The sequence below is a fragment of the Bradyrhizobium sp. USDA 4354 genome (assembly GCF_054060315.1).
This window is the reverse complement of record NZ_JBSSDC010000001.1, coordinates 7,427,864-7,540,839: the sequence shown is the minus strand read 5'-3', so window position 1 is coordinate 7,540,839 and position 112,976 is coordinate 7,427,864. Positions and strand designations below refer to the sequence as shown.

Annotated in this window: 101 protein-coding genes and 2 pseudogenes (2 of these 103 running past the window's edge); 53 read left to right on the top strand and 50 right to left on the bottom strand. The window is 65.1% G+C overall.

Features of this window, described 5'->3' with window-relative positions; genetic code table 11:
• The 3 genes from ACVIIV_RS35080 to ACVIIV_RS35070 form a co-directional block, all read left to right on the top strand.
• Positions 1-77: the 3' end of a carbohydrate ABC transporter permease gene (locus tag ACVIIV_RS35080; protein ID WP_456748270.1), read on the top strand. 730 nt of this gene lie to the left of the window's left edge; only the last 77 of its 807 coding nucleotides appear in the window; the start codon falls outside the window, past its left edge; the stop codon is at positions 75-77.
• Between the two features lie 10 nt (positions 78-87).
• A complete protein-coding gene (locus ACVIIV_RS35075) occupies positions 88-417 on the top strand; it encodes a DUF2160 domain-containing protein (protein ID WP_456748269.1) in 330 nt (109 codons plus the stop codon).
• Positions 418-547: 130 nt separating this feature from the next.
• A complete protein-coding gene (locus tag ACVIIV_RS35070) occupies positions 548-2,290 on the top strand; it encodes an ABC transporter substrate-binding protein (RefSeq protein ID WP_456748909.1) in 1,743 nt (580 codons plus the stop codon).
• Between the two features lie 312 nt (positions 2,291-2,602).
• Here the strand turns inward: ACVIIV_RS35070 and ACVIIV_RS35065 are convergent, their stop codons facing one another.
• From ACVIIV_RS35065 to ACVIIV_RS35055, 3 genes are all read right to left on the bottom strand, one after another.
• Positions 2,603-3,703 (bottom strand): alkene reductase, encoded by a 1,101-nt coding sequence (locus ACVIIV_RS35065; RefSeq protein ID WP_456748268.1) that lies wholly within the window; start codon positions 3,701-3,703, stop codon positions 2,603-2,605.
• Positions 3,704-3,882: 179 nt separating this feature from the next.
• Positions 3,883-4,386: a DUF1993 domain-containing protein gene (locus tag ACVIIV_RS35060; protein ID WP_456748267.1), complete on the bottom strand. Its 504-nt coding sequence runs from the start codon at positions 4,384-4,386 to the stop codon at positions 3,883-3,885.
• A 271-nt stretch (positions 4,387-4,657) separates the two neighbouring features.
• Positions 4,658-5,953, bottom strand: a complete 1,296-nt coding sequence (locus tag ACVIIV_RS35055; protein WP_456748266.1) for a lytic murein transglycosylase — start codon at positions 5,951-5,953, stop codon at positions 4,658-4,660.
• Between the two features lie 267 nt (positions 5,954-6,220).
• On the opposite strand from ACVIIV_RS35055, the gene ACVIIV_RS35050 reads away from it, so the two are divergent.
• Positions 6,221-8,545, top strand: coding sequence for an AI-2E family transporter (locus ACVIIV_RS35050; RefSeq protein ID WP_456748265.1), 2,325 nt, complete (start codon positions 6,221-6,223; stop codon positions 8,543-8,545).
• Between the two features lie 40 nt (positions 8,546-8,585).
• On the opposite strand, the gene ACVIIV_RS35045 is transcribed toward ACVIIV_RS35050, so the two are convergent.
• Together ACVIIV_RS35045 and ACVIIV_RS35040 are read right to left on the bottom strand one after the other, a co-directional pair.
• The gene (locus tag ACVIIV_RS35045) at positions 8,586-10,526 is read right to left on the bottom strand and encodes a glycosyltransferase (RefSeq protein WP_456748264.1); all 1,941 of its coding nucleotides are present in this window, start codon (positions 10,524-10,526) and stop codon (positions 8,586-8,588) included.
• Positions 10,523-11,869: an HlyD family secretion protein gene (locus ACVIIV_RS35040; RefSeq protein WP_456748263.1), complete on the bottom strand. Its 1,347-nt coding sequence runs from the start codon at positions 11,867-11,869 to the stop codon at positions 10,523-10,525. Before ACVIIV_RS35040 ends, ACVIIV_RS35045 begins: the two co-directional genes overlap by 4 nt.
• A gap of 286 nt (positions 11,870-12,155) precedes the next feature.
• Here ACVIIV_RS35040 and htpX point away from each other — a divergent pair, with 286 nt between their 5' ends.
• Complete coding sequence (gene htpX / locus ACVIIV_RS35035) at positions 12,156-13,103, top strand: zinc metalloprotease HtpX (RefSeq protein WP_456748262.1); 948 nt, start codon at positions 12,156-12,158, stop codon at positions 13,101-13,103.
• Between the two features lie 134 nt (positions 13,104-13,237).
• A complete protein-coding gene (locus ACVIIV_RS35030; protein WP_456748908.1) occupies positions 13,238-13,879 on the top strand; it encodes a tetratricopeptide repeat protein in 642 nt (213 codons plus the stop codon).
• A 162-nt stretch (positions 13,880-14,041) separates the two neighbouring features.
• Here the strand turns inward: ACVIIV_RS35030 and ACVIIV_RS35025 are convergent, their stop codons facing one another.
• Positions 14,042-14,398: a hypothetical protein gene (locus ACVIIV_RS35025; protein WP_456748261.1), complete on the bottom strand. Its 357-nt coding sequence runs from the start codon at positions 14,396-14,398 to the stop codon at positions 14,042-14,044.
• 166 nt (positions 14,399-14,564) lie between these two features.
• Positions 14,565-15,365, bottom strand: coding sequence for a hypothetical protein (locus ACVIIV_RS35020; protein ID WP_456748260.1), 801 nt, complete (start codon positions 15,363-15,365; stop codon positions 14,565-14,567).
• Between the two features lie 227 nt (positions 15,366-15,592).
• Between ACVIIV_RS35020 and ACVIIV_RS35015 the strand changes: the two genes are divergently transcribed.
• On the top strand, positions 15,593-15,886 hold the full coding sequence (locus ACVIIV_RS35015) for an antibiotic biosynthesis monooxygenase (protein WP_456748259.1): 294 nt from the start codon (positions 15,593-15,595) through the stop codon (positions 15,884-15,886).
• A gap of 180 nt (positions 15,887-16,066) precedes the next feature.
• Here the strand turns inward: ACVIIV_RS35015 and ACVIIV_RS35010 are convergent, their stop codons facing one another.
• Positions 16,067-17,512 (bottom strand): helix-turn-helix domain-containing protein, encoded by a 1,446-nt coding sequence (locus ACVIIV_RS35010; protein ID WP_456748258.1) that lies wholly within the window; start codon positions 17,510-17,512, stop codon positions 16,067-16,069.
• A 227-nt stretch (positions 17,513-17,739) separates the two neighbouring features.
• On the opposite strand from ACVIIV_RS35010, the gene ACVIIV_RS35005 reads away from it, so the two are divergent.
• The 3 genes from ACVIIV_RS35005 to ACVIIV_RS34995 all read left to right on the top strand — a co-directional run bounded on the left by ACVIIV_RS35005 (position 17,740) and on the right by ACVIIV_RS34995 (position 20,407).
• The gene (locus tag ACVIIV_RS35005; protein ID WP_456748257.1) at positions 17,740-19,371 is read left to right on the top strand and encodes an isocitrate lyase; all 1,632 of its coding nucleotides are present in this window, start codon (positions 17,740-17,742) and stop codon (positions 19,369-19,371) included.
• Between the two features lie 71 nt (positions 19,372-19,442).
• The gene (locus tag ACVIIV_RS35000; protein ID WP_027575539.1) at positions 19,443-19,655 is read left to right on the top strand and encodes a DUF4170 domain-containing protein; all 213 of its coding nucleotides are present in this window, start codon (positions 19,443-19,445) and stop codon (positions 19,653-19,655) included.
• 197 nt (positions 19,656-19,852) lie between these two features.
• Positions 19,853-20,407 (top strand): hypothetical protein, encoded by a 555-nt coding sequence (locus tag ACVIIV_RS34995; RefSeq protein WP_456748256.1) that lies wholly within the window; start codon positions 19,853-19,855, stop codon positions 20,405-20,407.
• A 105-nt stretch (positions 20,408-20,512) separates the two neighbouring features.
• On the opposite strand, the gene ACVIIV_RS34990 is transcribed toward ACVIIV_RS34995, so the two are convergent.
• Positions 20,513-21,397 carry a metallophosphoesterase family protein gene (locus tag ACVIIV_RS34990; protein WP_456748907.1) on the bottom strand — a complete coding sequence of 295 codons (885 nt, stop codon included), beginning with the start codon at positions 21,395-21,397 and terminating at the stop codon, positions 20,513-20,515.
• Positions 21,398-21,504: 107 nt separating this feature from the next.
• Between ACVIIV_RS34990 and ACVIIV_RS34985 the strand changes: the two genes are divergently transcribed.
• The 3 genes from ACVIIV_RS34985 (at position 21,505) to ACVIIV_RS34975 (ending at position 23,637) form a co-directional block, all read left to right on the top strand.
• Complete coding sequence (locus ACVIIV_RS34985; protein WP_456748255.1) at positions 21,505-21,996, top strand: NUDIX domain-containing protein; 492 nt, start codon at positions 21,505-21,507, stop codon at positions 21,994-21,996.
• Between the two features lie 87 nt (positions 21,997-22,083).
• The gene (locus ACVIIV_RS34980; RefSeq protein WP_456748254.1) at positions 22,084-23,025 is read left to right on the top strand and encodes a glycosyltransferase family 2 protein; all 942 of its coding nucleotides are present in this window, start codon (positions 22,084-22,086) and stop codon (positions 23,023-23,025) included.
• A 96-nt stretch (positions 23,026-23,121) separates the two neighbouring features.
• Positions 23,122-23,637 (top strand): GNAT family N-acetyltransferase, encoded by a 516-nt coding sequence (locus ACVIIV_RS34975; protein ID WP_456748253.1) that lies wholly within the window; start codon positions 23,122-23,124, stop codon positions 23,635-23,637.
• A gap of 254 nt (positions 23,638-23,891) precedes the next feature.
• Here ACVIIV_RS34975 and ACVIIV_RS34970 read toward each other — a convergent pair whose 3' ends face one another.
• The 6 genes from ACVIIV_RS34970 to ACVIIV_RS34945 all read right to left on the bottom strand — a co-directional run bounded on the left by ACVIIV_RS34970 (position 23,892) and on the right by ACVIIV_RS34945 (position 34,164).
• Positions 23,892-26,270, bottom strand: a complete 2,379-nt coding sequence (locus tag ACVIIV_RS34970) for a TonB-dependent receptor (protein ID WP_456748252.1) — start codon at positions 26,268-26,270, stop codon at positions 23,892-23,894.
• 145 nt (positions 26,271-26,415) lie between these two features.
• Complete coding sequence (locus ACVIIV_RS34965) at positions 26,416-26,832, bottom strand: DUF2946 family protein (RefSeq protein ID WP_456748906.1); 417 nt, start codon at positions 26,830-26,832, stop codon at positions 26,416-26,418.
• 371 nt (positions 26,833-27,203) lie between these two features.
• Complete coding sequence (locus ACVIIV_RS34960; protein ID WP_456748251.1) at positions 27,204-29,267, bottom strand: hypothetical protein; 2,064 nt, start codon at positions 29,265-29,267, stop codon at positions 27,204-27,206.
• A 147-nt stretch (positions 29,268-29,414) separates the two neighbouring features.
• Positions 29,415-32,225 carry a DUF4159 domain-containing protein gene (locus tag ACVIIV_RS34955; protein ID WP_456748250.1) on the bottom strand — a complete coding sequence of 937 codons (2,811 nt, stop codon included), beginning with the start codon at positions 32,223-32,225 and terminating at the stop codon, positions 29,415-29,417.
• Entirely contained in the window at positions 32,222-33,166 is a 945-nt protein-coding gene (locus ACVIIV_RS34950; RefSeq protein WP_456748249.1) for a DUF58 domain-containing protein, read from the bottom strand. Before ACVIIV_RS34950 ends, ACVIIV_RS34955 begins: the two co-directional genes overlap by 4 nt.
• Complete coding sequence (locus ACVIIV_RS34945; RefSeq protein ID WP_456748248.1) at positions 33,166-34,164, bottom strand: AAA family ATPase; 999 nt, start codon at positions 34,162-34,164, stop codon at positions 33,166-33,168. The genes ACVIIV_RS34950 and ACVIIV_RS34945 overlap by 1 nt, the downstream gene beginning before the upstream one ends.
• Before the next feature lie 261 nt (positions 34,165-34,425).
• Here ACVIIV_RS34945 and ACVIIV_RS34940 point away from each other — a divergent pair, with 261 nt between their 5' ends.
• The 7 genes from ACVIIV_RS34940 (at position 34,426) to ACVIIV_RS34910 (ending at position 38,704) form a co-directional block, all read left to right on the top strand.
• Complete coding sequence (locus ACVIIV_RS34940) at positions 34,426-35,037, top strand: DUF1285 domain-containing protein (protein WP_456748247.1); 612 nt, start codon at positions 34,426-34,428, stop codon at positions 35,035-35,037.
• 2 nt (positions 35,038-35,039) lie between these two features.
• Positions 35,040-35,711, top strand: a complete 672-nt coding sequence (locus ACVIIV_RS34935; protein ID WP_456748246.1) for a CoA pyrophosphatase — start codon at positions 35,040-35,042, stop codon at positions 35,709-35,711.
• The gene (locus ACVIIV_RS34930; RefSeq protein WP_027575525.1) at positions 35,708-35,971 is read left to right on the top strand and encodes a DUF6111 family protein; all 264 of its coding nucleotides are present in this window, start codon (positions 35,708-35,710) and stop codon (positions 35,969-35,971) included. Before ACVIIV_RS34935 ends, ACVIIV_RS34930 begins: the two co-directional genes overlap by 4 nt.
• Positions 35,972-35,981: 10 nt before the next feature.
• Positions 35,982-37,238 carry a CCA tRNA nucleotidyltransferase gene (locus tag ACVIIV_RS34925; protein ID WP_456748245.1) on the top strand — a complete coding sequence of 419 codons (1,257 nt, stop codon included), beginning with the start codon at positions 35,982-35,984 and terminating at the stop codon, positions 37,236-37,238.
• The gene (locus tag ACVIIV_RS34920) at positions 37,235-38,002 is read left to right on the top strand and encodes a sulfite exporter TauE/SafE family protein (RefSeq protein WP_456748244.1); all 768 of its coding nucleotides are present in this window, start codon (positions 37,235-37,237) and stop codon (positions 38,000-38,002) included. Before ACVIIV_RS34925 ends, ACVIIV_RS34920 begins: the two co-directional genes overlap by 4 nt.
• 113 nt (positions 38,003-38,115) lie before the next feature.
• Positions 38,116-38,295 carry a hypothetical protein gene (locus ACVIIV_RS34915; RefSeq protein ID WP_456748243.1) on the top strand — a complete coding sequence of 60 codons (180 nt, stop codon included), beginning with the start codon at positions 38,116-38,118 and terminating at the stop codon, positions 38,293-38,295.
• Between the two features lie 181 nt (positions 38,296-38,476).
• Positions 38,477-38,704, top strand: coding sequence for a hypothetical protein (locus tag ACVIIV_RS34910; protein ID WP_456748242.1), 228 nt, complete (start codon positions 38,477-38,479; stop codon positions 38,702-38,704).
• A gap of 98 nt (positions 38,705-38,802) precedes the next feature.
• On the opposite strand, the gene ACVIIV_RS34905 is transcribed toward ACVIIV_RS34910, so the two are convergent.
• The 3 genes from ACVIIV_RS34905 to ACVIIV_RS34895 all read right to left on the bottom strand — a co-directional run bounded on the left by ACVIIV_RS34905 (position 38,803) and on the right by ACVIIV_RS34895 (position 40,034).
• A complete protein-coding gene (locus ACVIIV_RS34905; RefSeq protein ID WP_456748241.1) occupies positions 38,803-39,132 on the bottom strand; it encodes a GcrA family cell cycle regulator in 330 nt (109 codons plus the stop codon).
• A gap of 233 nt (positions 39,133-39,365) precedes the next feature.
• A complete protein-coding gene (locus ACVIIV_RS34900) occupies positions 39,366-39,677 on the bottom strand; it encodes a hypothetical protein (RefSeq protein ID WP_456748240.1) in 312 nt (103 codons plus the stop codon).
• Between the two features lie 141 nt (positions 39,678-39,818).
• Complete coding sequence (locus ACVIIV_RS34895; RefSeq protein ID WP_456748239.1) at positions 39,819-40,034, bottom strand: dodecin family protein; 216 nt, start codon at positions 40,032-40,034, stop codon at positions 39,819-39,821.
• 419 nt (positions 40,035-40,453) lie between these two features.
• Here ACVIIV_RS34895 and ACVIIV_RS34890 point away from each other — a divergent pair, with 419 nt between their 5' ends.
• Together ACVIIV_RS34890 and ACVIIV_RS34885 are read left to right on the top strand one after the other, a co-directional pair.
• A complete protein-coding gene (locus tag ACVIIV_RS34890) occupies positions 40,454-41,248 on the top strand; it encodes a dienelactone hydrolase family protein (protein WP_456748238.1) in 795 nt (264 codons plus the stop codon).
• Between the two features lie 221 nt (positions 41,249-41,469).
• The gene (locus ACVIIV_RS34885; RefSeq protein WP_456748237.1) at positions 41,470-42,474 is read left to right on the top strand and encodes an ABC transporter substrate-binding protein; all 1,005 of its coding nucleotides are present in this window, start codon (positions 41,470-41,472) and stop codon (positions 42,472-42,474) included.
• On the opposite strand, the gene ACVIIV_RS34880 is transcribed toward ACVIIV_RS34885, so the two are convergent.
• The gene (locus ACVIIV_RS34880) at positions 42,419-42,772 is read right to left on the bottom strand and encodes an MmyB family transcriptional regulator (RefSeq protein ID WP_456748236.1); all 354 of its coding nucleotides are present in this window, start codon (positions 42,770-42,772) and stop codon (positions 42,419-42,421) included. The two genes, ACVIIV_RS34885 and ACVIIV_RS34880, sit on opposite strands and share 56 nt — an antisense overlap.
• A gap of 327 nt (positions 42,773-43,099) precedes the next feature.
• Here ACVIIV_RS34880 and ACVIIV_RS34875 point away from each other — a divergent pair, with 327 nt between their 5' ends.
• Positions 43,100-43,930 carry an outer membrane protein gene (locus tag ACVIIV_RS34875; RefSeq protein WP_456748235.1) on the top strand — a complete coding sequence of 277 codons (831 nt, stop codon included), beginning with the start codon at positions 43,100-43,102 and terminating at the stop codon, positions 43,928-43,930.
• A gap of 319 nt (positions 43,931-44,249) precedes the next feature.
• Here ACVIIV_RS34875 and ACVIIV_RS34870 read toward each other — a convergent pair whose 3' ends face one another.
• From ACVIIV_RS34870 to ACVIIV_RS34850, 5 genes are all read right to left on the bottom strand, one after another.
• Positions 44,250-44,435, bottom strand: a complete 186-nt coding sequence (locus tag ACVIIV_RS34870; protein ID WP_456748234.1) for a YodC family protein — start codon at positions 44,433-44,435, stop codon at positions 44,250-44,252.
• A gap of 434 nt (positions 44,436-44,869) precedes the next feature.
• Positions 44,870-45,616, bottom strand: a complete 747-nt coding sequence (locus ACVIIV_RS34865) for an HAD family hydrolase (RefSeq protein ID WP_456748233.1) — start codon at positions 45,614-45,616, stop codon at positions 44,870-44,872.
• Entirely contained in the window at positions 45,607-46,494 is an 888-nt protein-coding gene (gene hemF, locus ACVIIV_RS34860) for an oxygen-dependent coproporphyrinogen oxidase (protein ID WP_456748232.1), read from the bottom strand. The genes ACVIIV_RS34865 and hemF overlap by 10 nt, the downstream gene beginning before the upstream one ends.
• A 20-nt stretch (positions 46,495-46,514) precedes the next feature.
• On the bottom strand, positions 46,515-47,147 hold the full coding sequence (gene queE / locus ACVIIV_RS34855; protein ID WP_456748231.1) for a 7-carboxy-7-deazaguanine synthase: 633 nt from the start codon (positions 47,145-47,147) through the stop codon (positions 46,515-46,517).
• Between the two features lie 10 nt (positions 47,148-47,157).
• The gene (locus tag ACVIIV_RS34850; protein WP_456748230.1) at positions 47,158-47,625 is read right to left on the bottom strand and encodes a tRNA (cytidine(34)-2'-O)-methyltransferase; all 468 of its coding nucleotides are present in this window, start codon (positions 47,623-47,625) and stop codon (positions 47,158-47,160) included.
• 279 nt (positions 47,626-47,904) lie between these two features.
• Between ACVIIV_RS34850 and petA the strand changes: the two genes are divergently transcribed.
• From petA to ACVIIV_RS34825, 5 genes are all read left to right on the top strand, one after another.
• Positions 47,905-48,435: a ubiquinol-cytochrome c reductase iron-sulfur subunit gene (petA, locus tag ACVIIV_RS34845; RefSeq protein ID WP_456748229.1), complete on the top strand. Its 531-nt coding sequence runs from the start codon at positions 47,905-47,907 to the stop codon at positions 48,433-48,435.
• Between the two features lie 62 nt (positions 48,436-48,497).
• The gene (gene fbcH, locus ACVIIV_RS34840; RefSeq protein ID WP_456748228.1) at positions 48,498-50,570 is read left to right on the top strand and encodes a cytochrome b/c1; all 2,073 of its coding nucleotides are present in this window, start codon (positions 48,498-48,500) and stop codon (positions 50,568-50,570) included.
• Positions 50,571-50,832: 262 nt separating this feature from the next.
• Complete coding sequence (locus ACVIIV_RS34835; protein WP_456748227.1) at positions 50,833-51,507, top strand: dienelactone hydrolase family protein; 675 nt, start codon at positions 50,833-50,835, stop codon at positions 51,505-51,507.
• Positions 51,508-51,891: 384 nt separating this feature from the next.
• On the top strand, positions 51,892-54,057 hold the full coding sequence (locus ACVIIV_RS34830) for an anthranilate synthase component I (protein ID WP_456748226.1): 2,166 nt from the start codon (positions 51,892-51,894) through the stop codon (positions 54,055-54,057).
• A 149-nt stretch (positions 54,058-54,206) separates the two neighbouring features.
• Positions 54,207-54,746: an adenine phosphoribosyltransferase gene (locus ACVIIV_RS34825; protein ID WP_018323310.1), complete on the top strand. Its 540-nt coding sequence runs from the start codon at positions 54,207-54,209 to the stop codon at positions 54,744-54,746.
• A gap of 37 nt (positions 54,747-54,783) precedes the next feature.
• On the opposite strand, the gene ACVIIV_RS34820 is transcribed toward ACVIIV_RS34825, so the two are convergent.
• From ACVIIV_RS34820 to ACVIIV_RS34785, 8 genes and pseudogenes are all read right to left on the bottom strand, one after another.
• The gene (locus ACVIIV_RS34820; RefSeq protein WP_456748225.1) at positions 54,784-55,452 is read right to left on the bottom strand and encodes a hypothetical protein; all 669 of its coding nucleotides are present in this window, start codon (positions 55,450-55,452) and stop codon (positions 54,784-54,786) included.
• A 62-nt stretch (positions 55,453-55,514) separates the two neighbouring features.
• Positions 55,515-56,267 (bottom strand): hypothetical protein, encoded by a 753-nt coding sequence (locus ACVIIV_RS34815; RefSeq protein ID WP_456748224.1) that lies wholly within the window; start codon positions 56,265-56,267, stop codon positions 55,515-55,517.
• A 208-nt stretch (positions 56,268-56,475) separates the two neighbouring features.
• Positions 56,476-57,702 (bottom strand): M48 family metallopeptidase, encoded by a 1,227-nt coding sequence (locus tag ACVIIV_RS34810; RefSeq protein WP_456748223.1) that lies wholly within the window; start codon positions 57,700-57,702, stop codon positions 56,476-56,478.
• Between the two features lie 34 nt (positions 57,703-57,736).
• Positions 57,737-58,297, bottom strand: a complete 561-nt coding sequence (locus tag ACVIIV_RS34805; RefSeq protein ID WP_456748222.1) for a LemA family protein — start codon at positions 58,295-58,297, stop codon at positions 57,737-57,739.
• 136 nt (positions 58,298-58,433) lie between these two features.
• Positions 58,434-59,415 (bottom strand): annotated as a pseudogene (locus ACVIIV_RS34800) (small ribosomal subunit Rsm22 family protein).
• A gap of 150 nt (positions 59,416-59,565) precedes the next feature.
• Positions 59,566-63,030: a chromosome segregation protein SMC gene (gene smc, locus ACVIIV_RS34795; protein WP_456748221.1), complete on the bottom strand. Its 3,465-nt coding sequence runs from the start codon at positions 63,028-63,030 to the stop codon at positions 59,566-59,568.
• Between the two features lie 217 nt (positions 63,031-63,247).
• Positions 63,248-63,919: a DsbA family protein gene (locus ACVIIV_RS34790; RefSeq protein WP_456748220.1), complete on the bottom strand. Its 672-nt coding sequence runs from the start codon at positions 63,917-63,919 to the stop codon at positions 63,248-63,250.
• Between the two features lie 140 nt (positions 63,920-64,059).
• Positions 64,060-64,557 carry a DUF721 domain-containing protein gene (locus tag ACVIIV_RS34785; protein ID WP_456748219.1) on the bottom strand — a complete coding sequence of 166 codons (498 nt, stop codon included), beginning with the start codon at positions 64,555-64,557 and terminating at the stop codon, positions 64,060-64,062.
• 108 nt (positions 64,558-64,665) lie between these two features.
• On the opposite strand from ACVIIV_RS34785, the gene mutY reads away from it, so the two are divergent.
• Both mutY and ACVIIV_RS34775 read left to right on the top strand, forming a co-directional pair.
• A complete protein-coding gene (gene mutY, locus ACVIIV_RS34780) occupies positions 64,666-65,766 on the top strand; it encodes an A/G-specific adenine glycosylase (RefSeq protein WP_456748218.1) in 1,101 nt (366 codons plus the stop codon).
• Between the two features lie 65 nt (positions 65,767-65,831).
• Complete coding sequence (locus ACVIIV_RS34775) at positions 65,832-66,251, top strand: PaaI family thioesterase (protein ID WP_456748217.1); 420 nt, start codon at positions 65,832-65,834, stop codon at positions 66,249-66,251.
• 82 nt (positions 66,252-66,333) lie between these two features.
• Here the strand turns inward: ACVIIV_RS34775 and ACVIIV_RS34770 are convergent, their stop codons facing one another.
• Entirely contained in the window at positions 66,334-67,614 is a 1,281-nt protein-coding gene (locus tag ACVIIV_RS34770; RefSeq protein ID WP_456748216.1) for a flavin-dependent oxidoreductase, read from the bottom strand.
• A 128-nt stretch (positions 67,615-67,742) separates the two neighbouring features.
• Between ACVIIV_RS34770 and ACVIIV_RS34765 the strand changes: the two genes are divergently transcribed.
• Positions 67,743-68,363 carry a glutathione S-transferase family protein gene (locus ACVIIV_RS34765; RefSeq protein WP_456748215.1) on the top strand — a complete coding sequence of 207 codons (621 nt, stop codon included), beginning with the start codon at positions 67,743-67,745 and terminating at the stop codon, positions 68,361-68,363.
• 96 nt (positions 68,364-68,459) lie between these two features.
• On the opposite strand, the gene ACVIIV_RS34760 is transcribed toward ACVIIV_RS34765, so the two are convergent.
• Positions 68,460-69,383, bottom strand: a complete 924-nt coding sequence (locus tag ACVIIV_RS34760) for a LysR family transcriptional regulator (RefSeq protein ID WP_456748214.1) — start codon at positions 69,381-69,383, stop codon at positions 68,460-68,462.
• Positions 69,384-69,474: 91 nt separating this feature from the next.
• Here ACVIIV_RS34760 and ACVIIV_RS34755 point away from each other — a divergent pair, with 91 nt between their 5' ends.
• The 3 genes from ACVIIV_RS34755 to ACVIIV_RS34745 all read left to right on the top strand — a co-directional run bounded on the left by ACVIIV_RS34755 (position 69,475) and on the right by ACVIIV_RS34745 (position 72,467).
• A complete protein-coding gene (locus ACVIIV_RS34755) occupies positions 69,475-69,918 on the top strand; it encodes a nuclear transport factor 2 family protein (RefSeq protein WP_456748213.1) in 444 nt (147 codons plus the stop codon).
• Between the two features lie 85 nt (positions 69,919-70,003).
• Positions 70,004-70,138, top strand: a complete 135-nt coding sequence (locus ACVIIV_RS34750) for a DUF1127 domain-containing protein (RefSeq protein WP_456748905.1) — start codon at positions 70,004-70,006, stop codon at positions 70,136-70,138.
• Positions 70,139-70,457: 319 nt separating this feature from the next.
• Complete coding sequence (locus tag ACVIIV_RS34745) at positions 70,458-72,467, top strand: methyl-accepting chemotaxis protein (RefSeq protein ID WP_456748212.1); 2,010 nt, start codon at positions 70,458-70,460, stop codon at positions 72,465-72,467.
• 59 nt (positions 72,468-72,526) lie between these two features.
• Here ACVIIV_RS34745 and ACVIIV_RS34740 read toward each other — a convergent pair whose 3' ends face one another.
• The 3 genes from ACVIIV_RS34740 to ACVIIV_RS34730 all read right to left on the bottom strand — a co-directional run bounded on the left by ACVIIV_RS34740 (position 72,527) and on the right by ACVIIV_RS34730 (position 74,971).
• Positions 72,527-73,213, bottom strand: coding sequence for a glutathione S-transferase family protein (locus ACVIIV_RS34740; RefSeq protein ID WP_456748211.1), 687 nt, complete (start codon positions 73,211-73,213; stop codon positions 72,527-72,529).
• A gap of 124 nt (positions 73,214-73,337) precedes the next feature.
• Entirely contained in the window at positions 73,338-73,664 is a 327-nt protein-coding gene (locus ACVIIV_RS34735; protein ID WP_456748210.1) for a hypothetical protein, read from the bottom strand.
• 176 nt (positions 73,665-73,840) lie between these two features.
• Complete coding sequence (locus tag ACVIIV_RS34730; protein ID WP_456748209.1) at positions 73,841-74,971, bottom strand: DNA methyltransferase; 1,131 nt, start codon at positions 74,969-74,971, stop codon at positions 73,841-73,843.
• Positions 74,972-75,388: 417 nt separating this feature from the next.
• Here ACVIIV_RS34730 and ypfJ point away from each other — a divergent pair, with 417 nt between their 5' ends.
• Together ypfJ and moaB are read left to right on the top strand one after the other, a co-directional pair.
• The gene (gene ypfJ, locus ACVIIV_RS34725; protein WP_456748208.1) at positions 75,389-76,330 is read left to right on the top strand and encodes a KPN_02809 family neutral zinc metallopeptidase; all 942 of its coding nucleotides are present in this window, start codon (positions 75,389-75,391) and stop codon (positions 76,328-76,330) included.
• 158 nt (positions 76,331-76,488) lie between these two features.
• Positions 76,489-77,052: a molybdenum cofactor biosynthesis protein B gene (moaB, locus tag ACVIIV_RS34720; RefSeq protein WP_456748207.1), complete on the top strand. Its 564-nt coding sequence runs from the start codon at positions 76,489-76,491 to the stop codon at positions 77,050-77,052.
• Between the two features lie 203 nt (positions 77,053-77,255).
• Here the strand turns inward: moaB and ACVIIV_RS34715 are convergent, their stop codons facing one another.
• Entirely contained in the window at positions 77,256-78,212 is a 957-nt protein-coding gene (locus tag ACVIIV_RS34715) for a bifunctional helix-turn-helix transcriptional regulator/GNAT family N-acetyltransferase (protein WP_456748206.1), read from the bottom strand.
• Positions 78,213-78,275: 63 nt separating this feature from the next.
• On the bottom strand, positions 78,276-78,851 hold the full coding sequence (locus ACVIIV_RS34710) for a glycosyl transferase (RefSeq protein ID WP_456748205.1): 576 nt from the start codon (positions 78,849-78,851) through the stop codon (positions 78,276-78,278).
• 326 nt (positions 78,852-79,177) lie between these two features.
• Between ACVIIV_RS34710 and ACVIIV_RS34705 the strand changes: the two genes are divergently transcribed.
• On the top strand, positions 79,178-80,017 hold the full coding sequence (locus tag ACVIIV_RS34705) for an RMD1 family protein (RefSeq protein WP_456748204.1): 840 nt from the start codon (positions 79,178-79,180) through the stop codon (positions 80,015-80,017).
• 210 nt (positions 80,018-80,227) lie between these two features.
• Here the strand turns inward: ACVIIV_RS34705 and ACVIIV_RS34700 are convergent, their stop codons facing one another.
• A complete protein-coding gene (locus tag ACVIIV_RS34700) occupies positions 80,228-81,424 on the bottom strand; it encodes an acetate/propionate family kinase (protein WP_456748203.1) in 1,197 nt (398 codons plus the stop codon).
• Between the two features lie 2 nt (positions 81,425-81,426).
• Positions 81,427-83,841, bottom strand: a complete 2,415-nt coding sequence (locus ACVIIV_RS34695; protein ID WP_456748202.1) for a phosphoketolase family protein — start codon at positions 83,839-83,841, stop codon at positions 81,427-81,429.
• A gap of 210 nt (positions 83,842-84,051) precedes the next feature.
• On the opposite strand from ACVIIV_RS34695, the gene ACVIIV_RS34690 reads away from it, so the two are divergent.
• From ACVIIV_RS34690 to ACVIIV_RS34675, 4 genes are all read left to right on the top strand, one after another.
• On the top strand, positions 84,052-85,215 hold the full coding sequence (locus ACVIIV_RS34690) for a PA0069 family radical SAM protein (protein WP_456748201.1): 1,164 nt from the start codon (positions 84,052-84,054) through the stop codon (positions 85,213-85,215).
• A 23-nt stretch (positions 85,216-85,238) separates the two neighbouring features.
• The gene (locus ACVIIV_RS34685; protein WP_456748200.1) at positions 85,239-85,694 is read left to right on the top strand and encodes a VOC family protein; all 456 of its coding nucleotides are present in this window, start codon (positions 85,239-85,241) and stop codon (positions 85,692-85,694) included.
• A gap of 78 nt (positions 85,695-85,772) precedes the next feature.
• Positions 85,773-86,660: a ribonuclease HII gene (locus ACVIIV_RS34680; RefSeq protein WP_456748199.1), complete on the top strand. Its 888-nt coding sequence runs from the start codon at positions 85,773-85,775 to the stop codon at positions 86,658-86,660.
• A 261-nt stretch (positions 86,661-86,921) separates the two neighbouring features.
• On the top strand, positions 86,922-88,430 hold the full coding sequence (locus ACVIIV_RS34675) for a glycosyltransferase family 39 protein (protein ID WP_456748198.1): 1,509 nt from the start codon (positions 86,922-86,924) through the stop codon (positions 88,428-88,430).
• 153 nt (positions 88,431-88,583) lie between these two features.
• Here the strand turns inward: ACVIIV_RS34675 and ACVIIV_RS34670 are convergent, their stop codons facing one another.
• Entirely contained in the window at positions 88,584-89,390 is an 807-nt protein-coding gene (locus ACVIIV_RS34670) for a uracil-DNA glycosylase (RefSeq protein ID WP_456748197.1), read from the bottom strand.
• A 237-nt stretch (positions 89,391-89,627) separates the two neighbouring features.
• On the opposite strand from ACVIIV_RS34670, the gene ACVIIV_RS34665 reads away from it, so the two are divergent.
• From ACVIIV_RS34665 to ACVIIV_RS34655, 3 genes are all read left to right on the top strand, one after another.
• Complete coding sequence (locus ACVIIV_RS34665) at positions 89,628-91,289, top strand: electron transfer flavoprotein-ubiquinone oxidoreductase (protein WP_456748196.1); 1,662 nt, start codon at positions 89,628-89,630, stop codon at positions 91,287-91,289.
• A 288-nt stretch (positions 91,290-91,577) separates the two neighbouring features.
• Positions 91,578-93,374, top strand: a complete 1,797-nt coding sequence (locus ACVIIV_RS34660; RefSeq protein WP_456748195.1) for a tetratricopeptide repeat protein — start codon at positions 91,578-91,580, stop codon at positions 93,372-93,374.
• Positions 93,375-93,399: 25 nt separating this feature from the next.
• A complete protein-coding gene (locus tag ACVIIV_RS34655; RefSeq protein WP_456748194.1) occupies positions 93,400-94,284 on the top strand; it encodes a 4-(cytidine 5'-diphospho)-2-C-methyl-D-erythritol kinase in 885 nt (294 codons plus the stop codon).
• A 101-nt stretch (positions 94,285-94,385) separates the two neighbouring features.
• Here the strand turns inward: ACVIIV_RS34655 and ACVIIV_RS34650 are convergent, their stop codons facing one another.
• From ACVIIV_RS34650 to ACVIIV_RS34630, 5 genes are all read right to left on the bottom strand, one after another.
• Positions 94,386-95,264: an alpha/beta fold hydrolase gene (locus tag ACVIIV_RS34650; protein WP_456748193.1), complete on the bottom strand. Its 879-nt coding sequence runs from the start codon at positions 95,262-95,264 to the stop codon at positions 94,386-94,388.
• The gene (locus ACVIIV_RS34645; RefSeq protein WP_456748192.1) at positions 95,257-95,889 is read right to left on the bottom strand and encodes a LysE family translocator; all 633 of its coding nucleotides are present in this window, start codon (positions 95,887-95,889) and stop codon (positions 95,257-95,259) included. The genes ACVIIV_RS34650 and ACVIIV_RS34645 overlap by 8 nt, the downstream gene beginning before the upstream one ends.
• Before the next feature lie 44 nt (positions 95,890-95,933).
• Positions 95,934-97,196 (bottom strand): beta-ketoacyl-ACP synthase II, encoded by a 1,263-nt coding sequence (gene fabF / locus ACVIIV_RS34640; protein WP_456748191.1) that lies wholly within the window; start codon positions 97,194-97,196, stop codon positions 95,934-95,936.
• Between the two features lies 1 nt (position 97,197).
• Positions 97,198-97,713, bottom strand: coding sequence for a winged helix-turn-helix transcriptional regulator (locus tag ACVIIV_RS34635; protein ID WP_456748190.1), 516 nt, complete (start codon positions 97,711-97,713; stop codon positions 97,198-97,200).
• Positions 97,714-98,152: 439 nt separating this feature from the next.
• Positions 98,153-99,160: a polyprenyl synthetase family protein gene (locus ACVIIV_RS34630; RefSeq protein WP_456748189.1), complete on the bottom strand. Its 1,008-nt coding sequence runs from the start codon at positions 99,158-99,160 to the stop codon at positions 98,153-98,155.
• A gap of 134 nt (positions 99,161-99,294) precedes the next feature.
• On the opposite strand from ACVIIV_RS34630, the gene ACVIIV_RS34625 reads away from it, so the two are divergent.
• From ACVIIV_RS34625 to glyS, 6 genes and pseudogenes are all read left to right on the top strand, one after another.
• Positions 99,295-99,522 (top strand): putative signal transducing protein, encoded by a 228-nt coding sequence (locus ACVIIV_RS34625; protein WP_456748188.1) that lies wholly within the window; start codon positions 99,295-99,297, stop codon positions 99,520-99,522.
• Entirely contained in the window at positions 99,515-100,279 is a 765-nt protein-coding gene (locus tag ACVIIV_RS34620; protein ID WP_456748187.1) for a tRNA1(Val) (adenine(37)-N6)-methyltransferase, read from the top strand. Before ACVIIV_RS34625 ends, ACVIIV_RS34620 begins: the two co-directional genes overlap by 8 nt.
• A gap of 215 nt (positions 100,280-100,494) precedes the next feature.
• The gene (locus ACVIIV_RS34615) at positions 100,495-101,403 is read left to right on the top strand and encodes a S49 family peptidase (protein WP_456748186.1); all 909 of its coding nucleotides are present in this window, start codon (positions 100,495-100,497) and stop codon (positions 101,401-101,403) included.
• 104 nt (positions 101,404-101,507) lie between these two features.
• Positions 101,508-101,699 carry a hypothetical protein gene (locus ACVIIV_RS34610; protein ID WP_456748185.1) on the top strand — a complete coding sequence of 64 codons (192 nt, stop codon included), beginning with the start codon at positions 101,508-101,510 and terminating at the stop codon, positions 101,697-101,699.
• 200 nt (positions 101,700-101,899) lie between these two features.
• A complete protein-coding gene (locus ACVIIV_RS34605) occupies positions 101,900-102,838 on the top strand; it encodes a glycine--tRNA ligase subunit alpha (protein WP_456748184.1) in 939 nt (312 codons plus the stop codon).
• Positions 102,838-104,939, top strand: a pseudogene (glyS, locus tag ACVIIV_RS34600) (glycine--tRNA ligase subunit beta). Before ACVIIV_RS34605 ends, glyS begins: the two are co-directional and overlap by 1 nt.
• A 304-nt stretch (positions 104,940-105,243) precedes the next feature.
• Here the strand turns inward: glyS and ACVIIV_RS34595 are convergent.
• Positions 105,244-105,597 carry a DUF1236 domain-containing protein gene (locus ACVIIV_RS34595; protein WP_456748183.1) on the bottom strand — a complete coding sequence of 118 codons (354 nt, stop codon included), beginning with the start codon at positions 105,595-105,597 and terminating at the stop codon, positions 105,244-105,246.
• Between the two features lie 226 nt (positions 105,598-105,823).
• On the opposite strand from ACVIIV_RS34595, the gene ACVIIV_RS34590 reads away from it, so the two are divergent.
• Together ACVIIV_RS34590 and ppdK are read left to right on the top strand one after the other, a co-directional pair.
• On the top strand, positions 105,824-105,979 hold the full coding sequence (locus ACVIIV_RS34590) for a DUF3096 domain-containing protein (protein WP_008562090.1): 156 nt from the start codon (positions 105,824-105,826) through the stop codon (positions 105,977-105,979).
• A gap of 96 nt (positions 105,980-106,075) precedes the next feature.
• Positions 106,076-109,003, top strand: coding sequence for a pyruvate, phosphate dikinase (gene ppdK / locus ACVIIV_RS34585; protein WP_456748182.1), 2,928 nt, complete (start codon positions 106,076-106,078; stop codon positions 109,001-109,003).
• A gap of 282 nt (positions 109,004-109,285) precedes the next feature.
• On the opposite strand, the gene ACVIIV_RS34580 is transcribed toward ppdK, so the two are convergent.
• A complete protein-coding gene (locus tag ACVIIV_RS34580; protein WP_456746947.1) occupies positions 109,286-110,545 on the bottom strand; it encodes an IS4 family transposase in 1,260 nt (419 codons plus the stop codon).
• 459 nt (positions 110,546-111,004) lie between these two features.
• On the opposite strand from ACVIIV_RS34580, the gene ACVIIV_RS34575 reads away from it, so the two are divergent.
• The gene (locus tag ACVIIV_RS34575) at positions 111,005-112,459 is read left to right on the top strand and encodes a cell wall hydrolase (RefSeq protein WP_456748181.1); all 1,455 of its coding nucleotides are present in this window, start codon (positions 111,005-111,007) and stop codon (positions 112,457-112,459) included.
• Between the two features lie 180 nt (positions 112,460-112,639).
• Here ACVIIV_RS34575 and nadC read toward each other — a convergent pair whose 3' ends face one another.
• A protein-coding gene (gene nadC, locus ACVIIV_RS34570) for a carboxylating nicotinate-nucleotide diphosphorylase (protein ID WP_456748180.1) crosses the window boundary here: on the bottom strand, positions 112,640-112,976 show its final stretch. The gene runs 542 nt beyond the window's last position; the window shows 337 of its 879 coding nt (coding positions 543-879); its start codon lies off the right edge, out of view — the gene reads right to left on this strand; it ends in the stop codon at positions 112,640-112,642.

The window sequence follows — 112,976 nt, the reverse complement described above, 5'->3', positions numbered from 1 at the left end:
CCATCATTCCGGGCGCGCTCGTGATCTGGTTCGTCCGCAACTATATCGCGCGCGGTTTCGCGCTCGGCCGGGTCTAGGGAGGCTCACATGGAATCCATCGCATGGATGGCCTGGACGTTGCCGACCGCGATCTTCTTCGCCGCACTGGCCTGCACGCTCGCCGTGATGACTTGGCTCGCCGCGGTCTATCCCGAGGCCGAGCGCGTCGGCGTGCTGCGCATCCCGACCACGCGCGGCGACCGCCTGTTCGTCTCGCTGATCGTGGCCGCCGTCATCCACCTCGTGTGGATCGGCCTTGTCGGCACCGATGCGATCGCCACGCTGCCGATCGGCGAGGATGGTTTTGAGATTTCGAGCCTGTGGCTCGCATCAGGAATTTCGCTGGTCACGGCCGCGCTCATTTTCCGCACGGTCTGAAGCTTGCGAAGGGACGGCCAGATCCGGGGCCAACCCGGGCCTGTATAAAAGTTTGTCGCTGCAACGGAGGAACAACATGCGACAGTTTAGGAGAAGGAAAGGTCCATTGACCAAGAATAGTTTTCTGACCATGTCCAGCGCCGCTGCGATCATCGCAGTGTCGTTCGCCGTCTCGGCGCCGGTTCGCGCCGCCGACGAGGCCGTGATCCAGAAGTGGATCGCGGAATTCACGCCTTCGACGCTGTCGAAGGAAGACCAGAAGAAGGAGCTGGAGTGGTTCGCCAAGGCCGCCGAGCCGTTCAAGGGCATGGAGATCAACGTCGTCTCCGAGACGATCACGACTCATGAATACGAGGCGCAGACGCTCGCCAAGGCATTCTCCGAGCTCACCGGCATCAAGCTCAAGCACGATCTCATCCAGGAAGGTGACGTCGTCGAGAAGCTCCAGACCCAGATGCAATCCGGCAAGAACGTCTATGACGGCTGGATCAACGACTCCGACTTGATCGGCACGCATTTCCGCTACGGCCAGACCATTGCGCTGTCGGACTACATGACCGGCGAGGGCAAGGACGTCACCAACCCCATGCTCGACGTCAACGACTTCATCGGCAAGTCGTTCGGCACCGGGCCGGACGGGAAGCTCTACCAGCTGCCCGACCAGCAGTTCGCGAACCTCTACTGGTTCCGCTACGACTGGTTCACCAATCCCGACTACAAGGCCAAGTTCAAGGCCAAGTATGGCTACGAGCTCGGCGTGCCCGTGAACTGGTCGGCCTATGAGGACATCGCCGAGTTCTTCACCAACGACATCAAGGAGATCAACGGCGTCAAGGTCTACGGCCATATGGATTATGGCAAGAAGGACCCCTCGCTCGGATGGCGCTTCACCGACGCCTGGCTGTCGATGGCCGGCAACGGTGACAAGGGCATTCCGAACGGTCTGCCGGTCGACGAATGGGGCATCCGCATGGAGGGCTGCCGCCCGGTCGGCTCTTCGGTGGAGCGTGGCGGCGACACCAATGGTCCGGCCGCAGTCTACTCGATCACCAAGTACCTCGACTGGATGAAGAAGTATGCCCCGCCGCAGGCGCAGGGCATGACCTTCTCCGAGTCCGGCCCCGTGCCGTCGCAGGGCAACATCGCCCAGCAGATGTTCTGGTACACCGCCTTCACTGCCGACATGGTGAAGCCGGGTCTGCCGGTGGTGAATGCGGACGGTACGCCGAAGTGGCGTATGGCTCCGTCGCCGCACGGCTCCTACTGGAAGGAAGGCATGAAGCTCGGCTACCAGGACGCCGGCTCCGCCACGCTGCTGAAGTCGACGCCGCCGGATCGCCGCAAGGCAGCCTGGCTCTATCTCCAGTTCATCGTCTCCAAGTCGGTGAGCCTGAAGAAGAGCCATGTCGGTCTCACCTTCATCCGTGAATCCGACATCTGGGACAAGTCGTTCACCGAGCGTGCGCCGAAGCTCGGTGGCCTGATCGAGTTCTACCGCTCGCCCGCGCGCGTGCAGTGGACCCCGACCGGCAACAACGTGCCCGACTATCCGAAGCTCGCGCAGCTGTGGTGGCAGAACATCGGCGATGCGTCGTCCGGTGCGAAGACGCCGCAAGCCGCGATGGACGCTCTCGCGGCGGCCCAGGACTCCGTGTTGGAGCGCCTGGAGAAGTCCGGCGTGCAGGGCGCCTGCGGCCCGAAGCTGCACAAGAAGGAGTCGGCCGAGTACTGGTTCGCCAAGGCCCAGAAGGACGGCACCATCGCGCCCCAGCGCAAGCTCGCCAACGAGAAGCCGAAGGGCGAGACGGTCGACTACGACACGCTGATCAAGTCGTGGCCCGCCACGCCGCCGAAGCGCGCGGAAGCGAAGTAACCGGCGCGTAACGCCATCAAACACGAAAGGCCGGGAGCGATCCCGGCCTTTTTCTTTTACGCTTGTGGCGCGATCTCTCACCACTGTCATTGCGAGCGCAGCGAAGCAATCCAGACTGCTACCCGCGGAACGATTCTGGATTGCTTCGCTGCGCTCGCAATGACGAGATTGTGGGACGGCCTTACCGCACTCACGACTGTCATTGCCCGCAAAGGCGGGCGATCCAGCACGCCGCGGCCTCTCGGATGAATCTCGCTGCTGGTGGAATACTGGATGCCCCGCCTTCGCGGGGCATGACAGTGCGCTACTGCGCTATTCCGCCGGCTCGGCCGCCAGCGTCGCGTAATCCGTATACCCCTTCGCGCCGCCGCCGTAGAAGGTGGCCTTGTCCCAGTCGTTCAGGCCTGCGCCCTGCTTCAGCCGCTCGACCAGGTCGGGGTTGGAGATGAACGGCTTGCCGAAGGCGATGAGATCGGCCGCGTTCGCGTCCAGCACCTTTGTCGCGAGATTGAAATCATAACCGTTGTTGGCGACGTAGGCGCCGGAGAAGCGCTTGCGCAAGGAGGCATAGTCGAACGGCGCGATGTCGCGCGGCCCGCCGGTGGCGCCTTCGACGACGTGGAGATAAACGAGCTTCAGCGCGCTGAGGCCGTCGACGATGTGATCGAAAAGCGGTTGCGGGTTGCTGTCGGAGAGATCGTTCGCCGGCGTCACCGGCGAGATGCGGATGCCGGTGCGATCGCTGCCGGCCTCAGTGGCGACGGCCTTGGCGACTTCCAGCATCAGCCGCGCGCGGTTCTCGATCGAGCCGCCATAGGCGTCGGTGCGCTTGTTGGCGCCATCCCTGGCGAACTGGTCGAGCAGATAGCCGTTGGCGCCGTGGATCTCGATGCCGTCGAAGCCGGCTTCCAGCGCATTCTTGGTCGCGCGCTTGAAATCGTCGATAATCCCTGGAATTTCGGAAAGCTCGAGTGCGCGCGGCTCGGAGACGTCGGCGAAGCCGCCGTTGACGAAAGTCTTGCCCTTGGCGCGGATTGCGCTTGGCGCCACCGGAGCTGCTCCATTCGCCTGGAGATCGACATGCGAGATGCGGCCGACATGCCAGAGCTGGATGAAGATCTTGCCGCCGCGCTCGTGGACGCGGTCGGTGACCTTGCGCCAGCCGGCGACCTGATCCTTCGAGTAGATGCCGGGCGTGTCCTGGTAACCCTGACCCTGCTGCGAAATCTGGCTCGCTTCGGTGATCAGGAGGCCTGCGGAGGCGCGCTGGCCGTAATAGTCGGCGGCGAGCGCGCCGGGCACGAACGTGCCGGGAACGGCGCGGTTGCGCGTCAGCGGCGCCATGACCAGGCGATTGGCCAGCGTGATCGGGCCGAGCTTGTAGGTCTCAAACAATTTGGTCGAACGGCTCATGGGAAATGTTTCCAGGCGGTGAGAGGTCTGAAACACTTGTGCATCGCGACGATCAGCGCAAGAGCGGAGCCATACGCAAAGTGCAGGCGGGCTACGCGGCAAGGGCCGCGTAGCATAATTCGTGCGCAATTTCGGCCACGACAGTGGATTGCGACTGTCGCGGTCGTGCGATTTGGCAATCAGTTTGCGCCCATGAAATCGCGTTTGCCGATCTCGACGCCGTTGTGACGCAAAATACCGTGGGCGATTGCGGCGTGGAAATAGAAGTTCGGCAGCGAGAACGAGCTCAGGAATTGCTGGCCTTTCATGGTGATGGATTTGTCGGGGCCGGCCGGGAAGGTGACGTCCCTGACATCGGCGCCTTCGAACTGCTCGGGCTTGAACGATTTCACATAGTCGATCGTCCTCGCCAGCCGCTGCTTCAATTCCGCGAAGCTGGTCTCCGTGTCGGGCGTCGACGGCACCTCGCTATGGGTCAGCCGGGCACAGCCCTTGGCGGCGAAATCGCTGACGAGCTGGATCTGCCTCGACAGCGGCAGCATGTCCGGGAAGAGGCGCGAGCCGAGCAGGACGCTGGGATCGATCTTCTTGGCCGTGCAATGCGCCTCGGCTTTGGTGAGCAGCCCGGTCACGCTGTTCAGCATTTGCAAATAGGCGGGGACGACGGCGTCGTAGAAGGACATGTGATGCTCGCTTCAATGGTGGGAAATCTCAGGAGAAAACCTGAGCCACTCACATGGGAGCCTCATGGAAAAATACAATCGCGGAAGCGGCTTGTGCGATGCGAAAATTCTCTCGCGCTGCTCGCGGTAGCATCGCGCCACACCCTCACTGTCATCGCCCGGCTCGACCGGGCGATCCAGTACGCCGAGGCGGTTGTGGCTGAATCAAGAGGCCGCGGCGTACTGGATGCCCCGGTCAAGCCGGTCAAGCCGGGGCATGACAGAGGAGGGTTTAGCGGATCGTCGTCTGTGGCTGCGCCTGCGCCGTGCTGCCGCGCATCCGCGCGAGCAGCTCCGCCGTCGGCCAGGAATCCGCCGGCAGGCCGTACTTGATTTGCATCGCCTTCACAGCAGCGCGGCTTTGCTGGCCGAGCACACCGTCGACCTTGCCGACATTGAAGCCGGCGCGCACCAGCAGCTGCTGCAATTCCTTGAGCTCGTTGAACGGCAATTGCGCGACCGGCGCCGCCGGCTTGCGCATCGGCGCGGCACCGGCGATGCGCGAGGCGAGATAGCCCGCGGTGGTCGAATAAATCAGCGAGTTATTCCACTCGGTGTAGGCCGCGAAATTGGGGTAGGCCATGAAGGCGGGACCAAAGCGTCCCATCGGCAGCAGCACGGAGGCCGCAAGATTGTCGTTCGGCAGCGGCCGTCCGTCGGGATAGGTGACCCCCAGCTGCGCCCATGTCGAGCGCGGCTCGCGCACCGTGAGATCGGTCTTGTCCCACGGCAGGTTCGGCGGCACCTTGATCTCTTCCAGCCATGGCTCGCCGCGCCGCCACTTCAGTCCATTGGCGATGTAGTTGGCGGTCGAGCCGATCACGTCGGCGCCGGAGCGCAACAGGTCGCGCCGTCCATCGCCGTCATAATCGACCGCGTAGTTGACGTAATGCACGGGCAGGAATTGCGTCTGACCGAGCTCGCCGGCCCAGGAGCCGATCATCTCGTCGGGATGCAGATCGCCGCGGTCGATGATCTTCAGCGCGGCGATGGTCTCGTTCACGAACATCTCGGAGCGGCGGCAATCATAGGCGAGCGACACCAGCGATTTCAGCGTCGGCAGGTTGCCCATGTTGGCGCCGAAGTCGCTCTCGAGGCCCCAGAATGCGGCGATCACGGCGGGCGGCACGCCATAGTCTTTTTCGGCGCGTGCAAACGCCGCGGCGTATCGCTTGATGTGCTGCTGCCCGTTCTGCATGCGATAGGGCGCGGCCATGCGGCCGGCAAATTCGGTGAAGAGCTGCCCGAACACGCGCTGGCCGCGGTCACGGTTGACGATGCCCTGGTCGTAGACGAGATACGGCGAAGCCTCAGCGATCGTCCGCTGCGAGACGCCGGCGGCCACCGCTTGCTGCTTCACGTCGGCGAGGAAGCGATCGAAGCTCGCTCCATTGTGGCATGAGGCGGCGCGCGGCGAGGAGGCCTTCGGCACTGCGGGCTTGGCAGGAGGCGGAAGCATTTGGGCGGAGACGGTGGCGGTGCATGCGAGAAGCGTGACGGCCGCGATCAGAAATCGGGTCTGGACCATGGGGGTTCCGGCGGGGAGGGGGCAGGCGTGGATTCGGCCGAAGTTTAGGTGAAGCGGCCGCCCCAGACTATCCCCACCCTGCACCTGATCCGGAGGACGATAGGCCGCCCGCCTTGGTGCGCAGGGCATGCGCTTAGGCCCGGTTGGATCAAACCCGCCGAATCGGGGTTGACCTGTCGAAATCCTTACTGAGAGGCTCGTCCTATGGCCGAGTTGCCTCCGGCCTCGCCGCAACGAACACCGGCCGTGCGAGCCGCGGCCTCGCCCATGCTCACGGCCGGCGGCATCGTCCTGGCCATCGGAGCCCTCTATCTCGGCCGGGAAATCTTCGTTCCTTTTGCCCTTGCGATCCTGCTGAGCTTCGTTCTCACGCCCTTGGTCAATTGGCTGAGACGTTGGAAAGTGCCTCGCATTGCAGCGGTATTAATTGCCGTTTCCATTGCCTTCATCGTCGTCTCAGGGATCGCCTTGGTCGTTGGGCGCCAACTGGTCCAGCTCGCCGGCAACCTTCCCAATTATCAGACCACCATCACCGAGAAGATCCGCTCGTTGCAGAGCTCCGCGCCGGGCGGTGGGGTCGTCGACGCCGTCACCACGACGATGCAGGATCTCGGCAGAGAGATCTCGGGAGACGAGAAGAAGTCGGCGGCTGCGTCCTCCCGGCTTGACACCGGTGGTGAGAGTCGGGAGCCTGTCACCGTGCGGGTGGAGCCGCCACAGCCGAGACCGCTGGAGCTCATTCGCTCGGTCATAGGTCCATTGCTGGCGCCGCTTGCGACTTCCGGGCTGGTCGTCATTTTCGTGATCTTCGTGCTGCTCGAGCGCGAAGACTTGCGCGATCGATTCATCAAGCTGGCGGGAGCCGGTGACCTTCAGAAGAGCACCCAAGCCATCAACGATGCTGCCTCGCGGGTCAGCCGTTATCTGCTGATGCAGCTCGTTGTTAATCTAACTTATGGCGTGCCGATCGGCGTTGCACTCTACTTTGTTGGCGTACCGAACGCGATTCTTTGGGGCCTGCTCGCAGCGGTACTCCGATTCATTCCCTATCTCGGTCCTTTTCTGGCTGCGATATTTCCCGTTGCCCTGGCCATTGCCGTCGATCCGGGCTGGACGATGCTGTTCTGGGTCGTCGGTTTGTTCGTTACGGCTGAACTCGTCAGCAACAATATTATCGAGCCTTGGCTTTACGGCTCCAGCACCGGGCTGTCATCCCTTGCAATCATCATCGCCGCGATCTTCTGGACGATGCTGTGGGGACCCGTCGGGCTATTTCTGGCGACACCTTTGACCGTCTGCCTCGTCGTCATTGGGCGCTACGTCCCGCAGTTGGAGTTCCTTGGCATTCTTCTCGGCAGCGACCCTGTGCTCGCGCCGGAGGAGCAACTCTACCAGCGCCTATTGGCTGGCAACCTGGAGGAGGCGGTTGAGTTCGCCGAGAACTATGTAGACGAGTGTTCCTCGCGCGAGCTGTACGATAACGTGGGAATTCCAGCGCTGCGCTTGGCGGAGAATGATCGTCAGCGCAGCAGCATCGACACCAACTACCGGCGTCTCGTTGCGGATACGGCTATCTCGGTTGTGCGGGAGGTTGACGACCATATCCGCGAGAAAGCACCTGCAGTGGAAGAGGGAAATCACACCGCGCAGCGACCATGCGTCCTCTGTCTCGCAGGACGCACGGAGCTCGATCACGCAGCGGCGGAGATGCTCGCCCAGGTGCTTGAGGAGCGCAACATCGGCGCCAAGGTCTTGCCGCCGATCGTGGTCAGTCGGGGAGCATTGGAGCAACTTGATCTCCAGGGGGTCGACGTGGTGTGCCTGTCCTACTTTCACCCGCAGCCACAGGTCTACGCCCGCTATGTCTTTCGTCGCCTGCGCCGTCGGGCTCCCCAGGTGAAGCTTGCCGCCTGCTGCTGGAATTTGATCGCTGGAACGGAACAGACGGGAGAGCTCAAGACCCAGATGGCGGCCGACGCGGCATTCGCCTCTCTCCAAGCATGTGTCGAGCAGGTTGAAGCATGGGTCGGTCGCGCGTCAGCTCTCGGCGATACGCCTCAGCTCACGGCCGACGCCGAACGTGCGCAGCTCGCCGCGCTGCGCGGCCTTGGCTTGGACGCCTCGAAACGTCAGGACCTGGATGAGGCGTCCAGAAAGGTCGCGCAGGCGTTCAACGTTCCGATCGCGCTGGTGACATTGGTCGATAATATTCAGCCAACCGCCGCTGAAAGCCGCGCCCAAGAAGTTCAAGCAGGTCTGCCGAGCAATCACGAGGGCTCCCTCGACGCGCATGTGATCGCTGCAGACGATATGCTGGTTTCGGAGGATGTGACCGAAGACCCGCGCTTCGCCGACGATCCGCATGTGCTGGAGAGAGGCATTCGCTTCTACGCGGGAGTCCCGCTACGGACTTCATCCGGTCATGTTGTAGGCTGCCTTTGTGTAATCGATACTCAGCCGCGGGAGTTCACCGACCGAGATCGTTATCGTCTGCAGGAGATGGCGAAGCAATTGATGATCGATATTCAGAGCACCCAAGGGACTACAGGCGTCGTTTCGGATAGCTTGAGAGAGGTGCATTCCGCCCCCTAGCGGAGAGGGAAGCCGACATTGGCGCTACGAGTGCGTGGCGCTAGCCGAACAGCCGCATCAGCAGTGCTTTTCCGACCGGGAGCGCCCTGACGCCCCTATAGCCGCGGACATATTCGCCGGCATAAAACGCTCTGATCGCATGCACGCGCGTATCCATGCCCTCGTCGAACCGGACCGCGAATCCGTCCGTGGTCCGCCGCACCACGATCGCTGCGACCGAGCGGCCATAGATCCGGCATTCGATCGTGCTTCCGGGCGCCGGCGGATCGGGATCGATCAGGCGGGCGCCGGTGATGGAGATGTCGGCGAGCCGCGCGAGATGCGACCTGCCGTCTTGGCGCAGCAGCACCGGCTCATTGCGCGTGAAGCGCTCCGCCTTGCGCTTGCGCGGCTGCTCGATGCAGACGAAGCAGACCACGGTGAGGATGAGCGCGTTGTAGAGGCTCCAGGCCAGCGCCAATCCGCCATAGGCGATGTTCTCGCCGCGCAGATGCAGGATGAAGGCATAGGCGATGGCCGCGAGCGTGATGATAAGGGCGGTGCCATAGAGCCGCAGCAGCGGCCATTCGACGAACCTCTGGTCGCGGTCGCCGCCCTTCGCGGTAACCTTGAACTTGTGTCCCTTCGGCTTCAGCAGGCCGGCCGCAACCGCCTTGAGCACGGCGGGCGCGGCGATGAGCTGCGAGACGTCCGTCATCATCGCGAGCGAGCGGCCGTGCGACAGCCAGGCCATGGCGAGACCGTTCCAGACATAGAACGGCAGAAAGACGCGCATCAGCTCGGTCAGATCGGCCCGAACCGCCTTGATGCCGAACAGCAGGAACAACCATGGCACCACGAGGCCGGCGACCTTCGAGGTGTAGACCGCGGCCCAACTCATGAAGGCGTCGAGCAGCGAGAGCCGGTCGATGAAGGCAAGCTTCGACCGCCGTGAGAGCGGTCCGCTGCGGCCGCGCACGATCTGCATCAAGCCAAGGCACCAGCGCGCGCGTTGCGTGATGTATTCCTTCAGCCCTTCGGGCGCGAGCCCGATCGTCAGGCGCTCGTTGAGATAGATCGTATTGAGGCGGCATTCCCTAAGGCGCAGGCTGACGAGATAGTCTTCGGTCACCGAATCGGTCGGAAACCCGCCGATCTGCACCAGCCCGGCATAGCGAATGAGGGATGAGGTGCCGCAGCAGAACGCGACACCCCAGGCGTCCTTCGCCGGCATTAGGATGTCGAAGAAAAAGCGTTGCTCGTCGGGCCAGACGTCGGTCGCGGCGAGGTTGGTCTGGATCGGGTCGGGATTGATGAAGTGCTGCGGCGTCTGCACCACGCCGACCGACGCATCGTCCATGAGCGGGATGGTTCGCGCCAGGAAGTCGGGCCGCGGCACGAAGTCGGCATCCAGAATGGCGACGAATTCCGGCGGCTGCGGCAGCCCGCCGACATGCTTGAGCGCGTGATTGATGTTGCCGGCCTTGGCGTGGCGGTTGTCGGGCCGGGTCAGATAATGGCAGCCGAGCTCGGCCGACAGGCGCCGGAGCCAGGGCCGCCTTCCGTCGTCGAGCACCCAGACGCGGTAATTGCCGTAGTCCATGCCGGTCGCGCCGATGATCGTGCGCTCGAGGATCGATCGCTCCTCGTTGTAGGTGCAGATGAAGACATCGATCAACGGCGCGAGCAGATCTGTGGCGCGGCCGTCGATCCGCGCTGCGCCGGTGCGGTCGCGCGTCCGGCTCAGGAACAGCAGCGACAACGCGACCGCGACCAGCGAGGCCGCCTCCAGCAGCATGAAGGGGTAGCCGATCGCGGCATCGACGGTCAGATGCGGCGGCGGGAGCGTCGCCGTGACCCGCCAATGGAGATAGCGCAGCAGCAAGGCCACCGACACGATGGCCAGCAACGAGCGGGCCATCGTGTTGTCGCGCCGGAGCAGCGCCACGATCACCATGAAGGCGCCGAGCGTAATCAGGCCGGGCGTCAGCGCCGTCGTCACGGCGTGGTCTCATGCCTGGCAAACACGACGCGGCCAGTGCGTCCCACGGTGCAATCGCGGGCCGCGCCATCGCGTGATGCCACGGTCACGCGATAGGGCTCCTTGCTCAGCGCGTCCGGATTGATGGCGAGATTGGCGGGCGCACCGGCGGCGCCGGTCAGATTGACCACGCTGCCGGAGATCGGCTCGCCGCCGTCATTCGGCTCGAAGGTGGCGCGGTCGCCGAGCTGCAGGCGGTTGTAGACGTTCTCGGTGACATTGGCCGTGATGACGGCGCCGCTGCAGTCGAGCACCTTGAGCAGGGGCTGGCCGGCCTGCACGTCCTCGCCCGGCGAGGTCATCATCTCCCAGACCCGCCCCGCGACGGGTGTCGTGATGTTGGCTTCCGACAGATCGGCGAAGCGAACCTCCTCCACGATGATCTCGCTGGCGAGCCAGGCGATCTCGGTGTCGGTGCGTGCGAGGTCGGCCTCGAGGTCGCTCGCGCGCTGGCGCATCTCTTCCTCACGCTGTACCGAACTTGGCCGGTCGTTGTAGCTGTCGCCGAGGAACGAGCCGTTCTGCGCGGCGGCGAGCTCGACCTTCGCCGCATCCAGCCGCTTGCGCGCGCCGAGCTCGGTCTGCTGCGACACCGAGAGCTCGCGCGTCAGCCGTGCCAGTTCGACGGTCGAGACGTTGCCGGATTTCGCCAGCGAGGAGGCGCGTTCGACGGCGGCGTTGGCCTCGTCCCTCCGCGCTGCCGCCGCCTCGATCGAGGTCTGGATCTCGCCGATGCGGGCCTCGAGCTGGAGCACGCGCCCATTGCGGAATTGGGCGGCCTGACGCGCCAGGTCCTTTTGCGCCGCTTGCGCCGAGGCGAGCTTCGCCGCAAGGCTCGGTCGTTCGTTCTCCATGCGCGATTTCTGCCGCCGGAGATCGTCGAGCCGGGTACGATCGCCGCGCGGGTTCACCACGCGCAGGACCACGGTTCCGGCATCTAGCTTGGCAAGGTCGGTGACGCGCTGGGCGGCTGCGACGCGGCCACCGATCGGCGTGCGCAACGTGACGAGGCGGGAATTCAGCACGGCCTCAACGCTCGAATATTCCCAGATCGCGCGCAGCGGTAGCCAACCGAACACGGCGATGATGGCAAGTCCGATGGCGATCTTGGCGCCGCGCCGCAGATACGACTGGCGGCGCTCTGGTTCCGGCGCGGTTTGCCCATCGGATTGGTGGCTGCCCTCGTCATGGGCGAACAGCTGATCGTGCAGCGCCTCCTGCAAGCCCTTCGCGTCAGTTTTGCTCTTGTCACGTGAGGGAGCGGATGTGGGGTCGACGGAAGCGGCGCGTGAGCGGTCCATCATGACGTCACCTTGCTGACGAGATGCCAACGGAACCGGTCAATGCACAAGAACCGTGCGACGTGCCCGGTTACCGCGGATTAAGCCAGCGCTGCGCTTTCCAGGTTGCTAAGTGTCCACGTGTGTTTTTGCGTAAATCCCCGTCAAGGTTTAGCGGCGGCGGAAAGGCTAGCCGCACCGCCATAGATCTGCGGCCCGGCGACGCACGAACCTTGCGGTCGTGGGCGGCATTCATACTTCGGGGGAAGCCGGCCAGAGGCGCGCCCGCGGCTGGCTCGAGGAGACGGCCATGAACTATTTTCGTACCGCGATGCTGCTTGCAGGCCTGACTGCCCTTTTCATGGGCGTCGGCTATCTGATCGGTGGCGCCTCCGGCGCGATGATCGCGCTCGTCATTGCCGCCGCGACCAATATCTTCACCTACTGGAACTCCGACCGCATGGTGCTCTCGATGTACGGGGCCCATGAGGTCGACCGTTCGACCGCGCCGGAACTGGTCGGGCTCGTCGCCGAGCTTGCGGGCCGCGCTGGCTTGCCGATGCCGCGCGTGTTCCTGATGGATGAGATGCAGCCCAATGCATTCGCGACCGGTCGCAATCCTGAAAACGCCGCGGTCGCCGTCACCACCGGTCTTGTACGCCAGCTCAGCCGCGAGGAGCTCGCCGGCGTGATCGCGCACGAGCTCGCGCATATCAAGCATCATGATACGCTGCTGATGACCATCACTGCGACCATCGCGGGCGCGATCTCGATGCTGGCGCAGTTCGGCATGTTCTTCGGGGGCCACCGCGACAACAACAGCGGTCCGGGCATCGTCGGCTCGATCTTGTTGATGATCCTCGCCCCGCTCGGCGCCATGCTGGTGCAAATGGCAATCAGCCGCACCCGCGAATATGCCGCGGACAATCTCGGTGCGCGCATCGTGGGACAGCCGATGTGGCTGGCCTCCGCGCTGGTGAAGATCGAGGGCGCCGCGCACCAGGTGCCGAACTACGAGGCGGAGCGGAATCCCGCGACCGCGCACATGTTCATCATCAATCCGCTGTCGGGCCACGGCGTGGACAATCTGTTCGCCACCCATCCCTCGACGCAGAACCGCATCGCCGCCCTCCAGCAACTCGCGGCCGAGCTCGGCACGCGGGCGGCGCCGTCGGTCGGCGCCAACGAAAACGACCCGCCGCGCGGCCCCTGGGGCCGATCGTCCTCGCGTGGCCCCTCACGTGGACCTTGGGGCTAACGGAACCGGTGAGGATTTGCGTCCGGCTTGTGACCTGGCGCACACAGGGTCGTCCCCGCCGGTGTTAACACCTCGACGTGACCATTCCTTCGAAAGGGGATTCGTGGCCGGCCCGCTGCCGGCCACCGTCGATGATGACCAGAGCTGCCGTACCATTGCTGATTGTCCTTTGCGTGCTCGTCGGCTTGTCCACGCACATGGTCGTCAATTGCGGCGACGAGGACGATCCCGACATCTGCTCGGCCGTGATCGGCTTCTCGCCGCTGCGGGGCTCGCTGATCGCCTTCGCCTATGAGGGGCGCGGGCGGATCGCACTGCGCCACGGCGACTTCAAGCGGGCGATCGCCGATTTCGACGAGGCCATCCATCTCAATCCCAACCGCGCCTCGCTCTATCGGGACCGGGCGCTGGCGCGCCGGCAGAACGGCGACCTCGAGCTTGCCATTGCGGATTACGACGAGGCGATCGCGCATGATCCCAGGCGCGCCGCGCCCTATCACCAGCGCGGTCTCGCGCTTGCCGCCATGGGCGATTTCGACCGCGCCATCCTGAGCTACAACACGGCGGTCCGCCTCGACCCTTCCGACGCGCAGGCTCATCTCGATCGCGGTCTCGCGTTTCTCACCCGCGGCCAGATCGACGATGCCCGCGCCGATTTCGAGGCCACGCTGGCGCTGCCCGTCGGCAAGGACGGCCGCGCGCGAGAGGCCGCACGCGCCAAGCTGGCCGAACTCGCTAGCGCCGAGCCGACCCGGATGTCGTCGCCGAGAAGGTGAGGGAGTTGTCTCCCTCTCCCCGTTCTTACGGGGAGAGGGTTGGGGTGAGGGGCTCTATCCACACGCGCGGTCGTCGCGGTAGCTGTACCCCCTCACCCGGATTGCATCTGCGATGCAATCCGACCTCTCCCCGCAAGCGGGGAGAGGTGAAGGCACCTCGCCTTACTTCGCCTTCTTGGCTTTTGCCTTCTTCGCCTTGGCGGCCTTCTTCGCCGGCTTCTCGTCCTTCACGTTCTTTTCCACCTTCACCGCAACCGGCGTGCTGGCGGCGAGCCGCATCGACCGCGCGTAGCTGTCGGCGACGTTGTCGGCGGACATCTGCAGGCGCTTGGCGGCGGCGGTGGCCTGCTCCATGGTGGCCTTGGCCATCATCTTGAAGCGCTCGCCGGTCTCCTTGCCCTTGGCCTTGGCCGCGAGGCCGTTGAAGCGATCCCGCCGCTCCTTGGCGCGGGTCATCAGACCCGTATGCAGCTGTCTGGCCAGTTGCCGGATCACGACATCCAGGTCGGCGTCCGCCATGTTCTCTTATCCCCTTCGAAAGACGGTATTGATGCGGCGGGACTATGCAGATCGGGCCCCGCCTTGGCAATTCCCGCCAGCGCGTCATCCGCAGCTTCCGGCTGACAAAACAAAAAAGCCGCGCATTTCGCGCGGCTTTTGGCTGGCTTGGCTTGAGAAGACTGCCTCACTTCAGCGAGGCCACCGGGCCGTTCGACGCCGCCGGCTCGGGATCGAAGCCGAACACGCCGACCAGGTATTTGTAATAGTCCGGCATCTTCTCCTTGAGCGCCTCGCGCGACTTCGGATCGTGGAATTCGCTCTTTCCGGAGAGGAAGATGCTGGCGGTCACGGCGAAGAACTCCATCGGGTTCTTCATCGCGTAGGATTCCTTCGGGAGGAGCTCCTTGGACTTGGCCAGCGCATAGTAGCCGATCACGCCCTTGTTGGCGTAGCCGTCCGGCAGAAGCCGCGCATGATAGGCGTGCAGCAGCTCGTGCAGCAGCACGGCCTCCTTTTCGTAGCGCATCATGTCCGGCCGCAGCATGATCACGCCGAGTCCCGAATCGACCGCGAGATCGACGGCGTTCGGATTGGTCCAGCGCTGCTTGGCGGGATCCCAGACCGTGAGGGTCCGGGGCGCGGTGCGCTGCATATCCGGCGTGACCCGGCCGTAGCAGGCGGTGGCGGCGCCTTCGTCGAGGCAGGCGAGCTCGCTCGCGACGATCGGAACGGTGTGGAAGAAGCGCAGCACGCGCGGGGAGAGGCCGACGCCTTCGACGACGTCGATCTGGCTCTTCAGGTTCTCGGTGAGCTTGTCGACATCCTTGCGATCGCGGTTCTCGGAGATGTCGAACATGTAGCCACGGTAGCTCTGGAAGCCCGGCGGCAGCGGCTGGGCCGCGTCGGAATCGAGCGATCCGGCATGGGATGGATTGGCGAAGAGCGCGCCGACGATGGTTGCGGTCAGCAGCAACGCAATGCGCATGATGAACCCCCTGATGTCACTTCGCCCGGCAGGATAGGCCGCCCTTGTTTGCGAAAAGTGAGTGCGGCGAGACTAAGGCACCGATGTTGAGGCGTGCTTAATCCCCGGTTGCGGATCGCGGAGGCGGATTAGGATCAGGTTAACCAAGCGTGGATTGGCGGTGCGCTTCGGCGTAACATCCCGCCCGGGCTCCAGGCCCTCACATCAGGAGCCGGAAGGAGGATGCCATGTATGCCGCCATCCGTCAGGCCAAGGCGAAAAGCGGGAGCGCGGAAGAGCTGGCGCGCCGCATCAAGGACGGTGCCGTTCCGATCATCAGCGACGTCGACGGTTTTCGCGCCTATTACGTCGTCTATGCTGGCGACGATACGGTCACCGCGATCTCGATCTTCGACAAGTTCGAGCAGGCCGAGGAGGCGAACAGGCGCGCGATCGCTTGGATCGAGAAGGATCTCGGCTCGCTGCTGGCAGGCGACGCACGCGCCGTGGCTGGGCCGGTGATCGTGCATACGCTGGCGTGAAGTGCGGCAGTCTCGTGCCCCGGACGCAGCGCAGCGCCCCCGGCGATGCGAAGCATCGTCCGGTGCGGTGCGCTGCAGAGCCGGGGCCCATGGTGCGGCGTGCGTGGCTCGCTGGGTCCCCGCTCTGCGCAGCAGCGCAAGAGCGCTGCTGCGCGTCCGGGACACGAGAGCTGAATACCCTCACAACTCCCGTGCATTCGAGAACGCGAAGCTCGACACCCGCCGCGTCGTCTCGTCCAGAATCAACGTGCGCGTGATCGGCGGCTCGGCGCGCTGGGCGCAGTTTTCGCGCTCGCAGAGCCGGCAGTTGACGCCGATCGGCGTGCCGTCTGTCTTCTCGAGGTCCATGCCCGCGGCGTAGGTCAGGCGCGCGGCGTGGCGGATCTCGCAGCCGAGGCCGATGGCAAAGCGCGGCTGCGGAAGCGGATGCGGCGCGACGGGACGACGCACCATCTGCGCAATCGAGAAATAGCGTGTGCCGTCGGGCAATTCGATCACCTGCTTGAGCAGGCGGTCCGGCGTATCGAAGGTCGAGTGCACGTTCCACAGGGGGCAGGTGCCGCCGAATTTCGAGAACGGGAAGGTGCCGGACGAGAAGCGCTTCGAGACGTTGCCGGCATTGTCGACGCGCAAGAGGAAGAACGGAATGCCGCGCGCATTCGGCCGCTGCAGGGTGGTGAGGCGGTGGCAGACCTGCTCGAAGCCCGAATTGAAGCGCTGCGCCAGCACGTGGATGTCGTAGTTCAGCGCCTCGGCGGCGGCGAGGAATGCGGGGTAGGGCATCATCACCGCCGCCGCAAAGTAATTGCCGAGCGTGATGCGGAACAGCCGGCGCGGCGCATCATCCAGCGGACCGGCGCGGCCGATGATGGTCTCCAGGTGCTGCGCGCATTCACCTAAGCCGAGCTGGAAGGCGAGCTGGAATGCGCGGCCGGGCGGGTCGACCAGCTCCGAGATCAGGAGCTGGCGGCGGTGGCGGTCGAAGCGCCGAAGCGTCTCGCGCATCACATCGACCGGCATGATGCGGGTTTGGATCGAGTGCTTCTCGCGCAGGCGCGCAACCAGCGCCGCGTACAGCCCCTCGGCCGGCACGTTCAGCTCATCGCGCAGATTCTCCGCAGCCTGCTCCAGCTCCGGGAAATAGTTGCGGTTGGCCTCGATCAGCTCGCGCACGCGCTCGACCGGATTGGCCTCATAGCGCGTGCCGACGTCGCGGTCGGCCATTTGCGCGGCGGCCAGCGTCTCGCCCTGGCGCGCCTCGGTATAGGCGGCGTAGAGCCGCTGCAGCGCATGGGTGACGCCGGGGCAGAGCTCGGCGAGGTCGCGCAGTTCCTGCTTGGGAACGTCGATCTGGCGGAACAAGGGATCGGAGAAGATCTCGTTGAGCTCGGCGAAGAAGCGGTCCTCGTCGGCGGTGGCGAGGTCGCGCAGGTCGAGGTCGTAGGTCTCGGCCAGCCGCAGCAGGATCTGGGCCGTCACCGGGCGCTGGTTGCGCTCGATCAGGTTGACGTAGCTCGGTGAGATCCCCAGCCCCTCGGCGATCTGGGTCTGCGACAACCCCAATTGTTGACGGATCCGCCGGAAGCGCGGGCCGACGAACAGTTTCTTCCCGGACTCGGCGGGCATTGTCAGGTCTCCAGCGGCATCAAGGTCAACATATCTGACCTATGATTTACAAAATTTACAAAATAACATCTATTACATGTTCTGATGTTACATGACATCACCAATAAAAAACAAGGCCTCTATACGAAGTTTCTGTTTCGCGTTTAGCTCCTGACACGCATATCGCAATGCACTGTCAAGAATGTCGATGGCAAGCCATCGCCGTCGTCAGCGAAAGGATCAGGCACATGAATTACCAGCCCCGTGGCATCAACGCGCTCCAGCGCCCGTCCTCGTATCGGGACGAGGTCAAGGCGGCCCAGGCGCTCCTTGAGACCCAGCCGACCTGGAACGGCGTCTCGGCCGAGGCCGTCGCCCGCATGCGTCTGCAGAACCGCTTCAAGACCGGCCTCGACGTCGCCCGCTACACCGCGGCTTTGATGCGGGCCGACATGGCCGCCTATGACAACGACCCCACCAAGTACACGCAGTCGCTGGGCTGCTGGCACGGCTTCATCGCCCAGCAGAAGCTGATCTCGGTCAAGAAGCACTTCGGCAAGACCGATCGCACCTATCTGTACCTCTCGGGCTGGATGATCGCGGCGCTGCGCTCCGAGTTCGGCCCGCTGCCTGACCAGTCGATGCACGAGAAGACCTCGGTGCCGGCGCTGATCGAGGAGCTCTACACCTTCCTGCGTCAGGCGGACTCGCGCGAGCTCAACGACATCTTCCGCAGCCTCGACAAGGCGCGCAAGGAAGGCGACAAGATCCGCGAGAAGGAGCTGATCGAGAAGATCGACAACTTCCAGACCCATGTCGTCCCCGTCATCGCCGACATCGATGCCGGCTTCGGCAACGCCGAGGCGACCTATCTGCTCGCCAAGAAGATGATCGAGGCGGGCGCCTGCGCGCTGCAGATCGAGAACCAGGTCTCGGACGAGAAGCAGTGCGGCCATCAGGACGGCAAGGTCACCGTGCCGCATGAGGTCTTCCTGGCGAAGATCCGCGCCTGCCGCCACGCCTTCCTCGAGCTCGGCGTCGAAGACGGCATCGTCGTGACCCGCACCGACTCGCTCGGCGCCGGCCTGACGCAGCAGATCGCCGTCAGCCACAAGCCCGGCGACATCGGCGACCAGTACAACAGCTTCCTCGATTGCGAGGAAGTCACGCCGGAGAACGCCCGCAACGGCGACGTCATCATCAACCGCAACGGCAAGATGATGCGTCCGAAGCGGCTGCCCTCCAACCTCTACCAGTTCCGCCCCGGCACCGGTGCGGACCGCTGCGTGCTCGACTGCATCACCTCGCTCCAGAACGGCGCCGACCTGCTCTGGATCGAGACCGAGAAGCCGCATATCGAGCAGATCGCCAGCATGGTCGACCGCATCCGCAAGGTGGTGCCGAACGCCAAGCTCGCCTACAACAACTCGCCCTCGTTCAACTGGACGCTCAACTTCCGTTGGCAGGTCTATGACGCCTGGAAGGAAGCCGGCCAGGATGTCAGCAAGTACAACCGCGCCGATCTGATGAAGGCGGAATATGACGACACGCCGCTGGCGAAGGAGGCCGACGAGCGTATCCGCACCTTCCAGGCGGATTCGGCCAAGCGCGCCGGCATCTTCCACCACCTGATTACGTTGCCGACCTATCACACGGCGGCGCTGTCGACCGACAACCTCGCCCGCGAGTATTTCGGCGAGCAGGGCATGCTCGGCTACGTCAAGAACGTCCAGCGCGCCGAGATCCGTCAGGGCATCGCCTGCGTGAAGCACCAGAACATGGCCGGCTCCGATATCGGCGACGACCACAAGGAGTACTTCGCCGGCGACGCTGCGCTGAAGGCGGGCGGCGCCCACAACACGATGAACCAGTTCGGCTAACGGCGGATCGGACCGGTCTGGACGCCAGGTTGGAGTCCAGGCCGGTCACGCACCTCAACAGGAGACTGACAATGACCAAAGGCAGCAATTTCTGGGTGATCGGCGGCGAGTTCGGTTCGATGAACTTCCACAAGCTCGTGGAAGGCTCGGCCCAGGTCAAAGGTCCGTTCAAGTCCCGCAAGGAAGCCGAGGACTGCTGGCGCGAGGTGTCGGAAGAGAGCCGCCACAAGGCCGGCGTCCGCTTCTCGATCGTGGAAGAGCCGCAGCGCGCCCCGGCAGCCTGATCAGGCGGCTGCCGAGCTGAATTAAGAAGACGTCCAAGGACGGATGGTCCCATCCAGGCCTTAAGCCTGGGTGGGATCGTCTGTTTTTGGTACAGGTGAAACGGCTGTGGGCGCCGTAAGTATCTGGAATTGTGGGCCTTTGCGGAGGGGGTGGTTGCTGATAGGTTAATGACGGAAAGTCGAGGACGAGGCCGACAATGTCAGAGCCCGAGACCAGCGGGACCCATCCCGGCCAGCCGCGCCCGGTGCGGCTGCGCGATGCGCTGCTGCGCGCGCGGATCGAGGCCGCCGACCGGACCGGCGTTGTCGTCGATCTCAGGGACGCCGAGGTGGCGCGGCTCGAGATCCTCAACGATGCGCTCGATCCTCTGTTCGCGCAGGTGCCGGATACGATCGACCTGTTCGATCGCGGCATCAGCCAGGGCGATACGCCGAGACTCTGGATCGACGTCGTCGCCCACATCGTGATGGGGCGCGACAAGCGGATGTACCGCTTCGTCCAGGACACTCGCTTTGGCCGCATCGTGCTCGCCGAATCGCACGACACCGCTGTGATCGTCGAGGCCGTCACCGACTATGTCGCCCGCCGCATGATCGAGCGTGAGCGTGCGATGGTGGTCCCGCCCGAACCGCGAGCAGCGGCGACCGAGCCGCCGCGCCGCTCGCGCCTCTGGCCGTTCGTGTTCGGCTTCGTGCTCGGCGCTGCCGCGTTGTTCGGGGTCGCCCTGGTTGCGGCCCTGCGGAGCTGGTGAGGTTCTCTCCACCGTCATTGCGAGGAGCCCTTGCGACGAAGCAATCCAGAATCCCTCCGCGGAAAGACTCTGGATTGCTTCGCTTCGCTCGCAATGACAGCGGCTCTAAATCAGCCGCACATGCTTGATCTGCCCGATCTGGAATCCAGCCCCCAGGCTCCGCACCGTCTGCTCGCAGCGCCAGCCGGCGTTGTCCTTCTCGATTCTGAACAGATTGTACGCCGCCGCGGGATAGCGGCCGTGCGCGAGCGCGGAGGCCGAGGGCACGCCGAGCGCGGGAATGTTGCCGTTGGGGCCTTCGACCCATATCGTCGAATGAACGTGGTCGTGCCCGTGCAGGACCAGCTCGACGCCGTGGCGCTTCAAGAGCGCCAGCAATTCCGGCGCGTCCGTCATCCGCTTCTGGCGCGCGCTGGACTTCAGCGGATGATGCACCAGCAGCACGCGGAAAACGTCCTCCGCCGCGAGCCGTTCGAGGACCTCTGCGAGCGAGGCGAGCTGATCGCGCCCGAGCGTGCCCGTCGCCATCAGCGGCAGGGTCGGCACCGCCGTGGACAGGCTGATGAGCGCGAGCGGCCCGCGCCGGCGCACCGCCGGGAAGGCCGCGGCGCCAGGAGTATCCGCGGCGATGTAGTGCAGGAACGTCTCGCCGAAGCGATGACGCGTCGCGCTGACATAGGCGTCGTGATTGCCGGGAATCGCGGTCACGCGGTCGGGCGGACCGACGCTCTCGAGCCAGTCCAGGGCCGGCGCGAATTCCGCCTCCAGCGCGAGGTTGACGAGATCGCCCGTCACCGCGATGTGGTCGGGCGCCTGCGCCTTCATGTCGGCGACCACCGCGTCGAGAACCTCGCGGCGCTGGTACTTGTGGCGATTGCGCGTCCAGTTGACATAGCCGAGCGCGCGCTTGCCGGCGAGCTCGATCAGCCGCGGTTTCGGCAAAGGCGGCAGATGCGGGTCGGACAGATGGGCGAGCGTGAAGGGGGCCAGCGTGAGGGGAGTCATGGCGCGCGATTGCCTCGCTATTGCTCCGCTGTAATGGCAAGGTCGCGAGGAACGCGCAAGCCGGGCCTGAACCGCGGCGGCAGGGAAATCTGATGGGAGAACGTTTGAACCGGGTCCGACGGAGATTCGAGCCGTTGCTGCGGCGGATCTTCCACGTCTATTTCCTGCTCGTCCGCGGCATGACGCTCGGCGTCCGTGCCGTGGTGCTGGATCCCGACAATCGCGTGTTCCTGGTCAGGCACAGCTACGTCAGCGGCTGGTATCTGCCCGGCGGCGGCGTCGATTTCGGCGAGGCCATGGAAGAGGCGCTGCGGCGTGAGCTCAAGGAGGAGGGCGATATCGATCTCACCGGCGAGGCGGTCCTGCACGGCATCTTCCTCAACAGCCACGTCTCCCGCCGCGACCACGTCGCGGTCTATGTGGTCAGGCAGTTCAGGCAGGACCGCCTGCCCGGGCCCAACCGCGAGATCGTCGAATGCGGGTTCTTCGCCATCACCGCGTTGCCCGAGGCCACCACGCCCGGCACGCGGCTGCGGATCGCGGAAGTGCTCGATGGCAGGCCCCCGATTGCGACGTGGCGCTGAGGGCGGCCTGTGCTAGTAACCCGCTCGACGCGCACGGCAGGCCACGCCGCTCGGGCGCGAGCCGACAAGCCTCGGAGTGCCGTCGCGATGACCTCAACGCAACTTCGCATCGCCGTGCTGGTGCCCTGCTACAACGAGGAGGCGGCGGTCGCAACCGTCGTTGCCGGTTTCCGCAAGGCGCTGCCCTCGGCGGAGATCTACGTCTACGACAACAATTCGCGCGACCGGACCGCCGCGGTCGCGCGCGAAGCCGGCGCGATCGTGCGCAGCGAGCGGCGGCAAGGCAAGGGCCACGTCGTGCGCCGCATGTTCGCGGACATCGAGGCCGACGTCTATGTGCTGGTCGACGGCGATGCCACCTACGATGCGCCGAGCGCGCCCGGCATGATCGACAGGCTGCTCGACGATCGTCTCGACATGGTGGTCGGCCTTCGCGTCGATCAGGCCCAGGCCGCCTACCGGCTCGGCCACCGCACCGGCAACCGCATGCTCACCGACTTCCTGTCGTCGACCTTCGGTCACGCTTTCAAGGACATCCTGTCCGGCTACCGGGTGTTCTCGCGCCGCTTCGTCAAATCCTTCCCCGTCCTCTCCGACGGTTTCGAGATCGAGACCGAGCTCGCGGTCTATGCGCTGGAATTATCGCTGCCGGTCGCCGAGATCGAGACGCCCTATTACGCGCGCCCCGAAGGCTCGTTCTCGAAGCTCAACACCTGGCGCGACGGCTTTCGCATCCTCGGCACCATGCTGAAGCTCTACCGTTCGGAGCGCCCGTTGCGCTTCTTCACGGTGATCGGAATCCTGCTGGCGCTGGCCTCGGTGATCCTGGCGATCCCGATCGTGATCACCTTCATCGAAACCGGCCTCGTGCCGCGCCTGCCCACCGCCGTGCTGTCGATGGGCCTGATGATCATGGCGCTGCTGTCGGTGTCGTCGGGGCTCGTGCTCGACACGGTCACGCGAGGGCGGCGGGAGATGAAGATGCTGGCCTACCTGTCCCAGCCGGCGTTGAAACCGGACGCAGGTTGAGCCAAGCCTGCAGTTCGCCCGCTGGGGAGAGGTGAAGCCCGGCACCGACACCGCCCATGGACCTTCGCATGCGCAAGTGCTACTCCGCGAATTGACATGAACGATCTCTCACTGACCATCCGTCCCGAAGCCGCCGGCGACGCCCACGCGATCGAGCGGCTGCACGAACGTACCTTCGGTCCCGGCCGCTTCGTGCTGAGCGCCTACCGGATTCGCGAGCACGTCGACCATCTGCTCGAACTGTCCTTCACCGCCCGCATCGGCACGCTCTTGGTCGGCTCGGTCAGGCAATTGCCGATCCTGATTGGCGACACGCCCGCGCTGCTGCTTGGGCCGCTCACCGTCGAGCCGCCGTTCCGCGGCCGCGGCATCGGCCGTCAGTTGATGGAGCGCGCGCTCAAGGACGCCAGGGAAAAAGGTCACCGCCTCGTGCTGCTGGTCGGCGACGAGCCCTATTACGGCGGCGTCGGCTTCATGCCGGTCTCCAAGGGCCGCGTCACCATGCCGGGCCCCGTCGACGCCGCCCGCATCCTGGTGTTCGAGCTCGTCGACGGCGCTTTCGAGGGCGTGTCGGGCCCGGTCGGCCCTGACTGGAGCAAGGCGCGGGGGTAGGGGCTCGTGATGTCGCTGTAGCCCGGATGGAGCGCAGCGCAATCCGGGAAGGTGCTTCCCCGGCGAGAGAACCCCGGATTACGCTGCGCTCCATCCGGGCTACGATGCTAGGCATCAGAGCACGACGGCGGCTCCTCATACTCCGTCATTGCGAGCGGAGCGAAGCAATCCAGAATCTTTCTGCGCAGGCAGTCTGGATTGCTTCGTCGCAAGGGCTCCTCGCAATGACAGCGTGTGTCGCAGGCCGTCGCAAGCTAGAACTTGAAGTTCGCGAACGCCCGCACGCCGATGCCCGGCAACAGCACCTGGTCCTTGTTGAAGGAGACGGCATTGCGGATGTTCTCGTTCAGCAGGTTGTTGCCAACGAGCCCAACATGCATCTCGCGCGCGCCGAACCAGCTTTGATCGAGCTTCGTCTTGTAGCTGACCTCGGCCCTTAGCAGGTTGTAGCCGGGCGTCGGCGTCTCCGCGATCGGTGCGATGTCGTTTTGCGCGAACGCGTGCAGCAGGTTGATCCGCGCAAACCAGTCGGCGTCGCGATAGTACACACCACCGCCCAGCCGCTGGGGCGGAATGCGTGGCACGTTGGTGCCGTCGTCGAAGGTCGCGCGCACGATGTCGTATTGACCCTCGATGCCCCAGATTCCGTTCCAGACCGGCATCACGTCGTACTGGAACTGGAATTCGCCGCCACGAAATGTCGCGTCGCGCTGCGAATAGACCGCCTGATTCAGTTCGAGGCCCGGGCCAAGCTGGCAAACGCCGTCCTCACACGTGTTGCCGGTCAGGCGCCGGTAGATAAAACCGTTGAACTTTGTGTAGTAGCCGGTGACTTCGAAGCGAAGCGGTCCTATCGCCCGTCGCAGTCCCGCCTCGACCGACTTGGCGGTCTCGATGCCGAGATTGGGATTGCCTATGTCGAAAGTGGTGGTGGCATCGTGGCCGCCGCGCGAAAACAATTCCGCCGGTTTCGGCGCACGCTCGACATATTGGCCGGTGATGCTCGCGACCAGATCCCAAGGGAGGTTGTGGATCAGGCCGATGCTCCCGCTCACCGGCGTGAAGTTGCGGTTGATCGCCGTTGCGGGGCCGATCGCGGCCGGATCGACGGCGAGGTCGAACACATCGGGGACGAAGGCCGGCGCCGTGCCGCTCAACCTCGCGCTCTCGACGCGCCCGGCGATCTGAGCCTTGGTGGCTTCGCTGAACTTGAACTCGTTGAAGATGTACCCGGCGACCTTTGTGTTCTTGTTCGGATCGAACAGTCCGTTGACCGGGCTGCCTGGATCGTCCGGACTCGGCGCGGTCAGCTTCTGGTGCGACGCCTGAACGCCCACAGCGGTGGTCAGCGCGGCAAAGCGGACGTCGAACGGCGCAAGCTGCACCTCGACGCGGCCTTCCTGTTCCTTGTTGGTGAAGGTTTGTCTCACGCCGAGGGAGCCGAGGTCGGCAGAGTCGGCGAGCCCGACCTCATCGTGCTTATAGTCGGTGGCGCTAGCCCAGAACCGGATCGCATCGATCGCCGCCGCGTCCGGCCGGTATTCGCCTTTTGTCGTGAATTTTGTTTGTCGTCCGTCGATCCGCGTCAGGAACTCGCTGCCCTCGATACCGGGAATGTGGTAGAGCGCGTTGTGCTGCGTGATCGCCGCGCCCACGTAGCCGCCGTCGAAGATGTAGGAGCCGCCGACAGACCCGCCGTAGGCCTGCGATGCCGAATTCGGCTGGCGTCCGTTGAACGGCAGCGTCGGGTCGGTCAAGAACGGGTAGCTCGGGATGTTGTAATCGCCGGCCTTGCGGCCAAAGGCATCGGCGTGGACGGCAAAGTTACCGCCGCCGGCGTCGAGCAGCACGGCACCTTCGGTCCCGCGATCGACCGACGTCACCGCCGTCCGTGTTTCCGCGGTGATGCAGCCCGGCGATCCGACGTTTGCCAGCGGCGCCTTGGTCGGGAGTCCGTAAGTCGGAAAGGGCGCCGTGCAGGACGGCAAGGCATCCGGAATTCGATTGTTGGTTGCGCTGACCACGCCACCGATCGCGGTGGAGCCGTAGCGCAGCGTCGCCGGTCCGCGGATGACCTCGACCTGGTTGGTTGCCAGCGGATCGATCGGCACGAAGTGATCCTCGCCGAGATCGGACGCGCCGTTGCTGCCCGTTCCGTTCTCGATAATGCCGACACGGTTGGTGTCGAGGCCGCGAATGATCGGGCGGCTCGATGCGCCGGGTGCGTATTCAGAGCCGGTGATGCCCGGCTTCGAGAACAGGAGGTCGCCGAGCGTGCCGCCGCCGTTGCGCCGAATCTCCTCGTTGGGCACCACGGTGACGGTCGCGAACTGATCGGTCACAACAGGCAGCACGCCCTGCTGAGGCGCGGCGGGCGCGGTGGCCGCCGGCGCAGCTTCAGCCGTCTGCTCGCGGCTGCGCACGCGCGCGGTCCGCGTGGGGCGGCCCGCGCTGCGCGACGGCACCACCGCTCTGCGCACGATGGGGCTGGGTGCCGTCACGGTGACGGCGGGAATTTCGGTCGACGACTTGTCTTGCGCCGAGTCTTGGGCGAGCGCAGATGTGGCGGCGGCGCCGAGCAGGAGCAGGCTTGCTCCGCCAAGGCGCTGCGCGCGTCGCATTTGAAATGACATGGTCCTGATTCCACTCAGGCGCCGTCCGGATGATGGTCTGCTGATCGGAGGCGGCCTGCCGTCGCGGCGCGACGGAATTCGACTTCAACTTCTCCCAGGCATTCGCCGGCGTCCGGCGAGGCTGGGCGTGATCAAGCGTTGGACGTCAGGACGCGGGAGGCGCGCGGGGCTGGAACGCCGTGCCGGCCGATTTCAGATGGAGAAATTCCGCATCGGTGGTGCGGTGGAGCAGCTCGATCGCCTGTGGCAGCAGCAGCACGGGCGGTGTCGCGAACACGACTGTGCCCGCCATCGCGACGACGGCGCAAATCGCGCAATTGTCCTCGCCCGGCTGCTCGCGGTCGGGGCTGGCGGGCGATTGCTTCTGGACCGCGGCGCGGTCGATCGCAGCCACGCCTTTTGCGCTGTCCTTGGCGCCATCGATCTGCTGGGCTGAGGATTGTGCGAGCGGCGTGGCCTGCGCGAACCAGTGGCTGTGGCCGAACGTCAGCGCGAACTGCACCAGCATCGCGAACAACGCGAGCCGGGCACCGTGCCTGATATTCGACCGGAACCACTTCATCTGGAAACGCCACCCCCACATCGCGACGCGCCAATCCCAGGACGCCGCGATGTTATAGTGTAACATCGCCCTATCGGTTAGCGGATGTCAACGGCGGGGGGATCAGCGCATGCAGACCGCCGAGGCGATGTGTCGTTCGGGCAACTAGAGTGGGATGAATATTGGCTGAACCGATGTGAGCGGAGGGTTCACCTCTCCCGTAGGGAGAGGTCGGATCGCATCGAAGATGCGAGCCGGGTGAGGGCTAACGGTCTCACGGTGCGCTGCGGCCCCTCACCCGGATTGCTCAGGCGCGCAATTGCGCGCCTGAGCAATCCGACCTCTCCCCGTCGGGGAGAGGTGAACCAAGGGACTGCCAACCGAATTTCAGCTCACCGCCCCTCGCGGACCCAGGTCGCAGCGAAGGCGCCGAGCAGTAGCAACAGGCCGATCAGGCCGGAGAAGATCGGCAGCACGCCGACGCCCTTCACCACGCTGGCATCGCGCATCCGCACCCCCATCCAGCCGTCGCCGTGGAAGACGCTGGTGGAGCGCACCGGCAGGATCCGCGGCAGCTCGACACTTGAGCTACTGGCGACGCGCACGGCGTCGCCGCCCGTGGCCTGGGTCAGCGGCTTCAAGGTATCGACCGTGGAGGTGACTTCCGAAAACTCTTTCGGATTGGTCGGGCCGACATTGATCAGCGCCTTCAGCGTGCCGTCGGTGGCCTGCCACAGGCCGAGCTCGTTCGCCGGCAGGCTGGCGCGCCACTCGCCGGGATCGCCGGGGCTCAGCGTCAGATCGTGCGACACGCCCGATGGCGAGGTCACGCTCACCGGCTGGACGCTGTCCGCCATGGTCTGACGCACCACGACGAGGTCCTTGCCCTGCACCTGGAGGCGCAGCGCCTCCTCGTCCAGATCCGGCTGCTTCATCAACCAGTGCGACATCCGCCTCAGCAGGTCGAGATGCGGGCCGCCGCCTTCATAGCCGCGCGCCCACAGCCAGATGTGATCGGACAGCAAGAGCGCGACGCGGCCCTCGCCGAAGCGGGACAGGAACAGCAGCGGCTTGCCGTCGACGCCGGTCATGACAGGCGGGTTGACCGCATTGCGGGTATCGACGGTGCGGAAGAAGCGGCTCCAGCGCGGCGGCTCGCTGGCGGAGCCCTCGAGGCCGCGCGTGACCGGATGGCGTTTGCCGAGGTCGGACAGATGCGCATAGAACGGCTTCTCCGTCACGCCGACCGGCTCGGCCGGCAGCACCGAATCCAGCGGCGTGCGCCAGATGCTGGTGTTGGAGGCGTAATCGGGACCTGCCGAGACCAGCACCGCGCCGCCAGCGCGGACATAGCGCGCGATGTTGTCGAAATAGGCGATCGGCAGCACGCCCTGGCGGGCGTAGCGGTCGAAGATGATCAGCTGGAATTCGTTGATCTTCTGCTGGAACAATTCGCGGGTCGGAAACGCGATCAGCGACAATTCGTTGATCGGCGTGCCGTCCTGCTTCTCCGGCGGGCGGAGAATGGTGAAATGCACGAGATCGACGCTGGCGTCGGACTTGAGCAGATTGCGCCAGGTGCGCTCGCCGGAATGCGGCTCGCCCGAGACCAGTAGCACGCGCAGCTTGTCGCGCACACCGTCGATGGCGACGACCGCGCGGTTGTTCACCGGCGTCAATTCGCGTTCCAGCGGCGAAGCCTCGATCTCGACGATGTTGGGGCCGGCATGCTTGATGTCGACGTCGACGCTGGCGGCCTGGCCGCTCGAGAGCGTGCGCTCGTTGATGACCTCGCCGTCGCGGCGGATCGTGACCCTGGCGCGCTCGCCGGAGACGCCCTGGTCGTCGAGGCGGTAGGAGATGGTCTGGGTCTGGCCGACGATGCCGAAGCGCGGCGCCGCCGTGATCGCGATGCGGCGGTCGCGCTCGTCCTTCTGCCCCGTAATCAGCGCGTGCACCGGCGCCTGGAAACCAAGCGCGGCGGCGTTCGCGGGAATGTCGTGGACGCGGCCGTCGGTGATCAGGAACGCGCCGGCGACCCGGTCGACCGGGACGTCCGCCAGGGCCGAGGCGAGGGCCCCGAACAGCTTGGTGCCGTCGGTCTCGCCGTCGGCCTGTCCGGCCTCGACGACGCGGACTTCGAGTCCCTTGATCTTCTTCAGGCTGTCGACCAGCGCTTCCTGCGCAGCTGCGGCCTCGCGATTGCGGTTGCCGAAATTCTGGCTCGGGCTCTTGTCGACGACGATTGCGGCGACCGAGGTAAGTGGATCGCGGTCCTCGCGGGTGAAAGAGGGATTGGCGAGCGCCAGCAGGAACAGCGCCAGCGCGGCCACGCGCACCGCGGCGCCGCGCGCACGTGCAACCAGCAGCACGAGCGCAACGACGACGATCGCGGCGAGCGCGAGCCACAGGACGATCGCGGGAACCAGCGGCGTGAATGCGATGCCGTAATTCATCAAACCAATCCATCAACGTCATTCCGGAGCGGTCCGCAGGACCGAATCCGGAATCTCGAGATTCCCCGGTGCGCAAAGCGCGCCTGTGGTCTGGTCTTTCGGACCATCCCGGAATGACGATGCGTATGGCTCAAGCTCACACGCATCTCATTGCCCCAGCCGTTCGATCAGCGCCGGTGCGTGCACCTGGTCGGCCTTGTAGTTGCCGGTCAGCGTGTACATCACGATGTTGGCGCCGGCGCGGTAGGCGAATTCGCGCTGGCGGGTGTCGCCGCCGGTCACCGGCAGCATGGCCTGTCCGTCGGGCCGCACGGCCCAGGCGCCGGCAAGATCGTTCGAGGTGATGATGATCGGCGAGACGCCGTCGCCGCCGCGCGCCGGCCGCTGCGCGCTGTCCTCGTCGTCTTCGCGCGGCAAGGTCTCGACCCAGGTCTGGCCGGCAGTGAAGCGGCCGGGGAAGTCGCGCAGCAGATAGAAGGTCTTGGTCAGCACGTGCTCGCGCGGGACCGGCTCGAGCTCGGGCACGTCGAGCGACGACAGGATCTCGCGCAGCGTCTGCATGCCCGGGGTCTGCGATGCCCCGTTCGCGCCGGGCGGTGCCTCGATCGCGTCGCGGGTGTCGAACAGCACGGTGCCGCCCTGCTTCATGTAGGCATCGATCTTGTTGATGGCGTCCTGCGGCGGCTTCGGCGCGCCCGGCACGATCGGCCAGTAGATCAGCGGGAAGAAGGCGAGCTCGTCGCGCGCGGGATCGACGCCGACGGGATCACCGGCCTCGAGCGCGGTGCGCTGGGCCAGGAACAGCGTCAGCCCGTTCATCCCGGCCTTGACGATGGAATCGACATCGGCATTGCCTGTCACGACATAGGCGAGGCGGGTCTGCGACACCGCCTTCATCGCGAACTCGTCGGATACGCCATCGGCGCGCGACGGCGCGGGCGCGAGCGACGCGAATCCCGCGAGCAAGGCGAGCACGATCATGGCGGGCGCAGCACGGCGGCGCAGCAGCGCGGCAATCCCGCCGCCGAGCACCGCGACGATGATGGCGTCGACCAGGAACAGCGTGAGCGCCGTCGACAGCAGCCAGCCGCGCAGGTCGCGCGGCTCGGCATTGGTGTAGGTGGCGTGCCGGGCGCGCAGGCTCGCGGTGTTCAGTGCGGCGATGCGGTCGGCGCTAGCAAGCGTGTTCACGGCGAGCGGTCCTTCGGCCGGACCATAAAAGCCGGGCGGATGATCGGGTGTAGCGCGGTCGCGATAATCCGCAGGCAGCGGCTTTGCGGTCGCCGGCGGCGGGCCGAAGGCGCCAAATCCGTCGAGAATGTGCAGCGGCGCCACCGTCTCGGCAGTCGCTTCGCTGGCAACACCCGCGCCGGGCTTGGACGTGTAGCCGGACATGTCGACCACCCGCCGCAGCATTTCGACGAAGGTGCCCGACATCGGCAGATCCGACCAGCGCATGTCGGCGCTGACGTGGAACAGGCTGACGAGGCCCTTGCCGCGATGCTCGCCGGTCACCAGCGGCGTGCCGTCTTCCAGCGAGGCCCAGCTCTTGGTGGCGAGCACGGCGTCGGGCTCGGCCAGCACCTGACGGCTTACGGTGACGTCCTTGGGCACCGCGACTCCGGCAAACGGGCCGTCGCCTGCGAAGGCGGCGAGATGCTGCGGCTTCTCCCAGGTCAGGCTGCCGCCGAGGGTGCGGCCGCCCTTGCGCAGCTTGACCGGGACGAGATCGTCCTCGGCCTGCGCCAGCCTTGGCCCTGCGAACCGCACCAGCACGCCGCCCTGGTCGATCCACGCATTGAGCCGCTCGCGCAGCTCAGGCGCGATGGTACCGACATCGGCGAGGATGATCATCGGCAGCTTCTGGTCCAAAAATTGCGTGATGCCCTGCTGCGGCGAGCCCTTGTCGGCGAGCCGCACGTCGGCGAACGGCGCCAGCGCGCGGGTGAGATAGAAGGTCGGCGCCAGCAGCGGCTGCGCGGTCTCGCTGGTCGAGCCCGAGACGATGCCGATGGCGCGGCGGCGCCAGCGCTTGTCGAGCAGCTGCACCGCGCCGGCGGAGCGCTCGCCGGATATTTCAAGCCGCGTGATGTCGTTGCGCAGCTCGACCGGCAGATCGAACGCGGCTTCGGTTTCCTTGTCCTGCGGACCGAACGAATAGCGCGCTTCGCCGATCGGCGACGCCTTCTGGTCCAGTGCGCGCACGGTGCCGACCGCAATGCCGCTGTCGGTGCGCAGCACCTTCACCGTCATCTTCGCCGCGGCGTTCTCGGCTGCGACCAGAGCCAAGGGCGAGGAGGTGCCGCCTTCGAACACGGTCAGGCTGCGATCGCCGATGGTCTTTCCGAGGCCAGCCACGAAGTCCTCGCCACGGCCGGTGTCGACGCCGTCAGACAGCCATGCGATCTCGCAGTCGCCGGTGACTTTGAGGAAGCGGTCGACCGCAGCCAGCGTCTCGACGCGATCGATCGAATAGGGCTTTGGCGCGAGCTGCCGCAGCGCGACGCGCGCCGCGCCCGCCGGCATCAGGGTGATGTCGCGGTTCGGCTCGGACAGCGGCACCAGCGCGATGGCGCGGCCGTCGTTGTCGGCATTGGCGATCAGCTCGTCCGCGGCCCTGATCCTGACGTCCCAGTGCGATGCGGCGCTCCAGCCGTCGTCGAACATGATCATCAGCGGCGCCTTGCTGCCGGCGAGGCCCGTTTGCGGATTCCAGATCGGGCCGGCGGCGGCGAAGATCACCAGCGCGGCGGCGAGCAGGCGGAGCGCGGTCAGCCACCACGGCGTCCGCGACGGCGTCTCTTCGCGCGGCGTGATGTCGAACAACAGCCGCGTCGGCGGAAACTCGATGCGGCGCGGCCGCGGCGGCATCACGCGCAAGAGCCACCACAGCACGGGCAGGCTGACGAGGCCGATCAGGAGCAGCGGTTGAGTGAAGGCGAGCGGCAATCCCATCATGCGGCCGGCCCCGCCTTGATCGTCGTGGTGCGGGCGCCCGACTTGCTCACCTGCATGCCCGCGTGCAGGAACAGCAGCAGCTCGGCAGCCGAGCGGTCGGTCGCGTGCGTCGTGAACAGCCAATCCAGCTTGTTGGTCTCGGCGCGGATCTGGTCGCGATGCAGCGCGAGCCGCGCGGCGTAGTCCTGGACCCAGCTCTCGGCACGGCCGGCGGTGATCACGCCAAAGCCTTCGGGCTCGACGAACTCGACGCGGCCGGAATAGGGGAACGATTCCTCGGCGGGATCGACGACCTGCACCATCGTGCCATGCGCGCCGGAGCCGGAGAGCCCTGCGAGCGTCGTCCTGATCTCGGAGATCGGCGACCAAAAATCCGACAGCACGATGATCTCGGCCAGCGCCGCGGGCACAAATGACGGCGGCAGGCTGAGGCGGTCGGCACCGTCATGCAGCATCGCCTGCGCCATCTTGTCGATGACGCTGCGGCTTGCGGTCGGCGCCATCAGTCCGGGAATGCCGACGCGCTCGCCGCCGGCGACGAGCAGCTCGGCCAGCGCGAAGGCGACGATCAGCGTCCGCTCGAGCTTGGACTCGCGCGCGGTCTTCGAGGCGAACGCCATCGAGGGCGAGCGGTCCGGCCAGATCCAGACCGTGTGTGAGGCTTCCCATTCGAGCTCGCGGACATAGAGATGGTCGTCGCGCGCCGAGCGGCGCCAGTCGACGTTCTGCGCCGGCTCGCCGGAGACGAAGCGGCGGTATTGCCAGAAATTTTCGCCCGAGCCGGCGCGGCGCCGTCCATGCAGGCCGTGGATGACGTTGGCGGCGATGCGGCGGGCCTCGAGCACCAGGCGCGGCAGCGAAGCGGCGAGCGTGCGGCTTTCGCCATCGGCACGTCGGATCGCCAGTGTCTCCTTCGCTGCGTGCCCGTTCTCCCCTGCCATCAACCGATCCGTGTCTTCAATTGCCGGATCACGTCCGGAATCGTGCGGCCTTCGGCGCGTGCCTGGAACGTCAGCGCCATGCGATGCTTCAGCACGGGTTCGGCGAGATCGAGCACGTCGTCGACCGAGGGCGCAAGGCGCCCGTCGATCAGCGCACGCGCGCGCACCGCCAGCATCAAGGATTGGCTGGCGCGCGGGCCGGGTCCCCAGGCGATGAACTTGCCGGCTTCGCCGGCGTCCGGACCCGGGCGGGCCGAGCGCACCAGCGACAGGATCGCCTCCACGACGGAATCGCCGACCGGCAGGCGCCGGATCAGCCGCTGCGCGGTGATCAGCGCATCGGGCGTCATCGCGCCCTTGGCCAGCGTCTCCTCGGCGCCGGTGGTCTCGAACAGGATGCGGCGCTCGGCATCGCGATCGGGATAGTCGACGTCGATCTCCATCAGGAAGCGGTCGAGCTGCGCTTCCGGCAGCGGATAGGTGCCTTCCTGCTCCAGCGGGTTCTGGGTCGCGAGCACGTGGAACGGCTTCGGCAGATCGTGACGTGCACCGGCAACGGTGATGTGCTGCTCCTGCATCGCCTGCAACAGCGCCGACTGCGTGCGCGGGCTGGCGCGGTTGATCTCGTCGGCCATCAGGAGCTGCGCGAACACGGGACCGGCAATGAAGCGGAAGGCGCGCCTTCCTGCGGTGCTCTCGTCCAGCACCTCGGCGCCGAGGATGTCCGAGGGCATCAGGTCGGGCGTGAACTGGATGCGCTTGGCATCGAGACCGAGCGTGACGCCGAGCGTCTCGACTAGCTTGGTCTTGGCGAGACCGGGCACGCCGATCAAGAGCGCATGGCCGCCGGAGAGGATGGTGACCAGCGTGTTCTCGATCACACGATCCTGGCCGAAGATGACGGAGGCGATCGCGTCCTTGGCCGCGCGAATCTGGCTCGACACCTGCTCGGCCGAACGGACGATCCCGTCCTCGAGTTTCTCGACACTCTCCGCCATTCGCTCGCTCCTTCAGCCTGCCACGCGGCTTGCTTGCGTCGTCACGTTCCTGCGTCGTCGCGCCAGCACATGGGCCCTATGCTAGACTTGCAGGAAGGCCATGTATTCGTTGAATTAACCTATCCCCACCTTATCGGCTTAAGGGTATGTAGGGCATCACGAAGTGGCGACCTCCACACCGGACTATTCCGGATGGAACCGCAGACCCGAGTACAACGTAGACCTGCACCAATCGTGCCAATGACAAAGTCAGGGCAAACCATGGCGAACCAAGGGCAGAGCGCCGATCGCGGTCTTGAGGGGCTGACTGCCGCGGCCAAAAGCGCTGCCGATGCCGAAGGCGCCAAAAAGGGCCTGCCTCCGGTGCATCTGTGGAATCCGCCGTTTTGCGGCGATCTCGACATCCGAATCGCGTCCGATGGTACTTGGTTCTACATGGGGACGCCAATCGGGCGTCACGCCCTCGTCCGCCTGTTCTCGACCATCCTGAAGCGCGAGGGCGACAAGCATTTCCTCGTGACGCCGGTGGAGAAGGTCGGCATCTGCGTCGACGATGCGCCGTTCATGGCAGTCGAGATGTTGAAGAGCGGCGAGGACAACCATCGCGTGCTGACTTTCCGCACCAATGTCGACGACTGGGTGATTTGCGATGCCGCGCACCGGCTGCGCTTCGAGCAGGCGGCGGACGGCGGACTGACGCCCTACTTGCATGTCCGCGCCAATCTCTGGGCCAAGGTCACACGGGCGCTCTATTACGATCTGGTTGACATGGGCGAGGAGCGGATGGTCGATGGCCAGCCGATGTTCGGTATCGAGTCGGCCGGCGAATTCTTCGCCATGGCCGATGCGGAGCAGGTGAGGGCCGCGCTTTGAATTTGAACAAGCCTATCCTGGCGAACGAGCCCGTCGTGATGGGAGCTGCGGATTTCTTCGGCCGCTCCAGGGCGAGGCTCGGCTTCGACGTGCCGCCCGGCCTCTATGACCCCAACATCATCCCCGCCTCGGGCGATCCCGGCACCGACAAGATGCTCGAGATCATCGCGCGCGAGCAGCCGGTGCGCCCCGCGGCGGTCCTGATCGCGGTGGTCGACCATCCCGAGCCCACCATCCTGCTGACGCAGCGCTCTGCGCATCTCAACGACCATGCCGGCCAGATCGCGTTTCCCGGCGGCAAGATCGACGCGACCGATGCCTCGCCGCTCGATGCGGCGCTGCGCGAGGCCGAGGAGGAGGTCGGGCTGTCCAGAGACTTCGTCGAACCGCTCGGCTATCTCGATCTCTACGGCACCGCCTTCGGCTTCCGCATCCTGCCGACGGTCGCGAGGGTCAGGCCAGGCTTTTCGCTCACCATCAATCATTCCGAGGTTGATGATGCGTTCGAGGTGCCGCTATCCTTCCTGATGAACCCTGTGAACCACCAGGTGCACAGCAAGGAATTCCGCGGCACGCCGCGGTCCTACTACGCGATGCCGTTCGCAGAACGCTATATCTGGGGTGCGACGGCCGGAATGCTGCGTGTGCTGTATGAGCGGATCTACTCATCATGATCCGGACGGTTCTGACCGAGATCGGAATCTTCCTCATCCCCTTTGCCGTCTATGCGCTGTTCCTGGCCGCCACGCGCTCCGGCCTGTTCGCGCGATCCTCCTGGCCGGTCGCGATCGTCGCGCGCCTTGTCCTGGTCGCGCTCGCGCTGGTCATCGCGGGCCTGATCGGCCTTGCGCATTTCTCCGGCGCGCCGCCGGATTCGACCTACGTTCCCGCCCATATCGAGAACGGCAAGCTCGTGCCGGGCGTGGAAAAATAGGGGCCGATCCATGAGCGCGGAGCCTTTACTTGCCCATGCGCCCTGGCTGACCGCAGGCGGGACCGCGCGTGTCCTAAAACTGCTCGGTGCTGATGGCGAGGAGGCGCGGGTGGTCGGCGGCGCCGTGCGCAATGCACTGCTCGGGCTGAAGCCCGGTGACATCGACATCGCGACCACGGCGCTGCCGGAGGAGGTGATGCGGCGCGCCAGGGCTGCCGGCATCAAGGGCGTGCCGACCGGTATCGATCACGGCACCGTCACGCTGGTGATCGACGGGCACCCTTATGAGGTCACGACGCTGCGCGAGGACACCGAGACCTTCGGCCGCAAGGCCAAGGTCGCGTTCGGCCGCGACTGGGTGAAGGATGCCGCGCGGCGCGACTTCACCATGAACGGCCTGTCGGTCGATGCTGATGGTGTCGTCTACGACTATGTCGGCGGCATCGCCGATGCCAAAGCCCGCCGCGTGCGCTTCATCGGCGATCCCGACCAGCGCATCGCCGAGGATTATTTGCGCATCCTGCGTTTCTTCCGCATCCATGCCGCCTTCGGTGCCGGCGAGCCCGACCGCGACGGCTATCTCGCCTGCATCCGGGGACGCGCAGGGCTAGCCAGCCTCTCGGCCGAGCGGGTGCGCATGGAGATGCTGAAGCTGCTGGTGGCCGGCGGTGCAGCCGCGGCCGTGCTGGCCATGGCCGAGGGCGGATTGCTGCAGGTGCTGATCGGCGGCGTCGTCTATACCGGCCCCTTGTCGACGATGATCGCGATCGAGCGCGAGCTCGGCCTCACCCCGAGCAGCACGCGACGCCTGGCCGCGCTGTCGGTCGCCGTCACCGAAGACGCCAAGCGCGTCGCCGTGCGCTTGCGGCTCTCCAATGCCGAGGCCAAGGCCCTGGATTCGATGGGGCACCGCTGGTGGCGCTTCGCCACCAAGGACGAAGCCAATGCACGGCGGCTGCTCTACCGGCTCGGGCCTGAGCGCTATCATGATCGCGTGTTGCTGGGCTGGGCGAGGAACGGCGGCGATGTCACCTCAATGCGCTGGCGCGCGCTCGCCGAGCTGCCACAGCGCTGGACCGCGCCGAAATTTCCACTGAAGGCCGCCGACTTCATTGCGCGCGGTCTCGCCGAAGGACCCGCGCTCGGACATGTGTTGACGCTCGCCGAGGACGCTTGGCTCGCGGCGGATTTCCCACTCGAGGAAGCCGCGCTCGCTGCCATCGCCGATCAAGCTGTAGCCCGCATCAGCCGCGACCGGAAAAATTGACCATCGTCTCAGGCTTCGCCGACATCTCGCTTCTGCAGCTCCTGCTGGTAGCAACTATGGCGTTGTTTGCTTCGATCATCGGTGGTCTCGCCGGCTACGGCACCGGCGCCCTGATGCCGCTGGTGCTGGTGCCGCTGGTCGGCGCCGAACCCGTGGTGCCGATCATCGCGATCTCCGCGATGCTGACCAATGCGAGCCGGGCTCTTGCCTATGTCCGCTATGCCGACCGCCGCCGCGCGCTGATCGTGCTCGCCTGCGCAGGCTTGACCACCGCGCTCGGCGCCTATGGCTACACGCGCCTTACCAATGCCGGCGCGGCGCTCGTGATCGGCACCGTGCTGATCCTGAGCGTGCCGCTGCGCCGCGTGCTCCGCCGCCGACAGGTCAAGATCGGCGACGGCGGCCTCGCCGCCGGCTCGGTCGGCTACGGCGTCCTGGTCGGCGGCACCTCGGGCTCCGGCGTGATCCTGCTCTCGCTCTTGATGGCCTCAGGCCTCGAAGGCGCCGCCGTGATCGCGACCGACGCGATGATCTCGCTCGGCACCGGCCTCATCAAGATCTCGGTGTTCGGTCTCGCCGGCGCCGTGACGGCGCAGGTGCTCGCCTTCGCGCTGCTGATCGGGGGAATGGCCGTGCCCGGCGCGTTCCTCGCAAAAGCGTTCGTCGAGCGGATGCCGGTGCACATCCACACGGCGATCCTCGATGTTGCGGTCATCGCAGGCGGGCTGGTGATGATCTCCGCGGCTGCGAGGCAGCTGATCTGATACACGGTCGAGGCACCGGTTCGCCCGGTGCGTCCGCCCTGGTCACCAATTTCGTGTCTGCTCCGCCGAAAAACGGATAGAGTGCTCCAGGGTCACATCCGAGGAGCAACAACATGACCCTACCCCCCGAGCTGGTTCCCGCTAAGATCGACCGGCATGTTTTCGCGATCATGACCAACACGATGCCGCCCCGAGATCCTGATGACGACGAAGAGGATGAGGAGGAAGAGCAAGACGATGAAGGGAACCAAACCGACGAACCGCCGGTCGTGCGCGAGCCGGACGAGGACTAAGCAGAACGCTCAGACGTGGCCTGAGCTTCGGTGAGTGCGATCTCCCCAGCCTAGGTGGGTGCGTTGGTGCGTCCGGCAGCTTTCAAGGTCGGTCTGATTCCGAGAGCAGCGGGCAGGCGCTGAATGGACCACGGTTCTCGGCGCAGCAACCTATCGGCGTTCGCGGGTAGAGGAGGTGAGCATGACTCTCATATGGCTTGGTGTGCTCCTTGTTTTCGTCGGCGTACTCCAAATGGCGTTTCAGCCCATCTGGCGAGGCCGATTCAGCGGTGGAAGATGGCTTCGCTCCGGGCGTGACACGCTCGAGCCTGAAAGGCCAGGTAGCGGCTTCGACATCAAATCGAACTGGCCTGGACTTGTGATGGTCGTGCTGGGCGGCGTCTTCTTGCTGGCCGGAACCGCCATTTGAGTTGAAAGCAGACAAGGCTTGGCAAGATACGCGACAGCCGAACCCCGTCGAGCTGGGCCAGGCACTGACGGGAGCGCAGCGACGTTGGTGGTGAACTCTTAGCCGGTGTTTCTGACTGCCTCAGCCAGGATGGCGTAAAGCTGCTGCTTGCTGAATTCCTTGGGCTGCTGCCTCTCCGCTGTGTTCCGCGACACCTTCTGTGCGACTGGACGGGCGCAGGCTGCCGACGACGTCGGTCTCGGCTTCGGAGCCGGTCTTATCTTGGGTCTTGCAGTGGGCGGCTTGTGGCCGCGCTTCAGGCCCTGACGGGTCAGCATGCCGCAGACCGCGTTACGACTGCACCCGAGACGGCGCGCGATCTGCGCCGCGCTCTGTCCTTCGGACCAGAGCCTATTGAGGAGCGCTATGTCTTTCGCATCCCAGCCCATGGGAGATAATATATCGCGGACTGCCGATCACGCTAGTCTAGACTTCATCCGGCTCGCGCACGACCGCCGGTTCGTCAGCGTCATCTTCCTCCTTGTCGTCTTCCTCCTCCCCGTCTTCATCGGACGGACGGCACGCGCATCTCCGGGCGTGATCGCTGCAAACGTGGCAGTGACATCAGGTCGACTACATCAACAAGGGGCGGCACCCGCCACGCAACTGGTGACGTTTCCGGCTACTCTCTGCCCGAGCACCCGTTAGGCTCTATGTTCACCAAGACTTCGCCGGCAGTGATTTCGGGATCTCCAAGATCGAGGTCATGCAGACTCGCCTGAACAAACGCCAGTATCTTGGCGTTCGCTGCATTGGCGCTTTCGCGGTCGTCAAATATCATCACGGCGATACCAACACCGTCGCCCGCATCCAGCACATGGTAAGATCTGAATCCGGGCGATTGCCTTAGTATCTCGCCGACGCCGCTCTTGGCGCGGCGAGCGGCGTCCGCTACCGAACGAACCTTGGTGTACTTGCGAATGACCATGTACATCGGGGCACCACGCGCCATACGCCCCCATGCATCAAAGCATATCGGTTCACATCGGACCAGAGCCTACTTCCCAGCTGGGTCACAGCGTCCGGTTGGCCATTGAGTCATCCTCGCCCCACAAGCGGGGCGAGGTGCTGAGGCTCAGGAGCCCTCGAACTTGAACGATACGTTGAGCTTGGCGCGATAGGCCTCGACCCTTCCGTTGTCATCCAGCTGCATATCGAGCTTGACGACCTCTGCGACGCGGAGATCCCGGAGAGATTTTGCAGCTTGCTCGACCGCGTTGGCCGCCGCCTTTTCCCATGAGTCGCCGCTGGTACCGACCAGTTCAATGACCTTGTAGACGCTGTCAGGCATGTCGTCCTCCTGTCCGGTAGGAGCAGGGAAATCTAGCACCTGGATATTGACGGCGATACGGTCTCGGGGATGTCACCCGGAGCCGGGGAAAGCACAAACTGCATTTGGCGGAGGGCGGCCTTGGCCCGAGCTAACTTGCTGGACAGGCGCCATCGTGTCCGCTCATAGCGGGTAGATGGGAAAGGGTCCGATTGGCTGTCACTTTCCTGTTTGGTCCAAATATTGATCTCGGGGCGAGATCAATATCATCGCTCCCACGACAACGACCGACCGCAATGTCTGCACGCTCCGCCTTAAGCTGGAGATCCGGAAACTTGAAGTAGGCGCAGCCACCGAGGGCACCTGCATCGCTTTCAAAGCCTAGCGCAGTAGTCGCTGGTATGCCAATTTGCGTTGTGCCAAACCCGCGGGAGGTCACCATGCGAACGAATATAGTGGCAGCACTTTGCGCCATCGCAATGGTCGCGAGCGCACACGCCGCGATCAGGGAAGAGCCGGTCACCTACACGGATGGCGAGACCACGATGAAGGGCTTCGTAGTCTACGACGACGCGACCCAGGCCAAGCGGCCCGGCATCGTCATGGTGCCCGAATGGTGGGGCATCACCAAGCATATCCATAACGAGGCACGGAAATTCGCGGAGCAGGGCTACACGGCGTTCATTGCGGATATGTACGGCGACGGCAAGACCGCCGACAACCCGAAGGACGCCGGCGCGCTCTCGGGGGCAGTGATGAAGGACCCGAAGGCGATGGAGGCGCGCTTCAACGCAGCGCGGGAGCAACTCGCCAAGCAGGCTTCGGTCAATCCCCAGCGGATCGGCGCAGTTGGTTACTGCTTCGGCGGCGCGGTGGTGCTGAACATGGGACGCGCCGGCGCTGATCTCGCCGCCGTTGCGGGCTTTCACGCATCACTTGGTCTCAACACTCCTGCACCGGCACCGGGAACCGTCAAAGCTAAAATCCTCATTCTGAACGGCGCGGACGATCCGTTCGTGAAGCGCGAGCAGTACGATGCGCTTAAGAAGGATTTCGACGCAGCAAAGGCCGATTATCGGATCATCGAATATCCCGGCGCCGTGCACGCGTTCACGAACCCTGAAGCGACCGAACTCGGCAAGAAGTTCAATTTGCCGCTCAGATATGACGCTAAAGCTGATCAGGAAGCGAAGGCCGAAGCAGCCAAGTTCTTTGCCGCAAACCTTCAAAAATAATCAAAAGGGCCACCGCGGGGTGGCCCTTTCTTCTTTGGCCTCGGAATAGATCGGGCTGCAGTTTCGCACTTTGCGGCGGGCCAAACCGGAGCAGGGCAGGCATCAGGCACCAGGATGGTGCGGTCAAGCTTGCTGCAGCCTGGACCAAGAACGTCCGAGAATGGACGCGCGCTTGGACCTGCACCAAAAAATTGCCTATGCTTCGGGTTGGGAGCGCGTCGATGCAGCGACGGGAGTTCATCAAGCTTCTGAGCGGTGCGACAGCGGCATGGCCGCTCGCTGGTTGGGCGCAGCGGGCCCCGCGGCAGCACCGGATTGCGTTTGTTCATTCGGGCATTCCTGCTGGTCAGCTGACCGAGACTGCTGGCCCCTTCTGGGTGCGGCGGTTTCATGAAACGCTGCGCGGGTTGGGCTATGCGGAAGGAGCCAATATCGTCGTCGAGCGTTATTCCGCAGAGGGGCGCTCCGAACATTTTGCTTCTCTTGCTGCCGCCGTCGTTGGCCGCGACCCGCAGGTGATCGTTGTAAATCTTAACGATCTCATCGAAGCGTTCGCGGCGGCCACCACAACGATACCGATTGTTGCGATCATGGGAGATCCGGTCGCGACAGGATTGGTTGCAAACCTCGCGCATCCCGGAGGCAACCTTACGGGCGTCAGCATCGATGCAGGCTACGAAATCGTCGCCAAGCGCTTGCAAATCCTGAAGGAGGCGGTGCCCTTGGCCGCCAAGGTCGCTTACCTGACGTCGTCCCGTGTCTTGATTGACACCTCACTAGGATTGTCGCTTCAGAAAGCAGGGCAGGGCCTCGGCATCGTGCTGACCTGGAATTTCCTCCCGGAGGTAAATGATACGCAACTCCGTCGCGCCTTCGAGATGACGTCACAGCAATTCGACGCTGCCATGGTTGACGCGAGCGGCACCCTTTTGGCACGACGCGCCTTCATTGCCGAACTCGCCGGGAAACTTCATCTTCCGATCATTTATCCCTTTCGCGACTATGTGGATTCCGGTGGGCTGATGAGCTATGCGCCGGATCTGGGCGAGCTTGCCCAACGCCTCGCCATCGACGTGCATCAGATCCTAAACGGGACCAAGCCGGGCGACATCCCGATCTATCGGCCCAACAAATTCCAGTTGGTCATCAATCTGAAGGCTGCCAAAGCGCTCAGCCTCGATATGACGCCGACACTCCTCGCTGGCGCCGACGAGGTGATTGAATGATGTCCCTTGTGGCCCTGGCTGTGTGAAAAGCCACGAGTCGGCTACGACTCCTCCGTTTCCTCAGCGGGCGAATGTCCGAATCGTCGGAGCAGCCTGTCGCCGCGGCGCGGAGCTTTGCGACGACGCGATGCGCACGAGACATCCAGTCAGGGATCAGCGTTCGTGCCTCAGGCCTGATGAAGATGTAGCGCGGCAGGTTCTTTTCGCCGTCGCCGTCTAGCCATCCCGCGAACAGTCTGGACGCCTGGGCGTTCCGGCGGCGCGCGCTCCAGGTGCGATCGAGGATGTAGCGGCCCATTGATGGCATCGACGCAGGCCGGCACCTGCTCGGGAGGATCATCGATTCTGTCCGTATTCGCCTCCAAAGCCCTTATTGAAGCGTCCGCTGCTTGTCTGGCCTTCTTCGGAACGCCTGACGTCGCAATAATATTGGCTGTGTCGCGTCATACATATTTTGCGGGCAGAGACCGTCTTTGACAGCCCCCGGGTGTGTCGGCGAGGCTACAGCAAAAAAGCGAGATCACCGCTACAAGTTGGCTTTGGCGGACTGCCGGTAATTGGTGGTTTTAAGAGTGCTCACGCGGCGAGGCGCCGCCGTTCACGGGCACAACGTTAAAGGGAAGTCATGAAATCCATTGTCTCTGGTGCTCTCCTGCTCTCGGCTCTCTGTCTCTCCCACGGAGTCTCCGCGGCCGATCTCGGCAGGCCCTACACCAAGGCGCCGCCCGCGCCAGTTGCATTCAGCTGGACCGGCTTTTATGCCGGCGTGCACGGTGGCTATGGCTGGAGCGATCCGACCGCGACCTTCGATCCGGGCGCGCTCGCGACCGGGACGGTCCCCGGCTATGTCGTGACGGGTGGCACCGGGCCATTCTCGCTGGATGTGAATCCCAAGGGTGGGTTCGGCGGCGGCCAGATCGGTTACAACTGGCAGTCCGGCACATTCGTCTATGGTCTGGAAGCTGATGTCAGCGGCGCAGCCATCAGGGAGACGGCAAGCCGTCCCTTCAGCGTCACCGGAACGATCGGTGGCGACAACGGCGCGTTCACCGGCGTTTTCAACCTCAAGCAGGAGATCGACGTCTTCGGCACGATCCGCGGACGTCTCGGCTATGCTGCGAATAACCTGCTGATCTACGGCACCGGTGGCTTCGCCTGGGGGCACGTCAAGAACAGCATCTTCACCTCCGACCTCGCCACCCCGAACATTGCCAATTTCAACGGCTTCTTCCCGGCCCTGACGCGAAGCGCGTCATCGTCGGAGGTCCAGGTAGGTTTCTCCGCAGGTGGCGGCCTTGAATGGGCTTTCGACCCGCGCTGGACGTTCAAGGCCGAGTACATCTACATCAATCTCGGAAAGTCGAACGGCAATGCTCTTGCATTCCCCGGAGCGTCCTTCACGGACACCGAGGTTCAGCTTCATACAGCCAAGGGCGGCATTAACTATCGGTTCTGATCCGACTGACATTTGCAAGCGGGGGGTGTTTACCCCCGCTCTGCTTGCACGAGATCGCTCTCGACGATTTGGGGCCTGTGTGAGCATGATCGTTGCGGGCGAGGGCAGCTTGGCGAGGATTACGCGTTCCTCGCAAAACCCTTTGTCGTCATGGTTGGGTTTGTCCCGGCCCTCCACTATTCTTCTTGTCGTTGTCGGCGGCGGCCTAGAACGTGGATGCCCGGGCCTTCGCCTCGCCGAAGCGGCTTTGGCCGCGCAGGCGGGACAAGCCCGGGCATGACGACCTCTCATCTCGCCCTGGATCCGCTCGCTCCCCGTCCTACTCCTCGTCCTCTTCCTCGTCTTCCTCGACCTGCATCAGCACGGCGAGCGGCAGCGTCTCGCGGAACAGCTCGCCTTCAATGCCCATCCACAGGCAGAGCGCCTCGTTCTCCTTCACCTCCGCGACGGTCAGCGGCTGGCCGCCGGATTTCAGCATCACGACATCGCCGGCTTTCAGATCCATGGATTGTCCTTTCGGGTTGATCGACGCGGCTGTGAGGCTAACAGGCCGTCATGACACGCGGAAAACGGATGGGGGCATCGCATAAGACAGCTGGAGGGCTGCCGAACGTGCTCGGCCTCGCATGGTTCTCTAGGCGATGCGAAGCATCGTTCGGAGACTTTGGCGGGCCCCTCGCAATGAGGGTCAGACGATCTCGCTGCAAAACGCGACCTCATCCTGAGGGCCCGCCGCAGGCGGGCGCCTCGAAGGATGGGCTGCGAGCGAGCTGATTGCCAGGTTCTGCGCCTCCATCGCACGCATCCCGACGATGGCATTATGCCACTGTTTTGCCCGACGGGTCAAACGCGATTCGTAAAATCCGTAAGCCTTTGATTCTGCAGCGGCCGGCTACTGTGCATGGGGTTGTTTTCGCAGTTTTTGTTCGCGCGCCCCAATTACGCCTGGACAGGCAACAGCTCGCCGAGCGAGCGGATGATGCGGTCGGGCTTGACCGTCGAGCCCTCGGGCAGGCCGTCGCCATGCACGTCCATCCAGATCGAATAGATGCCGAGGCGCTGCGGCGTCACGACCTCCCATTCCAGATTGTCACCGATCATCCAGGTATCCTCAGCGGTGACGCCGAGCGCCTCCATCGCGTGCAGATAGGCGCGCTCCTCGGGCTTGCCGAAGCCGTGCTCGCCTTCGATCTGGATGTGGTCGAAGCGATGCGCCAGCTCGAAGCGCTCGACCTTGGCGCGCTGCATGTCGGCCGCGCCGTTGGTCACCAGCGCGAGCTTGATGCCGAGCGCCTTGAACTGGTCGATCGCTTCATGCGCGCCGGGGAAGACGAACATCTCCTCCTCGCGATAGGCGGTGAAGCGGTCGGCGAGGCGAATGGCGAGATCGTCGGGCAGGGTGCGGTGGCCGGCGGCCGCGAGCGCGGCGAAACCGCCCTTGACCGTGAGGTGGCGCGCTTCGGCGAGCTTCATCCGCCACGCGGCTTCCGCATTGGCCCAGAAGTTTCGCGCGAACGCCAGCACCGCGGTTGCGACCATCGGCGGCGGCAGCGGCGCCAGTTCCTCGGCAAACTCGGCCGTGATCGTGTTCCAGGCGATCTCGGGCCGGCCATAGGCCGACAGGATGGTGTCGTCCATGTCGATCAGCATGGCGCGGGGGAGGGGCTTCATGGCGGTCACGGCCATTTCACCTCCGGCGGCAGCGACGACAGGATCGAGTCCACATTGCCCCCGGTCTTGAGCCCGAAGATGGTGCCGCGGTCGTAGAGCAGGTTGAACTCGACATAGCGGCCGCGGCGGATCAGTTGCTCCTCGCGGTCCGCAGCGGTCCAGGCGCTCGCGAAATTGCGCCGCACGATCTCAGGATAGATCTTCAGGAAGGCGCGGCCGACATCCTGGGTGAAGGCGAGGTCGGCATCCCAGTCGCCGCTGTCGTGCCAATCGTAAAAGATGCCGCCGATGCCGCGCGCCTCTTTCCGGTGCGGCAAGTAGAAATACTCGTCGCACCATTTTTTGTATTTGTCGTAGTCGGCAACGCCGCTGTGCTGGCTGCAGGCCCGTTTCATCGCGGCATGGAAGGCGACGCTGTCGGCATCGTCCTGCGTCCGCCGTCGCTCCAGCACCGGCGTGAGGTCGGCGCCGCCGCCGAACCAGGCCTTTGTGGTGACAACGAAGCGCGTGTTCATGTGCACGGCGGGCACGTTCGGATTGCGCATATGGGCGATCAGCGAGATGCCGGAAGCCCAGAACTTCGGGTCTTCCGCCGCGCCCGGAATCTGTGCGCGAAATTCAGGCGCGAACTCGCCGTGCACGGTCGAGCAGTGCACGCCGACCTTCTCGAACAGGCGGCCATGCATCATCGACATCACGCCGCCGCCGCCGGGCGCGCCAGAGTGGTCGGCGCGCTGCCAGGGCGTGCGCTTGAAGCGGCCGGCGTCGCCCGGATAGAGGCTTTGCGGTGCGTCATCCTCGAGCCGCTCGAAGCTCGCGCAGATGTCGTCGCGCAAGCGCTCGAACCAGGCGCGGGCGCGGGCCTTGCGGCCGTCGATCGTCGTAACGTCCATCTGCATTCCCGGTCGTGTCCCTATCTGATGCCGAGCGACTTGTGCGTCTGCACGCTCAGCCGCCATTGCGGATGACGCAGGCAGTAGTCGATCGCGCGGGCGGTGTTCTCAATGACCTCGGGCCCGTCCATCGGCTGCAGCGAGAAGCGTTCGAAGGCGAGATCCTCAAATGCTTCGGGCATCGCCAACGCCTGGGGATAGACCAGCTTCAGCTCGTGGCCCTGGCGGAGGACCAGCTCGCTGCCGCCCTTGGGGCTGACGCAGATCCAGTCGAGCCCCTCGGGAGCTGCGATCGTGCCATTGGTCTCGACGCCGATCTCGAAGCCTCTCGCGTGCAGCGCGTCGATCAGCGCGGCGTCGACCTGGAGCAGCGGCTCGCCGCCGGTCAGAACCACGTAGCGGTTGGCGGCGCTCGCGGTCCATTGCGCGGCGATGGTGTCGGCGAGTTCCGCAGCCGAGCCGTAGCGGCCGCCGAGGGTGCCATCGGTGCCGACGAAATCCGTGTCGCAGAACTTGCAGGTCGCATCCATGCGGTCGGCCTCGCGGCCGCTCCAGAGGTTGCAGCCGGCAAAACGGCAGAACACGGACGCACGCCCGGCATGGGCGCCTTCGCCTTGCAGGGTCAGGAAGATCTCCTTGACCGCGTAACTCAAGTCTCTCTCCTCAATCCGTTGGGCCTTCCAGGTTCCGGATCTGCCGCAGCGCCTCGCCTGCGGCCATGGCCGCGCTCATCGCCACATTGAGTGACCGCAGCCCCGCCTTGATCGGGATCACCAGGTGCGCATCGGCGGTCTCGACCACCGCGTCGGTGACGCCGGCGCTCTCGCGCCCGAATAGCAGGATGTCCGAGCTCTGGTAATGAAAATCGCGGTAGTCGGTGGCGGCCTTGGTGGTGAACAGCAATAGCCGGTAGCCCTGTGCCGCGCGCCAGTCCTCGAATTTCGTCCAGGAGTCATGGCGGGTGAGCCTGACATGGTCGAGGTAATCCATTCCCGCCCGGCGGAACAAGCGGTCGGAGACGGGGAAGCCCGCAGGTTCGATGATATGGGCGGCCATGTCCAGGCAGGCGCAAAGCCTGAGAATCGTGCCGGTGTTCTGAGCGATGTCAGGTTGGAAAAGTGCTATCTGCATGGGCGGTGTCGGAGGGCAAGGCGGGCCGGAAATGTCTCAATAAAACATCGCCCGCCCGGGAATTCGTGCATTGCACGCTCCCACGCCGTTAGCGGGCTTGCGCTCGCCCGGCAAGGGTGCCAATAGAACGATTCTGGACTGCTGTTTTCCCCGTTTGGGCGTGAGCAAGCAAAGTTCTGCCGCCGCGGGGGGCCGCGGGCGCCGGCAGCCTTTCCGGGGACCTCATGGGCGCCCCCCGGAGCGGTTCCACCGGTCGCATAAGAAGAAAGGGTTGGAATCGTGACGACAGCGTCTTCGGCGGACCATCCGACACGCCGTGATTTCTTATTCGTTGCAACGGGGGCAGCTGCAGCAGTAGGGGGCGCGGCTGCGCTCTGGCCCTTCATCTCCCAAATGAATCCGGATGCCTCGACCATCGCCGCCGGCGCGCCGATCGAGGTCGATCTCAGCCCGGTCGCCGAGGGCCAGGACATCAAGGTGTTCTGGCGCGGCAAGCCGATCTACATCAGCCACCGCACCAAGAAGCAGATCGACGAGGCGCGCGCCGTCAACGTGGCGAGCCTGCCCGATCCACAGTCCGACGAGGCCCGGGTCAAGTCCGGCCACGAGCAGTGGCTGGTCGTGATCGGCATCTGCACCCATCTCGGCTGCATCCCGATCGCTCATGAAGGCAGCTACGACGGGTTCTTCTGCCCCTGCCATGGTTCGGTTTACGATACGTCCGGCCGCATCCGCCAGGGCCCTGCGCCCTCGAACCTGCCCGTGCCGCCGTACCAGTTCGTTTCCGACACCAAAATCCAGATCGGCTGAGCCTCGGACCTTCGTCCGAAGCTTCGCGCCGTCTCGTCGTACTATTTCCTCAGGATCGCATCATGAGCGGACCATCCGACTACCAGCCGAGCAATCCGGCCCTGCAATGGATCGAGCGGCGTCTGCCGATCTTTGGTCTCATCCATTCCTCCTTCGTCGCCTATCCCACCCCGCGCAACCTGAACTATTGGTGGACCTTCGGCGCCATCCTCTCCTTCATGCTGGGGATGCAGATCCTGACCGGCGTGGTCCTGGCGATGCACTACACGCCAAATGCCGATCTCGCCTTCAAGTCGATCGAGCTGATCGTCCGTGACGTGAACTACGGCTGGCTGCTGCGCAACATGCACGCGGTCGGCGCCTCGATGTTCTTCGTCGCCGTCTACGTCCATATGTTCCGCGGCCTTTACTACGGGTCGTACAAGGAGCCGCGCGAGGTGTTGTGGATCCTCGGCGTCATCATCTATCTGCTGATGATGGCGACCGGCTTCATGGGCTACGTGCTTCCCTGGGGCCAGATGAGCTTCTGGGGCGCTACCGTCATCACCAACCTGTTCTCCGCCATTCCCTATGTCGGCGAGAGCATCGTGACGCTGCTGTGGGGCGGCTATTCGGTCGGCAACCCGACGCTGAACCGCTTCTTCTCGCTGCACTACCTCTTGCCGTTCGTGATCGCGGGCGTCGTCGTGCTCCACGTCTGGGCGCTGCACGTCGCCGGCCAGAACAATCCCGATGGCGTCGAGCCGAAGACGGAAAAGGACACGGTACCGTTCACGCCGCACGCGACGATCAAGGACATGTTCGGCGTCGCCTGCTTCATGCTGCTGTACGCGTGGTTCATCTTCTACATGCCGAACTATCTCGGCGACGCCGACAACTACATTCCGGCGAACCCGGGCGTGACGCCGCCGCACATCGTGCCGGAATGGTATTACCTGCCGTTCTACGCGATCCTGCGCTCGATTCCGAACAAGCTCGCGGGCGTCATCGCGATGTTCGGAGCGATCATCATCCTGTGCTTCCTGCCCTGGCTCGACAGCGCGAGGACCAAATCGTCGAAGTACCGTCCGCTCGCCAAGCAGTTCTTCTGGATCTTCGTCGTGGTCTGCATCCTGCTCGGCTATCTCGGCGCGCAGCCGCCGGAAGGCATCTACGTCATTGCCGGCCGGGTCCTGACGTTCTGCTACTTCGCCTACTTCCTGATCGTGCTGCCGCTGCTCGCGCGCATCGAGAAGCCGCGGCCGGTGCCGAACTCGATCTCGGATGCCGTCCTGGCCAAGACCGGCAGCAGATCGACGCCGATGGTCTCGACCGCGATCGTGCTGGCGCTCGCCGGATCATTGTTCGCGGGCTCGATCGACAGCGCGAAAGCATCTGAAGGCAGCGACACGCCTCCGGGCAACAAATGGTCGTTCTCGGGCCCTTTCGGTAAGTTCGATCGCGGCGCGTTGCAGCGCGGTCTGAAGGTCTACAAGGAGGTCTGCGCCAATTGCCACGGCCTATCCTTTGTCGCGTTCCGCAACCTCGCGGAGGCCGGCGGGCCTGGTTATTCCGTGGCGCAGGCGGCCGCCTTCGCATCGGAGTACAAGGTCAAGGACGGTCCGAACGATGCCGGCGACATGTTCGAGCGTCCGGGCCGGCCGGCGGATTATTTTCCCTCGCCATTCCCGAACGAGCAGGCCGCGCGTGCCGCGAACGGTGGTGCGGCGCCGCCCGACCTGTCCCTGATCACCAAGGCGCGCTCCTACAAGCGCGGCTTCCCCTGGTTCATCTTCGACTTCTTCACCCAGTACCAGGAGCAGGGGCCTGACTATGTCACCGCGCTGCTCCAGGGGTATGAGGAGAAGGTGCCGGACGGCGTCACCATCCCGGAAGGCTCGTACTACAACAAGTACTTCCCGGGCCACGCCATCAAGATGCCGAAGCCGCTCAGCGACGGCCAGGTGACCTATGACGACGGCGCGCCGACCACGGTCGCGCAGTATTCCAAGGACGTCACCACGTTCCTGATGTGGACCGCCGAGCCGCACATGGAAGCGCGCAAGCGCCTCGGTTTCCAGGTGTTCGTGTTTCTGATCATCTTCGCGGGCCTGATGTACTTCACCAAGAAGAAGGTCTGGGCCGCCTCGCACTGAGCGGCGCAAGGCGAGACGAGAAATGAAAGAGCCCCCGCGAGGGGGCTTTTTTGTTGGTGGCGTGTCCCGGACGCGCGAAGCGCGAGCCGGGATCTAGACTAGTTCTGGCTGGGCCCCGGATCAGCAGCGCATCACGCCGCCAAGAGCGGCGCGCTGCGCAGCATCCGGGGCACGAGAGTTTGTTTGCGCGGTGATTGCGCCGCCCGCTCCCACCCGCCAAGATACCGCCAACCGCTCCCCCAGAAACTCACCGGAGGACACCATGGGAACTGCCATCACCTTCAAGCGACCGGACGGCAAGGACGCCTCGGGCTATCTCGCCAATGCCGCGCGCGGCAATGCGCCGGGCGTGGTCGTGATCCAGGAATGGTGGGGGTTGTCGGACCAGATCAAGGGCCTGTGCGACCGCTTTGCGCTCGCCGGCTTCGATGCGCTGGCGCCCGATCTCTACAAGGGCAAGGTGGTGCCCTATCACGACACGGAGAGCGCCAACAAGGAGATGAACTCGCTCGACTTCATGGACGCGACCACGCAGACCGTGCGCGGCGCCGCGCAATATCTGTCGCGCAATGGTGCCAAGGTCGGGCTGACAGGCTTCTGCCTCGGCGGCGCCGTGACCATCATAGGCGCGACCAAGATCCCGGAGCTTGCGGCCGGCGTCGTGTTCTACGGCATCCCGCCCGAGCAGGCGGCCAAGCCCGCTGAAGTCAAGATCCCGCTCCAGGCCCATTTCGCCAACAAGGACGATTGGTGCACGCCGGAGCTGGTCAACGGCTTCGAAAAGGCCATGAAGGCCGCCGGCAAGTCGCTCGAGCTGTTCCGCTATGACGCCGAGCACGCCTTCATTAACGAGCAGCGCCAGGCCGTGCACGACCGCGAAGCCGCCGAGCTCGCCTGGGGCCGGGCGACGGAGTTTTTCAGGAAGCATCTGGGGTAGGGGGTGCCAGACCGATCCGAGGACAAAAGGCGTCGGGAACGCGAGGTCTTCGCGATCCCGGAGGAGCACAGGGCGGCCGTTCGCGACGGTCTCGATCAAGCCGACCGCGGCGAGTTTGCCAGCGATGCCGAGATGGCAGCCCTCTGGAAGAAGTGTGGCCTCTGACCCGCAGCCCAGCCGCCCTTGACGCCGCCCCCGCGCCATGGTGAGTATCCGGCCCATGAGCACCGCCGTCCGCCCAGCCCGTCTTTGGTGGCGCACCTCCTGAAGAGGTGGCCGGTGCGATTTCCCTTTCCCAAATCGTCTGAGGTCGCCCATGCAGTGCGGCGGCCTGATCGTTTGTCCTGTGTGGCGTTCCCTCGGCAAGTCTCGTAAGAGGACCCCATGAACAGGACCGTCTTTGCCCTCCCGCCCAGAAGCGATTACATGACACGCGCGGGTCTTGCGATCACGCGCGTAGCGGAGCAGTTCACCGGCGGCGCCAACAGGCTCGACGATCTCGTCAGCCTGCTCGACCGCCGCCGCGGCGTGGTGCTGTCCTCAGGCACGACGGTGCCTGGCCGTTACGAGAGCTTTGACCTCGGCTTTTCCGACCCGCCGCTCAAGCTCGAGACATCAGGCGTCAACTTCAAGCTGGAGGCGCTGAACGCGCGCGGAGAGGTGCTGATCGCCTTCCTCACTGAGGTCCTGCGCGAGCCCTGCGTGGTGATCTCCGAGAAGACGACGACGCGCCTTGCCGGCCACATCATCCGCGGCGATGCGCCGGTCGAGGAAGACCAACGCACGCGGCGCGCCAGCGTGATGTCGCTGGTGCGCGACCTCGTCGCCGCCTTCTCGGCCAACGATGATGGCCTGCTCGGCCTGTTCGGCGCCTTCGCCTACGACCTCGTCTTCCAGATCGAGGATCTCGTGCAGAAGCGCCCGCGCGAGGCCGACCAGCGCGACATCGTGCTCTATGTGCCCGATCGCCTGCTCGCCTATGATCGCGCCACCGGCCGCGGTGTGGTGCTCTCCTACGACTTCGCCTGGAAGGGCAAATCGACGGAAGGCCTGCCGCGCGAGACCGCCGACAGCCCGTACCTCAAGACACCGCGCCAGGGCTTTGCCGATCACGCGCCCGGCGAATATCAGGCCACCGTCGAGACGGCGCGCGCCGCCTTTGCCCGTGGCGATCTGTTCGAGGCCGTGCCGGGCCAGCTCTTCGCCGAGCCCTGCGACCGTTCGCCGGCCGAAGTGTTCCAGCGCCTCTGCGTCATCAACCCGTCGCCCTATGGCGCGCTGATGAATCTCGGCGAGGGCGAGTTTCTCGTCTCGGCGTCGCCGGAAATGTTCGTGCGCTCGGACGGCCGCCGCGTCGAGACCTGCCCGATCTCGGGCACGATTGCGCGCGGCCTTGATGCGATCGGCGACGCCGAGCAGATCCGCCAATTGCTGAACTCGGAGAAGGACGAGTTCGAGCTCAACATGTGCACCGACGTCGACCGCAACGACAAGGCCCGCGTCTGCGTGCCCGGCACGATCAAGGTGCTGGCGCGCCGCCAGATCGAGACCTACTCAAAACTGTTCCACACCGTCGACCATGTCGAGGGCATGCTGCGTCCCGGCTTCGACGCGCTCGACGCCTTCCTCACCCATGCCTGGGCCGTCACCGTCACCGGCGCGCCCAAGCTGTGGGCGATGCAGTTCGTCGAGGACCACGAGCGTTCGCCGCGGCGTTGGTATGCCGGTGCGATCGGTGCGGTGAATTTCGACGGCAGCATCAACACCGGCCTCACCATCCGCACCATCCGCATGAAGGACGGCCTCGCCGAAGTTCGCGTCGGCGCCACCTGCCTGTTCGACTCCGATCCCGCCGCTGAAGACCGCGAGTGTCAGGTCAAGGCGGCCGCGCTGTTCCAGGCCTTGCGTGGCGATCCGCCGAAGCCGCTCTCGACCTTCGCGCCCGATGCCACCGGTTCGGGCAAGCAGGTGCTGCTGATCGACCACGACGACAGCTTCGTGCACATGCTCGCCGACTATTTCCGCCAGGTCGGTGCCAGCGTCACCGTGGTCCGCTATGTGCACGCGCTCGACATGCTCACGCGGAAGAGGTGGGATTTGCTGGTGCTGTCGCCCGGCCCGGGCCGGCCCGAGGATTTCGGGATTAGGAAGACCATCGATGCGGCGCTGGCGCAGAAGCTGCCGGTGTTCGGGGTCTGCCTCGGCGTGCAGGCGATCGGCGAATATTTCGGCGGCGAGCTCGGCCAACTCACCCATCCCGCCCACGGCCGGCCCTCGCGGGTGCAGGTGCGCGGCGGCCGCCTGATGCGCAACCTGCCGAACGAGATCGTCATCGGCCGCTATCACTCGCTCTATGTCGAGCGCGACAGCATGCCGGAGGTGTTGTCCGTCACCGCCAGCACCGAGGACGGCGTCGCCATGGCGCTCGAGCACAAGACCCTGCCGGTCGCCGGGGTGCAATTCCATCCGGAATCGCTGATGTCGCTCGGTGGCGAGGTGGGCTTGCGTATTGTTGAGAATGCGTTCCGGCTGGATGCTGGGGCGAAATGAGTATGGACCGTCATTGCGAGGAGCCCGCGACAAAATTGCGAAGCAATTTTGCGCTGGCGACGAAGCAATCCAGACTGTTGCCGCGGAGAAGATCTGGATTGCTTCGCTTCGCTCGCAATGACGGTGGAAAAGCCAGAGCGAGATAACCAATGACTTTTGACCACGACATCAAGGCGAGCGTCCGCACCATTCCCGACTATCCCAAACCCGGGATCATGTTCCGCGACATCACCACCTTGCTTGCGGACGCGCGCGCCTTCCGCCGCGCTGTGGACGAGCTCGTCAATCCCTGGGCCGGCAACAAGATCGACAAGGTCGCCGGCATGGAGGCGCGGGGCTTCATCATCGGCGGCGCAGTGGCGCACCAGCTCTCGGCCGGCTTCGTGCCGATCCGCAAGAAGGGCAAGCTGCCGCACACCACGGTGCGCATCGCCTACTCGCTCGAATACGGCATCGACGAGATGGAGATGCATGTCGACGCAATCCAGCCCGGCGAGCGCGTCATCCTGGTCGACGACCTCATCGCCACCGGCGGCACCGCCGAGGGCGCGGTGAAGCTGCTGCGCCAGATCGGCGCCAACGTCGTCGCCGCCTGCTTCATCATCGATCTGCCCGAGCTCGGCGGCGCCGCCAAGCTGCGCGCCATGGACGTGCCGGTGCGCACGCTGATGACGTTCGAGGGGCATTGAGCGGCGGGACGGAGACTATCGCCCCGGTGGATTGCTTTCACGACCGCTGCAGGATCAGGCTGAGCTCGAGCTCCCGGAACGCGATGTAATTCCGCCGGGTCCACTGGTGCAGCTCGGTGGAGTGGTCCTTCTCCTGGCGCAGATAGCCGGTGAAGGAGAAGGTCAGCCGGTCGATATAGGTCTTGAGGAAGCCCGGCAGCGCGGGCAGGCGGAACAGCCGGCCGCTGGCCATGGCGGGTGGCAGCTCACCGCGCACGACATATTCGTTGTCGACCGTGATCAGGTTCATCCGCGGGATCTGCCCGCGCAGCATCTCGTGGGCGCGGGCCGAGACGCGGTCGGTATCGGCGACGAACAGGATCTGTGGCGCGACATGGCGGCGCGCCGCTTCCTTGAGCAGGCCGATCTCCTCGGTCATCTTGAAGAACTCGTCGAAGGCGTGGAAGCCGAGGTCGATCACCTTGGCAAGGCCATCGTCGACGATGACGCGGTCCATCAGCTGCATCTTGCCGTAGGTGTCGATCACGTCCGCGGTCTCGGTGATCTTCGGCAAATAGTCCAGCAGCGACGGTTCCTTCAGGTTGACGTCGAAGGCCGCGACGTTACCGTTCTTGAGCAGCAGGAATTCGCTGAGGAGCCGCGCCAGCAAGGTCTTGCCGACCTGCGGGCGGGGCGAGCAGATGATGTAGACGGGGGTCGCGGACATTGCGGACTACTATTTGAGCGAACTCGTCGCCCAATCCAGCCGTATCCGCCCGGGGTCCGCAACTATTTTTCGCTGTTGCGCGTCACCGGCTTCGAACCGACGATGTCGGTCAGGCGGATGCGGTCGAACTCGCTCCAGACGTTCGCCAGCCAGTGCCGGACATAGCCGCGCAGTACGAACGAATAGTTGGCGGCATCGTCGTTGATGCCCTTGTTGGCGACGAATTTCAGGAACGGGACGGAAGACACCTCGACCTGCTCGTAGGCCATTTCGTTGAGCTTGGGGATGGTCAGCTCGGTCGCGTCCTTGATGCGGTGGAAGTAGGAGTTGTAGGTCGCCTGGTCCCACTGGAAGAACTGGGTGTCGTTGATGAAGTTCTTCACCAGGAAATATTTTGCGCCGCTCATGAAGCCCGCGGTCTCGGCGATCTCCTCCAGCGAGGCGATCGAGGGTCCCAGGATATGGAACACCGCAAAGGTGATCTGGCCGGCCTTGGCGGCATCGAGGAAGCCGATGTCGCGGAGCGAGGCGAGGGCCGGCGAGAGCAGGCCGGCCCGAACATCGATCACGGTCACCGACGGGCTCACGGTATTGAGCGTGTCGAAGATCTTCATCTGGTCGGACGTCGTCGTCATGTCGACGATCTCGGTGATATCAGGGTGGAAGCGCTTCAGGGTTCCGCGCGGAGACTCCGTGTCGAACGCGCGCGTCGGCACGTTGTTGGCTGAGAAATAATCGAGCAAGGTACGCGACACCGTGGTCTTGCCGACCCCGCCCTTGTCCGCGCCCACCACAACCACTGCCGGCTTTGCCATTGCTGTCCCCTAACGCGCGCCCCCGATCGCGAGGTCGCAATCGGCCGGGCCCCAAATCGATGTCCCAAAAGACGTCCCGAGTCTGCTGTTGGGCGCGAACATGGCAGAAACAAGGGAGAATTCAATTCCGTAGGCCCCAGTTGCGGCAATTCCCGAGGTTTTTCCCGATCACCGGGAAACCCGCCCTGTGTAGCGGCTAATCACGTCCTCAGCGACGGCCCCACGGTCCCATCGGATTGCCTGCCGGGGCTCCTGAGGGGCTTGGCGCCGGTACGGGCGGGGGACCAGCCGGGCTGCCTGCATCGTTCCACGGCCCGTGCGGCAGTGGTTGCTGGGAATCCTGCGGGTTGGCCTGCGTCGCGGGCTGTTCCGTATCGGGCTGATCCGTCTCTTCAGCGGGGTCCGGCAGCGGACCGGGGTCACGGCCGCCGGCGAACTTGACCAGCGCGTCGACCCGGGACTGAACGGAAGGGTGGGTGGCGAACAAATCGGCAAAGCCTTCGCGCGGATTGTCGACGCAAAGCTCCATCACGGCCGAGGTCGCGCCCGGAAGCTCGCCGCGGCCCTCGATCTTGCGCAGCGCCGAGATCATGGCATCAGGGTCTTTCGTCAGCTCGACCGAGCCGGCATCGGCGAGATATTCGCGCGACCGCGACAGCGCGAGCTTCACCACCTGCGACAGCAGCCAAGCCAGCACGATCAGCACGACCGCGATGATGATGACGATGATGGCGCCGCCGCCGGAGCTCTTGCTGTCGCTCGACGACGAGGACGACCGCGACGACGAGGAGGAGCCCGAGGACCACGATCCGCCGGAGCTTGGGCTCCAGTCAAAGCTCGTGAACAGGCGGAAGAACATTTCGCCGAAGAAGCCGACCACACCGGCGATGATGACGGCGACCACCATGAGCTGCACGTCGCCGTTCTTGATGTGGGTCAGCTCGTGGCCCAGCACCGCCTCGATCTCCTTGTCGTTCAGCGCGTCGAGGAGACCGGTGGTGACCGTGATGGAATATTGCCGCGGATTGAGGCCGGTCGCGAACGCGTTCAGCGCCGGGCTCTCCATGATCTTCAACTTCGGCATGGTGATGCCGCGCGAGATGCAGAGGTTTTCGAGCAGATTGTAGAGGCGCGGCTCCTCCTGCCTGGTCACGTCGTGGCCGCCGGTCACGGCATCGATCATCGACTGGTGGAAGAAATAGGCGATCGCGATCCAGGCCATCGCCGCAATGGTTGCAAACGGCGCGGCCTTGAGCAGGTCGGCGAAGGCGCGGCTCAGATAGTAGGCCACCGTGCCATTGCCGTCGATGACGACCTCGGCCACCAGCGCGCCGGCATAAACCAGCACGTAGACCAGCATGAACAGGCCGGCGAGCAGCAGCATCGAACGAAACTTGTTCGAGGCGATGTGCGTGTAGAGACCATACGCGGCCATGACGCGGGTGCCCTGCCGGCCTATCGGCTCAACATTAGAACTTCACCTGCGGCGCGGCCTCGACCTCGGTGCGGCTCGTGCCGAGATCGAAGAAGTCCTTCCTGGTGAAGCCGAACATGCCGGCGAACAGCGCAACGGGCATCTGCTGGATGCCGGTGTTGTATTCCTGGACCGCGTTGTTGAAGAAACGGCGGCTCGCTGCGATCTTGTTCTCGAGGTCGGAGAGCTCGGATGCGAGCTGCTGGAAATTGGCGTTGGCCTTGAGGTCGGGATAGGCCTCCGACAGCGCGATCAGCCGGCCCAGCGCGCCGGAGAGCTGGGTCTCGGCCGCGGACACCTGCGCCGGCCCCTGCGCCGAAATCGCCGAATTGCGCGCCTTGATGACATCGTCGAGCGTGCCGCGCTCGTGCGAGGCATAGCCCTTCACCGTCTCGACCAGGTTGGGGATCAGGTCGTGGCGCTGCTTGAGCTGCACGTCGATGTCGGCAAAGGCCTGGCCGACGCGCTGGCTCAGCGCCACCAGGCGGTTGTAGGCGCTGAAGGCGAGCAGCACGAGGACGACGATGACGCCGAGAACGATCCAGCCGGTCGACATGAATAACTCCTGAAGGGGAAGAAGGCAGCGCTAGGGTAGACCAAATTGGCGCGGGGCGAGAGCCCGGCGCGGAGGGGAGGCAGGATTTGGTCGGATGAGGAACCGTCCGAGTTCAAGGGAAGCACGGCCAGCGAAATTAACTTTCGGACATGATCGCATCGCCCCAGCGCCAGCGCCGGGCATCGGCGTAGGCCGACTTGTCACGCCGCGGGACTCTCGTCAGCGCGACCCCAGCCTCCGTGCAGAGCTTCGCCGCGATCTCGGCCTTGCCGACATCCGGCGGCGCCAGCACGCGCGCGGCGCGGCTGCCCGGAGGCGTGCGGATCAGGGCGACGTAGATGAAGCGCTCGTCCTCGAACGGCACCTCGGCGCCCTTGATCTGGCGATGCGCCTGCGAGCGCGGCAGGCGTTGGGAGAAATGGCACCAGTCGGGCGGGGTGAGCGGGCAGGGCCTGTCGTGCGGGCAGGGGGCGGCGACATGGGCGCCGGCCGAGATCAGTTGCTGGCGCAGCGCGAGGATGCGGGCGTAGCCCGCGGGCGTGCCGGGCTCGATCACAACCAGCGCGTGGCGCGCCTTGGCCCACATCGCCTCGGTAAGTTTGCGCTGATCGGCCTCGCCGAGCTCGCCGATGATGTAGCTGGCAACGACGAGATCGGCTGGCGAGACCTCGGCGAGGTTGCTGCCGGCATCGCCCGGCAGATAGCGGCACTCCGCCAATCGCGTACTGTCACGCGCCAGTTCGAGTGCGAGCCGGCTGAGAGTGGCGTTGGCGTCGAGCAGTGTGAAATCCCGCAGCGAGGGAAAGGCTTCCGCAGCGGCCCAGCTCGCGGTGCCCGGGCCTGCACCGACGTCGAGCAGTGTTTCCGGAGTGAGGTCCGGTGCGATCTCGGTCAGCGCGTTCAGGCTTGCCGCCACCGCCGCGTAGGTCGCCGGCATGCGCGCCAGCGCATAGGCGAGGGCATCAGCCTCGGACTTGATCGTGCCGGAGGTGCCGCCGGCGCGGTAGGTGGTCGAGATTTTCTGCGAGCGCTGCGCCGCGTCGGTGCGTGAGAAGCCCTGAAGCTTGCCGGTCGAGCGCGGCCTTCAGTTCGGCGGGGAGGGTGGGGGCTATCATCATCCGCAGTCATGCCCTGCGAAGGCGGGGCATCCAGTACTCCAAGACAGTGCCGTCAGCCGAGAAGCAGCCGCATACTGGATCATCCGCTCCAGTGCGCAATTTGCGCACAAGGCGGATGATGACGTCAATGGGTATGGAACGACCGCAGCGTCAAGCCACGTTCTGGTCGAGAATGTCCACGGCCTCGGCCAAGCTCACCGACACCAGCTGCGAGACGCCGCGCTCGGCCATGGTGACGCCGAACAGCCGGTTCATCCGCGCCATGGTGATCGGGTTGTGGGTGATGATGATGAAGCGCGTGTCGGTCGAGCCGGTCATCTCGTGCAAGAGGTTGCAGTACCGTTCGACGTTGTGGTCGTCGAGCGGTGCGTCGACTTCGTCCAGCACGCAGATCGGCGAGGGGTTGGTCAAGAACACCGCGAAGATCAGCGCCATCGCGGTCAGCGCCTGCTCGCCGCCCGACAGCAGCGACAGCGTCTGCGGCTTCTTGCCCGGCGGCTTGGCGATGATCTCGAGGCCGGCCTCCAGCGGGTCGTCGCTCTCGATCAAATGCAGCGCGGCCTCGCCGCCGCCGAACAGCTCGACGAACAGGCGCTTGAAGTGGTTGTTGACGACCTCGAACGAGGTCAGCAGCCGCTCGCGCGCCTCCTTGTTGAGGCTCTGGATGCCCTGGCGCAGCCGCTTGATGGCTTCGACCAGGTCATCGCGCTCGGTGACGAGGCCGGTGTGCTGGGTCTCGACCTCGCGCAGCTCTTCCTCGGCGCGCAGGTTGACGGCGCCGAGGCGCTCGCGGTCGCGGCGCATCTTTTCGAGGTCTTCCTCGATCTCGTGCAGCGGCGGCAGCTCGGCGCCGGGCTCGATCTCGGCGAGCCCGGCGACGGCCTGCGGCTCGACCTCGAGCATGTCGCGGATCTCGCGCTCGATGTCCTCGAGCCGGCGCCGCGCGCCTTCCATGCGCTCCTCGGCGCGGGCGGTGGCCTCGCGAGCGCTCGACAGTGCCTCGAGCGTCAGCTTGGCGACGCGATCGGTTTCCGCCATCGCGCTTTCCGCGGAGGCGAGCGCGTCGGCGGCCATGCGCCGGTCGTTTTCCGCGTATTCGATCTCGGTGATCAGCGCGCTGCGCTTCTCGGCGAACACGGCGGGGGCGTTCTCGAGCTCGCTACGCTCGATCGTGAGCTCGGCGATACGGGTCTGGATGGTGTCGATGTGGGAGGCCGCGCTCTCCTTGCGGTTCTGCCACTCGGTGCGCTCGGCGAGGATCGCCTGCACGCGGCGGTCGGCAAGCTCGGCCTCGCGTGCCAGCGCCTGCGCCTCGGCGCGGACCTGGGCGGCCATGCGGCGGTGGCCCTCGATATCGCTGCGGACGGCGGCGAGCTGGGTCTCGGTGTCCTCGCTCGATGGCAGCTCGGAGATGCCTGCCTCGGCGTATTCGTAGGCAGCTTCGGCCTCGGCGCGGTCGGCGGCGAGGCGGCTGTGCGCTTCCGACAGCGTCGCCTTGCGCGCGGCATGGCGGCTGATCTCGCGTTCGGCGTTGGCATGGCGCTCACGCGCGACGTTGAGTTCGCGCTGCGCGGCGCGCCAGGCTTCGCGGCTGGCACCTTCGGTGCTGGCCGCCATCTGCAATTCGGACTCGGCGTTCTCCAGCGCCTGGCGCTTGATCTGCGCGTCGATGCGGGCCTGCTCCAGCTCGTTCTCGATGTCGACGAGGCGGGCGCGCTCGGCGAGGCGGCGTGCGGCGCCGGTCGGCGCGTGAGCCGCGGCGACAAAGCCGTCCCAGCGCCAGACGTCGCCTTCGGGCGAGACAAGCCGCTGGCCGGTCTTGAGCTGCGAGACCAGCTCGGCGCCGCGCTCGCGCGGCACCACGCCGATCTGGGCGAGGCGGCGGGCCAGCTCGGCCGGTGCCTGCACGTGGTTGGCGAGCGGCACGGCGCCTTCGGGCAGCGCCGGATCGCCCTCGGTGTGTCCGACATTGGTCCAGCGCATCGGCGCCGACGGGTCGATCGGCGCGTCGAGATCGTCGCCGAGCGCGGCACCGATCGCCTTCTCAAAACCCTTGTCGACGGTGATGCCGTCGATGATCGGCGGCCACAGATTCTTGGTCTCGCCGTTGACGATCTTGGAGATCGTGCGCGCCTCGGTATCGAGCCGCTGCACGCGCTTGTCGGCTTCGACCAGCGGCGAGCGGGAGGATTCCAGCGTCTGACGCGCCGCGACATGGGCCGCTTCGCTCGCCTGCGCCGCAGCTTCCGATGCCGCAAGTGTCTGCTCCGCGGTCTCGACCAGCGCGGTCAGCTCGTCGAGATCGCCGAAGCCGCCGGTCTCCTGCGCGAGCTTCTGCTCTTCCGCGGCGACGTTCGCGATCTCCTGGTCGAGCCGGGCGAGCTTGTCGCGGTGGGTGCGGACATTGGCCTCGAGCTGGTTGCGCTTGGCGGTGAGATCGGCGAGCGCGGTGGTGAGCTCTGCGAAGCGCTGCTCGGTCTCGGTCAGCACCGCCTCGGCTTCCGCGACGCGCTCGTCGACGCCGGAGCGCTTCTCGACGCGGGACTTGATCTCTTCCTTCAGCTCAGCGTCCTCGGTGTCGAGCCGCTGCAGCGCGACGTCGGCGTCCATGGTTTGTTGCTGAGCACGGGAAATGTCGCCCTCGAACTGGGCGAGGCGGCGCTCGAGCTCGGCGACGCGCTCCTTGGCGCGCTCTTCCTCGCGGTCGAGCTGCTCGCGGGCATTGGTCAGGCGCTGGAGGCCGGCGGCGGCGCGCGCTTCGGCATCGCGCAGCGCCGGCATTTCGGCGGCGCGGATAGCCTGGATGCGGGCGGCCTCGGCCTGGTGCTGGGTGCGCTCGGCCATCTCGCGGACGGCGAGATCATGGGTCTGGCCGGATTCGTTGACGTCGGCATGGGCACCGATCCAGCGCAGGTGGAACAGGGTGGCTTCAGCCTTGCGGACCTTGGCGGCGACCTCGCGGTAGCGCACGGCCTGGCGGGCCTGTTTCTTCAGGCCTTCCATCTGGCCGGAGAGCTGGCCGATCACGTCCTCGACGCGGGTGAGGTTGGTCTCGGCGGCCTTGAGCCGCAGCTCGGCCTCGTGACGGCGGGCATGCAGGCCGGCGACGCCGGCGGCGTCTTCCAGCACGCGGCGGCGCTGCTCAGGCTTGGCCTGGATGATCTCGCCGATCTTGCCCTGGTGGACGAGCGCCGGCGAACGCGCGCCGGTTGCGGCGTCCGCGAACAGGATCTGCACGTCGCGCGCGCGCACGTCGCGGCCGTTGATGCGATAGACCGAGCCGGCCTCGCGCTCGATGCGGCGCGAGATTTCGAGAATCTGGCTGTCGTTCATCGCCGCCGGCGCGGTGCGATCGGCATTGTCGATCGTCATCGTCACTTCGGCGTGGTTCCGCGCCGGACGGTTGCCCGAGCCGGCGAAGATCACCGCGTCCATGTCGGCGGCGCGCAGCGACTTGTACGAGGTCTCGCCCATCGCCCAGCGCAGCGCCTCGACGAGATTCGACTTGCCGCAGCCGTTGGGTCCGACCACGCCGGTCAGGCCGGGCTCGATGACGAAGTCCGTGGGCTCAACGAAGGACTTGAAGCCGTGAAGTCGCAGGCGGGTGATTTTCATAAGCACGCATCTCTGTTGGCAGGCGCGAATCCCCCTGCCGGGACAATACCATTGAAGGCAATGTCGCTATCCGGGCGAGTCGCGCGAGGCGCCTCATGCGGCTGGACAATGGCCGCGGTGCGCCGCGAGGGCAACCGGCGAAAGCCGCTTTTCCCAAGGGATTTATGCCGGGAAAGATACGGCTTTCGAGATGCGAATCAGGATCTTGACGAGCGAATCAGCTCTTCAGCAGCGGGTTGATCTTCTTGGCGAACTCCTCGAACGAGGCTTCGCCCTTGATCTTCTCGCCGTTGATGAAGAAGGTCGGCGTCGAATCCACCTTGAGCACGTCGCTGGCGTATTTCTGGTCGGCGGCGATCTTGTCGAGCAGCGCCTGGTCCTTCAGGCAGGCTTCGACCTGCTGCTGGGTGAGGCCGGCCTGCTTGCCGATCCGCGTCAGGGTCTCGGTGGTGTTCTTCACCACCCAGTCGTTCTGCTGACGGAACAGCATGTCTGTGACGGCAAAGTATTTCTGCGCGTCGTCCTTGGCGATGCAGCGCGACAGCATCGAGCCCGCGGCGGCTTTGATGTCGAGCGGGAACTCGCGGAAGATGTAACGCACCTTGCCGGTGTCGATGTATTCCTTCTTGATCTTCGGGAACACCTGCTCGTTGAAGGCGGCGCAGTGCGGGCAGGTCATCGAGGCGTATTCTGTGATGGTGACGGCGGCATCGTTCGGGCCAAGCGCCATGTCCGGCAGCGACACCGGCTTGGCGACATCGGCGGCCGACTGCGCCATTGCTTCAGGGATCATGGCGTCAGAGATGAACCGGAGCGGCGAGAGCCCGGCGAACGCGGCAAGCCCGGTCAGCGACAGCATCGTGGTGAAGGCGCGGCGGGTGATGATCAAGGTCGGCTCCCGGGATTGGCAAGGTTCGCCCAAAGGATCGGGTCAAGGTTCCCGCTCGGACGGCCTGTCGCTAGCTTGAAACGTCGTTCGAGGCAATGGCGGGCCGCAAGGACGGGTCCAGTTTGGCCGCGGAATGAGGCTCAATTTCGCTTGATGGCGGCCCCGAGCCGCGCCAGCGCCGACTTGAGCTCGTCATCTTCGATTTCGCCCAGGCTCTCCGCCACCTTGGCGACGCTCTGGGGGTCCGGCGGGCCGGGCCGCACCCGGCGCCGGGCGCGCGAAAGTGGAGCTTGGCGGAAGGCCAGCTTGCCGACCGCGCTCCAGCCGAAGAAGCGGTTGACCCGCTCCAGGATCACGTCGGCCGAGTGCTGGATCTCCAGCGCCATCGGCCCCTCGACCCGCAGCACCAGCGTCGCCGGCTCCTGTGGCTGGCCCTCCACCGGCCGCGGCCATTGCATCTTGAGAGGCTCGGCATGGGCCGCGATCTCCGGCCCGGCGATCTGCGCCCACCGCGTCACCAGCTCGCGCGCGGCAAAACCCTGCTTGGCATAGGCCTCGGCGAAGACGTCGTCGAGCAGGATCCCGAGCGGTTTTGCGCTGATGGGACCGGGCTTGAAGATGGGACCGGATTTGGACATGGGGCTCTATAGCACTACGGGCGGAGGAGCGCGAAGAAAGACGTGGATGCTCGCGACCGGCGCAGGCATGACGTGGAGAGATTGGCCTGACGTCGCTACACTGAGATCATGAGCCGTAGATCCGCCCTCAGGGCAAAGTCGGAACCAGTTCAGTCGGAAGCCCCTTCGCGCCCGAAACTCCTGCTCGACTGGTACGACCGCCACCGGCGCCGGCTGCCCTGGCGCGCCGCGCCCGGCGAGACATCGGACCCATACCGCGTCTGGCTGTCGGAGATCATGCTCCAGCAGACCACGGTAAAGGCGGTCGGTCCTTACTTCGAAAAATTCGTTGCGCGCTGGTCGGATGTCACGGCACTGGGGCGGGCTTCGCTGGATGACGTGCTGCGGATGTGGGCGGGGCTCGGCTACTATTCGCGCGCCCGCAATCTCCATGCCTGCGCGGTGGCGGTGACGCGCGAGCATGGCGGCGTGTTTCCCGACACGGAGGAGGGGCTGCGCGCGCTGCCGGGGATCGGGCCGTACACGGCGGCGGCGATCGCCGCGATCGCGTTCGATCGCCGCACCATGCCGGTCGACGGCAACATCGAGCGCGTGGTGTCGCGACTCTTTGCTGTTGAAGAAGAACTCCCGCAGGCAAAGCCCTTGATCCAGCAACTGGCTGCGATGCTGCTGGCGGACTCCCGCGCCGGTGATAGCGCACAGGCGCTGATGGATTTGGGCGCCTCGATCTGCACGCCGAAGAAGCCGGCCTGCTCGCTGTGTCCGCTGAACGAGGACTGCACGGCGCGCGCGCAAGGCACCCAGGAGGCGTTCCCGCGCAAGGCGCCCAAGAAGAGCGGAAGGCTCAGGCGCGGCGCCGCTTTCGTGGTCACGCGTGGCGACGAGCTGCTCGTCCGCTCAAGGCCCGAGAAAGGCCTGCTCGGCGGCATGACGGAGGTGCCGGGCTCGGATTGGCTCGCCGATCAGGACGATGCGAGGGCGAAGCAGCAGGCTCCCGCACTGAAGGGGCTGTCGCGCTGGCAGCGCAAGGTGGGCGTCGTCACCCATGTCTTCACGCATTTCCCGCTGGAGCTGGTGGTCTACACCGCGAAGGCCGACGCCCGCACCCGCGCGCCTGAAGGCATGCGCTGGGTGCCGATCGCAACCCTGGCCGGCGAGGCGCTGCCCAACGTCATGCGCAAGGTCATCGCCCATGGATTGGGTCTCTAGGATCCATCCTGCTGACAGCAGGGTGTCAGCAACCTTGCGCTAACAGGGGGCAAAGGAGATCTCGCATGGTCAAGACCGCGCTCGACAACTTCCGACGGCCACCCTGTGCCGAGCTATTGGGCTGGCGCCTGCTCGATGCCAGTCCGCAGGAGGGCTGGATCAAGCTCGGTTTCGAAGGCAAGCCGGAATTCTGCAACCCTGCGGGCTTCATCCAGGGCGGCATGCTGTCGGCCATGCTCGACGACACCATGGGTCCGGCGGTGCTCGTGATGAGCGAGGGCCGGCTCTACACCACCACCATCAGCATGACCGTAAATTTTTTGGCACCAGCAAAGCCCGGACCGATCATCGGCGAAGCCAGGGTGACGCAGCTCGGCAAGACCATCGCCTTCGTCGAGGGCAGGCTGATGGCGGAGGACGGCACCGTGCTGGCAACCGCAAGCGCGAGCGAGCGGCTGCTGGAGGCGGCGAGGGTGGTGAAGTGAGGCGGGCACCGGCCTCTCGCTCCCTCGCCCCGTTCTTACGGGGAGAGGTGAAGAGAAGCCCGCGGCTCGACGATTGGCTAACTCACATTCCCGCGTGTTTCGCATCCTTGCTGACGATCGGCGGCTTGGCATTCAGCGCTTCCACCTGAAATCCCGCGACGCGCTTGTAGTTGGCGGCAATGTCTTCCAGCTCCTGCTGTGACAGCACGTCGGTGACGACCTCAAAGCCGTCAGGCGCGCGTTCCTCGACCAGCTGCATCACCTGCTCGGGGCCGTTCTTGCGGTTGAGCAGGACGAGGTCGGTGGTCGCAGGCCGCCGCTCGGCCTCATAGGCGAGCAGGGCGGCGCTCGTCGGACCATGCGCCAGGATTTCGCGGGTGATGACGCGGGCATCGAGGATCGCCTGCGAGGCGCCGTTCGAGCCGATCGGGTACATCGGATGCGCGGCATCGCCCATCAGCGTGACCTTGCCGAAGGTCCATTGCGATACCGGATCGCGGTCGACCAGCGGATATTCATACGCGTGCGGGCAGTTCCTGATCAAGCCGGGCACGTCGAGCCAGTCGAACTGCCAGCTCTCGAACCAGGGCAGGAATTCTTCGAGCCGCGCCGTGCGGTTATAGTCCTCGCGGCGCCACTGATAGGTTGGCGGCATGTGGCGCTCGGCAACCCAGTTGATGAGGTGGTTACCGTTTGCGTCCGGCTCTTTCGAGATCGGATAGCAGACGAATTTCAGAATCTCATGGCCGGCCATGATCATGGTGCGGCCGGTCAGGAAGGCCTTCGCGGGCGTGACGCCGCGCCAGAGGATGCGGCCGTTCCAGATCGGCGGGCCTTCATTGGGATAGAGCTTTTCTCGCGCGGCGGAATGGATGCCGTCGGCGGCGATCAGGATCGCACCGTCGTAAGTGCCTGCGGCCTTGCCGGTTGCCCTGTCGATGAAGTCGGCGCGCACGCCACCCGCCGTCTCGGTCCAGCCGGTCAGATGATGGCTGGTGAGGATATTTGCGCGTCCGAGCCGCTCGACCGCCGTGTCCAGCAGCAGTTGCTGCAGCGTGCCGCGATGGATCGAGAATTGCGGCCATTTGTAGCCGGCGTCCAGCCCGCGCGGCTCGCTCCAGATCGGCTTGCCGTGCTTGGAGAAATAGGCGAGCTCGCGCGTGCGCACGCCGCTGGCGTCGAGCTTGTCCATCAGCCCGAGCTCAATCAGCTCGCGCACCGCATGCGGCAGCACGTTGATGCCGACGCCGAGCGGCTTCAGTTCCGCGACGCTCTCGAACACTTTCACGGGAACGCCGATTTGATGCAGGCTGAGCGCAAGGGTCAGCCCGCCGATGCCGCCACCGGCGATGAGTACAGTCATGAGAAAACCCCTCCAATTGCAGGCGTCTTGGCACAGCCGGGCGGAGGTGGGCAACTGCGAACAGGGTATCGTGCTATGGACGTCGGGGTCGACAGCCGTTAATTTTCAGCTTTCCCATGAGGTCCGACATGCTCAAGCTCTACTACGCCACCGGCACCTGCGCGCTCGCCACCTATATCACCCTGGAAGAAGCCGGCGCCGCCTACTCGGCCGAACGGCTGAGCTTCAAGGACAACCAGCAGAACAGCCCGGACTATCTCGCGATCAATCCGAAGGGCCGCGTGCCTGCGCTGGTGACCGATCGCGGCGTCCTGACCGAGACGCCGGCGATGCTGGCCTATATCGCGCAAGTGTTTCCCAAGGCGAAGCTCGCGCCGCTCGACGATCCCTTCGACTTCGCCCAGGTGCAATCGTTCAACTCTTATCTCTGCTCGACCGTGCACATCAACCACGCCCACAAGATGCGCGGAGCGCGCTGGGCGACGGAGGAGAGCTCGTTCGCCGATATGAAGGCGATGGTGCCGAAGACCATGGCGGCCTGCTTCAAGCTCATCGAGCAGAAGATGTTCAGGGGGCCGTGGGTGATGGGCGATCAATTCACGATCTGCGATCCCTATCTCTACACGCTCTCGACCTGGCTCGAAGGCGACAGCGTCGACATCAATGCGACGCCGAAGATCGCCGACCATTTCAAACGCATGTCCGAGCGCCCCGCCGTGGCAAAGGTGATGGCCGCGCAGAAGGCGTAAGCCGCAGCTATTGTAGGGTGGGTTAGCGCAACGTAACCCACCTCTTCTGTCGCTGCGGAAACCAAAGTGGTGGGTTACGCCTTCGGCTAACCCACCCTACGAGAGCTTGCGCTTGGCTTGCTCCAACTCCCGTCCGGTCTCCAGCATCAGTCGCCGCAGCCAGATCGAGCCGGGGTCCATCTGCGCGCGTGTCGGGTGGAACATGAACTGCTCGTCGATCCCTGGGTCGAGCGGCGGTGTCACTGCGAGGAGGCCGAGCTGTGTCGACAGCGCCGCGATCAGCCGGCGCGGCACGAAGGCGACGAGGTCGGTGCGGGCTGCGACATGCAGCGCCTCGAGATAGCCTGACACCACCAGCGAGATGTGCCGCTCGATGCCCTTGGTGCGCAGCCAGGTGTCGATCAAATCCTCATTGCTGCCACGGATGATCACGCCGACATGGCGCGCGGCCAGGAACGTTTCGCGCCGCTTCAGCTTCGTTCCCAACGGATGGCCGCGCCGCACCGCCAGCGCATCGCTGTCGGTATAGAGCAGCTGACGGTGAAAGCCCTTGAAGGCGTTGCCGATCGAGATCACGAGGTCGATGGTGCGGGCGAATTCGGCGTGGAAGATGGCCGACCCCCGCCACGGCACGACGTCGATGCGGACGTTCGGTGCGGCCCGCGTCACCTTCGCCATCAAGGGCGGCATCAGCAGCTCGACCGCGAGATCTGGCATCATCAGGCGGAATTGCCGCTCGCTGCGCGCGGCATCGAATTCATCCGGCACGAACAGCCCGCGCACTTGGTCGAGCGCCTGCGCCAGCGGCGCGCGCAGCGCCACGGCGCGTGGGGTCAGCTCCATCCGCGCGCCGGTGCGCACCAGGAGCGGATCGCCAAGGATGTCGCGCAAGCGCTGGAGCGCGTGGCTCGCGGCCGGCTGCGACAGACTGAGCCGTAACGCGGCGCGGCTGACATTGGCCTCGCGCAGCAGCGCGTCGAGCGCGGTCAACAGATTGAGGTCAAGCGAATTCAAATTCATAAGGCGAATATATATCATATCTACTATCGATTTGAAGAATGCTGATCGGCCGGCGATGATCCTCGCGATGTCACACCACGGAGATGCCGCCATGAGCGCGACCGCCAATAAGAAACTGATGCAGGATATCTTCGCCGCCGCCGCCAATCCCGATCCGGCCGCACGCGATCGCGCGCTGTTCAGCGCCAGTCTTGCCGATGACGCCAAGTGGATCGTGACCGGGCAATATTCCTGGTCCCGGACCTTTTCGGGCAAGGAGGCGATCCTCAACGATCTGCACGGCTATGTGCGCACGCGCTTGCGCGATCGCACGCGAACAATCGCCCACCGCTTCATCGCCGACGGCGACATCGTCGTCGTGGAGGCCAAGGGTGACAACGTCACGCCCGAGGGCGTGCGCTACGACAACGACTATTGCCTGGTGTTTCGCCTCGCCGACGGCAAGATCAAGGAAATCCGCGAGTACTGCGACTCGATCCTGACGGAGAAGGCGCTCGGTCCGTTTCCACAAGCGGCCGCGAGGGCCGCGGGTTAGCGGCTTGAGCACGATCTGGTCTGCCGGCTGGAGGCGTCCGCTCCGGTTTGCATGGGTCGTGCCGATCTGCCGATCGCTGGCGGAGATGGTCCGGGTCCGACGGCAGCGCTCTCGCCAGCGCTGCGAACTCGCGGCCATGAGCGAGCGGGAACTTCAGGACTGCGGGATGTCTCGTTCGGAGATTGAGTATGAGCTGAAGAGGCCCATCCGGCGAGAATGAAGATGGAGAGGGGGAATTCAGGGCTGCGGCAGGCCACTGCCTAACGAGCACGCATTCGGGCACTCCATGCGGTTCTCTGCATGGGGGTGCACGTCTTACGCCGAAGGCGTAACGCAACTGGCTATAAAATCAGCAGATTGTGTGCGCGCCACTTTGGCGCGCGCGAAAAATGGGAAGGTTCAATTAACGAGTGTCCTTCATTGTGTCGCGGTGCAGCGTGGGTCGCAAGGACGCGACGCGCGGCTGCCAGGGTGGCCGGTGACGATCGCCGGAATTGTTCGGCCGCTCGAATTGAAATGCATCTTGGCGGACAGTGGGAATGCCGAAGTTTCGTTTGCGGATCAGGGGACGCCTGTACGCAGGCTTCATGGCCCTGGTGGCGGTTGGTCTCGTGATGGCGGTGGTTGCCGTCTGGAATTTGTGGGCGGTCCAGGATCAGGTCGCAAGACAATCCGCCCTCTCGGACAGCACGGCGCGGGTGCTGGAAATCTCGACCCACCTTCAGGCAATCCAGCGCGCCAATCTGCGCTATGTCTACGATGCCAACGAACCTGCAATGAAGGAGGCGCAAGAGCGGGAAACCGCGGCGATCGAGCTGCTGCGGGTTGGCGCGAAGGGGACACTCTCCGAGGAGCGGCGAGCGCTCTACAACGGCCTGATCGACGACATCGCCAAAATGCGACGCCTGCGTGACAATCTCGGGGACGCCGTCAACGAGGCGAGAACGGGCAAGGCGACGCTGCTACCCAGTGGGGAGGATCTGGCCGTCAAGATGGGCAAGCTGGTCGATGCAGCGCGGGCTGCCGTCGACGAAGACACCGCGGCCCTGGTCGCAGACCTCGAATCCAGGATCCTGCTTGTTCGGGTCGCAAACTGGCGTTTCCTGGCGGTGCGTGACATCCAGGGGCCTGCGAATTTCAGGGCGAGTGTCGACAGGGCAGCGCAACGGCTCGCGGCGATCGAAAAGAGCCCTCAGGCGGCGGAGTTGCGAGCCACGCTCGCGCCGGTGAAGACCTCGCTCGGAATCTACAAGTCGGCGTTCGAGACGACGTCCGCAGCGATGCTTCAGGCGGACGAGATCTACCATAAGAGCCTCGCGCCTCTCATCGTCGACAGCATTGGCAAGCTCAAGGCCGCGGAAACGACGCTGAAGAAGGACTATCAGGCGTCGCGCACCACCGCAGAAGCCGTGATCGCGGGAACGACGACCGTTCAGGAGATCGCCGGCGGCCTCGCTATCTTGTTCGGCGGCATCGTCGCCTTCCTGATCGCCCGCAGCATCGTCGGTCCCCTGACCTCGATGACGCACGCGATGGGGCGGCTTGCCGGCGGCAATCTCGAGGTCGAAATTCCCGGTCGCGGCAGGGTCGACGAGATCGGCGACATGGCCAAGGCGATCCAGGTGTTCAAGGACAACATGATCGAGACCGAGCGCATGCGCGCCGAGCAGGCCGAGCTCGAGGCGCGGCAGGCCGAGAATCGCAAGAAGGACATGGTCAGCCTTGCCGATCAGTTCGAGCAGGCGGTCGGTGAGATCGTCAACACGGTGTCATCGGCGTCAAACGAGCTCGAAGCCTCCGCAGGCGCCTTGACCACGACCGCCGCGCGGGCCCAGGACCTCTCGACGGAGGTCGCCAGCGCGTCGCAGGAGGCCTCGGCCAATGTGCAGGCGGTCGCCTCGGCAACCGAGGAGCTCTCCTCCTCGGTCTCCGAGATCGCCCGCCAGGTGCAGGAATCAGCCCGCATCGCTACCGAGGCCGTCGGTCAGGCGAGCAGGACCAACGAGCGCGTCGGCGCGCTCTCCAAGGCCGCTGCGCGGATCGGTGATGTGGTCGAGCTGATCAGCACCATCGCCGGCCAGACCAATCTGCTGGCGCTGAACGCCACCATCGAGGCAGCGCGTGCGGGCGAAGCCGGCCGCGGCTTTGCGGTGGTCGCCTCCGAGGTCAAGGCGCTCGCCGAGCAGACTGCGAAGGCCACCGGCGAAATCGCCCAGCAGGTCTCCAGCATCCAGGCCGCGACGGAGGAGTCGGTCGGCTCGATCAAGGAGATCAGCGGCACCATCGAGCGGCTGTCGGAGATTTCGTCGACGGTCGCCGCCGCCGTGGAGCAGCAGGGCGCGGCGACGCAGGAGATCTCCCGCAACGTCCAACAGGCGGCCCAGGGCACGCAGCTCGTGTCGTCCAACATCGGCGACGTGCAGCGCGGCGCCTCCGAGACTGGCTCGGCCTCCTCGCAGGTGCTGTCGGCGGCGCGCTCGCTCTCGGCCGACAGCAGCCGCCTCAAGCTCGAAGTGGCCAAGTTCCTGAGTTCGGTCCACGCCGCCTAGAGTCTCAAACGCAAAAGGCCACGCGCATGCGCGTGGCCTCGAAGAGCGGCGCGGCGCGATCAGGCCACCTTGGTCGTCATGTGCTTGAACATGTTGCTGCGCGCCTCGTCGTCCATCTCGGCCTTGAAGTTGAACTTATCCTTCAGCGCGACGGCGCGCGCCGCCGCGGGGCGCGCCGAGATCTCGTCGACCAGCCGCTTCACATTCGGGTATCGCGCAAAGGCGTCGTCGCCGAGCTTGAACGGCACCATCCGCGCCCAGCCCCACAGCGCCATGTCGACGATCGAATAGCTGTCGCCGACCATGTAGCGGCGGCCGTCGAGGTGACCGTCTAGAATCCTGTAATGGCGATCGGTCTCGTACTGGTAGCGGTTATGGGCGTAGTCGTGGTTCTGGTCCTTCGGCGCAAAATGCTTGAAGTGCACGGCCTGGCCCGAATATGGCCCGACCCCGGTCGCGATGAACATCAGCCAGGACAGCATCTCGCCGCGCACGCTGGCGGCGGGGAGGAATTTTCCGGTCTTCTCGGCGAGATAGAGCAGGATGGCGTTCGAGTCGAACACGATGGTGCCGTTGTCGTCGATGGCCGGCACCTTGCCGTTCGGATTGATCTTGAGGAACTCCGGCGCGAACTGCTCGCCCTTGCGGGTGTCGATCTTCACCGGCTCGAAAGGCAGACCCGCCTCTTCGAGATAGAGGGCGACCTTGGTCGGGTTCGGCGATCCGTTGAAATAGAATTTGAGCATCGATCTCCCCAATGTTTGCTGCCGAGAGCGGGCGCGGTGTCATTGCCGCGGCCCCCTCTTGCCTGAACCCGGTCGGGAAGAGCAACCGCCGAGTTTGCCGGGCGATGTCTGCGCGGTGCGCAGATCAGCCAGCGTAACAGAGGCCGACCGCAGCCGTAATGATCATGGCCGCGCCCACGGCTTCCAGCCGCAGTCCGAGCCTAGCGGCGAGGTGCATATCGGACGCCCGCGCCTTGCGCTCCGATCGGCGCGCGTAGCCGTGCACGATGACGTCGTGGTTGAAATTGTCGTGCGCCTCGTTGCTGCTGGCGAGCCCGACACAGACCACGAGCACGCCGAACAAGGCGAGGCCGAAGAATCCCAGCAGCGCGATCAGGAACATCGGAAACATGCCGACGAGGAAGATCGGCAGCAGCGGCACCAGCAACAATGTCTCGGACTGTCGTCGCATGGGAGCCCAACCGGTCAGGACGGGGCTGATCGGTCGAATCTAGTCCTGGCTGCCGCCTCATTCAAGACGCCGTAGGGTGGGCAAAGCGAAGCGTGCCCACCAAATCTATATCCCCGGGAGAGATCGTGGGCACGGCGCAAGAGCGCCTTTGCCCACCCTACGAGAGCGGAGGAAAACTACTCAGCCGCCATGCCGGCGCGGATCTCGGCACGCAGCTCGTCGATGAGCTTGAGACCCTTCTTGGTCTCGACGTGCCAGAAGGTCCAGCCGTTGCAGGCCTGGGCGCCTTGCGCCACCGCGCCGATGCGGTGGATCGAGCCGACCTTGTCGCCCAGCACGATGGCGCCGTCGGCGCGGACCAGCGCGCCCAGCTTCTTCTTGGCGTCGAACAGTTTCGTGCCGGGCATGATCATGCCGCGCTCGATCAGCTCGGAGAACGCAACGCGCGGCGCCTCGCGCGCAGTTATGAACGGGGCAAGGCTCTCCTCCGGCAGCGGCTCGATCTTGGCGATGCGCGCTTCGGCGGCCTTCGCATAAGTCTTGTCGCGCTCGAAACCGATATAGGAGCGGCCGAGGCGTTTGGCGACGGCGCCAGTGGTGCCGGTGCCGTTGAAGGGGTCGATCACGAGATCGCCGGGCTTGGATGACGACAGCAGCACGCGTGCGAGCAGACCTTCCGGCTTCTGCGTCGGATGCACTTTCTTGCCGTCGGCACCCTTGAGGCGCTCCTCGCCGGTGCAGAGCGGGATCAGCCAGTCGGATCGCGCCTGCACGTCCTCGTTGGCGGCCTTCAGCGCCTCGTAGTTGAACGTATAGCCCTTGGCCTTCTCGTCGCGCGCGGCCCAGATCATGGTCTCGTGCGCGTTGGTGAAGCGGCGGCCGCGGAAATTCGGCATCGGATTGGTCTTGCGCCAGACGATGTCGTTCAGGAGCCAGAAGCCGAGGTCCTGCATGATCGCGCCGACGCGGAAAATGTTGTGATAGGAGCCGATCACCCAGATCGTCGCCGACGGCTTCATGGCGCGGCGGGCGGCGAGCAGCCAGGCGCGGGTGAAATCGTCGTAGGCGGAGAAGGAATCGAACTTGTCCCAATCGTCGTTGACGGCGTCGACATGGGATTCGTCGGGGCGCTTGAGATCGCCCTTGAGCTGGAGATTGTAGGGCGGGTCGGCGAACACCAGGTCGACGCTACCTGCCTGAAGCTTCGACATCTCGGCGACGCAATCGCCGAGAATGATGCGATGCGACGGGGACTCAAAATTTGTGCGGGGCGCCCTTGCAGACGCCCCGCGACGCGACTCTACCATGACTCAAGAACTCTGACTCAGGCGACGCTGTCGGCGACGCGGGACCAAACAACCGACTGGCCGTTACATTGAAGGGGCAAAGTAAAAATCGACTTAACCCGCCGCTTTCGTGAGCAGGCCGTGCATCGCCGCTTGTGCGCGCGTTGTCGTGTGCATTCGCCGTGTTTTACAGTGGATTTCGCGCTTGCTCGGCTCGCGGCAGCAATCATGGCTGCAAAAAGGCTGCAAATTTCCCTCGGAAAAAATTGCTCGACCCGCGGAAAAAATTGCTGGCATCGACATGCTGTCGCACTAGGCAATTTTTGCCGGCCACGATATTGATAAACGCAACGGAAATTTTACGTGTGTGGCGCGTTGAGCTTTCGCACCATTGTGCGCCGTCGAAACTGAATCAGGGACCCCCAAGGGAAGGCCGCCATGCGTTACGATGACTTCCGCCGCAGCGACGACATCGAGGATCGTCGCGATGAAGGTGGTGGCTTGGGCGGCGGCGGAGGAGGCGGGTTCGGCCTGCCGATGGGCGGCGGCGGTCTCGGCATCGGCACCATCATCATCCTCGGCTTGGTCGGCTATGCCTTCGGCATCGACCCGCGCATCCTGATCGGCGGTGCCGAGATCCTCACCGGCGGCGGCCATGCACCGACCTACCAGACCGATCGTCAGGCCTCTTCCGGCAAGCGCGGTGCGCCGACCGACGAGATGGGCAGCATGATCTCCGGCATTCTCGGCGAGATCGACGATCGCTGGAGCGAGATCTTCCAGGCCAGCGGGCAGTCCTATACCGGTCCGAAGATCGTGCTGTTCCGCAATGCAACCAATGGCGGCCGTTGCGGCATGGCGCAGTCGGCGATGGGGCCGTTCTATTGTCCGCCCGACCGGACCATCTTCCTCGATACCGCCTTCTTCCGCGAGGTCGAGACGCGCTTTCGCGGCTGCTCCGGCAAGTCGGCGTGCAATTTCACCACCGCCTACATCATCGCGCACGAGGTCGGCCATCACATCCAGAATCTGCTCGGCATCATTCCGCGCGTGACACGGCTGCAGCAGCAGGCCGGCAGCAAGGCCGAGGCCAACGCGCTTCAGGTGAAGGTCGAGTTGCAGGCCGACTGCCTGTCCGGCGTCTGGGTCAATCGCGAGGCGAAGAAGCGTCCGAACTTCCTCGAGCCCGGCGACATCGACGCCGCGCTGACCACGGCGAGCGCGATCGGCGACGACACGCTGCAGCGCCAGGCCACCGGCCGCGTCGTGCCTGACTCCTTCACCCACGGCTCGGCGGCGCAGCGCAAGCAGTGGTTCATGACCGGCTACCAGCAGGGCACGGTCCAGGCTTGCAACACCTTCGGCGCGGGAGCGTTGTAGTTTCGACACCGTGCCCCGGACGCAGCGCAGCGCTTCTTCAGCGGTGCGCTGCAGAGGCGGGGCCCACAATGCCGGTCTCCCAGGCCTCTGGATGGGTCCCGGCTCTGCGGCGCGGCGCTGATGCGCCGCACCTTGTCCGGGACACGAGAGACGGCATCATGGCCTCCATCGACGAAACAAAGCAGTTCATCCCGCTCAACATCGCGGTGCTCACCGTGTCCGACACGCGCGCGCTTGCGGATGACAAGTCCGGCCAGACGCTGGTCGACCGTCTCCTGGCTGCGGGCCATCGTCTCGCCGCGCGCGAGATCGTCAGCGACGACGTCGAGGCGATCCGCGCCGTCGTCCGCCGCTGGATTGCAGATAGCGGCGTCGACGTCGTCATTACCACCGGCGGCACCGGTTTTACGGGACGCGACGTCACGCCGGAGGCGATCGAGCCGCTGTTCGAGAAGCGCATGGACGGCTTCTCGATCGCGTTCCACATGCTGAGCCACGCCAAGATCGGGACGTCGACGATCCAGAGCCGCGCCACCGCGGGCGTGGCTGGCGCGACCTACATCTTCTGCCTGCCGGGTTCGCCCGGCGCCTGCCGCGACGGCTGGGACGGCATCCTCGCAGCCCAGCTCGACTACCGCACACGCCCCTGCAATTTCGTCGAGATCATGCCGCGGCTGGACGAGCATTTGCGCCGGCCGAAGGCGCAGGGCGCGACGGTGTAAGCGCTTTCTTCCCTTCTCCCCTCATGTCCGCCGAAGCCTTGGCGAAGGCGGATGTGCGAGAAGGTGGCGCGAAGCGCCGGATGAGGAGTATCTATCGGTACGGCGAGCGTGGAGAGATACCCCTCACCCAAGCGAGCCCGTGTCTACCGGCGGAGACGCAAGGGGGAAAGGGCACATTCATTCGCATCGCGCCCGCAGCGACATCAGAGATCCAGCTCCCACGTCTCCCCAATCAGATCGGCACCGAAGCTGTGGTGCTTCTCCTCCTTCACGAGCTTGAAGCCGGCACTCTTGTAGATCCCGCGGGCGGCGACGAGGATGCTCTGCGTCCACAGCGTCATCTTGCTGTAGCCCCGCTCGCGTGCGCCTTGGATGCATTGCTCGACCAGCGCGCGGCCGACACCGAGCCCCCGCGCTTTCTTCTCCACCAGCAACAGGCGCAGCTTGGCGATCTCGTCCGTGGCTTTGACCAGAAAGATCGAGCCGATCGGCTCGCCGCCCGCTTCCGCGATCCAGCAGTGCTCGCGCGCGGCGTCGTAGTTCCTGATGAACTGTGCGCAGATCTCAGCGACCAGCGCCTCGTAGCCGATGTCCCAGTTATACTCCGCGGCATAGGCGGCGGCCTGCCTGGAGATGACCCAGCCCATGTCACCCACGCGATGACTGCGCAGCATGAAAGCCGCGGGCTGGCTTCGACGTTGCTCCAGCACGGCCTCGATGGTCGCCATCGCCTGCGTGAGCCGCGTCGCATCGCCGGGCGAAAGCCGAGCCAGCATTGCGGCGACCTCGTTTTGCGAGCTCAGGTTCAGCTTGGCGAAGGTCTGGCGTCCCTTGGCGGTGAGGCTGAGCTGGTATTGCCTGCGGTCTGCGGGCAGGGGCCTTCGCGTGATCAACCCCTTTTCGTCGAAGCTTTGGACGATGCGGCTGAGATAGCCGGGGTCGAGACCAAGCTCGTTTCCGATCTCTTTTGCCGCAAGGTCGTCGCGATGCGCGAGTTCATAGAGCACGCGCGCCTCGCTGAGCGAAAACGGGCTCTTGCCAAGGTGCTGGTCGAGTACGCCGAGCTTGCGGGTATAGAAGCGGTTGAAGGCGCGGACCGCTGCGATGTGGTCGGCGACCTGTTCGACCGCCGGGTTTGATGGCGAAGATTTGGACAGCATGGGATCACCTCGATATTTGCCATTGTCAATTAATTATTTGACATTGGCAAGTATCTCGGCGCTTCAGCCGACCATGACGATCCGGCTGCGCAGCATGGTCCGGGACGACCGGCCGAGCCGCCGGAGCAGCCGCGCTTCGGAATGGCGCGCGTGGGGCGGGTAGCCGCCGATCCGGTCGTAGTGATCACGTGCGATCAACAGCCCTTGATCGCCCAGGGGACCGACGAGCTTGCGCGCCACGGCCCAGAGGATGTCGCGCAATGCGGTATTTGCGTAAGGCGAACGCGCATAGCGGAACACCGCCGCACGATCCCGGCCGCTGGTGGCGACGGCCTGGATGAACTGGGTGGTTTCCTCGATCCAGCCGGTTTCCAGCACGGCGCCTGCAGGCAGGAACATGAGCCATGGCGATCGGGCCTGGAGCGCGCCGGCGGCGAGCGCAGCGCCTTGCGAAGGTCCCTCGAACCCGATGAAACGGCAGCCTGCGACGTCGGCAACGCGCTCGATGACGCCGTTGCGCGTGCCATCGACCAGAAGCACTTCCCGGATGACGCCGGCGGCGGCGCCGGGGACCAGCGCGGACAGGGTTGCGACCGCCGTCTGCTCGACACCTTCAGTCGGAATGATGACGCTCAGCATGATTGAGGCTTCAGTGTCTGCACTTCGGGAGAAGCGTAGCGTTGCATGATGTTGTCATAAACCCGTCGCGCTGCCGAGTGCAACTTTCCGGAAGGCGCTTCGGCATGCGATGGTAAACTGCGGCTGGTTCATCGCAGCCAAATTTGTCAGGCGCGGGCTGGTAATATTGCCGAATGTTTCGGCACAAGCTGATCCTGACGGTATTAACCCGAAGCTTCGTGGCGACATTTCGCTGCGCGCGGCCGCCGGTCCCTCTCAGACGAGGATCCAGCTTGCAAGAAAGGTCGAACGAAGATGTGCGATCTTGGTCCCGGGAGAGACCTCACATGAACGCCGATCAACTCGCCGTTGGCACGGCGCCAACATCGCCGAAGCAGGGGACTGCGCCGACCTTGCGGATCCGGGCGCTGATGCTGGGCGACCGCATCAATGCTTCCAGCCTGGAGATCGGCACGCTGGTGTCCTCGACGCCGGCGGCCTTCCGTGTCCATGCCGGCCTTGCCGTGATCTTTCGCTACGGCGTCGTCGTGCTGATCGGGCTGCTTCCGTCCGAGGAGAAGGTCCTCATCGACAATCTGAAGTCGCGTGTGACCGGAGAGCTCAGCCCGTACGAGGAGGAGATCGCGCAGGCGCAGCTCTGCAACGAAGAAGCCGCCGAGACGATCCAGCCGGGCGGGCCGATCTGCCTCGCCAAATTCTCCGACGACCGGCTGCTGCTGGTTGCGGATGCGCTCGCCAAGAGCACGTCGCTGGCGCGCGACGAGCGCCGCGTCGCTGCGGTCTTCGATGTGATCGAGCCGTTTGCACGGGAGCTCGCCGAACACGGCCGTACGCCGCGCCGGCGCAAGGGCATTCTGCAATTGATCGGCAATGCACTGCTGGTGCAGCAGCGCGTCGCCGGCCGCGTCGCGGTCGCCGAGAAGCCTGACGTGCTCTGGGAGAAGCCCGAGCTCGATCGGCTTTATTCCCGTCTCGAGGACGAGTACGAGTTGAAGGAGCGCCTCGACACGCTCGAGCGCAAGCTCACCGCGGTGTCGGAGACCGCCAACGCACTGACCGACATCATCGATACCCAGCGCTCGCTGCGCCTCGAAGTCGCGATCGTGGTGCTGATCGTGATCGAGATCGCGATCGGGTGTTTTCAGATTTGGTCGGGCACGCATTAGAATCCGCGGGCGAGATGCGCGTGACTGTGCCCTCGCCCCCTTGTGGGAGAGGGCAGCGATACTAGGAGACACAAACTCATTCGGGTGAGGGGTCTGCCTCCGCGAACTCGTTGCTTATGTGAACGCGGAAACCCCTCATCCGGCGCTTCGCGCCACCTTCTCTCACAAGGGGAGAAGGGATCCGCGGAGCTGCCGGCCGTATTTCATCCGCTAAGTCGTTGGAGCTCCCATCGCTCGCAGCACCGCCGAACAATGCCGCGCGATCGTCAGTTCCTCGTTCGTTGGAATGACGAACACTTCAATAGCACTGTCGTCCCCGTTGATCCGCTCGCGCGCTTCGCCATTCGCGGCCGCATCGATGCGCACGCCGAGCCACGCCAAGCGCTCGCCGATCGCGCCCCGGATTTCCTTGGCATGCTCGCCGATGCCGCCGGTGAAGATCAGACAGTCCAGGCCGCCGAGCGTGGTCGTCATCATCGCGACCTGCTGCGCTGCACGGAAGTTGAAGAGATCGACCGCCTCACGCGCCGCAGCCTCGCCGCTCGCCAGCAGCGTGCGCATGTCCGCGGAAGTGCCGGAGACGCCGAAGAGGCCTGACTCGTGATAGAGCAGGTGCTGGACCTCCTCGAACGACATGTTCTCGTGTTGTTGCAAATAGAGCAGCACGCCGGGATCGATCGTGCCGCAGCGCGTGCCCATCACGAGGCCGTCGAGCGGCGTCAGCCCCATCGTGGTGTCGATGCTGCGGCCGTCGCGCAATGCGCAGAGGCTGGCGCCGTTGCCGAGATGCGCGATGACGGTGCGCCTGGACGCGAGCTCCGGCGCGATCTCGGCCAGGCGTCCCGCGATATATTCGAAAGAGAGGCCGTGAAAGCCGTAGCGCCTGACGCCACGCGCCTCGAATCGCTCGGGAATGGCGAAGCGGCTCGCCGGCGGTGCGAGGCCGTGGTGGAAGGCAGTGTCGAAACACGCGATCTGGATCAGCTCGGGCCGGATCGCCGCGAGCGTGCGGACTGGCGCGAGGCAGCGCGGCTGGTGCAGCGGCGCCAGCGGCGTCAATGCCTCCAGCTTCGCGGTGATGTCGTCCGTCAGGACGACCGGGCCTGAATAACCCGGCCCGCCGTGAACGATGCGGTGACCGACGGCCCGCAGGCTGCGTTCGCCGAACCGGTCCTCGATGAAGGCGAGTACGTCGGCGAACAGATGGCCGCCAGCAGCGTCCGGCGCCTCCCTCCGTGTCTCGAGCAGATCTTCGCCGGCCGGGCCCTTCACCACGAGCCGCGGCCTTGTCTCGTGCTCGTCGAGCAGGCCCTTGCAGAGCAGAGCGGGCTCGGTGCCTGAGACATCGAACAGGCCGAACTTGATGCTTGACGATCCCGAGTTGAGGACGAGGACCGTGTCCGACATGGCTAGTCGCCAGCCTCAGTCGGCGTGTTGCCGCCGGCGCTGTTCGGCCAGACCCAGTCGCGGATCTCGGGCATGTCCTCGCCATGCTCGCGGACATAGCGGGAGTGCTCGATCAGTCTGTCGCGGAATTGCTGCTTCACCTGCGCGGCCCTGGTCGCAAGCCCAGGCACGCGCTCGATCGCCTCGATGGCGAGGTGATAGCGGTCGAGCTCGTTCAGCACGACCATGTCGAAGGGCGTCGTCGTGGTGCCTTCCTCGGCAAAGCCCCGCACATGCATGCCGGCATGGTTGGTGCGATTATAGGTCAGCCGGTGAATGAGATAAGGGTAGCCGTGATAGGCGAAGATCACAGGCTTGTCTGATGTGAACAGGCCGTCGAAGTCGCGATCGGAGAGGCCATGCGGATGCTGCTCCTTAGGCTGCAGCGTCATGAGGTCGACGACGTTGACGACGCGGATCTTCAAGTCCGGCAGCGCCTTGCGCAGGAGGTCGACGGCGGCGAGCGTCTCCAATGTCGGCACGTCGCCGGCGCAGGCCATGACCACGTCGGGCTCGCCCTTTCCGTCCTCCGTTCCGGCCCAGGTCCAGATGCCGATGCCGGCATCGCAATGCGTCGCCGCATCCTGCATCGAGAGCCATTGCGGCGCCGGCTGCTTGCCGGCGACGATCACGTTGATGCGGTTGTAGGTGCGCAGGCAATGGTCGGCGATCCACAGCAGCGTGTTGGCATCTGGCGGGAAGTAGATGCGGACGATGTCGGCCTTCTTGTTGGCGACGAGGTCGACGAAACCGGGGTCCTGATGGCTGAAGCCGTTATGGTCCTGGCGCCAGACATGCGAGGTCAGCAGATAATTGAGCGATGCGATCGGGCGGCGCCACGGCAGGTCGTGCGTGACCTTCAGCCATTTGGCATGCTGGTTGAACATGGAATCCACGATGTGGATGAAGGCCTCGTAGCAGGAGAAGAAGCCGTGTCGCCCCGTGAGCAGATAGCCCTCGAGCCAGCCCTGGCAGAGGTGCTCGCTCAAGACTTCCATCACGCGGCCATCTTGCGCGAGATGCACGTCGTAAGGCTCGACCGGCTCCATCCAGACGCGTTCGGTGGCTTCGAACACCGCGTCCAACCGGTTCGACGCCGTCTCGTCCGGGCCCATGATGCGGAAATTGCGCTGTTGCGCATTGAGGCGAATGACGTCGCGCAGGAATCTGCCGAGCTCGCGCGTCGCTTCGGCTACGGTGCCGCCGGGCTGCGGCACCTCGGTTGCGAAGCTGCGATAGTCGGGCAGCTTCAGCTCTTTCTTCAGGAGGCCGCCATTGGCATGTGGATTGGCGCCCATGCGCCTGACGCCTTCGGGCGCGAGCGCCTGAAGCTCGGGAATGAGCGCGCCGTTCGCGTCGAACAGCTTTTCGGGCTCGTAGCTGCGCATCCAGTCCTCGAGCACCTTGAGGTGCGCCGGATTCTCGCGGCAGCTCGCGACGGGCACTTGATGCGCGCGCCAAAAACCCTCGACCTTCTTGCCGTCGACCTCCTTCGGGCCGGTCCAGCCCTTCGGGCTGCGCAGCACGATCATCGGCCAGCGCGGCCGCTCGACGCTTGTGCGCCCGTCACGGGCGTGCTGCTGGATCGAGCGGATGCTGGCGAGCGCGACATCGAGTGCATCCGCCATGGCGTGGTGCATCAATTTGGGATCATCGCCCGCGACGAACAGCGGCTCATGGCCGAACCCATGGAAGAGATCGCGGATCTCCGCATCTTGCATCCGTCCGAGCACGGTCGGATTGGCGATCTTGTATCCGTTGAGATGCAGGATCGGCAGCACCGCGCCGTCATGGGCCGGGTTCAGGAACTTGTTCGAATTCCAGGACGCGGCCAACGGGCCGGTCTCGGCCTCGCCGTCGCCGACCACACAGGCGACGATCAAATCAGGGTTGTCGAATGCCGCGCCATAGGCGTGCACCAGCGCGTAGCCGAGTTCACCGCCTTCGTGGATCGAGCCCGGCGTTTCCGGCGCCGCATGGCTCGGGATGCCACCGGGGAAGGAGAACTGCCTGAACAGCTTGCGCAATCCGTCCGCATCGCGCGCGATGTCGGGATAGATCTCGCTGTAGCTGCCTTCGAGATAGGTGTTGGCGACCATGCCCGGGCCGCCATGGCCGGGACCGCAGACATAGATCACGTTGAGGTCCAGCGCGCGGATGACGCGGTTGAGATGGGCGTAGATGAAGTTCAGGCCGGGCGTCGTGCCCCAATGGCCGAGCAAGCGCGGCTTGATGTGCTCGGGCCGTAACGGCTCGCGCAGTAGCGGATTATCGAGCAGATAGATTTGCCCGACGGAGAGGTAGTTGGCGGCGCGCCAATAGCGATCGAGCAGATCGAGGTCGGCGGTCGCGGCGGCCGTTTTTTGTTGAATTGTCATGTTCCTGTCGGCTTTCACCCAGCGATCGTCACCAACTTTGTTCCGGCACGATCGATCCCTGTGCGGGATCAAACGAAATCGTCGTGACGGGCGTGTTGCGTGAGGTCAAAGGCGCGCGCCCGAAATTTAGGCGGCTACTTTGCATGGGGTTGTTTTCACGTTTTTTGTTTGCGTTCTTGATTTGTTCCGCATGCGTGCTATCTTGGCCTCATGAGTCCAGCATCCTCTCATGCTCTCAAGCACCCGCCGGTCACGGCGCCCTCCGAGCCGGCGGGTGCGCCTTCAGATTTCCCCGAGCTTGGCGTCGCCATCGACCGCGCGCGCCGGCGAGGGCGGGGCGCACAATCCAACGCCAGCGGTCGCTACGAGGCCGAGGCGCGCGTCGCTTTCGATGACGGCTGGCAGAGCCTGGAGGAGCTGCCGCCATTCAAGACCACGGTCGGTGTGGACACCTCGCGCAAGGTGATCACCCGGAACGATTCCCCCGACATCGGCTTCGACCGCTCGATCAATCCGTATCGCGGCTGCGAGCACGGCTGCGTCTACTGTTTCGCGCGGCCGACACATGCCTATCTCGGCCTGTCGCCGGGGCTCGACTTCGAGTCAAAATTGTTTGTGAAGCCCGAGGCGCCTTCGCTGCTGGAGAAGGAGCTCGCCGCACCCGGCTACGAGCCGCGGATGATCGCGATCGGCACCAACACCGATCCCTACCAGCCGATCGAGCGCGAGCGCAAAATCATGCGCGGCATCCTCGAGGTGCTGGAACGCGCCGGCCATCCCGTCGGCATCGTCACCAAATCGGCGCTGGTCGTGCGCGACATCGACATTCTCCAGCGCATGGCCAAGCGCAACCTCGCCAAGGTCGCGATCTCCGTGACCTCGCTCGATCCGAAGCTGGCGAGGACCATGGAGCCGCGGGCCTCGACACCGCCGAAGCGGCTGGAGGCGCTGAAGCAGCTCTCGGAGGCCGGCATTCCCACCACCGTCATGGTCGCGCCCGTGATCCCCGCGCTGAACGATTCCGAGATCGAGCGTATCCTCGATGCCGCCGCCCATGCGGGGGTCAAGGAAGCCTCCTACGTGCTGCTGCGGCTGCCGCTCGAGGTCCGCGATCTCTTCCGCGAATGGCTGATGACGAACTATCCGGACCGCTATCGCCACGTCTTCACCCTGATTCGCGACATGCGCGGCGGGCGCGATTACGATGCGAAATGGGGCGAGCGGATGAAGGGCACCGGCCCGATGGCCTGGACCATCGGCCGCCGCTTCGAGATCGCTTGCGACAGGCTCGGCCTCAACAAGCGGCGCTCCAAGCTGACCACGGACCACTTTGCGCGGCCGAAGCGGAACGGCGATCAGCTCAGCCTGTTCTGACCGGGAAGGTGGAGAGGCATAGCATGAATCAGGAACTCGCCGTGCCGGTGCCGCGACTGACCGTCATTACGTTAGGTGTGAGCGACATCCGTGCCAGCATCGCCTTTTACGACGCACTCGGCTTCTCGCGCCGGCTGAAGGCGACCGGCGAGGCGGTCGCGTTCTACGACACCGGCGGTCCGGTGCTCGCGCTTTATCACTGGGATCGGCTCGCGGCCGACGCATCCTTGCCGGACCGGCCGAGGCCCGCGACCTTTCGTGGCACGACGCTGGCCTGGAATTGCGCGACACGCGAGGAGGTCGATAAGGTGCTGGCCTTCGCCATCGGGAAGGGGGCCACCTTGCTGAAGGCGGCGCACGAGACCGATTACGGCGGCTATTGCGGCTATTTTGCCGATCCCGACCGACATGTCTGGGAGGTCGTGGTCGCGCCCGGCATCGAGGTCGGCGAGGACCGGCGGGTGCATCTGGCGGAGTAGGGGCGGCCAGCCTGAATAACGGGAATTATCCTGGGTTCCCGGTTGCGCTGTCGAAGCCCCTTGCGCACGATCCCGGCCATGATTCGGGACAAGTCCGCCAAGAACCCAGCCAAAGACGCGCCAAAGAAGGAGGCGGCGAAGAAGGCCGCGCCCGCCAATGAGGCCAAGACGCCCGCGGCCAAAACGTCTGCAGTCAAGGCGTCTGCAGTCAAGTCTCCGAAGGTTGCTGCCGGCAAGAAAGGTATCATTGCCATTGCTCCCCCCAGCTTCCGCCGCGAGCGCGCGCTGATCAAGCGCGGCGTCTGGCCGGTCGCCGGCTGCGACGAGGCCGGCCGCGGCCCGCTGGCGGGTCCCGTGGTGGCGGCAGCGGTGATTCTCGATCCCGACCGCATTCCGCGCGGCATCGACGATTCCAAGCGCCTGACCGCCGAGGAGCGCGAGAAGCTGTTCGACAAGATCTGCGCCACCGCGCAGGTCTCGGTCGCCGTCGCCTCGCGGTCGCGGATCGACCGCGACAACATCCTGCGCGCCTCGCTGTGGGCACTGAAGCGCGCCGTGGTGGCGCTGCCCGAGGCGCCCAGGCACGTCTTCGTCGATGGCCGCGACCGGCTCGACACGGAATGCGATTGCGAGGCGGTGATCGGCGGCGACGGCATCGTGCTGTCGATCGCCGCGGCATCCATCGTCGCCAAGGTCACGCGCGACCGGCTGATGTGCGCGCTGGCGCAGGACTGCCCCGGCTATGGCTTCGAGCAGCACAAGGGCTATGCCGTCCCCGAACATCTCGACGCCCTCGACCGCCTCGGTCCGTCCATCCACCACCGCAGCTTCTTCGCCCCCGTCGCCGCCGCCCGCGCCAAGCACATGCCCTGGACCGTCGAGCCGGAGCGGGACCTGTTCTCGGTGACAGAGGTCGAGGTGCAGGTGGAAGCCAGCGTCGAGATTAACGCGGCGGCAAATGTCTAACGACTCTCTCCGCTGCCTCTTTCGCCTCTCCCCGCGTGCGGGGAGAGGCCGGAATGCATCGAAGATGCATTCCGGGTGAGGGAGAGTCTCCACGAGTCCATCTGTCACGGTGATTGCCGATGCAGCCCCTCACCCCGATCCTCTCCCCCGTAAGAACGGGGAGACGAGCACACCGAAGTTGCCACGACGCGCAGCGCCCATTATCAAAACGGATGTGAGCGAATAGGGCCGGCTGGACTGGCTGCATCATTCGGACGTTGCATGCGGTTTACCTCCCTGGTCATCGAGCTCATTCGCGCCCGGCCCCGGCTGATCGTGTGGATTGTCGTGCTGCTTCAGGCCGCGATGTGGCTGTTCGTGGCGCTGGTGTTCTACCGCAGCCCGCCCGGCGACCTTGCGACGCTGCTGGCCTTCGGCCGCGAGTACCAGGTCGGCACCGATCTCGGCCCGCCGCTGCCGGTCTGGCTTGCCGACATCGCCTATCGTCTCGCCGGCGGCCACATGTTCGGCGTCTATGTGCTCGCCGAGGTCTGCGAGATCGCGACCTTCATCGCGCTCTATCATCTCTCCCGCGCCGTGGTCGGCTCGCAGCAGGCGGTGCTCGCCGTGCTCCTGACCATGACTGTGCTGACCTTCTCCTCGCCTGGGCTGGATTACGGCCCGCTCGTGCTGGCCCGCCCTCTCTGGGCGCTGCTGCTGCTGCACTCCTGGCAGATCATCGGCCAGCGCCGCGGCAATGCCTGGTTCGCCTGGTCGATCGAAGCAGGCCTTTTGCTGCTGACGACACCCGCTGCGATCTTTCTCCTCCTGCTGATCGTCGTCTTCGCGGTCTCGACCGCCGGCGGCCGCAGGACGCTGCGCGGGCTCGATCCGCTGTTTGCGCTGATCGTCGTCGCCGTGTTGGCGCTGCCCTATGCGGTCTGGCTGACGCGTGCCGGGACCTTGACGCTGCCGGCCTTGCCGCAAGTCGCCGAGCTCAACGCCCGCGCGCTGCATGCGGCCTGGCTGCTCGGAGGGTTGGTGCTCGGGGCTGCCGCGATCCCGGCGCTGACCTTTCTCAACACCGGGCTGTTCGCCGGCAAGGGCGAGGAGCCGCCGATCATCTACCGCCCGCCGGTCGAGCCGCTCGCGCGCAACTTCGTCTATTTCTTCGCGCTGGCTGCGCCGCTCGGCGCGGTGCTGATCTCCGGCCTGCTGGGGCTCGACTCCGTCGTCGGCGGCGCCGGTGTCGTGCTAGTCATGTCGGGGCTTGCCGTGGTCGTCGCGGCCGGCGATCTCATCGCGATGCGCCGCGCGCGGATGCTGCGCATGGTCTGGGCTGCCGCCGTCGTCGCACCCGCCGCCGGCGTGGTGCTCGCCGTCCTGTTCCTGCCCTGGACCGGCACAGGCGAGATTGCGACCTCGATCCCGGCGCGCGCGATCTCGGACTTCTTCGACGAGAGCTTTGCCCGCCGCACCAACCATCGTCTGCGGGCCGTCGCCGGCGAGACCCAGCTCGCCAGCCTGATCGCGCTGCATTCCGGCCGGCCGCATCTCTTCATCGACGCCGATCCGGCGCGTACGCCGTGGATGAACCCGACGAAGTTCAGCGAGACCGGCGGCGTCGTGGTCTGGCGCGCCTCCGACACCGCCGGCACTCCGCCGCCGGAGATCCTCAAGCGCTTCCCCGGCATCGTGCCGGAAGTGCCGCGCGCCTTCGAATGGCTGGTGACCGGCCGCCAGCAGCTCTTGCGCATCGGCTGGGCCATCGTGCGACCGAAGGGGGCGTGAGGTAGTTCTCGTGCCCTGGACGCTGCGCAGCGCCTCTTCGGCGGTGCGCTGCAGAGCCGGGGCCATCTCGCCGCATCATCCTGTGTTGCTCGCTGGGTCTCGGCTCTGCGAAGCAGCGCTATCGCGCCGCATCGCGTCCGTGACACGAGAGCATCATCCCGCCAGCGCCTTCGCGATCGATCGCAGATCCTGCCAGGCCAGCCGCTTGTACGCCGGCGAGCGCAGCAGATAGGCCGGGTGAAACGTCGGCAGCGCGCGGATGGTGCGCCCACCTGTATCGTAGTCGAACCAGCGCCCGCGGGTGCGCATGATCCCCTCGCGGGTTCCGAGCAGAGTCTGCGTCGAGGGATTGCCGAGCGTCACCAGCACGTCCGGGTTCACCAGCTCGATCTGGCGCTGGATGAAGGGCAGGCAGATTTGCGTCTCCTGCGGCGTCGGCGTGCGGTTGCCGGGCGGCCGCCAGGGAATGACGTTGGCGATGTACGCGGTGCTGCGGTTGAGGCCTATGGCTCCTATCATCAGATCGAGCAGCTTGCCGCTGCGTCCGACGAAGGGCAGTCCCTCGATGTCCTCGTCGCGGCCGGGCGCCTCGCCGACGAACATGATGCGCGCCTGCGGATTGCCGTCGGCGAACACCAGCCGCGTTGCGGTGTGCTTCAACGCGCAGCCCTCGAAGTTCTGCATCAGCTCGCGCAGCGCCTCCAGGGTCGGCGCAGTGCGCGCCGCCTCGCGTGCCGAGGCGATGGCGACGTCCGGTGCAGGTGCGGCTTCGCCGCGCATGACCGCGGGCGCGGCGACCGGCCGCGGCGCCTCGGCTGGCGGCGCCGCGCGCGGGCTAGGTGGCGGAGCATCGATTTCCGCCAGGCGGTCTATCGGTTCCTCCGCCAGCGTGCAGTCGACACCGGCCTCCAGATAGAAGGCGAGCAGCTCTCGGACGGTGGGTGCGGGTTCGGGGATCATGTGAAAGTCTGACTTTTATAGCATAGCGTTTTCAAGCGAAGTGGACACCGGTTCGCGTGAAGAAAACGCGTCAAAAAATGATCGGGACCTCCCCGGTTCTGGCGTACCAGAACCGGGGAGGTCCCGTTTGGACGACCTTGCATCCCGGCGGAACGCGATTCCGAGGTTGTCCTACCCGGAAAAATCGGAAACAAGAGGGCGCAAACGACGAAGGACCGTCTCAAGGGCTGAGATCAGATGAGCACCGAAGAACTTCCCCCGCGCGAATCCATGGAATTCGACGTCGTCATCGTCGGTGCCGGCCCCTCGGGACTGTCGGCCGCGATCCGGCTGAAGCAGCTCAACGCCGATCTCAACGTGGTCGTGGTGGAGAAGGGCTCCGAGGTCGGCGCGCATATTCTCTCCGGCGCTGTCATTGACCCGGCCGGGCTCGACAAGCTGATCCCGGACTGGCGCGAGGATCCTGACTGCCCGTTGAAGACGCAGGTCAAGGACGACCGCTTCTACTGGATGACCGGCGGCGGCGCGATCAAGCTGCCGAATTTCATGATGCCGCCGCTGATGGACAATCATCACTGCTATATCGGCTCGCTCGGCAATGTCTGCCGCTGGCTGGCGCGCAGGGCAGAGGCGCTCGGCGTCGAGATCTATCCGGGCTTTGCGGCGGCCGAGGTGCTCTACGACGAAGAGGGCAAGGTCAAGGGCATCGCCACTGGCGACATGGGCATCGGCCGCGACGGCAAGCCGAAAGACTCGTTCACTCGCGGCATGGAATTGCTCGGCAAGTACACGCTGTTCGCCGAAGGCGCGCGCGGCAGCCTGACCAAGCAGCTCATCAACAAGTTTGCGCTGGATGCCAAGAGCGAGCCGCCGAAATTCGGCATCGGCCTCAAGGAAGTCTGGCAGATCGATCCCGCCAAGCACCAGAAGGGCTTGATCCAGCATTCGTTCGGCTGGCCGCTCGACCTGAAGACCGGCGGCGGGTCGTTCCTCTATCACTACGACGATAATCTCGTGGCAGTCGGCTTCGTCGTCCACCTCAACTACGACGACCCTTATCTCTCGCCGTTCGACGAGTTCCAGCGCTTCAAGACACACCCGTCGATCCGCGGCACCTTCGAAGGGGCCAAGCGGCTCGCCTATGGTGCGCGTGCGATCACCGAGGGCGGCTACCAGTCGGTGCCGAAGCTCAGCTTCCCCGGCGGCGCGCTGATCGGCTGCGCGGCCGGCTTCGTCAACGTGCCGCGCATCAAGGGCGTGCACAATGCGATGGGCACGGGCATGCTGGCCGCCGAACATGTCGCAGCCGCACTCGCGGCGGATCGCGCCAATGACGAGCTCGTCGAGTACGAGAACGCCTGGCGCTCCTCGTCGGTCGGCAAGGATTTGTTCCTGGTCCGCAACGTCAAGCCGCTGTGGTCGAAGTTCGGCACGGTGCTCGGCGTCGCGCTCGGCGGCTTCGACATGTGGTGCAACACGCTGTTCGGCGCTTCGCTGTTCGGCACCCAGTCGCATCTCAAGCCCGACCGAGCCACGCTCGATCCGGCCAAGAGCCACGCGCCCAGGAATTACCCGAAGCCCGATGGCAAGATCACGTTCGACAAGCTGTCCTCGGTGTTCCTGTCCAACACCAATCACGAGGAGGACCAGCCGATCCATCTGAAGGTCACCGACATGAACCTCCAGAAGAGCTCCGAGCACGACGTCTACGCCGGTCCCTCGAATCGCTACTGCCCGGCCGGCGTCTATGAATGGATCGAGGAGGGCTCCGGCCCACGCTTCCAGATCAACGCCCAGAACTGCGTCCACTGCAAGACTTGCGACGTGAAGGATCCTAACGGCAACATCACCTGGGTTCCCCCGGAGGGCGGCGGAGGCCCGAACTACGAGGCGATGTAAGGGCGGGTCACGCTGGTGATCTGGCGCACGTTCGCGTGAGAAGCGGGCCGCGGCCACCTGTCGCGGCCACGATAAGGCCATAGTAGCGGCGTCTTGGGCGCTCTTGGCGGATTCATTGGGCCGGTTTGGGGCGTGCGGGGGGATCTCCCGGTCCGAATCCTTGCGGCGAAGCGCCAAAAGCGGCATTGTCGGCCTGACGGTTCCGGGTCCCGATGCCACCGGCCGCGTTCGCATGCGATACGGCCTTCTGCTGCAAACCCAGGCACTACCAACTCAAGGCGAGCCCTGATGTTTTCAAATCGTTTCAACCGCTGGACTGCTGCCGCCATCGCCCTCATAGGTACCGCGATCGTGGCGGCCCCCAGCGCGGTTCTGGCGCAGACGCCGGATCATCCGGAGAACACGGCGGCGCAATTTCCGACTAGAAACGATCTGAAGTCGCTCACCGGTGCCGGCAGCTATCTCGCCGCCCGCCACGCCAGCGTCGAGCGTGACGCGGCGTCCGCCGCCGCATTCTACCGTTCGGCGCTCCGCACCGATCCCAAGAACAACGAGCTGCTCGACCGTGCCTTCATCTCGTCGGTCGCCGACGGCGACATCGACGAGGCGGTCAAGCTCGCCGAGCGTATCCTCACCATCGACAAGACCAACCGCGTCGCGCGTCTCGTGGTCGGCGTGCATGACCTCAAGCTGAAGAAGTATGCGGCCGCGCAGACCAACATCAACCAGTCGATCCGCGGTCCTATCACCGATCTGGTCGCGACGCTGCTGTCGGGCTGGGCCGCCTATGGCGCCGGCGATGCCAAGGGCGGTGTCGCCACCATCGACAAGCTGGCCGGTCCGGAATGGTATCCGCTGTTCAAGGACCTTCATGCCGGCATGATCCTGGAGCTCTCCGGCAAGGAGAAAGACGCCGGCACCCGCTTCGAGCGCGCCTACAAGCTCGACGATTCCATGCTGCGCGTGACCGAGGCCTATGCGCGCTGGCTGTCGCGCAACAAGGATTCCGCCGCCGCGACCACCGTCTATCAGGCCTTCGACAAGAAGCTTGCGCGCCATCCGCTGATCCAGGAAGGCCTGCGCGAGACCAAGGCCGGCAAGAAGATGCCGCCGCTGGTCGATTCCGCGCAAGGAGGCGCCGCCGAAGCGCTCTACGGCATCGGCGCCACGCTGACCCGCCGCGGCGGCGAGGATCTGGCGCTGGTCTATCTCCAGCTTTCGCTCTACCTGCAGCCGAGCCATCCGCTGGCGCTGCTCTCGCTCGCCGACCTCTATGAATCGGTGAAGCGGCCGAAGATGGCGATCAAGGTTTATGAGCGCGTGCCGGCGACCTCGCCGCTCAAGCGCAATGCGCAGATTCAGCTCGCCATCGATCTCGACTCCGCGGACCGCACCGACGAGGCGATCAAGATCCTCAAGGGCGTCACCACGGAGGATGCCAAGGACCTCGAAGCCATCATGGCGCTCGGCAATATCGAGCGCGGTCGCAAGAGGTTCGGCGACTGTGGCGCGACCTATTCGCAAGGAATCGACGTGCTGCCGGCCGGCAACGACAAGGCCAACAGCGTCTGGTACTATTATCGCGGTATCTGCGAGGAGCGCTCCAAGCAGTGGGCCAAGGCCGAGGCCGACATGAAGAAAGCGCTTGAGCTCCAGCCCGACCAGCCGCATGTCCTCAACTATCTCGGCTATTCCTGGATCGACCAGGGCATCAATCTCGACGAAGGCATGAAGATGATCAAGCGTGCCGTCGAGCAACGTCCCGACGACGGCTACATCGTCGATTCCCTCGGCTGGGCCTATTACCGCATCGGCAATTACGAGGAAGCGGTGAAGAACCTCGAGCGCGCGATCGATCTCAAGCCCGAGGATCCCACCATCAACGACCATCTCGGCGACGCCTATTGGCGCGTCGGCCGCACGCTGGAAGCCAAGTTCCAGTGGTCGCATGCGCGCGATCTCAAGCCCGAGCCGGAAGAACTGCCGAAGATCGAGGCCAAGATCGCCAACGGTCTCGCCGACGACAGTTCGAACTCTTCGGCCGCGCAGGCGGAAAAGAAGAAGGACGACGGCAAGGGCGGCTGAGAGAGCGTTTGGGGGCTGATCGCCAATGTCGGCGTTGATTGAAGAAGGGCGGGCGAAGGTCAATTTGAGCCTTCGCGTCGTCGGCCGTCGTACGGACGGCTATCATGATCTCGAAAGCGTGGTCGCGTTTGCCGACTGTGCCGACCGGCTCACGCTGGAGCCGGGCGGCGAGCTGAAGCTCACCACCACCGGGCCGCTGGCGGCCGCCTGCGGCGATACCGCCGACAATCTTGTGCTCAAGGCTGCCAAGCTTCTGGCCGAGGCCGTCCCTAGCCTGAAGCTGGGCGCCTTCGCGCTGGATAAGGTGCTCCCCGTGGCGGCCGGTATCGGCGGCGGCTCGGCGGACGCCGCGGCAGCGCTGCGGCTCCTGGCCCGTCTCAACGATTTGTCGCTCGATGATCCCCGTCTTCAGAAAGTCGCGCTCGCGACCGGCGCGGATGTGCCGGTGTGCCTCGTCTCGCGCGCCTGCGACATGACCGGCGTCGGCGAGCAGCTGCTGCCGCTCGCGCTGCCGAGCATGCCCTGCGTCATGGTCAATCCGCGCGTGCCTGTTGCCACCAAGGATGTGTTCCAGGCGCTGGGCCTGCGCAACGGCGAGCTTCTGGTTGGCGTCACCGACGTCATCCGCGCTCCGGCCTGGCCGGAGGAGGGCGTCTCGATTTCCGATTGGGTCGAGGTTCTCGACACCGTCGCCAACGACCTCGAAGCGCCTGCGCTGCGGATCGAGCCTGTGATCGGTGAGGTGCTGGACGCGTTGCGCGACTCAGCCGGCGTCAAGCTCGCCCGCATGTCCGGTTCCGGGGCGACGTGCTTTGCGATCTATGGCGCACCCACGGAGGCGCACGCCGCCGCCGAAAAGATCCGCCGCGATCACCCCGGCTGGTGGGTGCATGCGGGGACGTTGAGCTAGCTCTGTTCGTCATTGCGAGCGTAGCGAAGCAATCCAGAATCTCTCAGCGGTGACACTCTGGATTGCTTCGCTACGCTCGCAATGACGTGGATGTAGTTGAGCTAACCCGCGCCGTCGTCGTCAAGCCCGAGAAACTGCCGGATCTCACCCAACACCTCCTGCGGCTTGTCATGCTGCAGCCAGTGTCCTGCCCCGGCGATGGTCTCGATGCGCGCGTTCTGGAAGTGCCGCTCCAGGCCGGCGGCCTTTGCGCCAGCCAGAAAGCTTTCGCCGGCATTGAGCAGCAGCGTCGGGCAGGCGATGCGTGACCACAGCGCGACGTGGTCGTCCGGCCAGAGCCGGTGCGGCGCAGAGGCGCGCTGATAGGGGTCGAATTTCCAGCAATAGGTGCCGTCCTCGTTCTGCCGTGCGCCATGCGTGGCGAGATGCAGCGCGAGGTCGCGGGACAACCGCTTGTTGTGAAGCACCATCTGCGCGGCCGCGTCCTCTAGCGTCGCATAGCGGCGCGGGGTGCGGTCGTGCAGCTTGTCGAGCTGGGCCACCCATTTACCGATGCGCTCATGCGCCGGCGCCTTCGGCGTATCCGGCAACATGGTCACGCCGTCGAGGACGACGAGCTTCGTGACCTGCTCCGGGAACGAGCCCGAAAAGATCAGGCTGACCATGCCGCCCATCGAATGGCCGATGAGAGTGACTTCAGGTGCTGCGATGCTGCGGACGAGCTGGGTAAGATCGTAGACATATTCGGTCAGCGCGTAGCTGCCGCCACGGGTCCAGTCGGAATCGCCGTGACCCCGCAGGTCGGGCGCGAGCACGCGAAAATGCGGCTGCAACGATCGGGCGATGTGATCCCAGCTCCGGCAATGATCGCGGCCGCCATGGACCAGGATGAGGGGTGGCGCGCCCTCGTGGCCCCAGTCGGCGTAATGCAGCCGCAGGCCGTGCGATTCATAGAAGCGGTCTTGCGGGGAGCTATCCATTTGCCGGCCGCCGCGCCAGCGCGAGCGAGAGCCCAAGGCCGGCGATGAAGACGCCGGAGCTCTGCGTGAGGCGCCGCATCAGCTGCGGCCGTCCGATCAGCTGCGCGCGCGTCGCGGAGGCCATCAGCACCACGACGACATCGGCGAGCGTGTTCAGTGCGACCGAGATCGCGCCGAGCATGATGAATTGCAGCGTCGGGTTCGATCCCGCAGGATCGAGGAATTGCGGAATGAAGGCGAGGAAGAACGCCGCGGTCTTCGGGTTCAGTGCCTCCACCAGCACGCCGTCGCGGAACGCGCGCTTGTCGCCGACGGGCTCGCCCTCGAGCGACAGCGCGCGGCCGGCGCGTTGATATGTCTTGATGCCAAGCCAGACCAGATAGAGCGCGCCGACGAATTTCACGGCGGCAAACAGTTCCGCGCTGGCCAGGATGACCGCGGAGATGCCGACGCTGCCGGCCACGACATGGACCATGCCACCCAGCGCCGTGCCCGCGGTCGAGGCAAAGCCGCTGGTGCGCCCCTCCGACAAGGTCCGTGCCGCGACGTAAAAAATGCCGGGGCCGGGAATTGCCGCAATGAGGAATGCTGCGGCCAGGAACAGCCAGAAATTGGTTTCGGTCATCCTGTTTTCGTAGCGGAGCGGGCGGCGATTGCAAGGCCTCTCGTTCAGCCCATCCGGCGGAAGATCACGCTGGCATTCACCCCGCCGAAGCCGAACCCGTTGGAGATGGCATGCTGCATCGGCATCGGCCGCGCTGCACCGGCGACGATGTCGATGCCGTCGGCGCTCGCGTCGGGAATTTCGAGGTTGAGCGTCGGCGGCGCGATCTGGTCGCGCAAAGCGAGCACGGTGAAGATCGCTTCCAGCCCGCCGGCGGCGCCGAGCAGATGGCCGGTGGCCGATTTGGTCGCGCTCACGGCTAAGTTTCGATTGCGGCCGAACAGCGTGCCGATGGCGCCCAGCTCGCTCTCGTCGCCGGCCGGTGTGGAGGTCGCGTGCGCGTTGAGGTGCTGGAGATCTGCGGGCAGGAGGCTCGCCTGCCTGAGCGCGATCTCCATGGCGCGGCGGGCGCCCTCGCCATCCGGTGGACCCGATGTCATGTGATAGGCGTCCGACGTCGTGCCGTAGCCGACGATCTCCGCGATCGGCGTTGCGCCGCGTGCGAGCGCATGCTCCAGCGCCTCGATCACCAGGATGCCGGCGCCTTCGCCCATGACAAAGCCGTCGCGGTCGCGATCGAACGGGCGCGAGGCGCGGGCGGGCTCATCGTTGAAGCCGCTCGACAGTGCACGTGCCGCCGCAAAGCCACCGAGGCTGACGATATCGATGCAGGCCTCGGCGCCGCCGCAGATCGCAACGTCGGCTTCGCCGGCGCGGATCATGCGCGCGGCATCGCCGATCGCCTGCACACCGGCCGCGCACGCCGTAACCGGCGTGCCCAGCGCACCCTTGTAGCCGTATTTGATCGAGACGTGGCCGGCGGCGAGATTGGCAAGGAACGAGGGGATCGTGAATGGCGAGAGCCGGCGCGCACCACGCTGCTCGGTGATGCGCACCGCCTCCGCCATCGCGGGAAAGCCGCCGACGCCGGAGGCGATGATCGTCGCGGTCCGTTCCAGCGCGCTCGCGTCCTGCGGCGTCCATTTGGCTTGCGCGACCGCTTCTGCAGTGGCGAGCAGCGCGAACAGGATGAAGCGGTCCATCTTGCGCTGGTCCTTTGGCGCCGCCGCCTGTCCAGGGTCGAAGCCGCCCTCGGCATCGTCGGCCTCGTCGGGCACCAGCCCGGCAATGCGCGCCGGCAATGCCTGCGCCCATTCCGGCAGCGGGCGCAGCCCGCTTTGGCCGGCCAGCAGCCGCCGCCAGGACAATTCGACACCGCAGCCGAGCGGCGACACCGCGCCCATTCCCGTCACGACGATACGACGCATGTCAGTCTCCAGCCGGCGCAACGGCCGGATTCATGGCTTTGAGCGAAGCGAGCCGGGCGCGCATGCCGCGGCTGGCGCGGGGACCGGGAATGGCGACCGTGTTGGCAAGCGTGATCGGGCGCATGTCGGCGGCGTCGACCACGACCGGCTCGAACGGGCGAGCGTCGCTCCGGTTCGCCAGCAGGATGGATTCACCTTTGGGTGCGAGATGCTTGTTGCCCCAGGCGAGCAGCGCGACGATGACCGGGAAGAAGTCCCGCGCCTTGTCGGTCAGCACGTATTCGTAGCGCGGCGGCCGCTCCTGATAGCGGCGGCGGACGAACATGCCGCTCTCGGTGAGATGCGCAAGCCGCCGCGACAGGATGTTCGGCGCGATCCCGAGGCTCTGCGAGAACTCGTCGAACTTCGTCGCACCTTGAAACGCATCGCGCAGGATCAGGATGCTCCACCATTCGCCGACCGTCTCCACCGCGCGGCCGACCGGGCATTCCAGGATGGAAGGGGATTTGGGCTGCATGGCGGGAGGTTAGGGGGGTAACTTGCAAAATGCAAGTAACTGATTGGGCCAAGCATGCGGAGCAAACGAGGCTGGCTTCTGTTGATGAGACGAAGCGCAGTTGCTGGACAGACGCTCTCGTGCCCCGGACGCAGCGCAGCGCCTCTTTGCGGTGCGCTGCAGAGCCGGGGCCCATACTGCTGATCGCTGGATGTCGCATGGGTCCCGGCTCTGCGCAGCAGCGTTTCACGCTGCAGCGCGTCCGGGACATGAGAGCGAGCGATGCCGTCGCGCCGCACTCCGTCATTGCGAGCGCAGCGAAGCAATCCAGACTGTTTCCGCGGCGGGATTCTGGATTGCTTCGCTGCGCTCGCAATGACGGGTGGAGGCAGCGCTCACTTATCCGTCACCGTCACCCTGAGGTGCCGGAGCGTAGCGGAGGCCTCGAAGGGCGTCAGGCCTAATGCGACCGTGCCAAACAAAACGCCACGACCTGCTCCAGCGCGCTCTTCATTGGCGAGGGCGGGAACAGCGCGAGTGCGTCGACGGCCATGTCGCCGTAGTGCTGGGCGCGGCTCAGCGTATCCTCGAGCGCGCGGTGCTTGTTCATCAGGCCGAGGGCGTGATCGAGATCGCTGTCGCCGATCTCGCCGCGCTCGAGCGCCCGGATCCAGAACGCGCGCTCGGTGTCGTTGCCGCGGCGGAAGGCGAGCACGACGGGAAGGGTGATCTTGCCCTCGCGGAAGTCGTCACCGGTGTTCTTGCCGAGCTTTGCGCTCTTGCCGCCGTAGTCGAGCACGTCGTCGACGAGCTGGAAGGCGATGCCGAGATTCATGCCGACCGAGCGGCACGCGGTCTGCTCCGCCTTCGGGCGGTTGGCGATGACAGGACCGACCTCGCAGGCTGCTGCGAATAATTCGGCGGTCTTGCCGCGGATCACGGCGAGATATTCGTCCTCGGTGGTCGCGGTGTTCTTGGCGGCGGCCAGCTGCATCACCTCGCCCTCGGCGATGGTCGCGGCGGCCGCGGAGAGGATGTCGAGCGCACGCAGCGAGCCGACCTCGACCATCATGCGGAAGGCCTGGCCCAGCAGGAAGTCACCGACCAGCACGCTCGCCTCGTTGCCCCAGAGCATGCGCGCCGACAGCTTGCCGCGGCGCATCTCGCTCTCGTCGACGACGTCGTCGTGGAGCAGGGTGGCGGTATGCATGAACTCGACGGAGGCAGCTAACTTGATATGGCCGTCGCCGGCATAGCCGGCGAGGTTGGCCATGGCGAGCGTCAGCATCGGCCGCAGGCGTTTGCCCCCGGAGGAGATCAGGTGGTTGGCGACTTCGGGGATCATGGTCACGTCCGACCCGGTCCGTGACAGGATCGTGGCATTGACGCGCTCCATATCGGGGGCGACAAGGGCAACCAGCTCTTCGATCGACGCGCCGGGAGTTTCGAAAGGTACGATGACGGCCACGCCGGTCTCCAATATTTGCCCCGGAAGGGCTATTCTGATGGAAATACAATAGAAACTGGCGGCGGATGCGGCAAGGCCCGCGGAACCATTGACATTTGCCGCTTTAGCCACCTTCAGGCAGGAGGTCTTTCGTTTTGCGTGAACTGGTTCGGACCAACGATATGGTGCTGGTGTCGGCGATTGGCGCGCTGCTCGACGGTGCCAACATCCATCATCTGGTGCTGGACCAGAACATGAGCATCATCGAGGGCTCGCTCGGCATATTGCCGCGGCGGATCCTGGTTCATGAGGACGACGTCCAGGAGGCCAGGGCGCTCCTCACCGAGGCAGGCCTCAGCCACGAACTGCGCAGCGATGATTGAGGTCGCAGATATTACCGAGGACGCCTTTCTCGGCGGGCAGTTGCGCTTGATGCAGAAGCGATCCGGCCATCGCGCCGGGCATGACGCCGTCCTGCTTGCAGCGGCGACCGACGCCCGGGCGGGGGACCGCGTGGTCGATTTTGGCGCCGGCGTCGGCACGGCCGGGCTCGCGCTTGCTCGGCGCGTAGAGGGGATCCGGCTCAGCCTGGTCGAAATCGATCCGGAACTGGCGGAGCTCGCGCGGGCCAATGCCGCGGCGAACGCGATCGCCGCCGAGGCCATCGTGCTCGACGTCACCGCGGATGCGCATGCGTTTGCAGCAAACGGACTCCTGCCTGACAGTGTCGACGCAGTGCTGATGAACCCGCCCTTCAACGATCCCGCACGCCATCGCGGCTCACCGCATCAGGCGCGCCACACCGCGCATGTGGCGACAGAGGAGACGCTGCATGCGTGGGTGCATGCAGCCCGGCGTATTCTCCGATCGAGCGGCGTTCTGACTCTGATCTGGCGCGCGGACGGAATCGGCGACGTCATGGCAGCGCTGTCACGGGGCTTCGGCAGCCTTGCGATCCTGCCGGTTCATGGCGAAGCGGGAAAGCCTGCGATCCGCGTGCTGGTGCGCGCAGTCAAAGGCGGTCGGGCACCGACGCGATTGCTGCCGGGCCTCATGCTTAATGACGAGTCAAATGTGCCTAAAAAAGAGGTGAGGGATATTCTGGAGGGGAGGGCGGCGTTGCCGCTGGCGGAGCCGTGACGGCCTACTGCGGAAGCGATTCCGTCTGCTGCTCTTGCGGGGACGTAAAGCGAATCGCCGTGAAAAGCGCACCGATCAGCAGCAACAGCAGATAGATCTTCATGGCGTTTCCTCCGCTGCCTATTGCAGCTTCCCAACGAGGATTCTGCAAAACACGTTCCAGGCACTTTCAATGACACTCGCGTGATAAGAAATGGTTAATCAGAGGTAAGGCCATGGACGAACAATTGAACGATCGTGAGAGTTCCGGCCTGGCCGACAAGCTCATGCAATATCTGCCGGCGCGCTTTCGTCCCGGCACGGCAGTGGTGCCGGTGGTGCGGCTGTCGGGCGTGATCGGTGCGGTGACGCCGCTGCGTCCCGGCTTGACGCTTGCTGGTGTCGCGCGGGTGCTCGAGCGCGCGTTTTCCTATCGGCACGCCAAGGCCGTAGCGCTGGTGATCAATTCGCCCGGCGGCTCGCCGGTGCAGTCGCGCCAGATCTACTTGCGCATCAAGCAGCTCGCGACGGAGAAGAAGCTGCCGGTGCTCGTGTTCGTCGAAGACGTCGCCGCCTCCGGGGGCTACATGATCGCCTGCGCCGGCAACGAGATCATCTGCGATCCGTCCTCGATCCTCGGCTCGATCGGCGTGGTCGGCGGCAGTTTCGGTTTTCAGGAGGCGATCAAGCGGCTCGGCATCGAGCGGCGCCTCTACACAGCGGGCGAACACAAGGCGATGCTCGACCCGTTCCTCCCGGAAAATCCCGATGACGTCGTTAGACTGAAGGCGATCCAGCGCGAGATCCACCAGATCTTCATCTCGTTGGTGAAGGAGAGCCGCGGCGCACGACTGAAGGGAGCGGACGACATGTTGTTCACGGGCGAATACTGGGCCGGCGAGAGCGCCATCGCGCTGGGGCTCGCCGACGGCATCGGCGATCTCCGCTCAACTCTTCGTGCCCGCTATGGTGAGAAGGTTCTCACGCCCGTGATCGCGCAGCCGACCGGGCTGCTCTCCGGCCTTCTGGGGCGGAAAGCGCCCGGCGCGGGGCAGCTTTCAGCCCTGGAATCAATGGCCGGCCTGCCGGACGAGCTGATCTCGGCGGTCGAGACGCGCGCGATTTGGGCGAAATTCGGGTTCTAGGCCGGCCCCTCCCGCGCCATTTGGCCCGAGGTGAGCCAATTGCGGCGCGGGTCCATCTGCGCAACAATGCAGGTGGGGGCTGAGCACTAGACAAGGATCGACCGATGCCGCCGTTCGTCGCTTTCGCGGGCGTCCTGGGCGGGCTTGCCGTGGTCCGCTGGGCCTACAAGACCGCTGTCCGGATCAACCAGGAGCTGGAGGAGATGCGCCTGTCGCGCGTCGCCGAAGCCGCTCGCATGGGGAATATCCAGACGCTGAAGCGTGACCCCGTCACCGGAGCCTACCGGCCGGGTTAACTGGTGCCACTCGTCATGCCCGGGCTTGTCCCGGGCATCCACGTTCTTCGTGCCGCGAGAAAGGTTCGTGGATGGCCGGGACGAGCCCGGCCATGACGGAGAACTGGACTGCTTTCCGGCCCCCTTTGCCTTGATTCCCATCCCCGCCGTCGATACGGTCCCGCGCGATTCAAAACCCCCCGCGAGAGCCTGATCTGACGATGGACGCCTCATTGCCCGCCCATATGCGCCCGGAACGCTCGTTCCAGGGCTTCATCCTCGCGCTCCAGCGGTTCTGGGCCGAGCAGGGCTGCGTGATCCTGCAGCCCTACGACATGGAGATGGGCGCGGGCACCTTCCATCCGGCGACCACGCTACGCGCGCTCGGCCCCAAGCCCTGGAACGCGGCCTATGTGCAGCCCTCGCGCCGGCCCAAGGACGGCCGCTACGGCGAGAATCCGAACCGGATGCAGCACTACTACCAGTTCCAGGTGATCATGAAGCCGTCGCCGCCGAACCTTCAGGAGCTGTACCTGAAGTCGCTTGCGGCGATCGGCATCGATTCCGCCGTGCACGACATCCGCTTCGTCGAGGACGACTGGGAGAGCCCGACGCTTGGCGCCTGGGGTTTGGGGTGGGAGTGCTGGTGCGACGGCATGGAGGTCAGCCAGTTCACCTATTTCCAGCAGGTCGCCGGCTTCGAATGCGCCCCTGTCGCCGGCGAGCTCACCTATGGCCTCGAACGCCTCGCGATGTATGTGCAGGGCGTCGACCGCGTCTACGACCTCAACTTCAACGGCCGCGAGGGCGACGCCAAGGTCACCTATGGCGACGTCTTCCTGCAAGCGGAGCAGGAATATTCGCGGCACAACTTTGAAGTCGCCGACACCGCGATGCTGTTCGAGCAGTTCAGGATGGCCGAAGCGGCCTGCAGGAAATATCTCGACGCCGGTTGGCGCGAAGGCAGCAACAGCAGGCAGCATCTGATGGCGCTGCCGGCCTATGACCAGTGCATCAAGGCGAGCCACGTCTTCAACCTGCTCGATGCGCGCGGCGTGATCTCCGTAACGGAGCGGCAGAGCTACATTCTGCGTGTGCGCGAGCTGGCCAAGGCCTGCGGCGAGGCCTGGATCCACACTGAAGCGGGCGGAGCGGCCTGATGCCCGATCTTTTGCTTGAATTGTTCTCGGAAGAAATCCCCGCGCGCATGCAAGGGAAGGCGGCCGACGATCTGCGCCGCATGGTCACCGACAAGCTGGTTGCCGAAGGCCTGGTCTACGAGGGCGCGAAAGCGTTCGCGACGCCGCGCCGTCTTGCGCTCACCGTGCACGGCATTCCTGCGCGCCAGCCCGACCTCAAGACCGAACGTCGTGGCCCGAAGATCGGCGCGCCCGAGGCGGCTGTGCAGGGTTTTCTGAAAGCGACAGGTCTGAAATCGCTGGAGGAAGCCAAGATCCAGCGCGACCCCAAGGGCGATTTCTACATCGGGTTGATCGAGAAGCCCGGCCGCGATGCGATCGAGGTGCTCGCGGAAATCCTGCCCGTGATCATCCGCACCTTCCCCTGGCCGAAATCGATGCGCTGGGGCGCGCGTTCCGGAAAGCCCGGCTCGCTGAACTGGGTGCGACCGCTGCAAGCGATCACCGCGACGTTCGGGCTCGAGACCGAAGAGCCCGATGTCGTGAAGTTTTTTCGGTGGATGGCATCGAGAGCGGCCAGACCACTTACGGCCATCGCTTCCTTGCGCCTGCGCCAATTCAGGTGCGCCGTTTCGAGGACTACGAGGCAAAGCTGCTCGACGCCAAGGTCGTGCTCGACCCCGAGCGCCGTAGGGACGCCATCCTCACCGACGCCAAGCAGATCGCCTTCGCGCAAGGCTTCGAGCTGGTCGAGGACCAGACCCTGCTCGACGAGGTCGCCGGCCTCGTCGAATGGCCGGTCGTGCTGATGGGCTCGTTCGAGCCGGAGTTCTTGAAGACTCCCGACGAAGTCATCCGCGCCACCATCCGCAACAACCAGAAGTGCTTCGTTGTGCGCGACCCCAAAACGGGCAAGCTCGCGAGCAAGTTCATCCTGGTCGCCAATATCGAGGCGGCCGATGGCGGCAAGACGATCATCGCTGGCAACGAGCGCGTCATCCGCGCGCGGCTGTCGGATGCGAAGTTCTTCTACGAGACGGACCTCAAGACGAAGCTCGAGGACCGGCTGCCGAAGTTCGATCAGATCGTGTTCCACGAGAAGCTCGGCACCCAGGCCGCGCGCATCAAGCGCATCGAGGGTCTGGCCGCAGAGATCGCGCCGCTGGTCGGCGCCGATGTCGCGAAGGCCACGCGGGCCGCGCATCTGGCGAAGGCGGATTTGTTGACCGAAGTCGTCGGCGAATTTCCCGAGGTCCAGGGTCTGATGGGCAAGTACTACGCGCTGGCGCAGGGCGAGGACGCCTCTGTCGCTGCCGCCTGCGAGGAGCATTATAAGCCGCAGGGCCCCGCCGATCGCGTGCCGACCGATCCGGTGAGCGTCGCTGTGGCGCTCGCCGACAAGCTCGATACGCTGGTCGGCTTCTGGACCATCGACGAGAAGCCGACGGGCAGCAAGGACCCCTATGCGCTGCGGAGAGCGGCACTCGGCGTGATCAGGCTGATTGCCGAGAACGCTCTTCGTCTGTCGTTGATGAAGGTAGCGGCGTCCGCGCTTGCCGGCCTCTCGGTGAAGCCCGCCGATGCGCAGAAGCTTCCGAGCGACCTGCTCGCCTTCTTCGCCGACCGCCTCAAAGTCCAACTCCGCGAGCAGGGCGCGCGGCACGATCTCGTCGACGCCGTGTTCGCGCTCGGCGGCCAGGACGATCTTCTCATGATCGTCCGCCGCGTCGAGGCGCTCGGCAAGTTTCTCGACAGCGACGACGGCAAGAACCTGCTCGCCGGCACCAAGCGCGCCAGCAACATCCTCTCGATCGAGGAGAAGAAGGACAAGCGGACCTTCGACGGCGCGCCCGATGCTGCGCTCTACAGCCTCGCTGAGGAAAAGGCGCTGGCCAAGGCGATCGGCGAGGTGAAGGCGGAAGCCGGCACCGCCGTCGCCAGGGAAGACTTTGCCGCCGCCATGAGCGTGATGGCAAAGCTGCGCCCGCCGGTCGATGCGTTCTTCGACAAGGTTCGCGTCAACGATGACGATCCGAAGGTGCGCGAGAACCGCCTGAAGCTGCTGAACGAAATCCGCAGCGCCACGAGAGCGGTCGCGGATTTTTCGAAGATCCAGGATTGAGGCACGGCCATTGCCGCTCTGGTGCTCCGGACGCAGCGCAGCGCTACTTCAGCGTTGCGCTGCAGAGCCGGGGCCCATGCTGGCCGCGTGCTCGGAGGTTCTGGGTCCCGGGTCTGCGCTTCGCTTGCCCGGGACACGAGAGAAAAAGCCCTGCCCGGCGGGGGGAAGGACCGGGCAGGGCTGATGTCCGATTTAAACTGCTCGCGCCAGCCTGATGTGACGCGCCGGACATCGACTGCAACTGCAGCGTTTTCAAGCGAAGCGGGACACCGGTCGCGTGAAGAAAACGCGTCCAGACAGGAATTTAGTTCAGCACCTCGACGATGCGGCGCGAGCGCGGCTCGACCAGCACGGTTTCGCCGTTCACGACGGTATAGCGATAGGTCGTGGCGCCGAAGCGTTGCGGCACGTCATAATAGGTGATGCCGCTCTCGGGTAGGGTGGCGCCAACCACCACGCGATCCGGAATGCGGAAGGCTGGCACACGTTGTTCGACGACATATTCGCGGAAGGCCGGCCGCTGTTCGACGGCAATCGTCGGGGCGCTGTCGACCACGGCGGGCGCGCGCCCGATGGTGACATCGCTTTGCGCCTGCGCCGCAAGGGGCGTGCCGATCGCGGCCGCGAGCGCTGCAAGAGCAAGAATCCTGTTCCGCATGGACAACTCCTTCGACGTGATTCTGCGGACGCGCCAGTGGCGCGACTGGTTGCCAATGCGTGCCTAAAGCCAATGTTCCGGGAAAAGGCTTGCCGCATTCGCGGCAATTTCGGGCAGTTTTCGTGGATGCCGGGAACTCGCGGCGCGACTTGTGCATCTCTACTCCCGGAACTTGGCCGGCTATGATCCGCGCGCGATTCGCCTCACCTCCACAGAAAGATTGTTCATGCACATCACCGTCGCCCACATTTCGCCGATCCTGTCGTTGATTGCGGGCGTGCTCATCCTGATCATGCCGCGGCTTCTCAACCTCATTGTCGCGATCTTCCTCATCGTCAACGGCGCGATCGGGCTCGGGCTCCTGAAGTGGCTTCGCTTCTAGGCGTTCACTTTTCGGAACTGTCCGACTTGCGCGGGCCCGCCCAAAATGGTGTAAGGCCCGCGATTTCCCATTCCTCTCGCAGGTTGTGTGCAAGCTATGGCCAAAGCCGCCTCGAAGCCTAAGAAAATGCCAGCGAAATCAAAGTCCTCTGCCGTCGCGAAAGCCGCGCCGCCGGCCCGCAAGGCGCTGGCCAAGAGCGCGCCGAAGCCGGTCGCCAAAGCCGCTGCAAAGCCTGCAGCCAAGCCGGCGGCAAAGGCCGTGACCAAGGCGGCTACGCCGAAGGTCGCCCCGAAGCCCGCACCGAAGAAGGCTGCGCCCGCCAAGGCGGCCCCAAGCGCCGCAAAGGCCGGCAAATGGGTGTTCACGTTCGGCGACGGCAAGGCCGAGGGCCGCTCGGAGATGCGCGACCTGCTCGGCGGCAAGGGCGCCAACCTCGCCGAGATGGCCAATCTCGGTCTGCCCGTGCCTCCCGGCTTCACCATCCCGACCTCGGTCTGCACCTATTTTTACGAGCACGACAAGACCTATCCCAAGGAGCTGAAGCCGCAGGTTGAGAAGGCGCTGGACTATGTCGGCAAGTTGACCGGCAAGATCTTCGGCGACACCAAGAACCCGCTGCTCGTGTCGGTGCGCTCCGGCGCGCGCGCCTCGATGCCGGGCATGATGGACACCGTGCTCAATCTCGGCCTCAACGACCAGACCGTGGAAGCGCTGGCGGAACTGTCGGGCGACCGCCGCTTCGCCTATGACAGCTATCGCCGCTTCATCACCATGTATTCCGACGTGGTGCTCGGCTTCGAGCATCATCACTTCGAGGAAATCCTCGACACCTTCAAGGACAGCCAGGCCTACACGCTCGACACCGATCTGTCCGCCGACGACTGGGTCGAGCTGGTCGGCAAGTACAAGGACGCGGTCGCGCGCGAGACCGGCAAGGAATTCCCGCAGGATCCGCACGACCAGCTCTGGGGCGCGATCGGCGCGGTGTTTTCCTCCTGGATGAACGCGCGCGCGGTGACCTACCGCAAGCTGCACGACATTCCGGAGTCCTGGGGCACCGCGGTCAACGTGCAGGCCATGGTGTTCGGCAACATGGGTGAGACCTCGGCCACCGGCGTTGCCTTCACCCGCAATCCCTCGACCGGCGAGAGCAAGCTCTACGGCGAGTTCCTGATCAACGCGCAAGGCGAGGACGTGGTGGCGGGCATCCGCACGCCGCAGGACATCACCGAGGAAGCGCGGAAAGAGTCGGGCTCCGACAAGGCGTCGATGGAAGCGGCGATGCCTGAGGCCTTCAAGGAGCTGACGCGGATCTACACGCTGCTCGAGAAGCACTACCGCGACATGCAGGACATGGAGTTCACGGTCGAGCAGGGCAAGCTCTGGATGCTCCAGACCCGCGGCGGCAAGCGCACCGCGAAGGCGGCGCTGCGCATCGCGGTCGAGCTCGCCAATGAAGGCCTGATCTCGAAGAAGGAAGCGGTGACGCGGATCGATCCGGCCTCGCTCGATCAGCTCCTGCATCCGACTATCGATCCCAACGCCAAGCGCGACGTGATCGCCACCGGCCTGCCGGCTTCGCCGGGCGCTGCCTCCGGCGAGATCGTGTTCTCCTCGGATGAAGCGGCCAAGCTTCAGGGCGACGGACGCAAGGTCATTCTGGTCCGCATCGAGACCAGCCCCGAAGACATCCACGGCATGCATGCCGCCGAAGGCATTTTGACCACCCGCGGCGGCATGACCTCGCACGCGGCGGTGGTCGCGCGCGGCATGGGCAAGCCCTGCGTCTCCGGCTGCGGCACCATCCGCGTCGATTACGGCCGCGGCACCATGAGCATCGGCTCGCGTACCTTCAAGACCGGCGACGTCATCACCATCGACGGCTCGCTCGGCCAGGTGCTCGCCGGCCGCATGCCGATGATCGAGCCGGAGCTGTCCGGCGAGTTCGGCACGCTCATGAACTGGGCCGACCAGGTCCGCAAGATCGGCGTTCGCGTCAACGGCGACACGCCGGACGACGCGCGCACCGCGATCAAGTTCGGCGCCGAAGGCATTGGCCTCTGCCGCACCGAGCACATGTTCTTCGAGGAGACGCGCATCCGCACGGTGCGCGAGATGATCCTCTCCGAGGACGAGCAGTCGCGCCGTGCCGCGCTCGCAAAGCTGCTGCCGATGCAGCGCGCCGACTTCGTCGAGCTGTTCGAGATCATGAAGGGCCTGCCCGTCACGATCCGGCTTCTGGATCCTCCCCTCCATGAATTCCTGCCGCATACCCATGCCGAAGTCGAGGAAGTGGCGCGCGCCATGAACACCGACCCGCGGCGTCTGGCGGACCGTGCCCGTGAGCTCTCGGAGTTCAATCCGATGCTCGGCTTCCGCGGCTGCCGTATCGCGATCGCCTATCCGGAGATCGCCGAGATGCAGGCGCGCGCGATCTTCGAGGCGGCAGTCGAGGCGCAGAAGCGAACCGGCAAGGCCGTCGGCCTCGAGGTGATGGTGCCGCTGATCGCGACCAAGGCCGAACTCGATCTCGTCAAGGCGCGGATCGACGCGACCGCACAGGCCGTGATGCGCGACACCAACACCAAGCTGGCTTATCAGGTCGGCACCATGATCGAGCTGCCGCGCGCCTGTCTGCTCGCGGCCGATATCGCGCAGTCGGCCGAGTTCTTCTCGTTCGGAACCAACGATCTCACCCAGACGACCTACGGCATCAGCCGCGACGACGCGGCGAGCTTCCTCGGTCCCTACGTGGCGAAGGGCATCCTCTCGGTCGATCCCTTCATCTCTCTGGACCGGGAAGGTGTCGGCGAGCTCGTCAAGATCGGCGTCGCGCGCGGCCGCAAGACCCGCGCCTCGCTCAAGGTCGGCATCTGCGGCGAGCACGGCGGCGATCCCGCCTCCGTCGCCTTCTGTCACCATATCGGTCTCGACTACGTCTCCTGCTCACCCTATCGCGTGCCGATCGCGCGGCTTGCGGCGGCGCAAGCCGCGCTCGGGAAAGAGATCGCGAGCCAGGCGTAAGCAGAAGCGCAGATTTGAGTTGAAAGAGGCGGGCCAAGCTCCGCCTCTTTTATTTTGTGCGCCGCTCTTTCCACACCGTCATTGCGAGCGCAGCGAAGCAATCCAGAATCCCTCCGCGGCAAGACTCTGGATTGCTTCGCTGCGCTCGCAATGACGCGTTTGCGATCGCCACAAACTCATTGTCATCGCCCGGCTTGACCGGGCGATCCAGTACGCCGAGGCGGTAGTGATGGAATCGAGAGGCCGCGGCGTACTGGATGCCCCGGTCAAGCCCTAGTTGATTCACACATCGCGAGCGATTCTCCAGCCGCTGAGCATGGCCCTGAGGGCCAATAGGCCCTGGAGGATCGTGATGGGGCCTGGTTTGCTGTAGTATCCTGTCCAGCCGCCGAGGCGCGCGCATACCCACGTTGCGTAGGCAAGCGAACCCGAGGGGTGCGGATTCTTTTGCCGATCGGTTTTGCCTTCAAGGGTTCGGCAAACGGCCTCCAAAGCCGGACGATCCTTAGGATCAAGCATATCGTCGAGCGGTCGGTTTGCTGCACCGTCGCGCTCTCGTACCATTTGCAGGACCTGGATCGCTGCGATCAGCGTTGCCGCGGTCAAGTTCTCGAATGGGCCGCCGTCGACCACACATACGGCTTCGATGTTGAAGCCCTTGGTCTTCATGAGACGGAACAGTTGCTCGATAGTCCAGCGCTGGCGATACAGGTGCGTGATCTGCTGCGCAGACGCCAGTGTTGTCACTTGGTGTGTCGTCAGTAGTCGCCAATGCACCGGCGGGACGTTTGCCGGAGGATCGACCTCACGCGCCTCCACCAGCGTGAGCGTGACCTCCTTCGGCAGTTTGGCCTCTTCACCTGGGCATTTGCGTCTTGGCCGCAGCAGGCTGATCTGCCGCGTTCGCAATGCCAATACGGCTTTACGTGCCATCTGGCCCGGCTTGGCCGATACGTCGATAACTTCCCGGCCAAGTTCTGGCACGTCATCGAGGCAGTTGTAGAGCGTGCCACCATCCTTCAGAGCTCGATCGTAATTGGCCCTGATCAGCAGTTCAGTCTCGACAGGTCGGCAGGCAAACTCCTCGTAAATGTCACCCTCGCGGTCGGCAACTACCGTCACACATTCCGCCCCATGAGCTGCCAACTCTGCCGCCGTGAGGGTGGCGTCGAGCCAGCGACGGCTCTCCTTATCCGCAAATGCCCGCACGGCCCGCCGGCGCTTTTTGCCGCCGACATGTTTGAGGAACGTCGCATCGACAAGCCCGAGCAATGCCCCGTCATCGGCATCTACGGCGACCATCGCGTGAAGGTTCAAACTGTCGAGCTTGCCATCGTCTCGCAGGGTCGTGGTGTCCTGGATCGCCAGAACATGGCGACCTCTGACCAGCCCTGCGGTCCGCAACCGGGCCGTGGTCACCATCTCCTCCGGGGTCACCCGCCGATTGCGAAGGAAACGCGTGATGCGGATCTCGCCAGCTCGATCCCCGCCAACCCGCCGAACACTGATCCCAGACTGACCGACGCTGATAAGGCGGGCCAACAAACGGGCCCCCCTTTTTCCAGGCGCCGGTCTCCAAACCGTCCCAATCCGCCTTCCATCACTCGCTCCATCGGCACAACGCTCCGATGGATTCAGACTTCAGACGATCTGGCAAGACGCCGCCGGCCCCGAGATGTGTGAATATGCTAGGGTCAAGCCCCGGGCACGACAGGAGTGGTTGTCGCAACAACAGGAACCCATCACACGTCCCGTATTGATACGTGTGCGCAAGAGTTCCTTCACCATTCGCGTTGACCGGTTGTTTACCGCTTCACGTCGTCTGGCATTTACCAACACGCATCGTCGCCCCGTGAAAACACCTGTGTTCGCTTGAGTGTGCCGTATGCGCAACGCGGATTAACGCCCCGGCAACCTAAATTAGATACTCACGATAAAGATCGAATTGCACGGATGTACTGAGTTCGATCGGACGAGCGTAAGCGTAGCGTGAGCGTATCGATGTCAGTGTTGCGTAACCATCCGAAGGGCGCGCGGTTCGCGTCCTTCGGCATCGGTCTCTGCATCTTCGCATTGATGCCGAGAGAGACCGGCTATCAGGACATTGCCTCTCTGCTGGCGCGCCAGCCCGGCGTCGCCGAGCGTTGGCAGAAGCAGGTGTTCTCCGCGGCGTCCTCGATCCAGCTCGCCACCTACAGCTTTTCGCGGCCGATCGGCACCTCCGCTCCGCAGAGCGCGATGGCTCGGCTCGCGAGCCTCGACGGCCGCGACGTCACCGGCGCGATCAGCCGCAATCCTGCCCTTCAGGCGCCGCCGCGCTACCAGGCTTCCGACTTTCCCAAGGTCGATCGCTCCCTGAAGGGCGATCGCCTCGCAATCGTCGCGCCGACGCAGTCTCCCGAGACGGTCGCGCCGGCTGCGGCACCGGCACAGGACGATCCCGCGACGTCAAATAGCTCGGTGTTCGGCGCCAAGACCGCCGCATTGCCGCAGGCGATGTCGCCGGAATCCGCGGCCGCGCTCGATCCCGAGCTCCAGGAAGCGCTGCGCGCGCCGCCGCTGCCGCAATATTCCAATCCGCCGCAGGCCAGCGACGCTGCGCGCGCGCTCGCGACCGCACCGCTGGAGGCGTTGAAGCGGGCCTCTGCTGCGCCCGCACCGGCGCGTGATCCCTTCAGCGTCAAGACCTCGAGCCTGTTCTTCGGCAGCTCCTCGCTCGGCGGCAATCTCGAGACCATCGAGAGCTGGCAGCCCGGCGCCGAACCTCTGATCGTGATCCCCGACCCCGACATGAAGGTGACGGCCTCGCTGACCCCGCCGACGGCGGACATCGCCAAGGACGTCGACAGCGGCGAGAGCGTTGCGCCGAAGGGCGAGGTCAACGCCGACAACCAGCGCGCCAGATCGCCGGCGGAGCGGCTCGCGCTCGACGACAAGTCGCGCGCGAAATCCGAGAAGTGCCTCGCCGAAGCCGTCTACTTCGAATCCCGCGGCGAGGCCGTGCGCGGCCAGATCGCGGTGGCGCAGGTGGTGATGAACCGCGTCTTCTCCGGCAAATATCCCGACACCGTGTGCGGCGTGGTCTACCAGAACAAGTACCGCCATTTCGCCTGCCAGTTCACCTTCGCTTGCGACAACAATCCGGACGTGATCCGCGAGCCCGAAATGTGGGAGCGCGCCAAGACGATTTCCAAGGCGATGCTCGACGGCCAGATCTGGCTGCCCGAGGTCGGCAAGTCCACGCACTACCACGCCTATTGGGTCCGCCCGTCCTGGGTCGCCGAGATGAAGAAGATGTACAAGACCGGCGTGCACACCTTCTATCGGCCGCGCAACTGGGGCGACGGCAGCGAGGAACCGAGCTGGGGCACGCCCGCGCAGACCGCTGCGCTCTCCGCCGCGCTCACGCAGGAATCCAAGAGCTCGGCCGAGATGGGCGCGAGCGAGCGAAGGTAGGCACCAAAATTCGCCGCGATGCAGGTCTGCTCCCTCGCCCCGCTTGCGGGGAGAGGGTTGGGGTGAGGGGACTCTCCACGAGTCCAACTGTCACCAACCTCGCGGAGACTCCCCCTCACCCGGAATCCGCGCTACGCGCGCATTCCGGCCTCTCCCCGCAAGCCGGGAGAGGCGAAGACATCACGCCTCGATATCCAGCGCGCAGTCGAAATTGGGCGCCGAATGCGTCAGCGCGCCGGCCGAGGCATAGTCGACGCCGGTCGCCGCGATCGCCGCAATCGAGTCCAGCGTGACGCTGCCGGACGCCTCCAGCTTGAGGCGGGCCTCGTTGATCCGCACAGCCTCGCGCAGAGTCGCAGGGTCCATGTTGTCGAGCAGAACGGCGTCAGCCATTCCGGTGTCGAGCACCTCGCGCAGCTGCGCCAGCGTATCGACCTCGATCTCGATCTTGACGAGATGGCCGGCATGGGCGCGGGCGCGCTCCAGCACCGGACGGATACCGCCGGCGACTGCGATG

Coding starts and splice junctions, on each gene's coding strand:
- ACVIIV_RS35075 (WP_456748269.1), top strand. CDS start 88: ATGGAATCCATCGCATGGATGGCCTGGACGTTGCCGACCGCGATCTTC.
- ACVIIV_RS35070 (WP_456748909.1), top strand. CDS start 548: ATGTCCAGCGCCGCTGCGATCATCGCAGTGTCGTTCGCCGTCTCGGCG.
- ACVIIV_RS35065 (WP_456748268.1), bottom strand. CDS start 3,703: ATGAGCCGTTCGACCAAATTGTTTGAGACCTACAAGCTCGGCCCGATC.
- ACVIIV_RS35060 (WP_456748267.1), bottom strand. CDS start 4,386: ATGTCCTTCTACGACGCCGTCGTCCCCGCCTATTTGCAAATGCTGAAC.
- ACVIIV_RS35055 (WP_456748266.1), bottom strand. CDS start 5,953: ATGGTCCAGACCCGATTTCTGATCGCGGCCGTCACGCTTCTCGCATGC.
- ACVIIV_RS35050 (WP_456748265.1), top strand. CDS start 6,221: ATGCTCACGGCCGGCGGCATCGTCCTGGCCATCGGAGCCCTCTATCTC.
- ACVIIV_RS35040 (WP_456748263.1), bottom strand. CDS start 11,869: ATGATGGACCGCTCACGCGCCGCTTCCGTCGACCCCACATCCGCTCCC.
- htpX (WP_456748262.1), top strand. CDS start 12,156: ATGAACTATTTTCGTACCGCGATGCTGCTTGCAGGCCTGACTGCCCTT.
- ACVIIV_RS35030 (WP_456748908.1), top strand. CDS start 13,238: ATGACCAGAGCTGCCGTACCATTGCTGATTGTCCTTTGCGTGCTCGTC.
- ACVIIV_RS35025 (WP_456748261.1), bottom strand. CDS start 14,398: ATGGCGGACGCCGACCTGGATGTCGTGATCCGGCAACTGGCCAGACAG.
- ACVIIV_RS35020 (WP_456748260.1), bottom strand. CDS start 15,365: ATGCGCATTGCGTTGCTGCTGACCGCAACCATCGTCGGCGCGCTCTTC.
- ACVIIV_RS35015 (WP_456748259.1), top strand. CDS start 15,593: ATGTATGCCGCCATCCGTCAGGCCAAGGCGAAAAGCGGGAGCGCGGAA.
- ACVIIV_RS35010 (WP_456748258.1), bottom strand. CDS start 17,512: ATGCCCGCCGAGTCCGGGAAGAAACTGTTCGTCGGCCCGCGCTTCCGG.
- ACVIIV_RS35005 (WP_456748257.1), top strand. CDS start 17,740: ATGAATTACCAGCCCCGTGGCATCAACGCGCTCCAGCGCCCGTCCTCG.
- ACVIIV_RS35000 (WP_027575539.1), top strand. CDS start 19,443: ATGACCAAAGGCAGCAATTTCTGGGTGATCGGCGGCGAGTTCGGTTCG.
- ACVIIV_RS34995 (WP_456748256.1), top strand. CDS start 19,853: ATGTCAGAGCCCGAGACCAGCGGGACCCATCCCGGCCAGCCGCGCCCG.
- ACVIIV_RS34985 (WP_456748255.1), top strand. CDS start 21,505: ATGGGAGAACGTTTGAACCGGGTCCGACGGAGATTCGAGCCGTTGCTG.
- ACVIIV_RS34980 (WP_456748254.1), top strand. CDS start 22,084: ATGACCTCAACGCAACTTCGCATCGCCGTGCTGGTGCCCTGCTACAAC.
- ACVIIV_RS34975 (WP_456748253.1), top strand. CDS start 23,122: ATGAACGATCTCTCACTGACCATCCGTCCCGAAGCCGCCGGCGACGCC.
- ACVIIV_RS34970 (WP_456748252.1), bottom strand. CDS start 26,270: ATGTCATTTCAAATGCGACGCGCGCAGCGCCTTGGCGGAGCAAGCCTG.
- ACVIIV_RS34965 (WP_456748906.1), bottom strand. CDS start 26,832: ATGAAGTGGTTCCGGTCGAATATCAGGCACGGTGCCCGGCTCGCGTTG.
- ACVIIV_RS34960 (WP_456748251.1), bottom strand. CDS start 29,267: ATGAATTACGGCATCGCATTCACGCCGCTGGTTCCCGCGATCGTCCTG.
- ACVIIV_RS34955 (WP_456748250.1), bottom strand. CDS start 32,225: ATGATGGGATTGCCGCTCGCCTTCACTCAACCGCTGCTCCTGATCGGC.
- ACVIIV_RS34950 (WP_456748249.1), bottom strand. CDS start 33,166: ATGGCAGGGGAGAACGGGCACGCAGCGAAGGAGACACTGGCGATCCGA.
- ACVIIV_RS34945 (WP_456748248.1), bottom strand. CDS start 34,164: ATGGCGGAGAGTGTCGAGAAACTCGAGGACGGGATCGTCCGTTCGGCC.
- ACVIIV_RS34940 (WP_456748247.1), top strand. CDS start 34,426: ATGGCGAACCAAGGGCAGAGCGCCGATCGCGGTCTTGAGGGGCTGACT.
- ACVIIV_RS34930 (WP_027575525.1), top strand. CDS start 35,708: ATGATCCGGACGGTTCTGACCGAGATCGGAATCTTCCTCATCCCCTTT.
- ACVIIV_RS34925 (WP_456748245.1), top strand. CDS start 35,982: ATGAGCGCGGAGCCTTTACTTGCCCATGCGCCCTGGCTGACCGCAGGC.
- ACVIIV_RS34915 (WP_456748243.1), top strand. CDS start 38,116: ATGACCCTACCCCCCGAGCTGGTTCCCGCTAAGATCGACCGGCATGTT.
- ACVIIV_RS34910 (WP_456748242.1), top strand. CDS start 38,477: ATGACTCTCATATGGCTTGGTGTGCTCCTTGTTTTCGTCGGCGTACTC.
- ACVIIV_RS34905 (WP_456748241.1), bottom strand. CDS start 39,132: ATGGGCTGGGATGCGAAAGACATAGCGCTCCTCAATAGGCTCTGGTCC.
- ACVIIV_RS34900 (WP_456748240.1), bottom strand. CDS start 39,677: ATGTACATGGTCATTCGCAAGTACACCAAGGTTCGTTCGGTAGCGGAC.
- ACVIIV_RS34895 (WP_456748239.1), bottom strand. CDS start 40,034: ATGCCTGACAGCGTCTACAAGGTCATTGAACTGGTCGGTACCAGCGGC.
- ACVIIV_RS34890 (WP_456748238.1), top strand. CDS start 40,454: ATGCGAACGAATATAGTGGCAGCACTTTGCGCCATCGCAATGGTCGCG.
- ACVIIV_RS34885 (WP_456748237.1), top strand. CDS start 41,470: ATGCAGCGACGGGAGTTCATCAAGCTTCTGAGCGGTGCGACAGCGGCA.
- ACVIIV_RS34880 (WP_456748236.1), bottom strand. CDS start 42,772: ATGGGCCGCTACATCCTCGATCGCACCTGGAGCGCGCGCCGCCGGAAC.
- ACVIIV_RS34875 (WP_456748235.1), top strand. CDS start 43,100: ATGAAATCCATTGTCTCTGGTGCTCTCCTGCTCTCGGCTCTCTGTCTC.
- ACVIIV_RS34870 (WP_456748234.1), bottom strand. CDS start 44,435: ATGGATCTGAAAGCCGGCGATGTCGTGATGCTGAAATCCGGCGGCCAG.
- ACVIIV_RS34865 (WP_456748233.1), bottom strand. CDS start 45,616: ATGGCCGTGACCGCCATGAAGCCCCTCCCCCGCGCCATGCTGATCGAC.
- hemF (WP_456748232.1), bottom strand. CDS start 46,494: ATGGACGTTACGACGATCGACGGCCGCAAGGCCCGCGCCCGCGCCTGG.
- ACVIIV_RS34850 (WP_456748230.1), bottom strand. CDS start 47,625: ATGCAGATAGCACTTTTCCAACCTGACATCGCTCAGAACACCGGCACG.
- fbcH (WP_456748228.1), top strand. CDS start 48,498: ATGAGCGGACCATCCGACTACCAGCCGAGCAATCCGGCCCTGCAATGG.
- ACVIIV_RS34835 (WP_456748227.1), top strand. CDS start 50,833: ATGGGAACTGCCATCACCTTCAAGCGACCGGACGGCAAGGACGCCTCG.
- ACVIIV_RS34830 (WP_456748226.1), top strand. CDS start 51,892: ATGAACAGGACCGTCTTTGCCCTCCCGCCCAGAAGCGATTACATGACA.
- ACVIIV_RS34825 (WP_018323310.1), top strand. CDS start 54,207: ATGACTTTTGACCACGACATCAAGGCGAGCGTCCGCACCATTCCCGAC.
- ACVIIV_RS34820 (WP_456748225.1), bottom strand. CDS start 55,452: ATGTCCGCGACCCCCGTCTACATCATCTGCTCGCCCCGCCCGCAGGTC.
- ACVIIV_RS34815 (WP_456748224.1), bottom strand. CDS start 56,267: ATGGCAAAGCCGGCAGTGGTTGTGGTGGGCGCGGACAAGGGCGGGGTC.
- ACVIIV_RS34810 (WP_456748223.1), bottom strand. CDS start 57,702: ATGGCCGCGTATGGTCTCTACACGCACATCGCCTCGAACAAGTTTCGT.
- ACVIIV_RS34805 (WP_456748222.1), bottom strand. CDS start 58,297: ATGTCGACCGGCTGGATCGTTCTCGGCGTCATCGTCGTCCTCGTGCTG.
- smc (WP_456748221.1), bottom strand. CDS start 63,030: ATGAAAATCACCCGCCTGCGACTTCACGGCTTCAAGTCCTTCGTTGAG.
- ACVIIV_RS34785 (WP_456748219.1), bottom strand. CDS start 64,557: ATGTCCAAATCCGGTCCCATCTTCAAGCCCGGTCCCATCAGCGCAAAA.
- mutY (WP_456748218.1), top strand. CDS start 64,666: ATGAGCCGTAGATCCGCCCTCAGGGCAAAGTCGGAACCAGTTCAGTCG.
- ACVIIV_RS34775 (WP_456748217.1), top strand. CDS start 65,832: ATGGTCAAGACCGCGCTCGACAACTTCCGACGGCCACCCTGTGCCGAG.
- ACVIIV_RS34770 (WP_456748216.1), bottom strand. CDS start 67,614: ATGACTGTACTCATCGCCGGTGGCGGCATCGGCGGGCTGACCCTTGCG.
- ACVIIV_RS34765 (WP_456748215.1), top strand. CDS start 67,743: ATGCTCAAGCTCTACTACGCCACCGGCACCTGCGCGCTCGCCACCTAT.
- ACVIIV_RS34760 (WP_456748214.1), bottom strand. CDS start 69,383: ATGAATTTGAATTCGCTTGACCTCAATCTGTTGACCGCGCTCGACGCG.
- ACVIIV_RS34755 (WP_456748213.1), top strand. CDS start 69,475: ATGAGCGCGACCGCCAATAAGAAACTGATGCAGGATATCTTCGCCGCC.
- ACVIIV_RS34750 (WP_456748905.1), top strand. CDS start 70,004: ATGGTCCGGGTCCGACGGCAGCGCTCTCGCCAGCGCTGCGAACTCGCG.
- ACVIIV_RS34745 (WP_456748212.1), top strand. CDS start 70,458: ATGCCGAAGTTTCGTTTGCGGATCAGGGGACGCCTGTACGCAGGCTTC.
- ACVIIV_RS34740 (WP_456748211.1), bottom strand. CDS start 73,213: ATGCTCAAATTCTATTTCAACGGATCGCCGAACCCGACCAAGGTCGCC.
- ACVIIV_RS34735 (WP_456748210.1), bottom strand. CDS start 73,664: ATGCGACGACAGTCCGAGACATTGTTGCTGGTGCCGCTGCTGCCGATC.
- ACVIIV_RS34730 (WP_456748209.1), bottom strand. CDS start 74,971: ATGGTAGAGTCGCGTCGCGGGGCGTCTGCAAGGGCGCCCCGCACAAAT.
- ypfJ (WP_456748208.1), top strand. CDS start 75,389: ATGCGTTACGATGACTTCCGCCGCAGCGACGACATCGAGGATCGTCGC.
- moaB (WP_456748207.1), top strand. CDS start 76,489: ATGGCCTCCATCGACGAAACAAAGCAGTTCATCCCGCTCAACATCGCG.
- ACVIIV_RS34715 (WP_456748206.1), bottom strand. CDS start 78,212: ATGCTGTCCAAATCTTCGCCATCAAACCCGGCGGTCGAACAGGTCGCC.
- ACVIIV_RS34710 (WP_456748205.1), bottom strand. CDS start 78,851: ATGCTGAGCGTCATCATTCCGACTGAAGGTGTCGAGCAGACGGCGGTC.
- ACVIIV_RS34705 (WP_456748204.1), top strand. CDS start 79,178: ATGAACGCCGATCAACTCGCCGTTGGCACGGCGCCAACATCGCCGAAG.
- ACVIIV_RS34700 (WP_456748203.1), bottom strand. CDS start 81,424: ATGTCGGACACGGTCCTCGTCCTCAACTCGGGATCGTCAAGCATCAAG.
- ACVIIV_RS34695 (WP_456748202.1), bottom strand. CDS start 83,841: ATGACAATTCAACAAAAAACGGCCGCCGCGACCGCCGACCTCGATCTG.
- ACVIIV_RS34690 (WP_456748201.1), top strand. CDS start 84,052: ATGAGTCCAGCATCCTCTCATGCTCTCAAGCACCCGCCGGTCACGGCG.
- ACVIIV_RS34685 (WP_456748200.1), top strand. CDS start 85,239: ATGAATCAGGAACTCGCCGTGCCGGTGCCGCGACTGACCGTCATTACG.
- ACVIIV_RS34680 (WP_456748199.1), top strand. CDS start 85,773: ATGATTCGGGACAAGTCCGCCAAGAACCCAGCCAAAGACGCGCCAAAG.
- ACVIIV_RS34675 (WP_456748198.1), top strand. CDS start 86,922: ATGCGGTTTACCTCCCTGGTCATCGAGCTCATTCGCGCCCGGCCCCGG.
- ACVIIV_RS34670 (WP_456748197.1), bottom strand. CDS start 89,390: ATGATCCCCGAACCCGCACCCACCGTCCGAGAGCTGCTCGCCTTCTAT.
- ACVIIV_RS34665 (WP_456748196.1), top strand. CDS start 89,628: ATGAGCACCGAAGAACTTCCCCCGCGCGAATCCATGGAATTCGACGTC.
- ACVIIV_RS34660 (WP_456748195.1), top strand. CDS start 91,578: ATGTTTTCAAATCGTTTCAACCGCTGGACTGCTGCCGCCATCGCCCTC.
- ACVIIV_RS34655 (WP_456748194.1), top strand. CDS start 93,400: ATGTCGGCGTTGATTGAAGAAGGGCGGGCGAAGGTCAATTTGAGCCTT.
- ACVIIV_RS34650 (WP_456748193.1), bottom strand. CDS start 95,264: ATGGATAGCTCCCCGCAAGACCGCTTCTATGAATCGCACGGCCTGCGG.
- ACVIIV_RS34645 (WP_456748192.1), bottom strand. CDS start 95,889: ATGACCGAAACCAATTTCTGGCTGTTCCTGGCCGCAGCATTCCTCATT.
- fabF (WP_456748191.1), bottom strand. CDS start 97,196: ATGCGTCGTATCGTCGTGACGGGAATGGGCGCGGTGTCGCCGCTCGGC.
- ACVIIV_RS34635 (WP_456748190.1), bottom strand. CDS start 97,713: ATGCAGCCCAAATCCCCTTCCATCCTGGAATGCCCGGTCGGCCGCGCG.
- ACVIIV_RS34620 (WP_456748187.1), top strand. CDS start 99,515: ATGATTGAGGTCGCAGATATTACCGAGGACGCCTTTCTCGGCGGGCAG.
- ACVIIV_RS34615 (WP_456748186.1), top strand. CDS start 100,495: ATGGACGAACAATTGAACGATCGTGAGAGTTCCGGCCTGGCCGACAAG.
- ACVIIV_RS34610 (WP_456748185.1), top strand. CDS start 101,508: ATGCCGCCGTTCGTCGCTTTCGCGGGCGTCCTGGGCGGGCTTGCCGTG.
- ACVIIV_RS34605 (WP_456748184.1), top strand. CDS start 101,900: ATGGACGCCTCATTGCCCGCCCATATGCGCCCGGAACGCTCGTTCCAG.
- ACVIIV_RS34595 (WP_456748183.1), bottom strand. CDS start 105,597: ATGCGGAACAGGATTCTTGCTCTTGCAGCGCTCGCGGCCGCGATCGGC.
- ACVIIV_RS34590 (WP_008562090.1), top strand. CDS start 105,824: ATGCACATCACCGTCGCCCACATTTCGCCGATCCTGTCGTTGATTGCG.
- ppdK (WP_456748182.1), top strand. CDS start 106,076: ATGGCCAAAGCCGCCTCGAAGCCTAAGAAAATGCCAGCGAAATCAAAG.
- ACVIIV_RS34575 (WP_456748181.1), top strand. CDS start 111,005: ATGTCAGTGTTGCGTAACCATCCGAAGGGCGCGCGGTTCGCGTCCTTC.